This is a genomic window from Blautia sp. DFI.9.10 (genome assembly GCF_024461705.1).
GTDB classification, from domain to species: domain Bacteria; phylum Bacillota; class Clostridia; order Lachnospirales; family Lachnospiraceae; genus Blautia_A; species Blautia_A fusiformis.
In genome coordinates, this window is record NZ_JANGAA010000004.1 from 115,343 (window position 1) to 212,654 (window position 97,312).

100 protein-coding genes and 4 pseudogenes (1 of these 104 only partly in view) are annotated in these 97,312 nt (G+C 43.4%); 88 read left to right on the forward strand and 16 right to left on the reverse strand.

The window, feature by feature from the left end; all coding sequences use genetic code 11:
* From dxs to feoB, 9 genes are all read left to right on the forward strand, one after another.
* Positions 1-1,522 carry the 3' portion of a 1-deoxy-D-xylulose-5-phosphate synthase gene (gene dxs, locus NE671_RS03965; protein ID WP_182465472.1) on the forward strand. The gene continues 365 nt to the left of window position 1, outside the view, so the window shows 1,522 of its 1,887 coding nt (coding positions 366-1,887); the start codon falls outside the window, past its left edge; the stop codon is at positions 1,520-1,522.
* Between the two features lie 84 nt (positions 1,523-1,606).
* Positions 1,607-2,416 (forward strand): TlyA family RNA methyltransferase, encoded by an 810-nt coding sequence (locus NE671_RS03970; protein WP_021650688.1) that lies wholly within the window; start codon positions 1,607-1,609, stop codon positions 2,414-2,416.
* Between the two features lie 23 nt (positions 2,417-2,439).
* Entirely contained in the window at positions 2,440-3,300 is an 861-nt protein-coding gene (locus NE671_RS03975) for an NAD(+)/NADH kinase (protein ID WP_015524460.1), read from the forward strand.
* A gap of 16 nt (positions 3,301-3,316) precedes the next feature.
* Entirely contained in the window at positions 3,317-3,778 is a 462-nt protein-coding gene (gene argR, locus NE671_RS03980) for an arginine repressor (protein ID WP_021650687.1), read from the forward strand.
* Positions 3,779-3,820: 42 nt separating this feature from the next.
* Positions 3,821-5,506 carry a DNA repair protein RecN gene (gene recN, locus NE671_RS03985; protein WP_173740209.1) on the forward strand — a complete coding sequence of 562 codons (1,686 nt, stop codon included), beginning with the start codon at positions 3,821-3,823 and terminating at the stop codon, positions 5,504-5,506.
* A 150-nt stretch (positions 5,507-5,656) separates the two neighbouring features.
* Positions 5,657-6,862, forward strand: a complete 1,206-nt coding sequence (gene spoIVB, locus NE671_RS03990; protein WP_118608918.1) for a SpoIVB peptidase — start codon at positions 5,657-5,659, stop codon at positions 6,860-6,862.
* 324 nt (positions 6,863-7,186) lie between these two features.
* Complete coding sequence (gene spo0A, locus NE671_RS03995; protein WP_015524464.1) at positions 7,187-7,993, forward strand: sporulation transcription factor Spo0A; 807 nt, start codon at positions 7,187-7,189, stop codon at positions 7,991-7,993.
* Between the two features lie 58 nt (positions 7,994-8,051).
* Complete coding sequence (gene glgA, locus NE671_RS04000) at positions 8,052-9,497, forward strand: glycogen synthase GlgA (protein WP_015524465.1); 1,446 nt, start codon at positions 8,052-8,054, stop codon at positions 9,495-9,497.
* A 407-nt stretch (positions 9,498-9,904) separates the two neighbouring features.
* Positions 9,905-12,283: a ferrous iron transport protein B gene (gene feoB / locus NE671_RS04005; RefSeq protein ID WP_118608920.1), complete on the forward strand. Its 2,379-nt coding sequence runs from the start codon at positions 9,905-9,907 to the stop codon at positions 12,281-12,283.
* A gap of 10 nt (positions 12,284-12,293) precedes the next feature.
* Here feoB and NE671_RS04010 read toward each other — a convergent pair whose 3' ends face one another.
* Positions 12,294-13,169, reverse strand: a complete 876-nt coding sequence (locus tag NE671_RS04010; protein WP_173740208.1) for a LysR family transcriptional regulator — start codon at positions 13,167-13,169, stop codon at positions 12,294-12,296.
* A 171-nt stretch (positions 13,170-13,340) separates the two neighbouring features.
* Between NE671_RS04010 and NE671_RS04015 the strand changes: the two genes are divergently transcribed.
* The 3 genes from NE671_RS04015 to NE671_RS04025 are packed head-to-tail and all read left to right on the forward strand — an operon-like array spanning position 13,341 to position 15,738.
* A complete protein-coding gene (locus NE671_RS04015) occupies positions 13,341-14,807 on the forward strand; it encodes a UbiD family decarboxylase (protein WP_173740207.1) in 1,467 nt (488 codons plus the stop codon).
* The gene (locus tag NE671_RS04020) at positions 14,804-15,373 is read left to right on the forward strand and encodes a UbiX family flavin prenyltransferase (RefSeq protein ID WP_044960990.1); all 570 of its coding nucleotides are present in this window, start codon (positions 14,804-14,806) and stop codon (positions 15,371-15,373) included. Before NE671_RS04015 ends, NE671_RS04020 begins: the two co-directional genes overlap by 4 nt.
* The gene (locus NE671_RS04025; RefSeq protein ID WP_256163694.1) at positions 15,358-15,738 is read left to right on the forward strand and encodes a prenylated flavin chaperone LpdD; all 381 of its coding nucleotides are present in this window, start codon (positions 15,358-15,360) and stop codon (positions 15,736-15,738) included. The genes NE671_RS04020 and NE671_RS04025 overlap by 16 nt, the downstream gene beginning before the upstream one ends.
* 121 nt (positions 15,739-15,859) lie before the next feature.
* Here the strand turns inward: NE671_RS04025 and NE671_RS04030 are convergent, their stop codons facing one another.
* Positions 15,860-17,233, reverse strand: coding sequence for an MATE family efflux transporter (locus tag NE671_RS04030; protein WP_022426357.1), 1,374 nt, complete (start codon positions 17,231-17,233; stop codon positions 15,860-15,862).
* A 288-nt stretch (positions 17,234-17,521) separates the two neighbouring features.
* On the opposite strand from NE671_RS04030, the gene NE671_RS04035 reads away from it, so the two are divergent.
* The 3 genes from NE671_RS04035 to NE671_RS04045 all read left to right on the forward strand — a co-directional run bounded on the left by NE671_RS04035 (position 17,522) and on the right by NE671_RS04045 (position 20,873).
* Positions 17,522-19,012 (forward strand): AAA family ATPase, encoded by a 1,491-nt coding sequence (locus NE671_RS04035; RefSeq protein ID WP_015524474.1) that lies wholly within the window; start codon positions 17,522-17,524, stop codon positions 19,010-19,012.
* A 225-nt stretch (positions 19,013-19,237) separates the two neighbouring features.
* Entirely contained in the window at positions 19,238-20,269 is a 1,032-nt protein-coding gene (locus NE671_RS04040; protein WP_147603423.1) for a LacI family DNA-binding transcriptional regulator, read from the forward strand.
* 100 nt (positions 20,270-20,369) lie between these two features.
* Positions 20,370-20,873, forward strand: coding sequence for a gamma carbonic anhydrase family protein (locus NE671_RS04045; RefSeq protein WP_021650673.1), 504 nt, complete (start codon positions 20,370-20,372; stop codon positions 20,871-20,873).
* Positions 20,874-20,980: 107 nt separating this feature from the next.
* Here NE671_RS04045 and NE671_RS04050 read toward each other — a convergent pair whose 3' ends face one another.
* Together NE671_RS04050 and NE671_RS04055 are read right to left on the reverse strand one after the other, a co-directional pair.
* Positions 20,981-22,363 (reverse strand): alanine/glycine:cation symporter family protein, encoded by a 1,383-nt coding sequence (locus NE671_RS04050; RefSeq protein ID WP_173740205.1) that lies wholly within the window; start codon positions 22,361-22,363, stop codon positions 20,981-20,983.
* Between the two features lie 215 nt (positions 22,364-22,578).
* Positions 22,579-23,487 carry a LysR family transcriptional regulator gene (locus tag NE671_RS04055; protein WP_059085489.1) on the reverse strand — a complete coding sequence of 303 codons (909 nt, stop codon included), beginning with the start codon at positions 23,485-23,487 and terminating at the stop codon, positions 22,579-22,581.
* Between the two features lie 114 nt (positions 23,488-23,601).
* Between NE671_RS04055 and NE671_RS04060 the strand changes: the two genes are divergently transcribed.
* The 3 genes from NE671_RS04060 (at position 23,602) to NE671_RS04070 (ending at position 28,328) form a co-directional block, all read left to right on the forward strand.
* Complete coding sequence (locus NE671_RS04060) at positions 23,602-24,906, forward strand: NCS2 family permease (RefSeq protein ID WP_021650670.1); 1,305 nt, start codon at positions 23,602-23,604, stop codon at positions 24,904-24,906.
* Between the two features lie 15 nt (positions 24,907-24,921).
* Positions 24,922-26,658 carry an adenine deaminase C-terminal domain-containing protein gene (locus NE671_RS04065; protein WP_173740203.1) on the forward strand — a complete coding sequence of 579 codons (1,737 nt, stop codon included), beginning with the start codon at positions 24,922-24,924 and terminating at the stop codon, positions 26,656-26,658.
* A 203-nt stretch (positions 26,659-26,861) separates the two neighbouring features.
* Complete coding sequence (locus NE671_RS04070; protein ID WP_173740202.1) at positions 26,862-28,328, forward strand: sensor domain-containing diguanylate cyclase; 1,467 nt, start codon at positions 26,862-26,864, stop codon at positions 28,326-28,328.
* A gap of 90 nt (positions 28,329-28,418) precedes the next feature.
* Here the strand turns inward: NE671_RS04070 and NE671_RS04075 are convergent, their stop codons facing one another.
* Positions 28,419-29,804: an MATE family efflux transporter gene (locus NE671_RS04075; RefSeq protein WP_110102989.1), complete on the reverse strand. Its 1,386-nt coding sequence runs from the start codon at positions 29,802-29,804 to the stop codon at positions 28,419-28,421.
* Between the two features lie 572 nt (positions 29,805-30,376).
* Between NE671_RS04075 and NE671_RS04080 the strand changes: the two genes are divergently transcribed.
* The 11 genes from NE671_RS04080 to NE671_RS04130 all read left to right on the forward strand — a co-directional run bounded on the left by NE671_RS04080 (position 30,377) and on the right by NE671_RS04130 (position 42,557).
* Complete coding sequence (locus NE671_RS04080) at positions 30,377-31,843, forward strand: aminotransferase class I/II-fold pyridoxal phosphate-dependent enzyme (protein ID WP_015524484.1); 1,467 nt, start codon at positions 30,377-30,379, stop codon at positions 31,841-31,843.
* A 5-nt stretch (positions 31,844-31,848) separates the two neighbouring features.
* Entirely contained in the window at positions 31,849-32,703 is an 855-nt protein-coding gene (speE, locus tag NE671_RS04085; protein WP_015524485.1) for a polyamine aminopropyltransferase, read from the forward strand.
* A 3-nt stretch (positions 32,704-32,706) separates the two neighbouring features.
* Positions 32,707-33,564, forward strand: coding sequence for an agmatinase (speB, locus tag NE671_RS04090; RefSeq protein WP_015524486.1), 858 nt, complete (start codon positions 32,707-32,709; stop codon positions 33,562-33,564).
* 42 nt (positions 33,565-33,606) lie between these two features.
* Positions 33,607-34,866, forward strand: a complete 1,260-nt coding sequence (locus tag NE671_RS04095; protein WP_173740201.1) for a saccharopine dehydrogenase family protein — start codon at positions 33,607-33,609, stop codon at positions 34,864-34,866.
* Positions 34,866-36,083: a carboxynorspermidine decarboxylase gene (locus NE671_RS04100; RefSeq protein WP_092070382.1), complete on the forward strand. Its 1,218-nt coding sequence runs from the start codon at positions 34,866-34,868 to the stop codon at positions 36,081-36,083. Before NE671_RS04095 ends, NE671_RS04100 begins: the two co-directional genes overlap by 1 nt.
* Before the next feature lie 62 nt (positions 36,084-36,145).
* A complete protein-coding gene (gene yfcC, locus NE671_RS04105) occupies positions 36,146-37,666 on the forward strand; it encodes a putative basic amino acid antiporter YfcC (protein WP_021650661.1) in 1,521 nt (506 codons plus the stop codon).
* 32 nt (positions 37,667-37,698) lie between these two features.
* Positions 37,699-38,847, forward strand: coding sequence for a beta-aspartyl-peptidase (gene iadA, locus NE671_RS04110; RefSeq protein WP_173740249.1), 1,149 nt, complete (start codon positions 37,699-37,701; stop codon positions 38,845-38,847).
* 84 nt (positions 38,848-38,931) lie between these two features.
* Positions 38,932-39,966 (forward strand): alcohol dehydrogenase, encoded by a 1,035-nt coding sequence (locus tag NE671_RS04115; RefSeq protein ID WP_202030724.1) that lies wholly within the window; start codon positions 38,932-38,934, stop codon positions 39,964-39,966.
* Between the two features lie 206 nt (positions 39,967-40,172).
* A complete protein-coding gene (locus NE671_RS04120) occupies positions 40,173-40,355 on the forward strand; it encodes a hypothetical protein (protein WP_173740199.1) in 183 nt (60 codons plus the stop codon).
* Between the two features lie 455 nt (positions 40,356-40,810).
* Positions 40,811-41,233 carry a MarR family winged helix-turn-helix transcriptional regulator gene (locus NE671_RS04125; protein ID WP_173740198.1) on the forward strand — a complete coding sequence of 141 codons (423 nt, stop codon included), beginning with the start codon at positions 40,811-40,813 and terminating at the stop codon, positions 41,231-41,233.
* 40 nt (positions 41,234-41,273) lie between these two features.
* A complete protein-coding gene (locus NE671_RS04130; RefSeq protein ID WP_118753211.1) occupies positions 41,274-42,557 on the forward strand; it encodes a cytidylate kinase family protein in 1,284 nt (427 codons plus the stop codon).
* A 151-nt stretch (positions 42,558-42,708) separates the two neighbouring features.
* On the opposite strand, the gene NE671_RS16160 is transcribed toward NE671_RS04130, so the two are convergent.
* The gene (locus NE671_RS16160; protein WP_118608482.1) at positions 42,709-42,939 is read right to left on the reverse strand and encodes a helix-turn-helix transcriptional regulator; all 231 of its coding nucleotides are present in this window, start codon (positions 42,937-42,939) and stop codon (positions 42,709-42,711) included.
* Between the two features lie 42 nt (positions 42,940-42,981).
* Between NE671_RS16160 and NE671_RS04135 the strand changes: the two genes are divergently transcribed.
* Complete coding sequence (locus NE671_RS04135) at positions 42,982-43,143, forward strand: sporulation initiation factor Spo0A C-terminal domain-containing protein (protein WP_227589032.1); 162 nt, start codon at positions 42,982-42,984, stop codon at positions 43,141-43,143.
* Between the two features lie 32 nt (positions 43,144-43,175).
* Here the strand turns inward: NE671_RS04135 and NE671_RS04140 are convergent, their stop codons facing one another.
* Positions 43,176-43,631, reverse strand: a complete 456-nt coding sequence (locus tag NE671_RS04140; protein WP_110102406.1) for an Rrf2 family transcriptional regulator — start codon at positions 43,629-43,631, stop codon at positions 43,176-43,178.
* A 390-nt stretch (positions 43,632-44,021) separates the two neighbouring features.
* Between NE671_RS04140 and NE671_RS04145 the strand changes: the two genes are divergently transcribed.
* Complete coding sequence (locus NE671_RS04145) at positions 44,022-44,648, forward strand: DUF3786 domain-containing protein (RefSeq protein ID WP_256163695.1); 627 nt, start codon at positions 44,022-44,024, stop codon at positions 44,646-44,648.
* Here the strand turns inward: NE671_RS04145 and NE671_RS04150 are convergent.
* Positions 44,570-45,217 (reverse strand): TetR/AcrR family transcriptional regulator, encoded by a 648-nt coding sequence (locus tag NE671_RS04150; RefSeq protein WP_147603414.1) that lies wholly within the window; start codon positions 45,215-45,217, stop codon positions 44,570-44,572. The genes NE671_RS04145 and NE671_RS04150 overlap by 79 nt on opposite strands.
* Positions 45,218-45,385: 168 nt before the next feature.
* On the opposite strand from NE671_RS04150, the gene NE671_RS04155 reads away from it, so the two are divergent.
* The 5 genes and pseudogenes from NE671_RS04155 to NE671_RS16005 form a co-directional block, all read left to right on the forward strand.
* Positions 45,386-46,156, forward strand: a complete 771-nt coding sequence (locus NE671_RS04155; protein ID WP_015524503.1) for an ATP-binding protein — start codon at positions 45,386-45,388, stop codon at positions 46,154-46,156.
* A gap of 85 nt (positions 46,157-46,241) precedes the next feature.
* Positions 46,242-47,174, forward strand: a complete 933-nt coding sequence (locus NE671_RS04160) for an AAA family ATPase (RefSeq protein WP_195656043.1) — start codon at positions 46,242-46,244, stop codon at positions 47,172-47,174.
* Positions 47,175-47,180: 6 nt separating this feature from the next.
* A complete protein-coding gene (locus NE671_RS04165) occupies positions 47,181-48,998 on the forward strand; it encodes a cobaltochelatase CobT-related protein (protein WP_256163696.1) in 1,818 nt (605 codons plus the stop codon).
* Positions 48,999-49,014: 16 nt separating this feature from the next.
* A complete protein-coding gene (locus NE671_RS04170; protein ID WP_059085501.1) occupies positions 49,015-49,209 on the forward strand; it encodes a hypothetical protein in 195 nt (64 codons plus the stop codon).
* A gap of 22 nt (positions 49,210-49,231) precedes the next feature.
* Positions 49,232-49,550 (forward strand): annotated as a pseudogene (locus tag NE671_RS16005) (nucleotide-binding protein); the annotation flags it as partial.
* Positions 49,551-49,806: 256 nt separating this feature from the next.
* On the opposite strand, the gene NE671_RS04180 reads toward NE671_RS16005, so the two are convergent.
* A complete protein-coding gene (locus NE671_RS04180) occupies positions 49,807-50,955 on the reverse strand; it encodes an SLC13 family permease (protein ID WP_227589036.1) in 1,149 nt (382 codons plus the stop codon).
* A 228-nt stretch (positions 50,956-51,183) separates the two neighbouring features.
* On the opposite strand from NE671_RS04180, the gene NE671_RS04185 reads away from it, so the two are divergent.
* Complete coding sequence (locus NE671_RS04185) at positions 51,184-51,360, forward strand: hypothetical protein (protein WP_161215702.1); 177 nt, start codon at positions 51,184-51,186, stop codon at positions 51,358-51,360.
* Positions 51,361-51,582: 222 nt separating this feature from the next.
* On the forward strand, positions 51,583-52,362 hold the full coding sequence (locus NE671_RS04190; RefSeq protein WP_256163713.1) for a helix-turn-helix domain-containing protein: 780 nt from the start codon (positions 51,583-51,585) through the stop codon (positions 52,360-52,362).
* Here NE671_RS04190 and NE671_RS04195 read toward each other — a convergent pair.
* The 4 genes from NE671_RS04195 to NE671_RS04210 all read right to left on the reverse strand — a co-directional run bounded on the left by NE671_RS04195 (position 52,335) and on the right by NE671_RS04210 (position 58,619).
* Entirely contained in the window at positions 52,335-53,672 is a 1,338-nt protein-coding gene (locus NE671_RS04195) for an MATE family efflux transporter (RefSeq protein WP_173740196.1), read from the reverse strand. The genes NE671_RS04190 and NE671_RS04195 overlap by 28 nt on opposite strands.
* Positions 53,673-54,377: 705 nt before the next feature.
* Positions 54,378-56,591, reverse strand: coding sequence for a DEAD/DEAH box helicase (locus tag NE671_RS04200; RefSeq protein WP_256163697.1), 2,214 nt, complete (start codon positions 56,589-56,591; stop codon positions 54,378-54,380).
* Positions 56,585-58,402 carry a site-specific DNA-methyltransferase gene (locus tag NE671_RS04205; RefSeq protein ID WP_256163698.1) on the reverse strand — a complete coding sequence of 606 codons (1,818 nt, stop codon included), beginning with the start codon at positions 58,400-58,402 and terminating at the stop codon, positions 56,585-56,587. The genes NE671_RS04200 and NE671_RS04205 overlap by 7 nt, the downstream gene beginning before the upstream one ends.
* Positions 58,395-58,619: a helix-turn-helix domain-containing protein gene (locus NE671_RS04210; RefSeq protein ID WP_256163699.1), complete on the reverse strand. Its 225-nt coding sequence runs from the start codon at positions 58,617-58,619 to the stop codon at positions 58,395-58,397. Before NE671_RS04210 ends, NE671_RS04205 begins: the two co-directional genes overlap by 8 nt.
* Positions 58,620-58,844: 225 nt before the next feature.
* Here NE671_RS04210 and NE671_RS04215 point away from each other — a divergent pair.
* The 18 genes and pseudogenes from NE671_RS04215 to NE671_RS04300 form a co-directional block, all read left to right on the forward strand.
* Positions 58,845-59,036: pseudogene (locus tag NE671_RS04215) on the forward strand (integrase DNA-binding domain-containing protein); the annotation flags it as partial.
* 327 nt (positions 59,037-59,363) lie between these two features.
* The gene (locus NE671_RS04220; protein ID WP_256163700.1) at positions 59,364-61,760 is read left to right on the forward strand and encodes an SEC-C metal-binding domain-containing protein; all 2,397 of its coding nucleotides are present in this window, start codon (positions 59,364-59,366) and stop codon (positions 61,758-61,760) included.
* 388 nt (positions 61,761-62,148) lie between these two features.
* On the forward strand, positions 62,149-62,607 hold the full coding sequence (locus NE671_RS04225) for a DUF6075 family protein (protein WP_005426619.1): 459 nt from the start codon (positions 62,149-62,151) through the stop codon (positions 62,605-62,607).
* On the forward strand, positions 62,607-62,783 hold the full coding sequence (locus tag NE671_RS04230) for a hypothetical protein (protein WP_005426617.1): 177 nt from the start codon (positions 62,607-62,609) through the stop codon (positions 62,781-62,783). The genes NE671_RS04225 and NE671_RS04230 overlap by 1 nt, the downstream gene beginning before the upstream one ends.
* Before the next feature lie 23 nt (positions 62,784-62,806).
* Entirely contained in the window at positions 62,807-63,583 is a 777-nt protein-coding gene (locus tag NE671_RS04235; RefSeq protein WP_005426615.1) for a ParA family protein, read from the forward strand.
* Positions 63,576-64,463, forward strand: coding sequence for a ParB/RepB/Spo0J family partition protein (locus tag NE671_RS04240; RefSeq protein WP_059085507.1), 888 nt, complete (start codon positions 63,576-63,578; stop codon positions 64,461-64,463). Before NE671_RS04235 ends, NE671_RS04240 begins: the two co-directional genes overlap by 8 nt.
* A gap of 22 nt (positions 64,464-64,485) precedes the next feature.
* Positions 64,486-65,565: a DUF6017 domain-containing protein gene (locus tag NE671_RS04245; RefSeq protein WP_044925930.1), complete on the forward strand. Its 1,080-nt coding sequence runs from the start codon at positions 64,486-64,488 to the stop codon at positions 65,563-65,565.
* Complete coding sequence (locus NE671_RS04250) at positions 65,562-65,948, forward strand: DUF6050 family protein (RefSeq protein WP_005426609.1); 387 nt, start codon at positions 65,562-65,564, stop codon at positions 65,946-65,948. The genes NE671_RS04245 and NE671_RS04250 overlap by 4 nt, the downstream gene beginning before the upstream one ends.
* Positions 65,914-66,201, forward strand: a complete 288-nt coding sequence (locus NE671_RS04255) for a DUF6809 family protein (protein WP_015541255.1) — start codon at positions 65,914-65,916, stop codon at positions 66,199-66,201. The genes NE671_RS04250 and NE671_RS04255 overlap by 35 nt, the downstream gene beginning before the upstream one ends.
* Before the next feature lie 59 nt (positions 66,202-66,260).
* Complete coding sequence (locus NE671_RS04260) at positions 66,261-66,455, forward strand: hypothetical protein (protein ID WP_005426607.1); 195 nt, start codon at positions 66,261-66,263, stop codon at positions 66,453-66,455.
* Entirely contained in the window at positions 66,433-66,738 is a 306-nt protein-coding gene (locus NE671_RS04265) for a helix-turn-helix domain-containing protein (protein WP_256163701.1), read from the forward strand. Before NE671_RS04260 ends, NE671_RS04265 begins: the two co-directional genes overlap by 23 nt.
* Positions 66,735-67,541: a hypothetical protein gene (locus NE671_RS04270; protein WP_173740452.1), complete on the forward strand. Its 807-nt coding sequence runs from the start codon at positions 66,735-66,737 to the stop codon at positions 67,539-67,541. The genes NE671_RS04265 and NE671_RS04270 overlap by 4 nt, the downstream gene beginning before the upstream one ends.
* Before the next feature lie 60 nt (positions 67,542-67,601).
* Positions 67,602-68,318, forward strand: a complete 717-nt coding sequence (locus NE671_RS04275; RefSeq protein ID WP_015541258.1) for a hypothetical protein — start codon at positions 67,602-67,604, stop codon at positions 68,316-68,318.
* Between the two features lie 185 nt (positions 68,319-68,503).
* Positions 68,504-68,986, forward strand: a complete 483-nt coding sequence (locus NE671_RS04280) for a PcfB family protein (protein ID WP_117457903.1) — start codon at positions 68,504-68,506, stop codon at positions 68,984-68,986.
* Positions 68,987-69,105: 119 nt separating this feature from the next.
* Positions 69,106-70,170 (forward strand): annotated as a pseudogene (locus tag NE671_RS04285) (type IV secretory system conjugative DNA transfer family protein); the annotation flags it as partial.
* 90 nt (positions 70,171-70,260) lie between these two features.
* A complete protein-coding gene (locus NE671_RS04290) occupies positions 70,261-72,141 on the forward strand; it encodes a DUF4368 domain-containing protein (protein WP_256163705.1) in 1,881 nt (626 codons plus the stop codon).
* Positions 72,142-72,167: 26 nt separating this feature from the next.
* Complete coding sequence (locus tag NE671_RS04295) at positions 72,168-72,521, forward strand: TnpV protein (protein WP_024738626.1); 354 nt, start codon at positions 72,168-72,170, stop codon at positions 72,519-72,521.
* A 16-nt stretch (positions 72,522-72,537) separates the two neighbouring features.
* Complete coding sequence (locus tag NE671_RS04300; protein ID WP_118293856.1) at positions 72,538-72,837, forward strand: hypothetical protein; 300 nt, start codon at positions 72,538-72,540, stop codon at positions 72,835-72,837.
* A gap of 27 nt (positions 72,838-72,864) precedes the next feature.
* Here the strand turns inward: NE671_RS04300 and NE671_RS04305 are convergent, their stop codons facing one another.
* Positions 72,865-73,233, reverse strand: coding sequence for a helix-turn-helix transcriptional regulator (locus NE671_RS04305; RefSeq protein WP_005933665.1), 369 nt, complete (start codon positions 73,231-73,233; stop codon positions 72,865-72,867).
* Between the two features lie 292 nt (positions 73,234-73,525).
* On the opposite strand from NE671_RS04305, the gene NE671_RS04310 reads away from it, so the two are divergent.
* From NE671_RS04310 to mobQ, 10 genes are all read left to right on the forward strand, one after another.
* Positions 73,526-74,017: an RNA polymerase sigma factor gene (locus NE671_RS04310; protein WP_256163714.1), complete on the forward strand. Its 492-nt coding sequence runs from the start codon at positions 73,526-73,528 to the stop codon at positions 74,015-74,017.
* Positions 74,014-74,787, forward strand: a complete 774-nt coding sequence (locus NE671_RS04315; protein ID WP_016300379.1) for a hypothetical protein — start codon at positions 74,014-74,016, stop codon at positions 74,785-74,787. Before NE671_RS04310 ends, NE671_RS04315 begins: the two co-directional genes overlap by 4 nt.
* The gene (locus tag NE671_RS04320; protein WP_173740193.1) at positions 74,772-75,647 is read left to right on the forward strand and encodes an ABC transporter ATP-binding protein; all 876 of its coding nucleotides are present in this window, start codon (positions 74,772-74,774) and stop codon (positions 75,645-75,647) included. Before NE671_RS04315 ends, NE671_RS04320 begins: the two co-directional genes overlap by 16 nt.
* Positions 75,640-76,746 carry a hypothetical protein gene (locus NE671_RS04325; protein ID WP_016300381.1) on the forward strand — a complete coding sequence of 369 codons (1,107 nt, stop codon included), beginning with the start codon at positions 75,640-75,642 and terminating at the stop codon, positions 76,744-76,746. The genes NE671_RS04320 and NE671_RS04325 overlap by 8 nt, the downstream gene beginning before the upstream one ends.
* A gap of 5 nt (positions 76,747-76,751) precedes the next feature.
* On the forward strand, positions 76,752-76,925 hold the full coding sequence (locus NE671_RS04330) for a cysteine-rich KTR domain-containing protein (protein WP_081026450.1): 174 nt from the start codon (positions 76,752-76,754) through the stop codon (positions 76,923-76,925).
* 527 nt (positions 76,926-77,452) lie between these two features.
* Positions 77,453-77,866: an RNA polymerase sigma factor gene (locus NE671_RS04335; protein WP_148462894.1), complete on the forward strand. Its 414-nt coding sequence runs from the start codon at positions 77,453-77,455 to the stop codon at positions 77,864-77,866.
* 103 nt (positions 77,867-77,969) lie between these two features.
* On the forward strand, positions 77,970-78,422 hold the full coding sequence (locus NE671_RS04340; RefSeq protein ID WP_148462895.1) for an RNA polymerase subunit sigma-24: 453 nt from the start codon (positions 77,970-77,972) through the stop codon (positions 78,420-78,422).
* Between the two features lie 10 nt (positions 78,423-78,432).
* A complete protein-coding gene (locus tag NE671_RS04345; RefSeq protein WP_097780859.1) occupies positions 78,433-78,894 on the forward strand; it encodes an RNA polymerase sigma factor in 462 nt (153 codons plus the stop codon).
* Between the two features lie 28 nt (positions 78,895-78,922).
* Entirely contained in the window at positions 78,923-79,213 is a 291-nt protein-coding gene (locus NE671_RS04350; protein ID WP_024739841.1) for a DUF3847 domain-containing protein, read from the forward strand.
* A gap of 186 nt (positions 79,214-79,399) precedes the next feature.
* Positions 79,400-80,845, forward strand: coding sequence for a MobQ family relaxase (mobQ, locus tag NE671_RS04355; RefSeq protein WP_097780861.1), 1,446 nt, complete (start codon positions 79,400-79,402; stop codon positions 80,843-80,845).
* Between the two features lie 107 nt (positions 80,846-80,952).
* On the opposite strand, the gene NE671_RS04360 is transcribed toward mobQ, so the two are convergent.
* Together NE671_RS04360 and NE671_RS04365 are read right to left on the reverse strand one after the other, a co-directional pair.
* Positions 80,953-81,243, reverse strand: coding sequence for a type II toxin-antitoxin system YafQ family toxin (locus NE671_RS04360; RefSeq protein ID WP_002596328.1), 291 nt, complete (start codon positions 81,241-81,243; stop codon positions 80,953-80,955).
* Positions 81,240-81,518, reverse strand: a complete 279-nt coding sequence (locus NE671_RS04365; RefSeq protein WP_005924829.1) for a type II toxin-antitoxin system RelB/DinJ family antitoxin — start codon at positions 81,516-81,518, stop codon at positions 81,240-81,242. Before NE671_RS04365 ends, NE671_RS04360 begins: the two co-directional genes overlap by 4 nt.
* Positions 81,519-81,644: 126 nt before the next feature.
* Here NE671_RS04365 and NE671_RS04370 point away from each other — a divergent pair, with 126 nt between their 5' ends.
* From NE671_RS04370 to NE671_RS04475, 22 genes and pseudogenes are all read left to right on the forward strand, one after another.
* Positions 81,645-82,043 carry a cysteine-rich VLP domain-containing protein gene (locus NE671_RS04370; protein WP_097780863.1) on the forward strand — a complete coding sequence of 133 codons (399 nt, stop codon included), beginning with the start codon at positions 81,645-81,647 and terminating at the stop codon, positions 82,041-82,043.
* A gap of 113 nt (positions 82,044-82,156) precedes the next feature.
* Positions 82,157-82,891, forward strand: coding sequence for a phage replisome organizer N-terminal domain-containing protein (locus NE671_RS04375; protein ID WP_118207843.1), 735 nt, complete (start codon positions 82,157-82,159; stop codon positions 82,889-82,891).
* A complete protein-coding gene (locus NE671_RS04380) occupies positions 82,888-83,751 on the forward strand; it encodes an ATP-binding protein (RefSeq protein WP_256163706.1) in 864 nt (287 codons plus the stop codon). The genes NE671_RS04375 and NE671_RS04380 overlap by 4 nt, the downstream gene beginning before the upstream one ends.
* A gap of 64 nt (positions 83,752-83,815) precedes the next feature.
* Entirely contained in the window at positions 83,816-83,989 is a 174-nt protein-coding gene (locus NE671_RS04385; protein ID WP_425463782.1) for a transposon-encoded TnpW family protein, read from the forward strand.
* 35 nt (positions 83,990-84,024) lie between these two features.
* Entirely contained in the window at positions 84,025-84,432 is a 408-nt protein-coding gene (locus NE671_RS04390) for a hypothetical protein (protein ID WP_425463781.1), read from the forward strand.
* A gap of 86 nt (positions 84,433-84,518) precedes the next feature.
* Positions 84,519-85,328, forward strand: a pseudogene (locus NE671_RS04395) (VirD4-like conjugal transfer protein, CD1115 family); the annotation flags it as partial.
* Positions 85,329-85,569: 241 nt separating this feature from the next.
* Positions 85,570-85,707, forward strand: coding sequence for a Maff2 family mobile element protein (locus tag NE671_RS04400; protein WP_256163708.1), 138 nt, complete (start codon positions 85,570-85,572; stop codon positions 85,705-85,707).
* A 153-nt stretch (positions 85,708-85,860) separates the two neighbouring features.
* Positions 85,861-86,325 (forward strand): RNA polymerase sigma factor, encoded by a 465-nt coding sequence (locus tag NE671_RS04405; protein WP_173681423.1) that lies wholly within the window; start codon positions 85,861-85,863, stop codon positions 86,323-86,325.
* Positions 86,318-87,043: a hypothetical protein gene (locus tag NE671_RS04410; RefSeq protein WP_173681422.1), complete on the forward strand. Its 726-nt coding sequence runs from the start codon at positions 86,318-86,320 to the stop codon at positions 87,041-87,043. Before NE671_RS04405 ends, NE671_RS04410 begins: the two co-directional genes overlap by 8 nt.
* Complete coding sequence (locus NE671_RS04415; RefSeq protein ID WP_173681421.1) at positions 87,019-87,711, forward strand: ABC transporter ATP-binding protein; 693 nt, start codon at positions 87,019-87,021, stop codon at positions 87,709-87,711. The genes NE671_RS04410 and NE671_RS04415 overlap by 25 nt, the downstream gene beginning before the upstream one ends.
* A gap of 2 nt (positions 87,712-87,713) precedes the next feature.
* Complete coding sequence (locus NE671_RS04420; protein WP_173681420.1) at positions 87,714-88,862, forward strand: ABC transporter permease subunit; 1,149 nt, start codon at positions 87,714-87,716, stop codon at positions 88,860-88,862.
* A gap of 203 nt (positions 88,863-89,065) precedes the next feature.
* Positions 89,066-89,512 (forward strand): sigma-70 family RNA polymerase sigma factor, encoded by a 447-nt coding sequence (locus tag NE671_RS04425; RefSeq protein ID WP_173681419.1) that lies wholly within the window; start codon positions 89,066-89,068, stop codon positions 89,510-89,512.
* The gene (locus NE671_RS04430) at positions 89,502-89,705 is read left to right on the forward strand and encodes a helix-turn-helix domain-containing protein (RefSeq protein WP_173681418.1); all 204 of its coding nucleotides are present in this window, start codon (positions 89,502-89,504) and stop codon (positions 89,703-89,705) included. Before NE671_RS04425 ends, NE671_RS04430 begins: the two co-directional genes overlap by 11 nt.
* 596 nt (positions 89,706-90,301) lie before the next feature.
* Complete coding sequence (locus tag NE671_RS04435; protein ID WP_195974162.1) at positions 90,302-90,697, forward strand: plasmid mobilization protein; 396 nt, start codon at positions 90,302-90,304, stop codon at positions 90,695-90,697.
* Entirely contained in the window at positions 90,669-92,294 is a 1,626-nt protein-coding gene (locus NE671_RS04440) for a relaxase/mobilization nuclease domain-containing protein (RefSeq protein ID WP_227100179.1), read from the forward strand. Before NE671_RS04435 ends, NE671_RS04440 begins: the two co-directional genes overlap by 29 nt.
* Positions 92,284-92,670 (forward strand): cysteine-rich VLP domain-containing protein, encoded by a 387-nt coding sequence (locus NE671_RS04445; protein ID WP_227100178.1) that lies wholly within the window; start codon positions 92,284-92,286, stop codon positions 92,668-92,670. The genes NE671_RS04440 and NE671_RS04445 overlap by 11 nt, the downstream gene beginning before the upstream one ends.
* Positions 92,671-92,800: 130 nt before the next feature.
* On the forward strand, positions 92,801-93,541 hold the full coding sequence (locus NE671_RS04450) for a replication initiator protein A (protein WP_227100213.1): 741 nt from the start codon (positions 92,801-92,803) through the stop codon (positions 93,539-93,541).
* A complete protein-coding gene (locus NE671_RS04455; protein ID WP_227100177.1) occupies positions 93,538-94,392 on the forward strand; it encodes an ATP-binding protein in 855 nt (284 codons plus the stop codon). The genes NE671_RS04450 and NE671_RS04455 overlap by 4 nt, the downstream gene beginning before the upstream one ends.
* Positions 94,389-94,583, forward strand: coding sequence for a transposon-encoded TnpW family protein (locus NE671_RS04460; protein ID WP_227083174.1), 195 nt, complete (start codon positions 94,389-94,391; stop codon positions 94,581-94,583). Before NE671_RS04455 ends, NE671_RS04460 begins: the two co-directional genes overlap by 4 nt.
* Positions 94,584-94,710: 127 nt before the next feature.
* The gene (locus NE671_RS04465) at positions 94,711-96,336 is read left to right on the forward strand and encodes a recombinase family protein (protein ID WP_227083176.1); all 1,626 of its coding nucleotides are present in this window, start codon (positions 94,711-94,713) and stop codon (positions 96,334-96,336) included.
* 279 nt (positions 96,337-96,615) lie between these two features.
* Positions 96,616-96,888, forward strand: a complete 273-nt coding sequence (locus NE671_RS04470; RefSeq protein WP_256163710.1) for a helix-turn-helix domain-containing protein — start codon at positions 96,616-96,618, stop codon at positions 96,886-96,888.
* Positions 96,848-97,225, forward strand: coding sequence for a TnpV protein (locus NE671_RS04475; RefSeq protein ID WP_256163711.1), 378 nt, complete (start codon positions 96,848-96,850; stop codon positions 97,223-97,225). The genes NE671_RS04470 and NE671_RS04475 overlap by 41 nt, the downstream gene beginning before the upstream one ends.
* The last annotated feature ends 87 nt before the right edge of the window (positions 97,226-97,312 follow it).

Below are 97,312 nucleotides of genomic sequence, written 5' to 3' on the forward strand. Positions count from 1 at the left end.
ACTTGGCTATGTCCGTGCCAGAGACCTGATGGGAGAGAAATACCATGTGGTTTCCGTGATCGGAGATGGTGCGCTTACCGGTGGGATGGCTTATGAAGCATTGAACAATGCGGCTGAGCTGAAGACTAATTTTATTATTATCATCAATGATAATAACATGTCTATTTCCAAGAACGTAGGAGGAATGTCCACCTATTTAAGCGCTCTGCGTACAGCTGAGACTTATACAGGAATGAAGATTGGCGTGACAAAAACACTCAAAAAGATTCCCCATGTTGGAACCGCTGTGGTAGATACGGTCCGAAAGACCAAGAGCAGCATCAAGCAGCTGATCATTCCCGGAATGCTTTTTGAAAATATGGGGCTGACTTATCTGGGACCGGTAGATGGCCATAATATGCGTCAGATGATGAAGCTTTTTAATGAGGCAAAGAGAGTGGAGGGACCGGTTGTTGTCCATGTCCTTACAGAAAAAGGCAGAGGCTATGGACCGGCATCTTCCCATCCGGAGCGTTTTCACGGAACAGGTCCTTTTGACATCCAGAGTGGCAGACCCCTTACAGCAAAAACAGCGCCGACATATACGGATCATTTTTCCGGTGCAATATGTTCTTTGGCAGAGAAGAACAAAAAAGTAGTTGCTATTACAGCTGCTATGCCAGATGGAACCGGACTGAACCGATTCCGGAAGAAATTCCCGGAGCGTTTTTTTGATGTGGGTATTGCGGAAGAACATGCAGTAACCTTTGCGGCAGGCATGGCACTTGGGGGAATGATCCCGGTTTTTGCGGTATATTCTTCGTTCCTGCAGAGAGGGATCGATCAGATCCTTCACGATGTATGTATGCAGGATCTTCATGTGATCTTTGCCATTGACAGGGCAGGATTTGTCGGAGCAGATGGTGAAACACATCATGGATGCTTTGATTTATCCTATCTGTCCATGATTCCCAATATGACAGTTATGGCTCCTAAGAATGGAAAAGAGCTTGAGGAGATGTTGAAATTTGCAGTAGAAGAGCTGGATGGTCCCTGTGCGATCCGATATCCGAAAGGATCGGCATGTACCGATATGGAAGAATGTCATGAGCCACTTAAGAAGGGCAGAAGTGAAGTGATCACTCCAGGCAGTGAGATTGCAGTTCTCGGGGTTGGCAGCATGGTTTCTGTCTGTCAGAAGGTCTGTGAAGAGATAAGAGATCACAAAATAGCAGGAGCTACGTTTGTCAATGTCCGTTTTGTAAAGCCTCTGGATACAGAGCTCCTTGATCGGCTTTCGCAGAACCACAGTCTTTTGGTCACTGTGGAGGAGAATGTAAAAAGCGGTGGGTTCGGAGAACATGTATCTGCTTATATGGAAGCCTGTCATCCGGAAGTAAGAGTTCTTCCACTGGCAATACCGGATCATTTTATTGAGCATGGAACGGTGGACCGTCAGCGAATGAAAATAGGTTTAAATGTACAGGGAATCCTGGATGCGGTAGAACAGAGCTGGGAAAATCTTGTGAATAACAGAAAATAAAGGACATAGCCTTTGCAGAAGAATACGAAGCTGTGAGGCATTTTACAGCCCGGCACATAAAGAGCCGGGCTGTTGGAGGATAATATGAAAAAAAGACTGGATATCATGATGGTGGAACAGGGACTTGCACCGTCACGCGAAAAAGCAAAAGCGTATATCATGGCCGGGGAAGTATATGTCAACGGTCAGAAGGAAGACAAGGCTGGCTCCATGTTTGCTGAGACTGTCAAGCTGGAGGTAAGAGGAAAGACTCTTCCTTATGTCAGCAGAGGCGGACTGAAGCTGGAAAAAGCCATGAAAAATTTTGGCGTGACACTGAAGGATAAGGTGTGCATGGATGTAGGCGCATCCACCGGTGGTTTCACAGATTGTATGCTTCAGAACGGAGCGGTCAAAGTCTATTCCATTGATGTGGGATATGGACAGCTGGACTGGAAACTCAGGAATGATCCAAGAGTTGTATGCATGGAAAAAACAAATATCCGCTATGTGGTACCGGAAGATCTGGAAGGTCCGGCAGCATTTTCTTCGATCGATGTTTCTTTTATCTCCCTTACAAAAGTGCTTCTTCCTGTAAGAAACCTTCTCACAGAGGACGGAGAGATCGTATGTCTCATCAAACCTCAGTTTGAGGCCGGCAGAGAAAAAGTCGGAAAAAAAGGCGTTGTCCGTGATCCGAAGGTCCATGAAGAAGTCATTGAGAAAGTCAGAGATTATGCCATGAGCATTTTTATGGAGCCCTGTCATCTTTCCTTTTCTCCCATCAAGGGACCTGAAGGAAATATTGAATATCTCCTTCATCTGAAGAAACATCCGGAAGGAACAGAAGTACCTGTGAGTCTTGACGTATCCGTAGAGGATGTGGTAAAGGAAGCCCACGGACAGCTGGACTGATGTTTGGAAAGGACTGAAGCAATATGGACAGATTTTATATAATTCCAAACAGTGCCAAGGATCCGGAACTGACATTTTCTAATAGGATCATTGCCTATCTGGAGAAGCATGGTGCCAGGTGTCATGTGCAGAAGATTACCGAAAAAATGGAAGGACCGTATCATTATACGGACCCGGATGGGATTCCGCAGGATACACAGTGCATTATTGTACTGGGTGGAGATGGAACACTTCTGCAGGCTGCAAGGGATGTGGTGCATCTGGATATCCCTCTTCTTGGAATCAATCTGGGAACTCTGGGATTTCTTGCCGAGGTGGATAAAAATTCCGTGTATCCGGCTCTGGATCGGCTTCTGTCAGATGACTATGAGCTGGAAGATCGTATGATGCTGGAAGGAAAGATCTATCGGGGAGAAGAACTTATTGGAAAAGATATCGCATTAAATGATATTGTGATCGGAAGAGAAGGACATCTCCGTGTGATCCGTTTCAAGAATTATGTTAATGATGCATATATGAATTCATACAATGCAGATGGTATCATCATTTCCACTCCGACCGGTTCTACCGGATATAGTCTGTCAGCGGGAGGTCCCGTGGTTTCTCCCAGTGCCAGTATGATGATCATGACCCCCATCGCTCCCCATACCATGAACACCCGAAGTATCATTCTTTCCGGGGAAGAGGCAGTTACAGTAGAGATCGGTGAGGGAAGACATAATACCATTGAGAAAGCGGTGGCCTCTTTCGACGGGGATACCCAGATATCCATGGTCACCGGTGACCGGATCGTGATCCGGAAAGCCACAGTCAGGACAAAAATCCTCAAGCTGAACCATCTGAGCTTTGTGGAGGTTCTGAGACAGAAAATGAGTAACAGCTGATGCAGGAGGTTCAATTTTGAAAGTAGCAAGACATGAAAAAATTATCGAACTGATCCGTCAGTACGAGATCGATACACAGGAAGAACTTGCAGCAAGACTGAATGAGGCCGGTTTTAAGGTTACGCAGGCTACCGTATCCAGAGATATCCGTGCTCTGAAAATGACAAAGGTTGCAGGCAGCAACGGAAAGTCCAGATATGCGATCCTGGAAGAACATACACCGGATGTGTTAAGTGATAAATATTCCAGAGTTTTGAAAGATGCAGTGATCGCTATGAACATCGGACAGAATATCGTAGTGGTAAAAACAATTCCGGGAATGGCCATGGCGGCAGCAGCAGCTCTTGATGCCATGAAATGGCCGGAAATCCTGGGATGTATTGCCGGAGATGATACCATTATGTGTGTGGTGAAAACCTCTGAACAGGCACCGGGTGTAGTTCAGAAGCTTGGCGGGATCTTATCCAGAGGAAAATAAAATGACAGAATATGTAAATGCTTTATACCAGAAAGGAAATCAATGTTAGTACATCTGCATGTAAAAAATCTTGCACTGATAGAGGAATCAGAGGTGGAATTCGGACCAGGCTTAAATATCTTAACTGGTGAGACCGGAGCCGGAAAATCCATTCTGTTAGGATCCATACAGCTTATCCTGGGTGGAAAAACTTCCAGAAGCATGATTCGTGAAAATGCTTCCTATGCCCTGGTAGAGTTGCTGTTTCAGGTTGAAAACACGAAAGCCAGAGAGTCCCTTGCGGCGCTTGACATCTATCCGGAAGACGGACAGGTGCTGATGTCCCGCAAGATCATGGACGGCAGAAGTATCAACAAGATCAACGGAGAGACAAGTACTGTCAGCCAGATGAAAGCAGCAGCAGCCTGTCTTCTGGACATTCACGGACAGCATGAGCATCAGTCACTTCTTTATGGAGACCGCCAGCTGGCTATTTTGGATGTATACGGAAAAGAACAGATCCTTCCTGCCAGGGAGAAGGTCCGGAAAGCTTATCAGGAGTATCGGGACTGTGCGGATCAGCTGAAAGCACTGGATATGGATGAGGAACAGCGCAACCGCGAAAAAGCCTTTCTGGAATTTGAGATCAATGAGATCGAGGAGGCAGCTCTTATTCCGGGAGAGGACGAAACACTGGAGGACCGCTACCGGAAGCTGAGCAATGCCAGAAGAATCATGGAAACAGCACAAATGGTCCGTGGGATGACCGGATATGAACAGGGCGCCGCAGATATGACCGGAAATGCCCTGAAAGAGTTTTCAAGAATTGCAGATTACGATAAGGAGCTTGCACCTTTACAGGAAGCTCTTGTGGAAATCGATTCACTTCTCAGTGACTTCTGCCGTGATCTGTCCTCTTATATGGATAGTTTGACTTTTGACGAAGAAACTTTTTTTGAAACAGAAAAAAGACTGGATCTGATCAATAGTCTGAAGGCAAAGTATGGACAGACGATCCATGAAATTTTGTCTTATCAGAAGGAACAGCAGGAAAAATTAGAAAAACTTCAAAGATTCGAAGAAAATTTCCGGTTACTGAAAGAAAAACTTATGCAGGCAGAAAAGATTCTTGAGGAAGCTTCGCATGAACTTTCAGAGATCCGGAAAGAATACAGTAAGCAGCTAGATGAAAAGATTATCGAAGGATTGAAGGAACTGAATTTTGAGGATGTGGATTTTTCTATTCGTTTTGACCGCAGAAAAAATTATACAGATAATGGTTATGATGCGGTGGAATATGAGATTTCCACAAATCCAGGTGAGAGCAGAAAACCGCTGGGACAGATCGTATCCGGTGGTGAGCTTTCCAGGATCATGCTTGCCATCAAAGCGATCCTTGCAGATAAAGATCAGATCGATACACTGATCTTTGATGAGATCGATACAGGGATCAGTGGGCGTACTGCACAGAAGGTCTCTGAAAAAATGGCAGTGATCGGACAGCACAGGCAGGTGCTTTGTATCACACATCTTCCACAGATCGCAGCAATGGCAGATACCCATTTTGAGATTGAGAAACATGTAGAAGGAACAGAAACTATCACCCAGATCCATCCTCTGGAAGGAGAGGAATCTGTTCGTGAGCTTGCCAGACTTCTGGGCGGTGCCCAGATCACGCCGGCTGTTCTTGGAAATGCAAGAGAGATGAAGGAATTGGCACAGCAACAAAAAAATACAAGACTGAAATAATTTATACGTTACATACTAAGAGAGGACGGCCGAAAGGTCGGTCCTCTTTTTTAACCGAATCAAGTCAGTCCCCTGCTTCAGTTGCGAAAAGCAATAGGCAGTGGGTGGGGATTTGCTTGTATCAGAAAATTACAAAGGATGTGACGTAAGATGAACAGAAAAAGAAAATACCGATGTTGGCTCCTTGTATTTCTTGCGCTGGATCTGATTCTGATGGGATGGCTGGGCTACCGGCTTCTGGACAGAAAGATCCCGGATCAGATCCTGGTGGATCATGAGGACAGCCGGGACGTAGCCAATCTTCTTAAACGCCCTTTTATCAGCTTTGATGATGCGATCACCGTTTCAGGAAAAGACAGCTATAAGTTGCACTGCAGACTCTTGGGAGTGATCCCTTTTAAAGATGTGAAGGTAAAAAATATAACTGCAAAAGAAGTATATGCAAGCGGAGATGCAGTAGGTATTTATATGCAGACGAAAGGAGTTCTGATCATTGATACAGGCGAGATTCTTTCGGAAAGTGGTGAGATGGAAGAACCGGCCCGGGACATTGTAAAGCCGGGAGATTATATTGTGGCTTTTGATCAGAACCGGATCCAGTGCAAGCAGGATCTTCTGGAGGATCTTGCAGATCTTTGCGGAGAATCTGTAACACTGAAGGTCCGCCGGGGAAAGGAGACGATTCCCCTGTCCCTGACGCCTGTGAAAGATGAGAAAGGAAACTATAAGCTTGGCATCTGGGTGAGGGACGATACACAGGGAATCGGAACCCTGACTTATGTGGACGAAAATGGAGGGTTCGGTGCTCTTGGTCACGGGATCAGCGATGTGGATACCGGCGAACTTTTAAGTATCGCAGATGGAAATCTTTACAACGCCCAGATTCTGGGGATCCGGAAAGGAGAAAAAGGAAATCCTGGAGAACTATCTGGTCTGATCCGATACGAAGCTGACAATATCCTGGGTGAGATTTCCGAAAACAGTAAAAACGGCATTTTTGGAACTGTGGATGCTGATCAGGTGAAAAATCTGGATCTGAAGAAGATTCCTGTGGGTTACAAACAGGATCTGAAAATTGGACCCGCATCTGTTCTCTGCTGCACAGACGGCGAAGTAAAAGAATATGCCGCGGAGATCACCAGGATCGATATGAACCATGAGGATTCTAATAAGAGCTTCGTGATCCAGATTACAGATAAAGAACTCCTGGAAAAAACAGGTGGGATCGTTCAGGGAATGTCTGGAAGTCCTGTGCTTCAGAACGGAAAACTCTTTGGTGCCGTGACTCATGTATTTGTGCAGGATTCTACCGGCGGATATGGGATTTTTATTGAAAATATGACAGGCAATGCATAATCTGCAGTTGAGGAAAGAGGCACAAAAACATGGAAAAAGTCCGGGAAAAGTGCCTCTTTTTTATATGGGGAAAAATGCCGGATACAGATTGAAATACCTACATTTTGGTGAATTTTGTGATATATAAGAGAAAAAATGTCGAAAAATATCGTACGAAAGTGTGATAAAATAACTACTTTTATCTTGATTTTACTACAGGATTTCCACTATAATAATTTTGTCGCCAGCAAGGGGAAAGCGCAGGCAGCTAACAGTGTCGGTTACTGCCGTGGTGACAGGGGGTATGTCTGGAAACCCAAGGAGATAGAAGTTAGGAGGGTCCTCATGGACAAATTAAATGTTGCAATTGCTGATGATAACGCGAAAATGACAGACATGCTCGGTCAGATGATCGAAGAAGATAAAGACCTTGAACTGGTCGGAAAAGCACACAACGGAGAAGAAATCTGTAACATAATCAAAGATAAGGAGCCGGATGTGGTGATTCTCGACATCATTATGCCGAAGATGGACGGCCTTTCCGTTATGGAGAAATTTTCCCATAACGCAAATGTCAAAAAAGTTCCAGTGTTTATCGTATTATCTGCAATTGGACAGGAGAGGATTACAGAGGATGCATTCAGTCTTGGAGCAGACTATTATGTTTTGAAGCCTTTTGACAACACCACACTTTTAAACCGGATCAAACATATTCGGAAGATTGGGGACAGAAGAGTGCGGGAGATTGCAAGGCCAGGTATCACAGAAACCAAAAAGCCTCAGCCGGAGAGGAATCTGGAAACCGATGTGACGAATATCATTCATGAGATCGGAGTTCCGGCACACATCAAGGGGTATCAGTATTTAAGGGATGCGATCATTTTGTCTGTCAATGACATGGAAATGCTCAATTCCATTACCAAGGTATTATATCCAACCATTGCGAAACGCCATCAGACAACACCGAGCAGAGTGGAGCGGGCGATCCGACATGCGATCGAGGTGGCATGGAGCCGGGGAAAGATGGATACCATTGATGAATTGTTTGGATATACTGTAAGCACCGGAAAAGGGAAACCCACGAATTCTGAATTTATAGCACTGATCGCAGATAAAATCAGACTAGAATATAAAAATCGGTCTTTAAATTAGATGAATTTTGGAGTATAATCATAAATAAAAACGGGTGTACCCAGGGAGGGGAATACAGATGAAAAAAATTCTGTTTGCTACATCAGAAGCAGTACCTTTTATCAAAACAGGAGGACTCGCTGATGTTGCCGGCTCACTGCCTAAGTGCTTTGACAAAAAATATTTTGATATCCGCGTGATCTTACCGAAATATGCCTGTATGAAACAGGAATGGAAAGACAAAATGGAGTATGTGACCCATTTTTATATGGATCTGGGATTTAAGAACTGCTATGTAGGCATTATGCAGATGCAGTATGACGGGATCCAGTTTTACTTCATTGACAATGAATATTATTTCAGCGGTCCGAAACCATATGACAGCGCACCATGGGATCTTGAGAAATTTGCTTTCTTTTCCAAAGCTGTGTTATCGGTTCTTCCGGTGATCGGATTCAGACCGGATATCATCCACTGTCATGACTGGCAGACAGGACTTGTTCCGGTTTACCTTCACGATTCTTTCCAGGAGAATGAATTCTTCCGTGGAATCAAGACTGTTATGACAATACATAACCTGAAATTTCAGGGTGTATGGGATGTTAAGACTGTTAAGGATATCACAGGCCTTTCCGATTACTACTTTGCGCCGGATAAACTGGAAGCATACAAGGACGCAAACTTCCTAAAGGGCGGTATGGTATTTGCAGATGCCATTACCACAGTAAGTAATACCTATGCAGAAGAGATCAAGACACCGTTTTATGGTGAGAAGCTGGACGGACTTCTCAATGCGAGAGCCAACAGCCTGCGTGGTATTGTAAATGGTATTGATTACAATGAATTCAATCCGGAGACAGATCCGAATATCACCAAGAACTACAATGCAAAGAACTTCCGCAAGGAGAAGATCAAGAACAAGATCCAGCTTCAGAAAGATCTTGGACTTGAGCAGGATCCGAAAGCTATGATGATCGGTATTGTATCCCGCCTGACAGATCAGAAGGGATTTGATCTGATCGCTTATATTATGGACGAACTGTGTCAGGATGCGGTTCAGATCGTTGCTCTTGGTACCGGTGAGGAACGTTATGAGAATATGTTCCGTCATTTTGACTGGAAGTATCATGGCAAGGTATCTGCACAGATCTACTATGATGAGGCAATGTCTCACAGAATTTATGCAGCATCTGACGCATTTCTGATGCCGTCACTGTTTGAGCCATGTGGCTTAAGCCAGCTGATGAGCCTTCGTTATGGAACTCTTCCGATCGTCAGAGAGACCGGTGGTCTGAAGGATACAGTTGTCCCGTACAATGAATTCGAGGGAACCGGAACAGGATTCTCCTTCGTAAATTACAATGCACATGAAATGCTTGCTACGATCCGTTATGCAGAGAGTGTATATTATGACAAGAAACGTGAATGGAATAAAATGGTAGATCGCGCGATGGCTGCAGATTTTTCCTGGAACAATTCCGCACGCCAGTATGAGGAAATGTACAATTGGTTAATTGGTGAGTAAGGATTCACCGAAGCGGTTCTCGCAATAAAAAGGCGCAGACGACAGATAATATGTCGTTTGCGCTTTTTTATTGCGGGAATATACATGGATGTTATTGTATGTCTGAAAAAAATATGAAGATGTTTGTTTATCAAACAGGAATTGTGCTAAAGTGAGAAAAAATATAAATGTTAATGATAAATAACTTTTGAATTGGTATTATTTATATGAAACTTATCAGATTAATCAGTTATTGTCAAATAACTTAAATTGTGTTACATTTATATTAATACATCGTTTTTGAAATAACTATACCATTCACTTGTCTGTGAATCCGATTGATATAGTTATTTACGAAACGATGTACCAGTGGATAATACAGATATATGTATTGACCATGTAAATTGTACTTATGATGAGGTGACAATATGACACTGGACAAATTAAAGACTGGAGAATGTGGCAGAATCATCAGTGTTCGTGGCGAGGGGGAGCTGAGACATCATCTTCTGGATATGGGGCTTACACCGGGGACAGAAGTGTCTCTTCGTAAAACAGCTCCTATGGGAGATCCGGTACAGCTTGTGCTGCGCGGATATGAGCTGACATTGCGGCTGGCGGAAGCTGCAAAGATTGAGATCGTATCGATCGAATCCATGACGGAAACGAAGAAAGAAAATGAACGGCATCAGCCGATTGCTCATCCTGGTGTGGGAGAACTTGGAAAGGCTCGAGATTATCGCAAGAACCGGATCGGTGATACGATTCCCAAAGGGGAACCGATCACGTTTGCACTGGCAGGTAATCAGAACTGTGGAAAGACAACTCTTTTTAATCAGCTGACAGGCTCCAATCAGCATGTTGGTAACTTTCCGGGTGTAACTGTTGACAAGAAAGAAGGAAGCATCCGGAGGCATCCGGAGGCAACGGTAACGGATCTTCCTGGAATCTATTCACTTTCCCCGTATTCCAGCGAGGAGATCGTAACAAGAGATTTTCTGCTGAATGAGAAGCCGACAGGAATCATTAATATTGTAGATGCTTCCAATATTGAGAGAAATCTTTATCTTACCATGCAGCTGATGGAGCTTGGAATCCCAATGGTGCTGGCCTTAAATATGATGGATGAGGTAAGGGCAAATGGAGGCTCTGTTCGGATCAATGAACTGGAGGAGATTTTAGGAATTCCGGTTGTACCTATTTCAGCAGCGAAGAATGAAGGAATTGATGAGCTGATCGATCATGCAGTCCATGTTGCAAGATACAGAGAAGCACCAGGAAGAATTGATTTCTGTACTGACAATCAGTCACCGAAGGATCCGGTAGGCGCACTTCACAGATGTATCCATGCAGCCGTTCATCTGATCGAACCCTATGCAAAAAAAACAGGACTTCCTGTACGTTTTGCAGCTACGAAGATCGTAGAGAAAGATTCTCTGATCGAAAAACGTCTGGATTTGCCTGAAGGTGAAAAAAAGGTTCTTGATGGGCTGGTACATGTTATGGAGAAGGATGGCGGTCTGGACCGTGAGGCAGCTCTTGCGAACATGCGCTTCAATTTTATTGAAAAGCTTTGTGAGAAAACTGTGGTAAAACCGGCAGAAAGCCGTGAACATAAACGAAGTGTCGCCATAGATCGTATCCTTACCGGAAAATATACAGCAATTCCCTGTTTTGTGGGAATTATGGCAATTGTATTTGTGATGACGTTTAATTATCTGGGAGCCTGGCTTTCAGACGGAATGACTATGGTCGTGAACTGGGTAATTGCACTTATTGGCAGGGGACTGGAGGTGGCAGGTGTCAGCTCAGTACTGCAGTCACTGGTTGTGGATGGAATTTTAAGCGGTATCGGAAGCGTGATCGGATTTCTTCCTACGATCGTTACTTTGTTTTTCTTCCTGTCAATCCTGGAAGATACCGGATATATGGCTCGTGTAGCCTTTGTTATGGACAAGCTCCTTCGAAAGATCGGACTTTCCGGAAGAAGCTTTGTGCCGATGCTGATCGGATTCGGCTGTTCGGTGCCGGCCATTATGGCAACCAGAACATTATCCAGTGAACGTGACCGGAAAATGACGATCCTGATTACTCCGTTTATGAGCTGCAGTGCCAAGCTTCCGATCTACGGACTTCTCACCAGTGCATTTTTCCCGAAGCAGTGGAGAGGAGTTGTGATGATCAGCCTTTATTTTGCAGGAATTCTCTGCGGGATCCTGTATGCGCTGATCCTGAAAAAGACGAAATATAAGGGAGAGCCGGTTCCGTTTGTCATGGAGCTTCCCAATTACCGGCTTCCTTCTGCAAAAAGTGTAGGACAGCTGATCTGGGAAAAGGCGAAGGACTTTATCCAGAAAGCGTTTACAATTATTTTTGCGGCAACGCTGATCGTGTGGTTCCTGCAGAACTTTGATGCAGGTCTTAACCTTGTTACCAGCACAGATCAGAGCCTTCTGGCAAAGATCGGAAGCATCGTGGCACCACTTTTTGCTCCGCTGGGCTTTGGTGACTGGAGAGTATCCACCGCATTGATCACGGGCTTTATGGCAAAAGAGAGTGTTGTGTCTACGCTGACAGTCCTTCTGGGCGGAAATACGGCGTTGCTTCAGACGTTGTTTACACCGTTTACTGCTTACGTATTTTTGATCTTTACCTTGCTCTATACACCCTGCGTTGCAGCTATTGCAACTGTGCGTCGGGAGATGGGAACTGTAAGAGCTGCCGCTGGTATTGTAGCAGTACAGTGTGCCACTGCATGGATCGTTGCGTTTGCGGTACATGGTGTGGGAATGATGCTTGGATTATAGAAAAAACACCTTACATATGGCTTTTCACAAACTGCAGAAAACATTTTGCAGAGGTTGTGAGAGCCATATTTTTTTTATGGGCAATTCCAACAGATAGCTTTTTCAGTCCATTAACCGGGACAGCAACAAGCGAAGGCTGACGAAAGAACTGAAAGCTGCTTTCTGTAAGAAGGCTGATCCCTTCGCCAATTTCCACTGCGCTGACAATAGATTCTGCACGGGCAGTACGCAGAAGCTGAGGGTGGATCCCTGCATTATGAAAACTTTGCATACAGAAACGGTAAATGGAGGTGTGCGGAGGCATCAGGATAAAAGATTCTTTTTTCAGTTCGGAAAGAGAGACCGATTTTTTGGATGCAGAGGGATGAGCTTCAGGAAAAACAGCAACCAGACGGTCTGCTGTGAGAGCATGAAAAGTATAGAGCTCCGGGTTTATCATGTGTTTTCGTACAAAGATCAGATTAAAAAAGCCTTTTTCAAGACCGGAAAGAAGTTCTTCGTCTTCTACCTCCTTCAGAGAAAAAGAAAGCTCCGGGTGTGTATCACAAAAACTGTGTATCACAGAAGTAAGATGGTACTGAGAAAGAAAAGGAAGTGTTCCAATATGAAGTGCCTGGAGCTTACTATCCTTAAAATGGTACACTGCTTCCAGAGAGCGATGATACTGTCTGGAAATCTTAAGTGCTTCTTTGTAAAAAAACTCTCCTTCAGGAGTAAGCACAGCAGTACGCTTGCTGCGGTCCCATAAGGTAAGCTCCAGTTCTTTTTCCAGTTTCATGATCTGCTTGGAAAGGGAGGACTGGGAGATATGCATAGCTTCTGCAGCATCAAAAAAAGTCCGGGATTGAGCTGCACAGATAAAATAGTCGATCTGTTCAAGAGTCATGGTAACACCTGCCTTTTAGAAAATAGTGATGAATCATTCCATATTGGAAACAATTATATCATAGAAAGAATTGATTCACCATGTAAAAAAGAGATAAAATAACATAAGAAAATAAAGATGTTACTGAGAACGGAGTGAACAGTAATATAAAGATAACGCAGGAGGTTTTATATGGCAGAAAAAGTAAGAGATCTGAGAAGTGCTCTGGCACTTCTGGAGCAGATGCCAGATCAGCTGATCGAAACAGAGGTGGAAGTTGATCCGATGGCAGAGCTTGCAGGGGTATATCGTTATGTAGGAGCCGGTGGAACGGTGAAGCGTCCCACAAAGGAAGGACCTGCCATGATCTTTAATCGTATAAAAGGACACCCGGATGCAAGAGTAGCTATCGGTCTTCTGGCAAGCAGAAAAAGAGTTGCTGCTTTACTTGACACTCAGCCGGAAAATCTTGGAAAGATGCTCTGCAAAAGCGTGAAGAATCCAATTCCACCGGTCGATCTTGAAGGTGATGCACCGTGTCAGCAGGTGGTGCATAAGGCAGCAGATCCGGATTTTGACCTCTATAAGCTGGTTCCTGCGCCAACGAACACACCGGATGATGCGGGCCCGTATATCACACTTGGCATGTGCTACGCCACACACCCGGATACTGGAGTTCACGATGTGACCATTCATCGTCTTTGCATTCAGGGAAAAGATGAGCTTTCCATTTTCTTTACACCTGGTGCCAGACATATCGGAGCAATGGCAGAGCGTGCTGAGGAGCTGGGACAAAGGCTGCCGATTTCTATCAGTATCGGAGTTGATCCTGCTATTGAGATCGGTTCCTGTTTTGAGCCGCCTACAACACCACTGGGGTATGATGAGCTGTCTGTAGCCGGTGCACTGCGCAAAGAGCCGGTGGAACTCTGTAAATGTTTAACCGTTAACGAGCGTGCCATCGCCAATGCGGAATACGTGATCGAGGGAGAAGTGATCCCGGGTGTGCGTGTAAGGGAAGATCAGAACAGCAATACCGGATACGCCATGCCGGAGTTTCCGGGATATACAGGGCCTGCAAGTGATCAGTGCTGGCTGATCAAGGTTACAGCAGTGACACATCGTGAAAATCCGATCATGCAGACCTGTATCGGGCCAAGTGAGGAGCACGTATCCATGGCGGGAATCCCTACAGAGGCCAGCATCTATGGCATGGTGGAAAAAGCAATGCCTGGAAGGCTTCAGAACGTATACTGCAGCAGTGCCGGAGGTGGAAAGTATATGGCTGTCCTTCAGTTTAAAAAGCTTTCTCAAAGTGATGAGGGAAGACAGCGTCAGGCTGCACTTCTTGCATTTTCCGCCTTTAGTGAGCTGAAAAATGTATTTCTGGTAGATGAAGATGTGGACTGCTTTGATATGAATGATGTACTTTGGGCGATGAATACGAGATTCCAGGGGGATGTGGATGTGATCACCATTCCGGGTGTCCGTTGTCATCCTCTTGATCCGTCCAATGATCCTGCATTTTCTCCAAGTATCCGTGATCATGGAATTGCATGCAAGACTATTTTTGACTGTACGGTGCCTTATGATCTGAAGGAAGATTTTCACAGAGCCCGTTTTATGGAACTGGATCCGGAGAAATGGCTGAAAAAATGAAAAAGAGAATTATAGTTGGTGCGACAGGTGCAAGCGGCCTGCCGCTCCTTGTAAAATGTCTGGAGATCATCCGGGAGAATCCGGATTTTGAGTCTTATCTGATCATGAGTTCCAGTGCAGAGCTGACTCTTCGCCAGGAGACGGAGCTGGAACCGGAGGATGTGAAACGATTGGCAGATCATGTATGTGCACCGGGAGAAATTGGGGCAAAACCGGCCAGTGGTTCTTTCAAAACAGAGGGGATGCTGATCGTGCCCTGCAGCATGAAGACGATCGCGGGGATCCACAGCGGCTATGCGGATAATCTTATTCTGCGTGCGGCAGATGTGACGGTCAAGGAACAGAGAACACTGGTGCTGGCAGCCAGAGAAACACCGTTAAGCGGGATTCATCTCCGAAATCTTTATGAGCTTTCTATGCTTCCGGGAGTGCGGATCATTCCGCCGATGCTGACGTTTTATCATAAACCGGAGAGCATTGATGATATGGTGTATCATATTGCGGCAAAGCTTTTGGAACCGTTTGGGATCGAAGCAAAGGAGTATCGCAGATGGAATGGATTGTAAAAGAGTGTGTGGAGACTGCAGGCTGTAAGCTGGAGGTCAGTGCTGCATTTGTCGGAGAGGATGTGCTTATCTGTCTGAAAGGCGGAGAGAGACCTCATCTGGGATGTGTGGTGCAGACGGAACCGAGAGTGTCTCTGACAGGGGATGGTTCTGTGAGTGCGACTTCTTCAGTTTTGAATTTTCCGGGACATAAGGACGAGGTGATCTGCCGGTGGATGGCGGAGCAGGTTTCGAAAAAGCTGGGAAAGAGAGTGGTTTGCACCGGGGGATTTCATAAGAATGGTATTTCGGAGAAGGAGATCCGGGAGGTGCAGGGAAGTGTTGTGCGTCTGACGGAGAAGGTGATAGAAGGATTGCAGCGGTAGTTGAGTAACGAACGGCTGGAATCTGCTAAAGTTATTTTCCAAAAGTCCGAGACTTGCTTCGCTCAAACAGCGAATTTTTGAAAATAACGCAGATTCCAGCCGTTTAAAATGTTTCTGTATTCTATTTATTTTCAAATATATTCTCGCGGGTAATATTCTTAGCCCACTTCCCACTGAGATACCTTTTGATCACCCATGGCCACTTCACAAATTCATCCGTACAGAGCAGAAAATACACCCACATAACCGGCAGCTTCAGTACAAAAGCAGCGAAGAATCCAAGGGGTACTGCATATACCCACATATCAATGGTATCACAGATCAGACCAAACTTTGTATCACCACCTGCTCGGAACACACCGGCGATCAGGGTTGTATTTACGGCAGACCCCATAATATAGTAGCTGTTGATCAGAAGCATATATTTCAGATAATGCATGGCAGTGGGTGTCAGGGACGCAAATCTCATTACAAACGGTGTGATGGCAAGAACGATAAGTCCGCCCAAAAAACCTGCAATAACAGTAAGCTTCAGTGTTTTGGAAGCATAACGCCTGGAACGTTCCAGATCGCCCTGCCCCATAACATTGCCTAGAAGGATACCTCCTGCACTGGCAATACCGAAACAGAAAACAGAGCCGATATTACGGACTACTACAACCAGAGAATTGGCAGCAACCGCATCCGTACCAAGATGCCCCAGGATCACAGAGTACATGGAAAAACCAATACTCCAGGAAATATCATTACCAAGAGCCGGCAGGGAAAGCCGCACGAAATCACTGAACAGCAGTTTGTTTTTTGTGAACATACATCGGAGATCCAGTCGGACATTTTTGCTGAAAGCAGAAACAATAAAACAGGCGATCAGCTCGATCATTCTGGAAAGTGCAGTAGCAATAGCCACACCGGTAGCACCAAGCTTGGGTGCTCCGAACAATCCGAAGATAAAAGTCGCATTCAAAAGGATATTCAGTCCAAAGGCCAGCATATTCATCGCCATGCTGGTAGTCACCCGTCCAATGCTTCGAAGAACAGCCAGATAAACCTCCGTCATACCCCAGCAGATATAGGTGATACCCATAATGCGGATATAGGAAGAACCAATGGCCAGAAGCTCCGGATCGTTGGTGAACAGTTTCATCATCATCTGTGGCATGGTAAATGCAACGAGTGCCACGAGAACAGAGATGATCATGGAAAAACGAAGAGCGATTCCCTCGATGATCTGAATGGCTTTGTAATCTCCCTTTCCATAATACTGGGCACAAAGCAGGGTGGCTCCCGTACCAAGACCGTAATAAACCATAAACAGGACATTGGAATAATTCGCTGCCAGGGATACTGCGGAGATGGATGACTGACCTACAAAGTTCAGCATGATAACATCGGCGGAATTGACCGCTGCACTTAGCAGATTCTGAATGATGATGGGGATGACAAGCTTAACGATCTGTGGATAAAAATCATCCCGCTGTGAAAGTTGATTTCTCATTTCCTCCTCCAAAAAAATACAATTACAATGACGTGAAAAACAGTAAATCACATACATGGTAACTGTGTCAGCTTTTGTAAAAATGAAAGCAGACATGATTGCACGATAACATAGTTTATAGGCAGTGTCAATCGGCAAACTGTGGAACTGTTTAAACAACTTACGGGAAAATGACGAATACAAAAAATGAATAAAAAATGCATAAAAAACCATATCAGCAGTTGTTGAGATTTCCAATCCATGATAAACTGAATGAAGATATTTTTCAGAGAAAGAGGAGTAAAAAATATGCCAGTTTTTGATTTCAGCGCAGCACCGGCAGATAAAAAAGAGACAAAAAGCCAGTGCACATATACAACATTTCGTTCTAATGAAACAAAAGCCACACCGGAGAAACCGGTGCTGATCCTGGATAACAGCAAAAGAGAGTGGAAACATCATTCCTGCGGATATTTTTCCAATCCTGCGAAGCAGACTGCATTTGAGTTTAAGGAAGAGGACGGTGTTTTTCCGGCAGACATCCTGAAGATCGATTCCCGTTTTACAAGCCTGATCAAATGGCTCGGAGAAAATCATATCAACATCCGTCTTTCCGGACAGAACACAGAGGAAGGATATGCTGTTTACAAAATCCGTGAGATCGCTTTTGGCGGAGGCACCAAGCTTTCTGCTGAGGACGGATTTCTTCAGTTTATGATCGAGCGTCTGTTTGCAAGCAGTGCGCCGGCAGAAGAAAATGAGAATGATGAGGAGGAAGAAGACGGTGACGATATGAAGCTTACCAGTATTCAGAGTATCACCGACTTTATGAACTGTGCCGGAAAGACTATGCCGGATAATATCCGTCTCTGGGCAAGAAGAAATCTGGCAGTTGCCCGTTCTCATGAGGTTTCTCAGGAGGAAAGACGCCATGCCCAGAGAGCACTTTCCATCATGATGAATATTCAGTGGAAGCATAATTATTTTGAGTCTATTGATCCGAAGGAAGCACGCCGTATCCTGGATGAGGAGCTTTATGGAATGGAGCGTGTAAAACAGAGGATCATTGAGACGATCATTCAGATCAACCGTACTCATACACTTCCTGCTTACGGACTGCTTCTTGTAGGACCTGCAGGTACCGGTAAATCTCAGATCGCTTATGCAGTTGCAAGAATCCTGAAAATGCCGTGGACAACCTTGGATATGAGTTCGATCAATGATCCGGAACAGCTTACAGGAAGCTCTCGTGTTTATGCAAATGCCAAGCCTGGAATCATCATGGAGGCTTTTTCCATGGCAGGAGAATCCAATCTGGTATTTATCATCAATGAGCTTGACAAGGCTGCATCAGGTAAAGGAAACGGAAATCCGGCAGACGTGCTTCTGACACTGCTGGATAACCTTGGTTTTACAGATAACTATATGGAATGTATGGTTCCGACAGTTGGTGTCTATCCTATTGCCACAGCCAATGATAAGGCACAGATCAGCGCACCTCTGATGTCACGTTTTGCAGTGATCGATATTCCGGATTACACACCGGAGGAAAAGAAGATCATCTTTTCCAGATTTGCACTTCCTAAGGTTTTAAAACGCATGAGCCTGAAACAGGAAGAATGTATCGTAACGGATGAGGCGCTGGACGCAGTAATTAAGAAATTTGAAGATACCACAGGAATCCGTGATCTGGAGCAGGCTGCGGAGCATATTGCGGCCAATGCCCTGTATCAGATCGAGGTGGATCATGTGAAGGCTGTAACCTTTACCCCCGAGATGGTACAGGAGCTTCTGGACTGACAAAGGGATCTGTTTTGCAATGATAAAAATGCTTCCGGAGATTTTTTCGGAAGCATTTTTGGCTGAGGGAATGCACCTGTTTATGCCGGGCCTGTCTGATCGTAAAGGAAAATTATAAAAATAATGAAATCAGGGATTGCCCGAGAAAGTGTAAATGTGTATAATGAGACAAAAGAGCGTGCGCGTGAACACAAAGCACACAGGAGAGGTTTTGGAGGGTAAAATATGGCAGTAACATTACAACAGATTGCGGAAGCAGCAGGAGTTTCAAGAGGCACTGTGGACAGGGCACTGAACAACAGAGGTCGTATCCGCCCGGAAGTAGAGGAAAGGATCAAAAGGATCGCCCGGGAGATGGGATATCAGCCCAGCCGTGCCGGTCGTGCCCTTGCCATGGCAAAGAGGAAAATCCGTATCGGTGTGATCCTTCAGTATATGGAGACTCCTTTTATGCAGCAGGTTTTAAAGGGAGTCCTGGAAGCAAAAGAAGAAGTGGAGAGCTTTGGCGGAACAGTAAAGATCTATGAGATCGAGGGCGTGGAACCAGAAAAAGTAATGGCTGCAATGGAAGAACTCCGGGAAGAGGGCTTTAATGGAATCGCGCTGACTCCATCAGAAGATCAGCTTTTGAGAGCGAGGATCAATCAGTATCAGGAAGAGTATGGAATTCCGGTAGTTACCTTTAATGCGGATCTGGAAGATACAAAAAGGTTATGCTTTGTGGGACAGGATACCTTTCAGGCCGGTCGTACGGCAGCAGGCCTGATGGGGGAGATGACAGGCGGAAACGGGCAGGTTGCCATAATTTCCGGACAGGTTGCCAATCCTGGTCTGATCAGCAGGCAGAAAGGATTTACGACAGAGATTAAAGAAAGCTTTCCGGGAATCGAGATCGTGGATATAAGGTATTCTTATGATGACGAATGGGTGGCATCCAAGATCGTGGAAGAATTTCTGGAGCTTTATCCGGAGTTGACCGGGATCTATATTACGGGTCATGGTGTAAAGGGTGTCTGCCAGACCTTGCAGAAGCTTGGAAAGGATAAAACCATGCATGTGATCGCCAATGATTTCCTGGAAGAAAATCTGAAATGGCTGAAAGAGGGGACGATCAATTTCCTTATCGGTCAGGATGCGGCTGTACAGGGACATTCTCCGGTGATTATTTTGTTCCAGCTTCTCTTTGACAGCAAGGCACCGGAAAAGGAATACCAGTATACAGATATTGTGATCCGGACGAAATATAATATGGGTTAAAAAGTCAGTATAAACATTAAAATTGCTGTTGTGCACGGAGTCTATAGTCAGATTATATACCAAGGTTCTGTACAGAAAAAAAGCAGATTCAGGAGGAAAAATGAATTATAAAAATGTAAAGATCGCAGAAGGTGCCAGGATTGCAAAGCAGTCTGTGATCCTTGGAAATGTAACGATCGGCCGTGACAGCTGTGTATTATATTATGCGGTGATCCGCGGAGATGATGCGCCGGTAGTGATCGGAGAAGAAACAAATATCCAGGAAAACTGTACCATTCATGTGAGCCACAACATGCCGGTCCATATCGGAAACAACGTTACTGTGGGACATAATGCGGTGATCCATGGATGTACCATCGGAGACCGGACATTGATCGGAATGGGAGCCGTGATCCTGGATGGTGCAAAGATCGGAAACGACTGTATCATAGGAGCCGGAAGCCTTGTGACTAAAAATACGGTGATCCCGGATGGCTCCCTGGTAATGGGAAGTCCGGCCAGGATCAAACGAAACCTTACCTGGGAAGAGAAGCTTGGTATCGTGGAAAACAGCAAAGAATATCTTGCTGTGTCCGAAGAGATGAAAGCGCAGGATGTATTATAAAAAAGTGAAGAAGACATTTGTAAACGGACAGCTCCGACTGCTTTGTAATATGAGAAGTAGTCGGAGCTGTAACTTTGTTATATAAAATGCTTATATTTATCGTTTTTTTATTTATCGATCACTTCCACCGGTGTGTCATCCCGTGCATCCAGATCGTTAATATATTTTTTAGTCTCTTTTACGATCACATTGGAGAGCAGTAATACTGCGATCAGGTTTGGAATAGCCATCAGTGCATTCAGGATATCCGCTACGGTCCATACCAGGTTCAGAGAAATAACAGGGGAGATGGCAGCTACCGCAATGTATAGCACACGATAGGGGATGAGTCCCTTTTGGCCGGAGAAATACTCCACGCACCGCTCGCCATAATATGCCCATCCAAGGACTGTAGAATATGCGAAGGAAATGATACCCACTACAAGGATCACAGGACCAAGAACCGGGATCTGCTGAAAAGCCAGTGTAGTAAGAACACCGCCATCAGTGATATTTCCCATGTCGATCGAAGGATTTTTCATAACACTGGTTACCAGAACAAGACCGGTCATCAGACATACCACAACGGTATCCCAGAATGTACCGGTGCTGGAAACGAGAGCCTGACGAACCGGATTTCTTGTCTGTGCAGCAGCAGCGGCGATGGGGGCAGAACCCATACCGGATTCATTGGAAAAAAGTCCTCTTGCGATTCCATACTGCATGACCATCATGATACCACGTCCTACAAGACCTCCTGCAGCAGCACCAGGGGTAAAAGCAAATTTGCAGATGGTTTTTACTGCGGGAATGATAAAATCGAAATTGATCCCCAGGATGATGATACATCCAATCACATAGAAAAATGCCATAAACGGAACAAGACGTTCACATACATTGGCGATGGATTTGATCCCGCCGAAAATAACAAGGGCAGTAAGAACTGCCACAGCAATGCCGATCGCTGCCGGCGGAATATGAAGGTTCTCATTACATACCGTTGCAATGGCATTGACCTGGGTAGCACATCCGATTCCAAAGGAAGCAAAGCCACCGAAAAAGGCAAAGATCAGACCAAGCCAGCGCATATTTAATCCGCGCTCCAGGGCATACATAGCACCACCCTGCATACGGCCGTCTTTGGTTTTGACGCGGTATTTTACAGCGATGAGAGACTCACTGTATTTGGTGGCGATTCCGAAGACACCGGTAAGCCAGCACCAGAGGACTGCACCGGGACCACCAAGAGCAATGGCAGTACCGACACCGATGATATTTCCGGTTCCAATAGTGGAAGCAAGGGCTGTTGTCAGGGCGCCAAACTGGCTGACTTCACCTTCCGCATTGGTATCTTTGGTGACAGACAGGCGAATGGCGGTACCAATCTTACGCTGGATCACACCGGTACGGATGGTCATGAAAATATGGGTGCCCAGAAGTAAAATGATCATCCACCAGCCCCACACCAGACTGTCGATCTGGTTTATCACACTTCCGATTGCATTCATCATAGAAATCTCCTCCCTTTCTCAAAGCGAAATATCGCAGGACTGCAGAAATAGCACAAGGGCGTACAGACATAGGAAATATGTGCTGTACGCCCTTGTACGTTACGCTCTTAAGTTTTGATTATTGTGTCAATTATACAGGAATATTCAGAATAATGCAATAAAAATATTCCCTCTGAACAGAAGATTTTTTGCTTCAATATATGTTGATCAAAACACTACAGGACCTTCTTCGCAGTACATATAAAATCCCGGGCGTACTGTGGGAGATAGGTACCTCTTCGGTATGCAATTGTCAGTGTGCTGAAGACGCCATCTTCACCAATGGAAAAACAGGCTGGTTTTACAGGGAGGTCCATATTTTGAACATAGGTTTCCGGGGTGAAACACATACCAAGTCCTTGCATGCAGAGTTTGACACAGGTTTCTGTGTTGCGGCTCTGTATTGGCACATAAGGCTTGATATGGGCAGCTTTCAATGCTTCCAGCGAAAGCTGTCCGGTAGTCTGTTCCGGAAAATGCAGGATAAAAGGCTCTTCTGCCAGAAGTGAGAGATCAAGCTTCGGGTATATGCCGTGAGTGGATACACTGCCGGCAGCAGCCAATGGGTGCTCCGGAGGCATGATCAGAAGGATTTCTTCTTTTTTCAGCAGTTCGTATTCCAGCTTGGGGTGTTTATGTACTTCATTGAAAATGCCAAAATCAAGCTGATCATTGAGCAGAAGTTTTTCCTGGATAGAATATGCCTCTTCCAGGATATTGACCTTTACTTTAGGATATTTTTGAAAAAAAGAGGTCATGATCTGAGGAACCATACAGGTACTCCTCATCAGTGGGAAAGCAACGTTCAGTTCTCCTTCATTATTTTCTGTAAGATCTTTCAGCTCTTTTTCCCAGTCCTGTTGTATCTGCAGGATCTTTCGGGTATACTCCATATATTTGCGGCCCGCAAAGGTAGGTGTATAGCTGTTTCCGCTGCGGCTGAACAGCTTGGTCCCCATTTCTCGTTCCAGTTTCTGGAGATGCTTGGTCAGGGTTGGCTGGGAAATATAAAGCTCCTGTGCGGCTTTTGTAAGATTCTGATATTTGGCAATGCAGAGAATGTACTTCAGTTCATGATAGTTCATGTTTTCCTCCAATTATTCCATTTTGGTATAATTTTTATGTATAATATGAATTTGACTTCCTGATATGCATATTTTACAATACATCCTATCATCATATCAAGGGGGAAAAAATAAATGAAAAACTGGCTGGAAAAACAGTTCAGACTGTCTGAGTTCAATACAAATATAAAAACAGAACTTCTGGCAGGACTGACAACTTTTGTAACTATGGCATATGTGCTTGCCACGATCCCAAATATTCTGGCAGGCGCCGGTTATGATAAACACACGACTCTGACAGCTATGATCATTCTGATCATTGTGACCAGCTGTGCAATGGCATTGGTTACCAATCGACCGTTTGCTCTGGCTCCGGGACTTGGAAGCGTTGGAATTATTGCGTCTATGATTACCAATGAAGGCGTAAGTATGCCGATCGCAGCAGGTGTGATATTCTGGAGTGGTGTTCTTTTTATCATAATTTCATTCTTTGGTCTGAGAGAAGCCGTGGTACGTGTGATCCCGGTAAGCCTGAAACAAGCGGTTAGTGCCGGTATTGGTCTGTTTATCGCACTTCTTGGTGCAAAAAACTGTGGATTGATCGTGGCAAATGATGCAAAAAACTGTCTTTCCTTTGGAGATCTTGCATCTCCATCTGTGATCGTAGCAGTGATCGGATTTCTGATCCTTCTGGTGATCAAGGTACGAAATATACCGGGTGGTATGATTCTTGCGATCCTGCTGACCACTCTGGCAGGAATTCCTTTCGGTGTTACACATGCTCCGGAATCCATTTTTGCATTTCCGGCAGGTATCGGCCATCAGTTCCTGAAAGTTGATTTTATGGGAGCGCTGAATTTTGCTTATATTCCATTTCTGATCGCTCTGTTTGTACCGGATTTCTTTTCTACATTCGGAACAGTTCTGGGAGTGGGAGCAAAGGCAGGCTATCTGGATAAGGATGGAAATCTTCCGGGTATTGATAAATGCTTTAAGGTAGATGCGATTGCAACAAGCTTTGGAGCATTGTTTGGAATGCCGAGTCTTACTACTTATCTGGAGTCATCTGCAGGCGTAGAAGCAGGAGGAAAAACGGGACTTACGGTTATTTTTACAAGCATTTTCTTCGGACTTTCGCTGTTTCTGGCACCACTGGCTCTTGTGATCCCATCTGCGGCAACCGGTCCGGTGCTGATCTATATCGGCATCAATATGCTTGGTGCTATGAGAAATATTGATTATTCGGATATTACAGAGTATATTCCGGCATTTTTATGTGTAACCTTTACGATTTTTGCAAATAATATCGCAAATGGTATCTGCGTGGCGCTTCCGGCTTATCTCGTTATGAAGATCGCAGCAGGAAAGATCAAAAAGGTTGAACCGGTCATGTATGTACTGGTAGCAGTCTGTCTGTTGTATTTTTATTCAATTATCTAAGGATGGTGAAATGGTATGGAGCAGGTTCATCTGCTGATCAAAAACGCAAAGGTATTTAATTCCTATCTTAAGAAATTCATATCTGCCAATGTTGCGGTGAAAGATGGAAAATTTTATTACATAGACAGAAAACAGGATACGGATCTTCAGACTGACAATGTGATCGATGCAAAGGGATCATACATGATTCCAGGACTGACAGATATTCACATGCATATTGAGAGTTCTATGGCCACACCGGCTTTTTTTGGAAAATGTGCAGGAGAAAATGGTGTGACGACGGTGGTTTCAGAGCCTCACGAAATGGCCAATGTCAAAGGGATCCGAGGGATTCTGGAAATGATCTCGGCGGCAAAGAATGCACCTATTGATATTTTTTACGGGATTCCAAGCAGCGTTCCGTCAACCAGTGAAAAGCTGGAAACAACAGGCGGGATCATTGACTGCAGTGCAATGAAGCATCTGCTGGAAGAAAAAGATGTGGTATGTGTAGGCGAAATCATGAATTACCGGCAGATCATCCGGGAAAATGATCTGGAGATCAGCCGGTTTCTGGAATATCTGAAAAAAGACCATCCGGGATATGTGATCGAGGGACACTGTCCGTCATTACTGGATCTGGATCTTGCAAAGTTTCTTTATCTGGGTATTAATGGTGATCATACAGAACATACTCTTGAGGAAGTAAAGCAGCGGATCGAAAACGGAATGTTTTTTGAGATCCAGGATAAAATGTTGAAACCGGAAATCCTGGAATATATCTGCCAGAACCAGCTCTACGAGTATTGTTCCTTTGTAACAGATGATACTATGGCAGATGTTTTGTATGAGCAGGGACCGCTGAATGCAGTGGTACAGAAAGCGATCGATATGGGATTTCCGATGGAACAGGCAATCTACTGTGCCACATATACACCATGTCAGCGGATGCATTTTTATGACAGAGGAGCTATCGCACCGGGAAAACTTGCGGACTTTATGCTGCTTAAAGATCCGTCCGTTCTTAAACCGGAAGCTGTATTCAAAAATGGTGTTCCGATTTATGCAAAGGATGAACCGCAGTTGCCGCTGTCTGCTTCCACATATGAATTTCCGTCAGATTTTTACCGGAGTGTACAGCTTCCGGAGATTTTTCTGAAGGATTTTCAGGTGAATGCTCCTTTTCAGGAAGGATATGCAACGGTTCGTGTGATAGAGATCAATCCGGATCGTACCCATACTACTGAAAAACTGGTGGAAATGCCGGTGAAAGCTGGAAAGATCTGCTGGGAAAACAGCGGATGTCTTCTGGCTATGGTGGTGGAACGTCATGGGAAGAACGGAAATATCGGCTATGGATTTCTTACAGGCTCCTGCTTGAAAAAGGGAACTGTGGCAACAACATATTTTCATGATCATCATAATCTCTTTGTGGCAGGAAGCTCTCCGGATGATATGTTATTTGCTGTAAATAGGATCCGGGAACTGCAGGGGGGATTTCTGACAGTAAAAGATGGAAGGATCCTTTCTGAACTTGCACTTCCGGTATGTGGGCTTTTATCCGAAAAATCAATCAGGGAGAATGGCCTTGCATTGAAGGCGGTAAGAAAAAGCCTTACAGATCTGGGATATGTGCATAATAATCCGATCATGTCAGTGGCAACACTTGGATTACCGGTAAGCCCGGCACTGAAGCTGACTGATAAGGGACTGGTGGATGTAAAAAAAGGAGAAATTGTTCCGCTGATCGTAAACACAAAGAAAAATAAATAACGTTGTTCTTATTGCAGCAATATAAGCCGGACGTGAGTTGCGGAAGGCGGCATAATAAGGCATAATAATCAGATATCGTTGTAAAAAATCTGCATTTTTCAATCTTATGATTGGAATCTGCAGATTTTTTGTTATAGAGAAAAAACAAAAATCATGGTAAAATAAAAATGCATGACAAAAAAGGTTAGATCAGGAGAAAACGTATGAAAAAGAATCACTTTGAATTAAAAAATTATGTTATGGCAACCGGCGTTTTTATCTTGGCGGTTATAGCAGGGATTCTTATTTTTTTCGAGTGTGTGCAGAGGGCTGTACAGGTGAATTCTCAGAATACATTGAAGATAAATGTGCAGAGACAAAGTGAACATTTGCGGACGATACTGGATATTAATTATCAATATCTGAATGAGATTGCCTCTGCAATGGGAAGATCAGAAGAACTTTTTTCAGAAGAAAATAAAGAACGACTGATATCCATTTATGAAAAGACAGACCTGGAGAGGGCTGCTCTTATTGATAAGAATGGAGATGCATACTACGACAATGGAGTAACCAAGAATGTTTCTCATCGCAGATATTTTCAGGAGGCTATCAGTGGAGAGCAGACCATCAGCGATCCCCTGGAAAGCAGTGTGGACCATAAGGTGCGGGTGGTTTTAGGTGTGCCGGTATACAAAGACCATAAAGTGATCGGTGTGTTGGGCGGATCCTGTAATGTTACAGCGCTGAGCCATATGCTTTTTAATGATCTTTTTGATGGAGCGGGAAACAGTCTTCTGGCTACAAGTGATGGAGAGATCATTGCCTTTGACAGTGGTTCGGCGTCTGGTACGGAGATCACATATGGAATCAATCTTTTTAAATATTACGGAGAAAAAAATCTCAAAGGAAAGCATGCTCTTCAGGATATTCAGGAAGATTTTAAAGTTGGCGAAAGTGGTCTGGTGAAGCTTAGTCTCAAAGAGAGAAAAGAAGAGGACCGGTATCTGGCATATATGCCTCTTGGATACAATGACTGGATGATCTGTTATGCAATTCCTGTAAAAAGTGCACAGCAGGCTTATGAATTCATTTCCGGTTATGAAATCCTATTTATGGGAAGCTTCTGTATTCTGGTGCTGCTCCTGCTCCTGTACATTGTTGTAAGAAATAACCAAGAGAAAGCAGAGTTGGTACGTTCTGCCCAGAAGGATGCGCTTACAGGCGTTTATAACAGAGAGAATACGCAGAAGGTGATCGATGCTATTCTGAGAGAAAAAGCTCCGGAAGGCTTTCATGGCTTCCTGATCCTGGATATGGATCATTTTAAAGAAGTGAATGATGTTTACGGACATGTCATGGGAGATAATGTATTAAAAATGCTGGGAGGTTTTCTTAAAGAGCAGTTCCGGGAACAGGATGTGATCGGGCGTATCGGCGGGGATGAGTTTGTGATCCTGCTCTGTAATATCGGTTCACGGGAAAATATGGAGAGCAGAATAAAAAAACTTCATGAAAAGCTCAGGGAGATCCGTATGGAAGGCATGGGAGAGCATACATTTACTTTTAGTGCAGGAATTGCTTTTGCACCACAGGATGGAGATAACTTTATGGAACTGTATCAAAAAGCAGATTTTGCCCTTTATCAGGTAAAACGCTCCGGAAGGGATGGCTATCGGATCTATAAATAACAATAAAAAAGACAGAAGATATCCTGAAGAGAAAAAAGGAAATCTTCTGTCTTCTTTTTGTATAAATTGGAATGGGAAGCTTTGATGTCCTTAGGCTTCCGGAATTTTTTGAATGATCGTTCTGTTTATGACAACCAGGAAAGCTACGGACACGATCAGAGAAATGATCTCCGCAATGGGGAAAGACCACCATACTGCGTGAAGACCGCCGATGGAAGCAAGGATATAAGCAGCAGGTACCAGGACAAACAGCTGACGCATGATAGATACGATCATACTGAATACAGCTTTTCCGAGTGCCTGGAATACAGTTCCCGCAATGATACAGAACCATGCGATCAGATAGTGGATTCCTATGATACGAAGTGCAGGGATTCCGATGGTAAGCATATCTTCGGAAGCACTGAACAGCCCCAGCAGTGTTTTCGGAATAAATTCAAAGGCAAGAAAACCAATGAATGTAAAACAGAATGCGATGAACATGCTGACTTTGACAGTTTTAAGCATACGCTTTCTGTGGCGTGCACCATAATTATAGGCAATGATCGGTGTAATGCCGTTGTTAAGTCCAAATACAGGCATGAAGAAAAAACTCTGCAATTTGAAGTAAACACCAAATACTGCAGTTGCAGTGACTGTAAACTGTACCAGGATCAGATTCATGCAGTAGGTCATGATAGAACTGATGGACTGCATGATGATCGATGGAATACCTACTGCATAAATATGGCCGATGATCTTAAGGTCAGGACGGAAGCCCCTGAAGCTGAGCCGGACTTCATGATTAAATTTATGGTTGCAGATTCCTGCAACGATGCAGGCTACACACTGTCCGATCACAGTAGCTACAGCAGCTCCGGTAACACCCATTTTCGGAGCACCGAACAGACCAAAGATCAGGATCGGGTCAAGGATGATGTTGGTGATGGCACCGCACAGCTGAGAAGTCATGCTGAATATGGTTTTTCCTGTGGATGTGAGTAGACGTTCAAAGAAAAACTGTCCAAGCAGACCAAAGGAGAATATCATAACTGTGCTCAGATATTCAATCCCAAATTTAAGGATCTCAGGGTCTGCGTTATGTACCTGGCTGGCATAAAATGGTTTTACTACTGTAAATCCAAGGATCAGGAAAACCAGATAGCTTAAGCCATACAGGAAAGCAGCATTGCTGGCTGTCCGATCAGCTTTTTTAAAATTCTTTTCTCCAAGGGATTTGGAAAGCAGTGCGTTCATACCCACACCGGTACCTGCACCTACTGCGATCAGAAGTGTCTGCAGTGGAAAAGCCATGGAAACTGCCGTCAGAGCATTTTCGGAAAGCATGGCAACGAAAACACTGTCTACAATATTGTACAATGCCTGCACCAGCATGGAGATCATCATTGGCAGAGACATGTTTAGTACAAGCCTTCCTACGGGCATGGTCCCCATTTTGTTTTCTGCTATGGGAGCAGATGTACTTTTTTGATTCATATTTCCTCCATTTTGTATTTTGTAGTTTTTGACCTAATTATATATATTAGCATGAAAATATAAGAGATTCAAGAAAAGAATATCCTTCTGACATTATTATAAATGGTCCATACTATAAGTATTTAAACGATTTTGATAGTTGACATGAATTTTCAGATATGCTATGCTTATGTAGATTTTGAAGGACAAGAAAGAGTCTTTTCAAAGCAATTATTTTGGACCACTCCATTTTGGGGTCAAGGCCATACGGACAGCCGGGTCCACTGCCGCTGATGGTAACTTTGGTTGCCTTATTGATTGAGTTAGAAGCTCAAATTTTATAAGTTGGTTCCTTTGATAACCGTCATGCGCATGTTGCGCAGACTTGTGAAACGGTCAATAAGAGTAGTAAAAGTATGATTGCTATATAGACTCTGACATATATCATCCGGATTCTGATCTCATGTAAATATGGGGATTCTCATATTTATATGCGATGAAAATAAAATCAGGAAGAATGATCTAAGCAGGTTTACGGTTTTGTATCGGCCTGCTTTTTTTGTGCGGATAAAGGAACTGGAAATGGAGAAGCAATGAACAGAAGTCGTTTTAAACTGGACCAGAATCATGCTCCAATTCATGAAGCTCTGGAAAAATTCCTGCGTATGAGAGTAGTACCTTTCGATGTGCCGGGACATAAAAGAGGAAGAGGAAATCCGGAGCTTACTGAATTTCTGGGACAAAAATGTGTAGGTGTGGATGTAAACAGCATGAAGCCGCTTGATAATCTCTGTCATCCCGTATCTGTGATCCGGGAGGCGGAAGAGCTGGCAGCAGATGCCTTTGGAGCAGCGCATGCATTTCTTATGGTTGGAGGAACTACAAGCTCAGTGCAGACTATGGTGCTAACTGCCTGTAAGAGGGGAGATGAGATCATTCTTCCCCGAAATGTCCACAGAAGTGTGCTGAATGCGCTGGTTCTGTGCGGAGCAATCCCGGTCTATGTGAATCCGGAGGTGGATCAGAGACTTGGGATTTCTCTTGGAATGCGACGTGAACAGGTGGCAAAGGCAATTAAGGAGCACCCAAATGCGGTGGCTGTGCTGGTGAACAATCCCACCTATTATGGAATCTGCAGTGATCTTCGCGCAATTGTACGCATGGCTCATGAAGCAGGAATGCTGTGTCTGGCAGATGAGGCACATGGAACTCATTTTTATTTTGGCGGAGGTCTGCCGGTTTCGGCAATGGCAGCTGGTGCAGATATGGCGTCTGTATCCATGCATAAAAGCGGCGGAAGCCTGACCCAGTCCAGCCTTCTTCTTACAGGACCAGGTGTTCATGCCGGTTATGTCCGTCAGATCATCAATCTGACTCAGACTACTTCAGGCAGCTATCTTCTGATGTCAAGTCTTGACATTTCGCGCCGGAATCTTGCACAGCGAGGACGCCAGATTTTTCATCAGGTAGCAGATATGGCAGAGTATGCAAGGGAAGAGATCAATGCTATTGGCGGCTATTATGCATTTGGAAAAGAGCTGGTGAATGGAGATTCGGTTTTTGATTTTGACATTACGAAATTAAGTGTACATACCCTGGATATCGGACTTGCAGGGATCGAGGTTTACGATATACTGAGAGATGAATATGATATTCAGATCGAATTTGGCGATATTGGAAATATTCTGGCTTATCTGTCGATCGGAGATCGTGCCCAGGAAATAGAGCGGCTGGTAAGTGCTCTGGCGGAGATCCGCAGGCGATTCCAGAAGGATAAATCAGGATTGCTGGATCAGGAATATATCGATCCTCAGGTAGTGACAAGTCCTCAGGAAGCTTTTTATGCAGAAAAATGCAGCCTTCCTCTCAGAGAAACCGAAGGCAAGGTATGCAGCGAGTTTGTAATGTGTTATCCTCCGGGAATCCCGATTTTGGCTCCGGGGGAACGAATCACTCCGGAAATCCTGGATTATATTGAATATGCCAAGGCAAAAGGATGCAATATGACAGGCCCTGAAGATCCGGATATATTGCGTTTAAACGTACTGGCAGGGAGGTAAAGAAAATGGAAATGTGGTTTTCGGAATTTCATACACCGGATGTGAAGCATAGTATCCGGGTAAACCGTCAGCTTTATTCAAAGCAGAGTGACTATCAGAGAATTGATATTTTTGAGACACCGGAATTTGGCAGGGTGCTCACACTGGACGGTAATGTAATGCTCACAGAGCGTGACGAATTTATTTATGACGAAATGATCACTCATGTACCTATGGCTATTCACAAAGAAGCCAAAGATATTCTTGTGATCGGAGCAGGAGACGGCGGAGTTGTACGTGAACTGACCAGGTATGACCGTGTCAGCCATATTGATCTGGTAGAGATGGATCCTATGGTAGTAGAAGCCTGTCGCGCATATCTTCCGGGAAATGCCTGCAGGCTGGATGACAGGAGAGTGCACCTTCATTATGAAAATGCGTTGAAATATATACGCCGCTGCGAAAATAAATATGATCTTATTATTGTAGATTCCTCGGATCCCTTTGGCCCATCGGAGGGATTATTTACCCGTGAATTTTACGGAAACTGCTATAATGCGCTGAAGGCGGATGGAATCATGGTTAATCAGCAGGGAAGTCCTTTTTATTCCGAGGATGCGCATGCCATGCAGCGCAGTCACAAAAGAATTGCCAGTACTTTCCAGATCAGCCGTGTTTACCAGGCTCATATTCCTACCTTTGCTGCCGGCTACTGGCTGTTTGGCTTTGCAAGTAAAAAATATCATCCTGTGGATGACCTGGATTCGAAGGCATGGAATTCACTGAATCTTCGCACCCGTTACTATACTACAAGGCTTCACAAAGGTGCATTTTATCTTCCGGCTTTTCTGGAGGAAATGCTTCAGGAGGTGGAGGACTGATTTATGATCTTACCAAATATTGAAAATTTTATCGGTTGTGACAGCAGCTTTGAGGAAGCAGAAATTGTTCTTTACGGAGCTCCCTTTGATTCGACCACAAGCTTTCGTCCGGGAGCCAGGTTCGGTCCTTCTGCCATTCGTCATGAAAGTTTTGGACTGGAAACCTACAGCCCTTATCAGGATCGTGACCTTATGGATATCCGGGTATTTGACAGTGGAGATCTGGAACTTTGCTTCGGTAGCAGTGAAAAGGCGCTTGCTGATATACAGGATCGTGCAGAGGAAATCCTGAAAGAGGGAAAAATGCCGTTGCTTCTGGGGGGAGAGCATCTGGTGACACTGGCTGCTGTGAGAGCTGTCGCCGGGAGATATCCGGGACTTCATATTATTCATTTTGATGCGCACGCAGATTTAAGAGACGATTATCTTGGTGCCCATTTAAGTCATGCGTGTGTTATCCGCAGATGCTATGATATTCTGGGAGATGGGCGGATACATCAGTTTTGTATCCGAAGCGGGGAAAGAGAAGAATTCCGGTTTGCAAAAGAGCATACAGATTTTCATCCCTTTACCTTTGAAGGCCTGGAAGAAACCGTACAGGAATTGGCCAGGAAGCAGGTTCCGGTATATTTTACCATTGATCTGGACTGTCTGGATCCATCTGTATTTCCGGGAACCGGTACACCGGAGGCAGGAGGCGTAAGCTTTCTTGAATTGCTCGCTGCTATCCGGAAGGTATCAGAATTAAATATTGTGGGAGCAGATGTTAATGAGCTGGCACCTATGCTGGATCCAAGCGGTGTTTCTACAGCTACAGCATGTAAGGTGGTCAGGGAACTGCTGCTGGCGGTGGCAAAATAAAAACAGTTACGAAAATTGAGTATAAAAAAGGAGACAAAAAACATGAGCAGAGTACTTGTAATCGGCTGCGGCGGAGTAGCCAGTGTAGCAATTCAGAAGTGTTGTCAGGCAGATACTGTATTTACAGAACTGTGTATAGCAAGCAGGACAAAAGAAAAATGTGATGCACTTGCCCGGAAACTGGAAGGAAAAACAAAAACAGTTATTACCACCGCAAAGGTGGATGCGGATGATGTAAACCAGCTGATCCAGCTGATCAATAGTTACAAACCGGATCTGGTAATGAACATTGCGCTTCCGTACCAGGATCTGACCATCATGGATGCATGTCTGGCATGTGGTGTAAACTATATGGATACGGCAAACTATGAGCCGGAGGATACGGATGATCCCAAATGGCGTGTTATTTACGAAAAACGCTGCAAGGAAGCGGGATTTTCCGCATATTTTGATTATTCCTGGCAGTGGGCATACCGGAAGAAATTTGAAGAGGCAGGACTTACAGCACTTCTTGGCTGCGGCTTTGACCCGGGTGTTACCCAGGCATATTGTGCATATGCATTAAAGCATGAGTTCGACCAGATCGATACCATTGATATTCTGGACTGCAATGGAGGAGACCACGGATATGCATTTGCAACCAACTTTAATCCGGAAATCAATCTTCGTGAGGTAAGTGCGCCCGGAAGCTACTGGGAGAATGGACATTGGGTGGAAATTCCTCCGATGGCGATCAAGCGGGAATATGATTTTGATCAGGTCGGCGATAAAGATATGTATCTTCTGCATCACGAGGAGATCGAGTCCCTTGCCCAGACAATTCCGGGTGTAAAGAGAATCCGTTTCTTTATGACCTTCGGACAGAGCTATCTGGATCATATGCGCTGTCTGGAGGATGTGGGAATGCTTTCTACTACTCCGATCAACTATAATGGACAGGAAATCGTTCCTATCCAGTTTTTGAAGGCTCTTCTCCCGGATCCGGCCAGCCTGGGTCCACGTACTAAGGGAAAAACTAATATTGGCTGCATTTTCACCGGGGTAAAGGATGGAAAAGAGAAAACCTATTATATTTATAATGTTTGTGACCACCAGGAATGTTATAAAGAGGTTGGAAGTCAGGCAATCAGCTATACGACAGGCGTTCCGGCTATGTGCGGAGCATTAATGATGCTTACCGGAAAATGGATCCGCCCGGGAGTGTACACAGTAGAAGAATTTGACCCGGATCCGTTCCTGGAAGCACTTGACAAATATGGACTTCCACGCAGCGAAAATCATGATCCGGAGCTGGTGGATTAATGGAAAGAACAGATACAAGACCACCCTTTGCAGCGTCCGGCGGAATTATTCCGCCGGAGCTGCGGAAGATCAAAACACCTTGTTATGTTCTCGACGAAGCGGCGCTTATAAAAAATGCAGAATTAATGGGGAATATTGCCAAGAGAACAGGCTGCAAAATGCTCCTGGCACAGAAGGCTTTCAGTAATTATGACTGCTATCATCTTTTGGAACCTTATCTGACGGGAACAGAAGCAAGCGGACTGTACGAAGCCAGGCTTGGTGCCCAGGAGATGCCTGGAAAAGAGGTACATGTATTTTGCGCCGGATATCGTGAGGATGAATTTGAGGAGCTGCTTAGCTTTGCAGATCATATAGTGTTTAACTCTCCTTCTCAGCTTCTTCGCTTTGGAAAAAGAGTGAAGGAGGCCGGGAAAAGTGCAGGGCTTCGGATCAATCCGGAATGCTCTACCCAGGAGGGACATGCTATTTATGATCCCTGTGCCCCAGGCAGCCGCATGGGTACCACAAGAGCACAATGGGAGACTGCTGTGAGAAAGCATCCGGAGCTGATCGGATTATTGGATGGTATTCATTTTCACACCCTTTGTGAGCAGGACTCTTCTGATCTGGAAACTACTCTTACAGCAGTAAAGACGAAATTCGGAGATCTGATTTCTCAGATGAAATGGCTGAACCTGGGAGGAGGACATCATATTACAAGACCAGGCTATGATATTGCACGGCTTGAGAAGTGCATTAGAGCAGCAAAGGAAGAATGGAAGGTAGATGTTTATCTGGAGCCCGGAGAGGCATGGGCCTTAAATGCAGGATTCTTTTTGACAACTGTTCTGGATGTGCTGCAAAATGGTGATACCCGGCTTGCAATTTTGGATGGAAGTGCTGCCTGTCATATGCCGGATGTTCTGGAAATGCCTTATCGTCCTCCTCTTCTTGGAGCAGATGAACCGGGAGAAAATGCAGTCACAATCCGACTCGGAGGACCAACCTGCCTGTCAGGAGATATCATAGGAGATTACAGCTTTTCAGAGCCGTTGAAGTACGGAGATATCCTCATGTTTGGTGATATGGCCATTTATACAACCTGCAAGAACAATACCTTTAATGGAATGCCTTTGCCTGATATATGGCTGAGACATGGCGATAAAACCATGGAACGTCTTACTGATTTTGGGTATGAAGATTTTAAAGGCAGACTTGGACGCTGCAGGAAATAAGAGCAGTTTTTTTGAAAAATAATATTGACAGGTTTAATGAAAAATGGGAGGGAGATTCAAAAATGAGCAAAAACGAAGGAAAAGGGTTAAAGTCTTTTAACAAGGGATTCCAAGTGCCTGATACCTACATTATCATCTTTTTTGTAGTTGTTTTCGCAGCACTTATGACATTTCTTGTACCAAAGGGATTTTACGAAACACAGGATATTTCATATATGATCAATGGTGTTGAGAAAACCCGTACAGTAATCAAAGACGGAAGTTTCCAGTATCTGACAGATGATACAGGAAATGTAGTAACAGAAGGAGTAGCACTTTTTAGTGGAGATGGTGGAACAGGATTTTTTAACTATATGTATAACGGAATCGTAAATAGTTCTGCAATCGAGATTATCGCATTTCTTATGGTAGTAGGTGGTGCATTCGGTATCATGATCCGTACAGGTGCGATTGAATCCGGATTGATCGGATTGATCCGTAAGGCAGAGGGAGCAGAAAAACTACTGATTCCGATACTTTTCGTACTGTTTTCTCTTGGTGGAGCAGTTTTCGGGATGGGAGAAGAAGCGCTTCCGTTTACTATGATTCTTTGTCCGTTGTTTGTAGCAGTTGGATATGATTCAGTTATCGCAGTTCTTGTTACTTATGTTGCAACACAGATTGGTTTTGGTTCATCTTGGATGAATCCATTCTCTGTAGGTATTGCACAGGGTATTGCAGGTATTGACGTATTCTCCGGAGCAGGATTCCGTATGGTAATGTGGGTAGTATTTACAGCACTCGGCTGTGGAATGACTATGTTCTATGCATCAAAGATCAAAAAGACTCCGACAATCTCAATCGCATATAAGACTGATTCATATTTCCGTGAGCAGAATGAAAAAACAGGAATTGACGAAGGACATTCATTTGGTCTTGGACACATTTTAGTTCTTCTGACACTGGCTGCTACAGTAGTATGGGTAGTTTGGGGAGTTATGACTCAAGGATACTACATGCCGGAGATTGCTACACAGTTCTTTATTATGGGAATTGTTTCCGGTGTGATCGGAGTTATCTTTAAACTGAACGACATGAAACTGAATGATATCGCAATATCATTCAAAGATGGAGCAAAAGATCTGATTGGTGCTGCACTTGTTGTTGCTATGGCACAGGGTATCATGCAGGTTCTTGGTGGATCTGATCCGACCACACCTACAGTTATCAATACAATTATGTATAATATTTCAAATGCATTGTCTGGAGTTTCCGGAGCGGTTGCAGCAGTACTTATGTATCTGTTCCAGTCCGTATTCAACTTCTTTGTTGTATCCGGAACAGGACAGGCTGCGATCACAATGCCGATCATGGCTCCACTGTCAGACCTGTTAGGGGTTTCACGACAGACAGCTGTAGTTGCATTCCAGCTTGGTGATGCATTTACAAATCTGATTGTTCCTACATCCGGATGTCTGATCGGATCTCTTGCAATTGCAAAGATTGAGTGGTCTAACTGGATTAAATTCATGTGGAAATTCCTTGGCGTCTTAATGATTGGTGCAATCATTACAGTTCTTATTGCAGTTGGAATTGGATTCTAAAACATGCATTGGATAATTGGGAGTGATTTATGATGAAATTAATTCAGAATATTGATGTTTATGCTCCACAGCATCTGGGGAAAAAAGATGTACTTATGATCAATGATAAGATTGTTAAGATTAAAGATGCAGGTTCTATATCCGCAGACGGATTTCTTTCTGAGGCAGAAATGATCAATGGAGATGGGTTACTTTTAACTCCGGGATTTATTGATAGTCATGTTCATGTACTAGGAGGCGGTGGCGAAGGTGGATTCGCCAATCGTACTCCGGAAGCAACTATGGAGGGACTTACGAAGTTTGGAGTAACAACAGTTGTTGGCTGTCTTGGAACAGATGGGATCGGTCGTGATATATGTGCACTGGTTGCAAAGACAAAAGGATTGAATGAGCAGGGAATGTCTGCATACTGTTATACAGGCAGTTATCAGATTCCGGTTCGTACGTTGACTGACAGTATTGTGAAAGATATTATGATGATTCAGGAAATCATTGGAACTGGAGAAATCGCGATCTCTGATCATCGGTCTTCACAGCCGACTTTTGAGGAATTTGTACGTGTCGTTGCGGATACAAGACTTGGTGGTGTTCTTTCCGGGAAAGCTGGTATTGTAAATGTTCATCTTGGTGACAGTCCGAGATGCTTAGATCTTATTGAACGGGTGGTAGATGAGACAGAGATACCGACTTCTCAAATACTGCCAACACATATCAATCGAAATGAGCTGCTTTTCTGCAAGTCAATGGAATATGCGCTGAAAGGCGGAGCAGTAGATTTTACCGGAAATGAAGATATTGACTATTGGGAAACTATCTGTGATGAGGTACGAGTATGTAATGGTATCAAACGGATGTTAGATGCAGGAGTAAATCCTAACCGCATGACAATTTCTTCTGATGGACAGGGAAGCCTTCCGATGTACAGTAGTGATGGCGAATTTCTTGGAATGGGCGTTGGACAGTCCAGCTGCCTTCTGAAGGAAGTTAAAGAGTGTGTGTTTAAAGCGGATATCCCGTTGGAAATTGCACTTTCAACAATAACATCCAATCCGGCAGAAATCCTTCGCCTTAATGGAAAAGGAAAGATTGAAGAGGGCTATGATGCGGATCTTTGTATCCTGGATCAGGACCTGCAGCTTGTTGAGGTAATAGCAAGAGGTAAAACAGTGTATACAAAATAGAATCAGAAATATCCGGTATAAGAACAGATGTGTTCCGTACCGGATATTTTACTAGCATACATTCTAATAGATGGGGGCAAAATAATGCTGACTTATACATATGTTTCAAAGGGAAAATTTGAACTAATGGAAAAACCGAAACCAGTGCTCATGCATGAACGAGATGCCATTGTAAAGGTGACACTGGCCAGTATCTGTTCCAGTGACCTGCATATTAAACACGGAAGTGTTCCGCGTGCAGTCCCGGGAATTACAGTTGGCCATGAGATGGTAGGTATTGTTGAGGTAGTCGGTTCTAAGGTGACGCATGTAAAACCGGGAGACCGGGTGACTGTAAATGTAGAAACCTTTTGCGGAGAGTGTTTTTTCTGTAAGAAAGGATATGTAAACAATTGTACCGACAAGAATGGTGGCTGGGCACTTGGCTGTCGTATCGATGGGGGACAGGCAGAATATGTCCGGGTTCCTTTTGCAGATCAGGGATTGAATAAAATCCCGGAAGGTGTTACGGACAGACAGGCTTTACTGGTAGGAGATGTTCTTGCTACTGGTTATTGGGCAGCACGTATTTCTGAAATCACAGAGGAAGATACTGTACTAATCATTGGAGCCGGTCCAACGGGAATATGTACTTTACTTAGTGTTATGCTGAAAAATCCAGCGAAGATCATTATATGTGAAAAGGACGAGACACGTATTCACTTTATTAATGAGCATTATCCGGAGATTCTTACTGTTTCACCGGAAGACTGTAAAGAGTTTGTTAAGACTAATAGTGAGCATGGTGGAGCTGATGCAGTCCTTGAAGTTGCCGGAGCAGAATCGACATTTAAACTGGCGTGGGAATGTGCCCGACCAAATGCAATCGTGACAGTGGTTGCGCTTTACGATAAAGCGCAGATGTTACCACTCCCAGATATGTATGGTAAAAATCTCACTTTTAAAACAGGTGGAGTGGATGGCTGCGATTGCGAAGAAATTCTGAAGCTGATATCAGAAGGTAAGATCAACACGGAACCGCTGATTACGCATACATATCCGTTAAACAGGATTGAAGAGGCATATGAATTGTTCGAAAATAAGAGAGATGGTGTGATTAAAGTAGCAGTGGAATGCTGAGAAACAGGTACGGGAGGCTGAACAATAGTGAGTTTATTACAAGTAATTTTACCCGTGATCATAATGCTTATTATTGGGATGATCTGCAGAGAGAAAAAACTGATCCGCCCAGAGAGAATTGAAGGACTTCAGGCATTGGTTATGAATTTTACACTTCCAATCTCATTGTTTTATACCTTTTATCGACAAGTATTAAAGCAGATATTGTGATATTTCCGGTTACCTTCTTCGTAGTGACCGCAGGTGGGATTTTTGCAGGAAGGCTGCTTTGTAAACTTGTAAAAGAAAAAGATGTCTATTTTCCCTTTACACTGACAGGATATGAGGCAGGAATGCTGGGATATGCTTTGTTTGGTATTCTGCTTGGAAATGATAAGATCACGCAATAACTTGCTTAATCTTGCCCCATTTTGCCAAGATGGCAGCTAAAACACACATTTCACAAATCCCCGAAATCCATTGCAAAACAGGGCATTTCCGGGCAAATCAAGGAGAAATAAAACAATGATAAAAATATTTTTCATCTGCCACGGCACTCTTTGAAAGATTCTTCAAAAAGCCGGTAAAATCAAGGTCTGGAAGGCATAGGCGGTTAGAAAATAACCCGAAAATAACCCATGGGATTTTGTGCAGATATTACATGTAAATATAGATGATGTTTGGGATGCAACATGATAGAAGAGCTGTAAGATTTTGAAAAGAAAATCTTATGGCTTTTTTTGCAAACAAATAGAAGAGGAAAATAGTGGTGAAAAAGTTATTGACATACACCACAAATATAGTTATAATTCCAAATGTTTGAATTATAACTATTTATATAATAAAAGAAGGAGCTAAATAATAAATGGATGATTCATTTCACTACCTGTCTATGATAAACCATATGACTATCCAGAAAAAACTAATGGAACAGCTGGCAGACACAGGCCTTACCTTGGGACAGCCCAAAGTATTGGATTACCTGAAAGATCACGATGGTGCCAGCCAGAAAGAGATTGCGGCAGGATGCCTCATCGAGGCAGGATCTTTAACGTCCATTTTGAACCGTATGGAAGAAAAAGGTCTGATCGAAAGAAAAATGCTCAATGGAAACCGTCGTACTTTTCATATTTTTATGACAGAATCCGGAAAGAAAAATCAGAAGCTTGTGGAGGAGGCTTTTAAGAAAATAGAAAAAACTGCATTAAATGGTATTTCCGAAGAAGAGCAGAAGTTGTTTATGGATATTTTTTGCCGAATCTACCGAAATCTTGCAGATATGAAATGATCCGACGATAAAAAAATATGAAATGAGGAGGAAATAAGAAATGGAGAAACTAAAACGATATTTAATATTTCTGGTGGGATTATTTGTAAACTCCCTGGGAGTCAGTCTGATCACAAAGGCAAACCTAGGAACATCCCCGATTTCATCAATTCCTTACGTATTAAGTCTTAATTTTCCATTTACACTTGGAAACTTTACCATCTTTTTCAGTATCTTTCTGATCGTACTGCAGTTGATCATCCTGAGAAAGAACTTTAAATTGGAGCACATCCTTCAGATTCCGGTATCCATCATATTTGGATATTTTATTGATCTTACCATGATTCTTTTTTCCTGGGTCAATCCGGAAGCGTACATCATGAAGATTGTATATCTTCTCATCGGATGTCTGATTCTTGGCGTAGGTGTATATATGGAGGTCTTGGCAGACGTTGTCATGCTTCCGGGAGAATCTTTTGTCCGTGCTATTGTTCTTACATGGAAAACAAATTTCGGAACAACCAAGATCTGTTTTGATGTATCCATGTCAGTGATCGCTGCTGTACTTTCTTTCGTATTTGCAGGAAGACTGGCTGGTGTAAGAGAAGGTACCGTTATTGCTGCCCTTCTGGTAGGCTTTATCGCTAGACTCATCGGTAAGAAACTTGTATTCCTGAAAGATATGATTTTCCCGGAAAGCGTATCTGCAGAAAACGAGAACGAAGCAAAAGAACAGACAGCAGGAACCTATGGAAAAAATGTTATCGCCATTGGAAGACAGTTTGGAAGTGGCGGCCACGATATTGGCAAGATTCTTGCAGAAAAGTTGGGATATGATTTTTATGATGCGGAGATTATCCAGATGACAGCAGGAACCACCGGATACACACCGGAATTTATCAAGAAAAACGAAGAGATCATGACAAACAGTCTCATCTATGATCTGGTTAATCAGATGTATCTGAATGCGGATATGCAGGATGAAGCGCCGAAGGATAAAATTTTCGAGGCAGAATGTCAGGTTGTACGTAATCTTGCGAAAAAAGGCAACTGCGTGATAGTAGGCCGTTGTGCAGATTACGTTCTCAGAAATTCCGGAAACTGTCTGAAAGTATTTTTTTCAGCGCCTCTTGTGAGCAGAATTAGAAGAGTGGCACAGAGACAGAATATCTCGGAGGGAGAAGCCAAAGCTACGGTTCAGAAAAATGAAAAACTCCGTGCAGATAACTACCGTTATTACACCCGCCGCATGTGGGGTGCAGCCGGAAACTTTGATCTCAGCCTGAATACAGATTTGGGAGAAGAATATATTGAGAACTGCATCCGCAGTGCTATGAAACTGTAAAAATATATAAAGCCTTATAATATTTGTCGTAAATGATATAGCCCCTTAAGGAACAGTCAATCTAAAAATCATATTTGAGGGACATATCATTTGCAGTAATATTATAAGGCTTTTTCTTTTCTACTGTATACAGATAAGACACATACAGGACTTATAAAGTATTTCGGTATTCCGCTGGTGTCATATGGAACTTTTTCTCAAAAATTTTATAAAAATGCGTAATGTTGGAATAACCGATCTCTTCCATGACAGCAGTAACAGAACGATCAGGCTGCTTTAACATTTTCGCCGCTCTGGACAGACGGATATTCTGGATAAGAGAAGAAAAAGTCTGTCCCGTATAATTTTTTAGGATAAAAAGCAGGAATCCTCGGCAATTCAATTACCGAGATGAAAGCGTAAACTGTGCATGTCTACACTCATAATGAATGAAAAGATTGCAGAAAAGTACAACACAACACCAGAAGAGGTACGCAGAGAAATGCAGATAGCCATAGATGCAGGATTTGATAATCCTGATCCGGCTGTGCAGGAAGTATTTATGGGAAACCTGAATCCGGTCATAAGGAAGGTGAACCGGATGTAGTAGGAACATTTTCCGTAAATCGGGATGAAAATTTAACCGTGATGGCTAACCGGGGAGATATTGAGGATTGATGTTCGCTGATAATAGGTATCTATGATATCCTGTAAAGTAATCATATTCATTTTTTCTTCAGCAGTTTTTTGGATTTCATTATAGAATTCCTGTAAAGATAACTGAATATTAATGCCAACGCCGCAATCAGGGTTGGTATGAGTATCTAAATGGAGCAGCGGCTTCTCGCCTTCAACTGCTTTATAAATATCCAGCAATGTAATCTGATCTGCTGGTTTTGAAAGAGAAGGACGGGCATGTCCGGCTACACTGGTCATAAGTCCGGCTTTTTTTAGTTTTAACATAAGCTGGCGTACAAAGCCGGGATTTGTATGGACACTTTCTGCAATTGAGGCACTGGAGAGAGATTTTTCCTGGTTGATAGCAATCAGAACCATCACATGAACAGTATCGCTTAATTTTGTTGAATATTTCATGATAAGAAACTCCTTATAGTATGATATAATGATTTTTTTCACATTTTTGAGACAAAAATATTTCTGGTTTGTCTAAAACATTTCAAGTTCTCAACAGTTCTTCTTAATGTGTTGAGAAACTGTGCATATTTATTATTTTGATGATTGTAAATAATATAATTACAACTATAATGAAATTTAAAGGAAAAGTCAACACAGTAATGAAACTTACGGAGGAGTGTATAATATGCTGATCGTAGACAAATCTATGAAACTATGACTGAGGTAATGAGTTTTGTCCAGGAATGGATAAAAGAGAATCCGGACAAAGTTAGATTTATGAGAACACTAAAATCCTTGTATAAACATTGATTATTACATGATACTATAAATGTTCACAAAGGAGAGCTTATGGAATACAAAAATCAAACAGAAAATCGTGCATTTCAGGAAATGTTGCAGGCAGCAGTAAAACGGCTGGAAAATCGTTCCGGAGAGGATCTTGCTGCAAAAAGTGGGGCTGTTTTTCATAGCAGTCGAAATGTGCTTGAAGTACTGAGTTTTTATGAAACGATTGAAATTCAACTCCCTGAGTTTCGTATTAACTCAAACATGGACGAATGGCATTATCTGACATTGCTGCATTATCTGGATATGGCCGATGGAACAGAAGGTTCACAGAAGCTCATTACTTTTGGTAACCTGAAAGATGGAATGATTCGAGGAACCAAGTTTGACCGGACTGCAGAGCAGAAACTGGAAAAGCTTTTGCAGGATAAAGATCCTGAGAAAATTCAGAAAGCATGTAAAAACCTGGGTGCAGAATTCACAGAGACAAAGGTGGATTTGTGTGCTGTTTTTCCAGTCCTGCCAAGATATCCGGTAACTTTAAAGATATGGTTTGCAGATGAAGAATTTCCTGCATCTGGCAAAATATTTCTTCAGGATCATGCCGATCATTATCTGAGTGTAGAAGATGCGGTAACAATTGGAGAAATTTTGCTGCAAAAATTATCGGAAGCATTTTCTTCCCTCTGATCATGGATCAGAAAACTTTCCAGTCCGGCTTTGATAAATTTGTCAATTGTTGTCTGAATCTGTTTCCAGTCATTACAGTGATTGCGTAGCATCAGTCTGTTGATGGAAAGGCAGCCATTCATTTGAAAATAAAAAACCGATTCTGCCTGCTCAAAGGTCAGGAGGCTGTGTGACATAAGCCAGGTCACATAGCCTTCTTTTGTATTTTCTGCTAATTTTTCCAGAAGAATGGGGGCAATTGCATCATCCAGAAACAGTGCCCTGTATTGTGATTCCATCTGTATTTTCTGACAGAACGGATAGGAACAGCTTTTTTGATTTAGACAGAATAAATGATCTACAGTTGTTAACATATCCTGAGTCATATCATTAAAAATATCTGATAATACATCATGGATATCGTAGTAATGAAGATAAAAAGTGCCACGGTTGATTTCAGCATTTTTACAGATCTCTGTAACTGTAATTTTCGTAAAACTCTTCTGCTTTAACAATTCTAAGAACGTATCTTTTATGGTTTGCCTGGTATAGCGGGTACGGCGATCTTGTTTTCTCGTTTTTTCTGACATTATATACTCCTGTATTATTTGGTATCATATGATTCCTCAACAATTTTTCTGATGTGTTGAGTAGCCATACAAATTTCACAGATTGATTATTGTAATTTATATAGTAACAACTATAATGAGATTTAAAGAAAAAGTCAACAGATTGTTCAGAATTTTAGGAGGAAAAACATGGGACATGTAATTGCTGTATCAGGAAAAGGCGGTGTAGGGAAAACAACCCTTTGTGGATTGTTGATTCAATATTTATGTGAAAATGGAAAACATCCGGTTTTAGCTGTAGATGCAGATGCAAATGCGAATTTGAATGAAGTGCTCGGCGTTGAACCGGAGATTACACTCGGAGAACTGAGAGAAGAGATTGAACGTGCAGGAGTTGATCCACGGTATCAGATTCCGACAGGAATAACAAAACAGGCTTATCTGGAAATGCGTCTCTCCGATGCAATTGCAGAAGAAGATGATTATGATTTGATGGTAATGGGGCGAACCCAGGGACAGGGCTGCTATTGTTTTGTAAATGGTCTTGTGCAGACCCAGGTTCAGAAACTGCAAAGCCATTATCCATATATTGTGGTTGATAACGAAGCAGGTATGGAACATATCAGCAGAGGAATCCTGCCAATGATGGAAGTTGCGATTCTTGTAAGTGACTGTTCCAGAAGAGGTGTTCAGGCGGCCGGACGTATTGCAAAGCTGATGAAGGAGTTAAACTTTAAACCACAGAAAACCGGATTGATCGTGAATCGTGTTCCAGATGGAAAACTGGATGCCGGAACTCTGGAAGAAATCCGAAATCAGGGACTGGAACTGTTAGGGGTTGTACCACATGATGACCAGGTATATCAGTATGACTGTGATGGAAAGCCGATCATACGGCTTCCGAAAGATTCTCCTGTAAGAAGTGCACTGGGAGAAATTGTAAAGAAGTTAGGATTGTGAACTGGAGGATTGAAAGTATGAAGATTGAGTAAATAGAAATATTATCTGATTTGGTATAACCAATTGCAAAGAAAGGAAAATCCTCATGAGAAATCATTGGACAGAAATAGAAAAATATTTAGAAGACCAGAAGATAGCGCAGGAACTGATTGGAGAACTGAGAGATTTTCACATGCGTTATGAGGTAAAGGATCAGATAAAGGAACGGGTAGAAAAACCGGATATCTTATTTTATGGGAAAAAGATTCTGGAAATGTCAATAGCAGCGCTTCTTCAGGGAGATAACCTGTTACTTTCCGGTGCGAAAGCTACAGGAAAAAATGTACTATGCGAGACACTGGCATGGATATTCGGAAGACCGGAATACGACATTTCTTTTCATGTAAATACAGACAGTGCCGATCTGATCGGAACGGATACCTTTATAAATAATGAGGTTCGCCTTCGGAAAGGCCCCATCTACCAATGCGCGGAATTTGGAGGATTTGGAATCCTGGACGAAATCAATATGGCAAAAAATGATGCGGTTTCTGTATTGCATGCCACACTGGATCATCGGCGCAGAATTGATATTCCAGGATATAACAGGATTTTACTTCATCCGGCAACACGATTTATCGGCACGATGAATTATGGTTACGCAGGTACCAGAGAGCTAAATGAAGCATTGGTTTCAAGGTTTATGGTAATTGATATGCCTGAAATGGATGAGGATAGTGTCCTTTTTGTATTAAGACAACATTTTCCAGATGGGAAAAAAAGTGCACTGAAAGCCTTTGCAGGACTGTTTCTGGATTTGCAGATCAAAGCTTATCATGGAGAAATCTCAACAAAATCTCTTGACCTGAGAGGATTGGTTTCTGCTGTAAAAGCAACAAGAAGCGGACTTTCTCCAATTGATGCAATCCAGATGGGAATCATAAATAAAAGTTTTGATGTATTTGAAAAAGAGATCGTAGAAGATGTGGTTTCTACCAGAATCCCATCTTCCTGGACCGGAAAAGATATATGGGGGTAAGCTTGTATGGAGGATGTCAGATGGCCGGCGGAACAACTGGAAGAACATCGTCTGGAGATCAGCAATCGTATCAGAAATCTTTTTTGGACAGTCAGTGGTGATTATGATATGGAATTTGAACCGGATACAGAAAAATATGTTTATTCAAAACAAACGGTTCTGTATGAGGCAGTGAAGCAGGGTGCCTTTGCACGATATTTTGATCAGAAGAAACTTGGCATGTATTTGATGAAAAAATTACATTTTTCTGCTGGAGAAGATATGCTTTTGCCTCTTGCCGGATTATGCATGGATGCTGCAGTGAATCGTTTTATCATGCGAGAACGTTTGGGAACAAAGGAAATCAGAGAACAGGCGTTCAGAGAATTGGAAAAGGCCGAGGAAGAGCAGGTATCAGACAAAGCTGGAACAGACCTGATTCACAGGATTAGGCTTCTGTATATAAGGCATGTTCTGGAGAACACAGACGATGAGGGAATGGATCCACAGGCAGAGATTGCATTGTACAAGATTCTTTCTCTGAAGGATGCGGAAAATACGGAAGAGGTCATAAACGTGATAGATGAGATTTATAATCATGTTCTGGATCCCTCTTTTGAAAAAAGGAATGGAAATCTGGAGAAGATTCTGAATTTACCGGATATGGCATTGGCCAATGACGCGTGGCAGGAATGCATGACGGATGAACAGATGGAAGACATCATTCAAAAATATCTTTCTAATCTCAAAAAAAAGATGATGTGTCTGGATATCAGAAACAAAAAGAAAAAAAGATTTTATTTCTCTCCGGAAAATGAAGAAGTTCCGGAAAGCTCGGAGAATATAAATCCACAGGCAGTGCGACGGATACGGGAATATGTGGAACTGAATTACGGAAAATCGTATCTAAGTGAATCGGAGCAGGCCAGAGTCAACCGGAAATTTTGTACAGGAATCCACAAAAACTGTATCCTGTATCTTACAGATGGAATTTTACAGAACCCTGTGATAAAAAATAATCAATACCGTTTTTCTCAGCTGCAGTTTGAAAAAAATAAAGCCTATTATGGAAATAATCACTGGATCATCAAAAGAAATATTTCTGAGTTGGCAGAGTCACTGAAACGGGCATTTATAATCCGAAAGGATGATTTTGTCAGCAGATCTGATGCAGGGCAGCTTGTTCCTGAAAGGTTATGGAAAATTGGAAGAACAGACGATGACAAGTTATTTAATAGAAAAAAGAGATCAGAAGATTCTGAGTTTGTAATAGATGTCCTGATTGATTCCAGTGGTTCCCAAGCTGGCAGACAGGCTCAGGTAGCGGCGCAGGGATATATTATCAGTGAAGCATTAAGCCAGGCAGGAATTCCTCATCGGGTGTCAGGATACTGTGCTTTCTGGGGATATACAGTACTTCAGAGATTTCGGGATTATGAAGATCCAAGGGAAACAAATGAAAGAATCTTTCAATTTCGGGCATATGCCAATAACAGAGATGGGCTTGCACTGAAAACAGTCTGTTCCTCTCTCATGGAGCGACCGGAAAAAAATAAGATTTTAATCGTATTAAGTGATGGAAAACCATGTGATATGAGCATACAACGACCAGGAACCCGCCAGCCCAAGATCTATGACGGAGAAGGAGCTGTGAAAGATACTGCATATGAGGTGCGTCGGGCCAGAAATCAGGGAATTTTCGTAATTGGTATTTTTGTAGGGAATGAAGAAGAACTCTCCGTGGAAAAGAGAATCTATGGAAAAGACTTTGCCTATATTCGTAATATCAGCAATTTTTCCCGTATGGTAGGAACTTTTTTGCGAAGACAAATTGATATGGAATGAAAATGGAGGAATCACTATGGGTAAAATTGGATTTGCCAATTGCCAGGATGTAAGAAATCAGAAAAAGATACGGGAATTAGATTGTCCACGCTGTCATGAACCGGGAGGCATTGAAGCCTTTGTGAAAGACGGGATACTTGCAGAGGATGGAGTATGTGATAACTGCGGATATATTCTTCCAGAAGGAACAGAACTGGAGGAAGTGGAGTAAGAAGCATTCAAGGAGATAACAGATGAAAATTGCTGTAACTGGAAAAGGCGGAGTAGGGAAAACCACGATATCTGCAGTATTAGCACGGCTGTATGCAGAAGAAGGGAAAAAAGTATTTGCTGTAGATGTGGATCCAAATGCAAATCTTGGACTTGCACTGGGCTTTTTCAGAGGAAGAACTGGAGAGTATTACGCCTATCAGTAAAATGAGAAGGTTGATTGAGGAGAGAACAGGTGCAGATAAAAGTAATACTTTTTATAAAGTCAATCCAAAAGTGGATGATATTCCTGAAATTTACGGAAAAGAAAATAATGGTGTTCGACTTCTGGTTCTGGGAACTGGTCCTATGTCAAGATTTAGTACAAGTTAAAAAAACAAAATATCTGCTGTTGGAGCAAACTCATTATACATCAGAAAGCCCTGTACGATATTTTTTTATGAAAAAGTTGTAAAGTGGTGTAAAGATTAATGATCTTTGTATTGGTACCGAAAATATATTTATTTCTCCGCGGCTTTTCTTCCAGGATGTGAGAGTGCCGCGGAGAATTTTTTGCGAAGAAAGAATTGCTATAGCTTTTGTAATTCCGGGAAAACCTTTATTTAAGAAAAAAATACAATATTAACATGAATATCATGAATATAATATTGGAGGCTGTGAATATTCCCAAATACTTCCCTCTCAGATTCCTGTTTTCTTTTGCAATATATTTGAAACTTATCAGGCTTGCCATGGATGCAATCAGAGTGCCGAGACCTCCAATATTGGTTCCGACAATTAAAGCCCGGTAATTATCTGTAAAGCCGGATAAAAGAAGCGCAGCGGGAACATTGCTCATAATCTGACTGGCAAGAACAGCAGTAAGTGTTTCCCTTCCTGCCATGATTCTTTCCAGAAAACTGCTGAATTGCGGAATCCTTCCAAGGTTGCCGATAAAAATAAATAATGCGATAAAGGTGGCAAGCAGGGAGTAATCCACCCTGCTTATATTTTCCCTGTTTCTTAGCAGCATATATATAAGAACCAATACAAGAGGAATCTGGTATGGAATGATACGTGCAACAGTGAGCAGGCAGATTGTAAATAAGATCAGGTAAGCGGCCAGGTATTCCATGTTAAGTTCTTTTCTGTCAGAGAATCCCAAAAGAGTTTTATCTTTTTCGGAACCGCATGCGTGAGGTGCTTTGGCAGCGGCTACCTGTATCCATATCAGAAGAATGATAAGTGCTGTGGCGGAATAGGGAAGCATCAGGGTTATTAATTCTGCCGCGGACATCCCTGCTCTGGCATATAGATAAAGGTTCTGCGGATTTCCGATTGGTGTGAGCATGCTTCCGAGATTAGCAGCGATTGTCTGCATGGCTACTATTTTAAGAAGCCAGTAATTGCCCAGTTCCTTTGGCAGTTTATGCACAATGATCAGTGCAAGAGGAACAAAAGTAATCAATGCCACATCATTGGTGATCACCATTGACAGGAAGAAACATAAGAGTACCAACAGCCTGATCACACCCACAGTTCCCGATGTTCCCATAAGCAATTTTTTGGCAAGTATATCAAAAACACCAACAGCCTTCAAACCAGCTACAATTGCCATCAAACAGAATAGGAGCCCGAGAGTCCTGAAATCGATATAAGTAAAATAAGCCTTATCCGGTCTGACCCAGAACATAGAAAGAAGCGCCAGGATCACTGCAATTGACAAAACGGTTTCTTTCCTGAAAAAAACATATAATTTTTGTAACATAATATTTCCTTTCCGGTCTGATACGATCGCGTATAAGTATATCACAGAAACATCCAGAAAAAAAGAATATCATTTTGTATTGTGGATTGTGTTTGCGATTACCGCCTCATTCCTGTATAATAAAAATGTTATCAATGGCGACATCATTTCAAAAGTTCAGAATATGAAAGGAAAACGTTTTGGAAGAACTATACAGAAAATATCAGGGAAAAACAATAAAAGATGACTATGGGAAAAAATTCCAAGGAATTTATAGATTTTGCAAATGACATGAAAAAGAGCATGAAAATTAATGCCGCAAAATATGGATTAAGGCTTATTACCTTTGAGACGGGGCATTACGATATGTGCGGATATTTTAAGGACAACGAAACAAAAAAAGTATGCATATTTTTCATTCCATGAATGCAGGAACCACCCCATAGATTTCGACATGATGAACTCTAAGGGATTTCTCGTCCGTTCTGCAAAAGGATTGAACGATTGCACTGGAGGATATAACAACTTGTTGCGTATCTGCGTCATCAGAATCTTTATGCGATAAAAGAAAAGTGCCAGTACGGATCCATTCAGGTTCCATACAGTTACTATGACTGCGGTATACCGGATTATTTTACGAGTGTACCGCTGCACTGGCACAGTGAAATGGAATTAAATTACATAAAATCTGGAAATGTTTTTTTCAAATACGAGGATCAGACCATCTCTGCCAAACCAGGAGACATCGTTCTGATCCAGCCCAACGTCCTTCATGCTATCATGTCGGATGAGCACAGCTCTTTTTTTTATGATACCATTGTTTTTCATCAGAATATGCTGGTGGGAAGTTACGATGACCGTTGTTATACAGATATTCTGCTGCCGATCTTTTCTTCCAGACGAAGAGTTCTGGTCCCTGTATCTCAGGACCCCCCGGGGTATCATGAACTCCATGATTCGGTCCGGACTATTATGCAGTGTGCGCACAAAAATCTTGCAACGTCTGATCTGTTACTGAAAAGCGAACTGCTTCGCTTATTTTATCTGCTGGCATCGACACCGGGACTCTGCACCGAACACACGGTTTCGACAGAATCTCGTATGACCGAAACACTTCGGCCTGTTCTCACTTATATACAGAAACATCATTCTGAATCTGTCACCATAGAGCAGCTGGCAAAGATCGCTCATATGAGCAGCAGTTACTTTATGAGCTGTTTCAAACAGAATTTCGGTCTCGGAGCCATTGAATATCTGAATCAGGTACGTATCCGATCAGCATGCGATCTTCTGCGCAATACGGATCGCAGTATCTCCGACATTGCTTTCGATACCGGATTTCATAACCTTTCAAATTTCAATCGACAGTTTCGCACCAAGGTAGGATGTTCTCATCAGACTTACCGAAAAGAATCCGTTCTTTCCTGATAGATCCAGTAAGTGATCATCAACATGATCCAGGCGCCGATCCAGGCAGATACTTCTGCCAGAGCAACACCACGAAAAGCCAGATATGGAGTCAGCAGCTTTACCATGACCACTCGAAGAGACACTTCCAGGACTCCTGAAAGCATCGGAACAAACGTATGTCCCATGCCCTGACACCCGTTGCGGAACACAAACAGCCATCCCAGAGGAAACAGACAGATGCCAGTAACCGCCAGAAAATCTCTTGTGTAAGAAATAATCGACGCATCATTCAACATGAAAGAAGTCAGAAATTCAGGAATACACAGCAACATCAAAGCCAGTGGAATATTTATCAGGATCGTCAGGATAACTCCTTCCCGGATACCGGTACGTATCCGCTCCTTTTTTCCGGCACCATAATTCTGTCCCACAAAAGTAAGAAGTGCCAGGCCTACTGTATTTGCCGGCTGTTCAAAAAGACTGAGGATCTTGGTGCATGCCGCATAGGCAGCCACATAGCTTGTTCCCATATTGTTGACAAATGTCTGCAACACCATTCCACCCACTGCAGTGACAGAATTCATAACGGCAACAGGCAGACCTTTCAATGTCAGTCTTTTGATGATCACACTCTGTGGTTTCCAGTCCGTTTTTTTCGGGATCAGATTTTTTTCCCTTCCTATGTAGTAACAGCAGTAAAGCGCAGACAGAACCTGTGCCAGAACAGTGGCTAACGCTGCGCCAAAAACACCCATATGCAGCGGAAAAACGAATAACAGATCCATCAGAACATTAGCAATGGCGGAAATTATCATTGCAACCAGAGGCACCCGGCTGTTTCCGACGGAACGCAGAAGTGTCATGGCAAAATTATTAAAAATTGTAATGGTGGTTCCCGCAAGAATTGTTCCGAAATATTGCAGTGTTTCCGTCATCAGATCTTCCGGTGTATGGAGAAATGTAAATAATTGCCGCATGAAGGCCAGACTTACCACTGTGATCACAATCCCAATAGCCAGACAGATCCAGACAGACATTGCCAGCTCCTTACGAAGTTTTTCATAATTGCCACTTCCAAAAGACTGAGAAATACAGATTCCCAATCCTCCTGTCAGCCCAATTGCGAAACCAATGATCAGAAAATGTACGGAACCGGTATTTCCGACTGCTGCAAGTGCCGTATCGCCAATTCCTTTTCCCACCACCATAGAGTCTGCAAAGCTGTATAACTGCTGAAACAGATTTCCTGCCAGGATCGGCAGAAAAAACTGTACCAGTAAACGCATGCAGTTTCCCTGCGTCATATCATTTGTCGTGTTCTTACCCATTATGTTACCTCCTGATGTCTAAACGGTACTCTCCAAATACTGTCTGCTTTTAGCCAGTATTTTACTACTGAAATGATACTTTTTCTATGACATTACTATGCTGAAATATTAGCAGAAAGTTTCTTGTTTAAATTTTTTATGATGTTTTCAGAGTTATCTTTTGAATAATATCTCATTTTTGCTGCCGATAAATAGTCCATAATAATACCTCCTCTTCAAAATTAATTCTATCATAAAATGACATATAAATCTAATAAAGATATGCTTAAAAGACAAGAGTTCATAATGATTAGTGAACATCATAATATTTTTAGAGTAGCATCCAAATATCACAAACCGATTTGATGAGGAGAAAATACCAGAGCAAGATCCACCCGTGTATTACAGTATTGTCATTTTGACAATTTTGTATTACTTACGAGTAGCAGACCTTGATTGGGATTACGTCCCCATACCCACTGTTGATTTATACTTAAAACTGACCCAGTTTTAACGAGGAAAATTGACCCACCAACAGCAGTGGCAATGAGTAAGTAGAACTGTACATACAGAAATGACCCACTTGAAAATCAGGGGATTTCTGAATTCAGGTGGGTCAGAATTAAACGTAAAAGTGGGTCAATTTTACTTGACAATCAACAGTAAAGTGATTGTGATATGCCAAAAAGATAGGACAGTAGAAACGATAATCTACTGCCCTGAAAATTAGAATTCCTGTGAGAGTGGCATCCAATGGTCATCTGCCATATCATGTGCGAATTCTGTATTGTTGATGTAAAGCTGATTGTCTTTGTCACGGACGAATCCCCAGTGGAGGGAATGTTCCGTAGCATAGTTCTTGAATGCATTGAATTTGTTCTCAATCTGAATGTCGATATTCTTGTCTTTGCCCTTGGACTCGCCACCCTTGGTCTCAATAACCCAGACAGTGCCGTCTTTCTTCATAATTATATAGTCAGCATAGAAGAGCCACTGATTCTGAAGTCCATCCCTATATACGATAGAGAAGTATTGCTGACCGGTGTCTCCGTTCTTGTAGACCCATTCAATATCATCACGGTTTTCGCAGAATTGTTCAAATAGCATTTCCGATGTACTACGAACAAGGCTTGTGGCATATCCGGAAGTATAATCATGGTATGCGTTGGCCAGGTATTCCACTTCATTCTTTACACCCGGGTCGTACTTATAGAAGTCCTGCTCTGGAATATGGAAGATTGACTTCTTCGGATTGAGAGGTAGTGTCATCTGCGTATTCATATCTGCAGTCACTTCACGGAATTCTTCCTTGAGCCTGTGCTCGTTATTGATGATAAATGCGTAAAATTCTGAGGTATCCAGTAACAACAACTTCTTATAAGAAGAGCCACCTCTGCGGAACAGACGCTCCAGTATGGTTTTTACCTTGGCAGACTGCATGCCGATGGTGCTCTTAATTGCATCTACGGAGTGGAGCAGCTCAATACCATGTTTGTGGGTATTCACATGCTTGCGAGTGGTGTAGTAGGTAGTGCTCTCAGCGACCATATCGGTGCGGACATATTCGCCATACAAAGCATGACCGATAATTTCATCACCGAACTGATAGCCTGCTGCCATAAAGCGGAGCTTATTATCTGTGGTGCTTGTGGACAGATTATATTTTCTCACCAGAGCATCGTAGATTTTATTCAGAACATTACGCTCGCCCAGACTGCCGACATCCAGGTCACGGATTTCCTTTTCTAAGGTGAAGGTCTTGCATTTTTCCTTGAGGAACAATCTGCGAGTCTCGTAGGCCTTATCCATATTGGAGAGAAGTCCTGCTTTGTATTTCTCATCAAAGGTATAGACATAGCAGAAATCCAAGAGGTCATCTTCGTAGTGCTTTGCCTCTGGCATACGGCGAATTCGGCCGATGGTCTGAATTTCAAAGCTCTCGCTCATGCCTTCTCGTAGCTTGACGAGAATCTTGGCACGAGGACAGTCCCATCCGGTGCTGATGGCTTGTTTCATAAGAAGAAACACAGGGATAGCATTATTCACGGTCAGATTGTCTGGCAAGTCCTTTTTATCTTCACTCATCCACTTGCTGACCATGCCATTATCGTAGGTGTACCCCATAGACTCCAGTTTCTGCTCTACAGCGACAATGGTCTCTGGCTGTCCGTTCGGGAACTGTATAAGAACGAGAGGACGGATATTTTTACCGATTTCCTTATATCTGCCAGCGATAGCTTTCCTTTTTGCATCTGCAAGGTCGAGCAGATAATCGTAATCATCGGTAATTTCTGTGTTGTCAGCTACGCCTTCATTGACATAAAGAGCCTTGGTAATAAGGCCTGCGTCGATAACATCTACTTCATCGATTTCAAAGAACTCGTATCTCTTATTTTCAATAGCGGTAGCACTGACACGAACAATGTTCTTGGACGCAAATGCATCGATGATAGTCTTCGCCTTGGCGGTGTTGTTGGAATGCTCCTCATCAATAATGACGATAAATTCCACACCGGCACGATGCGCATCCGCAATACGATCAAAGAGATTCTTACGCTCGCTATCACGAATAGCTGTGTTACCACGTTTGGTTACAAGTTCCCAGTTGATGAATGTAGTGCTGCCGGGTGTAAATCCATTTAGCAGTGCATCGAACAGATTTTGTGTTGTTCTGCCCGGAGCGAACTTCATCATTTTCTCACGGCTCTGTTCCTCAAGATTACCTTTGCCGGGGCAGAGCCAGATAAAAGCAGTATTAGCACTCACGTTGGTAAGGTAGGTATCCACATAATCGATGAGGATGATGGTTTTACCGGAACCGGTTGGCGCCTTCATAATAATTGTTTGTTTACTGTCTTTCTTGGAAGTAAGGTCAATCAGCTTGATAACAGCCTTTTCCTGAAAATCAAATAGCTTTATGGATAATCCGGAAGTTACCATGATTCGCCCACCTCCTGTAACTCAAATTTGAAGTAGTCATCCGGGATAATATGGATGTCAACATCGCCGAATAGCATATTTTGCTCTGTGGTGAATAACACATTTCTGGAAACATACAGAGCTTTCACATCCTTATATTTATCCCAGTGCTGTTCCAGTGCATCGGCCTCCTCATCGGTGAGAACCAAGAGATACTGGCTACCATCTAGATTGATACCATGCTCCAGCTGAATCATCTCTTTAATATGGTCAAGCAGCTCATCAGTAAGAGAATCCGAGTCCTTGGAGACGAAATCGGTGCGATAATATTTCAGATTGGCAGGGATGCCATTTGAGTAAGTGCTTCCATTTTCTCTAATTCCGGAGATTATAGTTTTAAGCCGAGGGTATGTTATATGCGAACAAATATCGTTTTGATTATTAGTACAAAGGATAAATGTTCTGTTGCCGCCATCTGATAAGTTCAATTCGAGTACAGATTCTCCAGTAGTTCCAGACCCAGCAAAAAAGTCCAAAATTGTGCTGTTTGCATTGGTAGTTGCACGAAGAATTTCAGTAATAAATTCTAACGGCTTGGGATAAGGGAAACGTTTGTCTTCAAATATGTTACGCACATGAGAAGATCCCTTTGTTGTGAAAAATTCTTTTTTTGTCCATATAGTGGGTATTTCACTACCTACCGTTTGGTTTTTGCCAAATTTAAGTGTTGGCATATTTTCTTCAGTGCCAATTACAGGAAGTTCTCCTGATTCTATTTTTTTGATAACTCCTTCTGGTAAATACTGCACGCTATATTCGTTAGGGTTATTTTTTGATTTGTTCTTGGAAATCTTTATATAGCCTTTTGCCCAGTCGCTTAGTAAACGAGGTGATATCAGTCTCCAAACACAGTCGGTACCCTTGCTACTGACTGGCCATAATGTAGCTGCTCCATTAGGTGCTTCATCATAATCAAAAACAAAGTCGGTAGGCTTCCCTGTATACAAACCTTCTGCAATACGTTCAGTAAGGGATTTGCCAACACCAATAATGTGCATGGTTTCTCTATCTATAAAAATAGGATATGTTTGATTAGGACGTGTTGTTTTATCAAATGTACTTAAAGTTAACCCTTCAAATGGACTACGCTCAATACCTCCAGTAAAACTCATTGTTTTCGGATTGAAATCTGTAGGCGTAATGAATACTAGATATTCCTGTAAGAATGTAAAACCACCATTTGGTTTGCCGCCTGAGGTTTGCACTGTAACACATGTTACCTGTTTGTTTTCAAACATCTCTTGGCACATAACCATTAAATTGTGAACTTCATGGTAACCTATGCTGATAATAAGCACTCCAGAGCTAGATAGTAGCCTTTTAGCTATTTGAAGTCTTTCATTCATAAAAGACAGCCATTTACTGTGGCGAAATCCATCGTTCTTATCTACAAAAGCGTCATCGTAGATAAAATCTTTATTTTCGGTATTGTAAGGGGGATCAATGTAGATAACGTCAATCTTGCCAGTATGGGTCTTTTCTAACAATCGGAGACTATGAAGGTTATCGCCTTCAAGAAGAAAATTGACTCCGCCTGTGGTAGTGGTGATTTCTTTGTCCGCGCATTCAGTAAATACGGGAATGTTATCCCTCATCTGTACATCAACGGCTTCTTCGTGGCGTTCCCACACGAGGCCGTATTTCTTTGCGTTTAATTCGCTTTCGATTTCTCCGAGGGCAATGAGCACCTCATCATCATCTTTATGTTCTTCACGGATGGTTTCGAGAAATGCCAACATGCGCTGACGTTTCTCCTGCGATAAATTAGCCATCGTTCTCATCCTCCTTATCTGGTATAAATTCAATAATATCGTCCACTTTACAATTCAGCACACGACATATCTTTTCCATGGACTCCAATGATACATAGTAGTCACGGCGGAGCCTTGTGGATATATTGGCACTGTAGCCAGCCTCCTTCTGAAGCTGAGCCGGTGTCATTTCTCTATCAATTAATAAATGAAATAGCTTCTTATATGTAATAGCCATGTTCTTCCTCCATAAATTATCGTCAATAACTGCCCTCTATTTTATCACGAATATGTGAAAATATCTACTAGATAAAAATTACAATATAGCAACATTCTTTATGATTTACTGAAATCGGATGAACAGAAAAATTTCCTTGTGTTTTATAAGGAACACAAGATGATTATTCGCACAGCGTTTGCAAGATATCTGGAAGCGCATCCAGATTTAAGGAGGCGATGTTAAATGACAAAGACAGGAATTAGAAGAGACTCAGAACACCGAGTGTTGCGCAGAGGCGAGTCAATTCGGTGGGATGGAAAATATCAGTTTAAATATCATGTAAATGACAAGGCGTATTTTGTATATAGCTGGCGCCTTGAACCAACAGATAAACTTCCGGCAGGAAAGAAACCATGCTTATCACTTAGAGAACTTGCTGCGATTTTTATTTTCGTAGCAAGGTTCAACACACCGTATCGGTGTGGGAAGTTTTAGTGATATAGAAGAATAGTTGTTTTGAAGGCGCTCTGGCGATGGCTGGGGCGTTTTTTGTTATGGAAATGAGAAAAAAATGACGATATAATAAATAGTATATCAGATATAGAAGAAATGGAAAATGCCCGCAGGAAATTGGAGAAAGGGCAGAAGAAGCTAGTGAGCCAGAAAATGTCTAATTCGGTTTAAGACACAAAAAGGTTTGGATGCGTTTTACGATTATGTAGAATTTTGAAAGTATACTTTAATTTGAAAGGATGAATGTGAATGGCAAAAGGATTATATGATGAATACTACACGAATGGAAAGATTGAGCTGGCTAGAACTGGAAAAAATGTTTCATTAAAAAATCATTTTACAAAAGATGAAATAAAGCAAAGAAATCATGAAATTGCTTCACATTATGAAGAATCAGTAAGCGATATATCAAATTTGGTTGCTGGCATCAGAGAAAAAATAAAAAGGTGTGATCCATTGTTATTGCTTGTTACGGCAAATGATTTAAGTATGGTTCAAATGGTAAATGTTTTGTCTGATGTGCAATTAGAAAATAGCAATGTCGGGAGTTTAAGGTTAGTCGAGTATATTCAGAGTGTGCTGGTTTCAACAAAACTGGATAATAATAAGTATGATAAAGAGACACAAGACAAAATTATAATGGAAATTTTAAGTGATATAGAAGAGCTATATACTAAGTGTCAATATTTTTATTTTATATGGGCTGCAAGAGAATTTGAAAGAGGTGTATTTTCAGATAAAGAAATAGAATATATAGTTGAAGCGCAATTATTCAGTAATGTTAGAGGAAATAGATATCAATTTCAGCAACTCAATGATTTAGCAACTTTAATTTTACCACATAATAGTATTATGGAAGAAATATATGGTATATCCGCAAAGAATTTTATTGAAGGATTAAAGAAATTAGAATATGCATTATCATCTGCTAAATTAGATGCGTTTAAGAATTTGACAGATGAGTTCAAGAAATTTCAAAGTAAGGCTATAAATAAGTCTCAGGAAGAATTAGAAGATTTATTCGACGAAGTCAGAGAATATACGGATTCTAAATCTGTTATGGCAAAGTGCTTTGGATATGATTTGCACGATGTAAAAAAAGTTACAAATTGGGGTGATAAACTGGTACAGAGTTTTTCTTGGAAGATAGGTGAAAATGCGGATTTCTTTGAAAGGTCAGAATATCCTGGGTGGCCAATTCAGGATTTGCCTGTTCAAAAACGCCCATTTATTAATATAAATGGGGTTTGTTATTGTTTTGACTATTATAATTTATTTGATAATGTCTATAGAATTTTGCAAAAAAATATTAGACTCTATAATGATAAATATGCAACTAAATGGTCTAATATTCAACAGGGAGCAAGTGAAGAATTAGTTGCTGATAAATTCAAAAAGTTGATGCCTAATGCAAACGTTTATGTTGGAAATTATTATCCGGAGGCGAATTCGCTAAAGAAAATGGACGAGAATGACATAATGGTAATATGTGATGATATAATAATTATTGCAGAAGTCAAAGCTGGTTCATTTACATATACGCCTGCGATAACTGATTTTGAAGCACATAAGAATTCGTTTAATTCGTTGATAGGTAAAGCTGACTATCAGTGTATTCGTACATATGAGTACATTGAAAAATGTGACCTGGTCAAGTTCTATACAAAAGATAAGAAAGAGAAATTTGAATTTGAACGCAAAAAGATAAGAAAAATATATTCTTTATGTGTTACAGTAGATAATTTTAATGTGTTTGAAGCAAAAATTGAAAAAACAAATTTCTTTAACATTGCTAATGGTACAATAGCTATTAATATTGATGACTTGGATGCATATACATTTTATTTTGAATCTGAATTATGCTTTTTACATTATTTAAAGCATAGGCAGGCAGCAACAAGGCTAAGGACATTAATGCTTACAGATGAATTAGATCATTTGGGCATGTACATAGATAAAAATGCATATGAAGATTTTGTGTATGATAATAGAGATTGCACATCTTTTGTAGCTATTGGATTTAGAGAAGATATTGATAAATATTTTGCAGGAAAACATAATCCTGCACTTCATATTGATAAGCCAGAACAACCAATTCCGGAATACATCAATGAAATTTTAAAATATCTAGAAAGCAATAATGTTCCAGGAAGAGTAAAGTTTGCTGAATTTTTATTAGACTTATCCTATAATACTCGAGTAGACTTTGATGAAGCGGTAAAAAACAGAATTCATAGAGAACAGGAACTAGGACGTGTAACACCTGTTTGGTTTGAAGGAGATTTTGCATATTGTGCAATTGTTAATATTCCGAATATTCAATTGCTTGATAAAACTTTTTGTAAAAAATATACATATGCGAATATGTTGGAAAGAAAATATGATAATTGCTGGTTTATATGGTTGGAATTAAACAATGCGGGAAAAATAGTAAATATTTTTGCAGAAGAATTAGAATATAAAAACCATAGTATAGACGGATTTTCGGATAGAGAATTAAGAGAGCTTGTTGATTTTGTAAAGAAACAAAGAAGAAAAAGTGGAATAACAATGCCTAGTCCGAGACGTAAGAAGATATATCCTAACGATATATGTCCATGTGGTAGTGGAATGAAATATAAAAAGTGCTGTGGGCGAACTAAGTAGTACCCCATCCACTTTTTACTCCGTTTCTACTACGATTGCTGTACACATCCTGCAAAATTTTGCTAAGATTTGCATTTTATGTACAGAAATGACCAATACATAAAGAAAAATTAATACCGCGCAAAACGCTGCAAATGGCAGCAGAAAAGCGCCTTTTGAAAGGAGTTTATATGAGTATTCGAGTACTTTTCGTATGCCACGGCACTACCTTAGCAAAATTCTGAAAAACCTTGATTTTACAGTATATTTTTGAACCAGTAGGGATGTTTTACTAAGTTTTTACTAAAGAGGAATCCCTAGCACGAATTTAGAAAAGTAACATATAGTATGACCTTATTAATTGGTAGAACAATTGGTAAGGTCCTTTTTTATTTCAAGGAGGTTCAAAATGAAAAGTACAGCGTTAGGAGCAGAAAACATTATTTTTATCAGTGATGCACATGAAAAATTCTACTATGAAAAATTACAAGAAGTACGGTATCAGGATGTGTACCATAAGGCATTGTGTTATTGCCTGGGTATTAATGGAGATACCAGAAAAAATGCTGACAGAATTTATAATTTTAAAACGGGGTCTGTTAAAACGAAATGTTTACATGAAGGATGGCAGACAAGCGGTAGCTTAAAAGTGGTAAGGATGGCATTTAATCTGTACTGTAACAGCACGCCAAGCGTTTGGGATTATGAAGATGCAGAGGAACAGGTAAACGAGTGCAGACAGTATACAGTAGAGGATATCTTCTGCTGTGTATATGCACCATATTTTTGGCAGGCAATACAGATCCGTTATCCGGAATATGTAGTGTACAATCAAAAGTTACATGCCATGCTTGGAGGAATAGATTAATGCTGAAAGTGAGACTGATGGGAACAAAAAATGATATTGCATGGTTTCAGAAAATCCTGCAGCGTCATCCTAAAATTGAAGTTATGGAATTATCGGAACTTTATTCCAATAAAGGGACGAGCAAATATTATAGAGCTTATGCTGAAATTGAAAAAAGTAATGTAAATAAAAAATAGTAGAAAAACAGGAGAATTATATCATGTGCAAAATAATCGCAATCGCAAATCAAAAAGGTGGAGTAGCAAAGACTACAACCACTATTAATCTTGGAGTAGGACTGTCTAAGGTTGGAAAACGTGTAATGCTGATAGATGCTGATCCACAGGGACATTTGACAATGGGACTTGGTTTTCCAAAGAACTTAAGGGTAACATTGAAAACAATGATGGAAAATATCATTATGGGATTAGAATTTGATCCCAGGGAAGCAATTTTACACCATGAGGAAGGAATAGATGTAATTCCATCTAATAAACTTCTTTCAGGAATGGACATGTCATTATTTACGGTAGAGGACAGAGAAAAAGTCTTAAAAGAATATCTGGAACTTTTGGAAAATGATTATGACTATATCCTGATTGATTGTATGCCCTCGTTGGGAATGATGACAATTAATGCGTTAAGTGCAGCTGATAGCGTTTTGATTCCGGTGCAGCCTCAATACTATGCGGCAGATGGTCTCATGGAATTACTGAAAGTTGTGAAAGGCATTCATCAGAGATTTAATCCTGATTTACAGATTGAAGGGATTCTGTTTACAATGGACAGCAGTCATTATAATAATTCAAAGAGAAATAAGCAGGCAGTACGAGATGCTTATGGAGCAGAGATTATAATTTTTGATCAGACAATTCCAAGAACAGAAGCTCTTGCCGAAACTGCATCAGAAGGTGTCAGTATTTTTTCTTACGATGCAAAAGGAAAAGGTGCGTACAGTTATCAAGCACTTGTCCAGGAGGTGCTGAATCATGCGTAAACCTAAGAAAGAAATTCAGCTTACTTCTTATGATGAATTGCTTGGAATCAATGAAGCCGAACAGAATACTCTTAATCAGATTGTTGAAGTGCCATTAAATGAGTTACATCCTTTTAGAAATCATCCATTTCATGTAAATGATGATGAAAAAATGGCTGAAACAGTAGAAAGTATCAAGAATTATGGCATCTTAAATCCTGCATTGGTACGTCCTCGCGCAGAGGGAGGATATGAACTGATTGCTGGTCACAGGAGAAAACGTGGTTGCGAACTGGCTGGAAAAAGTAAAATGCCAGTACTCATACGGAACTATACCGATGATGAAGCCGTAATCGTTATGGTGGATTCTAATATACAGAGAGAAAATTTGCTTCCAAGCGAAAAGGCATATGCTTATAAGATGAAGATGGATGCAGTAAAACATCAGGGCATAAAAGACGAAAACGCAGCTTCTGTTGACAGTGCAGATCTGGTTGGACAGGCTGCCGGTGACAGTGGAAGAACCGTTCAGCGTTACATACGCTTGACCTGTCTTATTCCGGAATTGCTGAAATTGTTGGATGAAGGAAAGATTAATTTTACAGTAGGTGTTTCATTAACCTATTTATCAGAAACGGAGCAGATTTGGGTGAAAGACTGCATAGTGTCTGGAGCAAGCTCTGTTACAGGTTCAATGGCAACAAAACTGAAGCAATACAGCGATGAAGGTAATCTGACAGAATTAGCGGTACAGCTTATTCTGAATGAAAAGAAAACAGAGACAGGAAAAGTTACTTTAACTGAAAAGAAAATACGAAAGTATTTTCCAAAGGAATATAACAGAGAACAGATTGAACAGGTTATCTATGAACTGCTTGATAACTGGAAGAAAAGCCAATAACGAGGGAAGGAGGGAAAGCAAAATGGCAAAATCCGAAAGCACAAAAATAGAGTTTGGTTATTTTCACGATTATGAATCGGAACAGTTTGCTTTTTACCGTATTCCCAAAGTATTATTCACAGATGAATATTTCCGTAATCTGTCCAGCGATGCAAAGGTTCTTTATGGGCTGATGCTGGACAGAATGGCTTTATCTATCAGACATCAGTGGTTTGATGAAGAGGGTAAGGTTTATATTATTTTTACTGTTGAACAGGTTATTCAGTATATGAATTGTGGAAGAGATAAAGCAATGAAAACGCTTGCAGAACTGGATACCAAAAAGGGAATCGGATTAATTGAAAGAGTCAAACAAGGATTTGGTAAACCGGATATTATTTATGTAAAGAACTTTATTTTAAGGACATCAAAAGATGTTAAAAACAATGATGAATCCGAAGAGAGTATTCAACAAAATCGAGAGGTCGAAGAAGTCGACTTATCGGAGTCGGAAAAATCGACTTATCGTGGTCGGAAAAATCGACTTCAAGGGGTCGGAAAAACCGACTTCAAGAGGTCGGAAAATACGACTTATCGTGGTCGAAAAATCAGAACTACAGAAGTCGGAAAAACCGACCCTAATAATACTAATTATAATTATACTGATATTAGTAATACTGACAGAAGTAATACTGATCTTATCAATCTTTCAGATTCTTCCGAACAGCAGTCAATGGATTTGATGGAAGAGATGGAGTTATTCCAGATGAATACTGCACTTGTAAAAAGAAATATTGAATATGACTGTCTTGTACAACGATGCAGACTGGGGGAACAGCAACAGTTGGATGAAATTGTGGCACTAATTGTGGAAACAATCAGCATAGAACGGGAGAATATTACGATCAGTGGAGTGAAATACCCATATCAGTTCGTAAAAAGCAGATTATTGTTGCTGGAAGAAAGCCACATAGAGTATGTACTTGACTGTCTGCATGAGAATACCAGGGAAGTAAAGAACATAAAAGCGTACTTGCTTACCTGTCTTATGAATTCAATAACGACAATAGGCAATTATTACCAGGCAAAAGTAAATCATGATATGTACGGAGGTGGCATATGAGAGGAAAAGAAATTATAACAAAATTGATAATTCCTGGTGCAATAGCTATGATTATCTGCTTAATTGTTCACCCTATGTGCATGAATGGTGAAATATTAGACTGGAGAAAATTATTGCTTTTTGTGGGAATACCTTTCGGAATCCAGAAAATGTTTTTGTTGGTCGTTCCAAGAAATGTGGGGACAGGGGAAATGCTTGGTTTGGTGGTACTTAAACTGATGGTAGGAAGTTTGATTGGAATAGGGGTTCTTGCCTGGAGATTATTAGCTGTAGCAGGCATTTTGCTAAAAAACGGCATTTCTGGAATTATATGGATCATAAAAAGACTGAAAGAAATGGTGATCAAAAATGAGCGAAAAGCAACTGGAAAAATTGTATTATAGCATTTATCCAATGAATCAATGTGAGACACAAAGTAAAAGTTATGAAGAGACAAAGGAACTGTGTGAAACATTAGAAAAGGAAATGATAAGTCTAATGAGTCCGGATCTGCAGGCAATGTTTGAGGATTACAAGGAATATACTTTAAATCTTAAACAAACAGAACAGAGAGACGCTTACATAGATGGATTAGCGTTTGGGATTCGCACAATTTCGGAAGCCTTTTTACATGAGAACAAAAATAGAATATGGTGATTGAAAAAGCAGTCTGTCAAGGCTGCTTTTTCTGTACCGCTTACATAGGAGAATGAGATGTGATTGATTTGATAATTATTATTATGGCAGGAATAGTGCTTTTGTTTTTGCTGTCTTGTTGCTTTATGGTTGCAAGGCTATTGGATGAGGAAATATCTATGTATGGATATGAAGGAAAAGAAAACTGGGAAAGGGAACAACTTCCCGACAAATTGTCGAGAAGTTCAACAGATGAAAGACATGGAGATAAATGAAAAGATTCGTTATTTTCGGAAACAGAGAGGGCTATCGCAGGAGCTGCTTGCAGAACGAACAGGAATTAATGTGAATACAATTCGGAAGTATGAAATAGGCATACGAAAGCCGAAAGTAGAACAATTAAAGAAAATTGCGGATGGACTTGAAATTAGTGTAATAGAATTTTTGGATATTGAAATAGAAAATGAAGTGGACTTGATTGCTATGCTGAAAAAAATCAGTCCGTTTTTTAAGTGGGACGGATTGCTTCATGTATTGGAGGGGGAAAAGTTTTTATGATTGGTGTAGGAAGTGCATTGATATCACTGTTTCTGGTTTGGGTTTGTTATTCATTAACACTGACAGCGAAAAGAGCAGATGAAAACTTATTGATGATCTGTGAACAGAATCAGAAAATTGAAAAAGAGAAAGGAAAGCAAGAAATGGAATCAAAGAGAGACATTTTGAGAGTGATTGAAAAAGAAATCAAAAAAGGAAGTGCGCCAGTTGCATTTGCGGGTTTGGGGTTTTCCGAGGAATGTTATCATTTGGTAGATAGTCAGGCTAAGATGAACCAACTTTTAGATTATTTTTTTCGCAATGAAGAATACGCAGCTTTGACAGATCGGCAGGTGAAAAGTAATATCTATGCAGAAATGGGCAAAAGGCTGAATTTCCGTAGTGCCAGATCTAATCGAGACAGAAAGAATATGGAGGTAGCGGCGAAACGATGGATTAAGAAAAAGCATCCAACATTTGATGGTGATGTATATGTCGAAAATATCCGGTGTTTTCTGGATATTTCCCGGGAAGAGTTAGAAAAACGTAAATGTACTGTTAATGAACAGGATATCACAGCACTTATTTTCAGTCAGAAACATCTGGAAGCATTATATCTGCAATGCCTTATGCACAGGCGAAACGCAATGCAAGAGGTCCCAGAATTAAAAGGTTTGTCAGAAACGTGCAATCGGATTTATAAATTGCAGGATGTAGATGTATTATTTCAGTGTTTACTGATGGATCAGATGGATTGGGAAGAAGGAAAGTTGTATGTGCAATTCAGTACTGTATATTTATTACTGAGTTTAAGAAATAAATGACAGAATAAGTATGATTGGTTATAATAAAATAAATTGACAAATAAGTAGAGGGAGGGTCTGATGAATAAAGAAGATCATTTTATAGATACAGATAAATTGGGTGATGTGTTACTTGAGTTTTCAAAAAAAATAAGTCGTTTCTCACAAAATATACCAGATACTTTATTTGGAAGTTTGACAGAATTTTTAAAAAATATACCAGATGATGTTAAGAATACGCAACTTTTTGCAAACGTTCAAAAACTAAGTAATTATGATTTGAATTATGAAGATGTCTGGTGGTTGGTAGACAGTTATGGGCTTATTGATAAAGAAGATGCGGAAGAAGAACTTATGGAGTATTATGAGCAAGAAAATAAATTACATTGTTATATAAAAAGTATTATAAGCAATCCGTCCATAAGTGAACGTGAAAAATTAGTAATATTGTTATCACATATAGAACCGTTAATATATAATACTTTAAATTACACGAAACAGCCTTATTCAAAAGTGAAACAAATAGTAAAACGAATGTCTATAGATGAAAATGAGGGAATGTCTTCTGAGAGTGTGGGAAAACTTTACGTTATGGGAATTACATATGTAGTGTTTGCAAATACTGACGCTTATACAAAGGAAATTGATAAAAGAATTCCGTTTAGAAATAATATTCTGCATAATGGAATTGTTGAATATGGAACGGATGATATACATAGTGCATATGAGTTGTTAGTTGAGTTCATTTCAATGCTGGTATTCATAAAAAAACAGCTTATTAATGAAAAAACGAAATAGAGAATTTGTAGCCGGTTGGTCCATTTTATTAGAAATTGGAATCAGCCGGCTTTTTATATTTTAAAGAGTACTTCTCGACAATTTGTCGGGAAGTGGAAAGGAGCCAAATTCCGATGAAAATATATCTCCCCCATCTGTTAGTTCCACCATAATTTGCTGATCGGAATCGAAAGGAGGCGTGCAAATTGCAGGAAGAAGTTACTCAGAAAACAATCGCATTGTCGGTTAAAACTGCAAGAGTGACTGCCGACGTGTTAAAAAATATGCTGCGGAAGTATCTGTCAGGACAGAAACAAAAAGGAAAGAATCCTTATAAGGTTGGAAAACAGTCATACAAAGAACTGAAAAGCCAGGGTTCTGGTTTATCCAATATTGAAATCACAGATGGAAATATCAAGTCCTTTGAGCGTGTGGCGAAAAAATACCGTTTAGATTTTGCCTTGAAAAAAGACAGTTCGACCAAGCCACCGACCTACTATGTGTTCTTTAAAGGGCAGGATACAGAAATGATGAATCTGGCATTTAAGAAATATTTGGGTGTACAGATGAACAAAAAGGATAAGCCATCTATTATGAAAAAACTTATGCACTTTAAGGATGCTGTGTCTAAAGGAAAGAACAGAGAACGAGCAAGAGAACAGCAGAAAGACAGAGGGCAGAGTTTATGACGGAGAAAAAACAGCAGCATAAGAAGAAAAGAGGAAAAGTTCAGCATATCAGAGGCTCTCCGAAAAAGAGAAAAATATCTGGAAAAGCTGTTTTTTCCTCAGAGAGTATCCCAGGAAAAATGCTTGCAGATGTGAAAAATCTGATTACGGACAAGGTAAGTGAATTGAAGAGGGCAGATCAGAAAAAGCTGTTTTTAGCTAATTTCCCCTATCTGATGTTTGCTTATTTTTTCAATAAGATTGCCTGGTTGTATCGGGTAAACACCGGAGCAACTTCCTGGGATAAATTTATGAATACCATTACTTATTTTGAACTGGCGTTTCAGAATCTCTGGCCAAGTTTGAATCATATAGATTTGTTGTGTGGAATCGCAGGCGGCGTGGCTGTAAAGCTTATTATTATTTACCGCACGAAAAATGCCAGGAAATATCGACTGGGTGTGGAGTATGGTTCTGCCAGATGGGGAATAGAAAAAGATATACGACCATATGCGGATCCTGAATTTGAAAATAATATTATTCTCACAGAAACAGAGAGTCTTACTATGTCAAGCAGACCAAAGAATCCGAAATACGCCAGGAATAAAAACATTCTGGTAATTGGCGGTTCTGGTTCTGGAAAAACCAGATTTTTTGTAAAGCCTAACATTATGCAGATGCACAGCTCCTATGTGATTACTGATCCAAAGGGAACTGTGCTTCTGGAGGTTGGCAGTATGCTGGCAAAAGGCAGTCCGATGACGGATGAGAATGGAAAAATCGTGCGGGACAAAGAGGGAAAAGTTATATACGAACCATATAAAATCAAAGTTTTGAATACAATTAATTTCAAAAAATCCATGCACTATAATCCATTTGTATATATCCGCAGTGAAAAAGATATTCTAAAACTGGTAACAACCATTATTGCTAATACCAAAGGTGAAGGGCAGCAATCAGGTGAGGATTTTTGGGTAAAGGCGGAAAAACTCTATTATTGTGCCCTGATTGGTTATATCTGGTATGAAGGCAGGGAAGAAGAAAAGAATTTTAATACTCTGTTGGAAATGATCAATGTGTCAGAAGCCAGGGAAGATGATGAGAATTTCAAGAATCCAGTAGATCTGATGTTTGATGAGCTGGAGCAGAAAGACCCGAACCATTTTGCAGTAAGGCAGTACAAAAAATACAAGTTGGCTGCCGGTGATATATGCTCTAAGTGACTTCTTAATCATGATTTTGTCATGGTTAGTGAAGCAGTCACTTAGAGCATTTTCATTTCAGGAGGTACAGCCATGAGAAACGAGAAAATCACCCCTCTGTATGAGCGGTTGAGCCGCGATGATGAGTTACAGGGCGAGAGTAACTCCATATCGAACCAGAAAAAGATGTTAGAGGACTATGCCCGCCGGAACGGGCTGCCGAACCCCACCCACTTCACCGATGACGGCGTATCGGGAACCCGCTTTGACCGCCCCGGCTTCCTGGCAATGATGGAGGAAGTCGAGGCCGGACGGGTGGAGGCCGTTGTTATCAAAGACATGAGCCGCCTGGGACGCGATTACCTGAAAGTCGGCCAGGTCATGGAGATCTTACGGCAGCGCGGCGTCCGGTTAATTGCCATCAACGATGGCGTGGACAGTCTGAAAGGCGATGATGATTTTACGCCCTTCCGCAATATCATGAATGAGTTTTACGCCCGCGACACCAGCCGGAAAATCCGCTCTGTGTTTAAGTCAAAAGGCATGAGCGGTAAGCACCTGACAGGCACCGTGATTTACGGCTACTTGTGGGATGAAAAGCGGGAACATTGGCTGGTAGATGAGGAAGCTTCCGAAGTGGTACGCCGTATATTCTCCCTTACGCTGGAGGGATATGGGCCTTATCAGATCGCCTGCAAATTATCCACAGACCGGATTGAAATTCCTGTCGTACACCTTGCCCGCTTCAACGAGGGTGTGAACCGTTCAAAGCCGGTCAAAGACCCATATGGATGGGGATCATCTACCATCGTGAACATTTTGAAAAAACGAGAGTATTTAGGGCATACCATCAATTTCAAGACCCGCAAACACTTTAAGGACAAGAAAAGCCACTATGTTTCTGAGGACAGATGGACGATCTTTGAGAATACCCATGAAGCCATTATCGACCAGCAGACCTTTGATTTGGTGCAGAAAATCCGCAGCAATGTACGGCGTTATCCAAACGGCTGGGGCGAAGCGGCTCCCCTCACAGGCTTGCTCTATTGTGCAGATTGTGGCGGCAAGATGTATGTCCACCGCACCAACAATGGCAAGCGGGTTTCTCAATATACCTGTTCCAATTATACCAAAGTTCCGTGTGGGACACTATGCCCTACACAACACCGTATCAATGAGAGTGCTGTTCTGACATTGGTTTCTGACACGCTCAGGGCTATCGCTGAATATTCCAGAAATGACCGGACGGAATTTATTCACACCGTTCAGGAAACGCAGGTTGCTCAACAGAGTGCCGATATATCGAAAAAGCGCAGGCGTCTGGCTGCTGCCCAAAAGAGAGCCGCAGAACTGGAAAAACTGATTTGCAAAATCTATGAGGACAACGCCCTCGGCAAGCTGCCGGATGCACGATATAGAGCGCTTGATGCACAGTATGCCAAAGAGCAGGACGCACTTGAGATTGAAATTGCAGAGTTGGAAAAGGCTGTTACCGGCTATGAGCAGAGCCAGAAATCAGCGGAGAAATTTATAGCCCTGATTGATAAGTACGAGAATTTTGACACGCTGACAAACACCATGCTCAACGAGTTTGTAGAGAAAATCCTTGTCCACGAACGCGCCAGAAAAGGCAGTCAGGACACCACGCAGGAAATTGAAATCTACTTCAATTTTTTAGGACGCTATATCCCACCATCCTTACAGCCGGTTCCTTTAACACCGGAGGAACAGGAAGAATTGCGAAAAAAAGAAGAACGCAAGGACAGGCTCCATCAGAACTATTTGAAACGAAAAGCCAGCGGCGCACAGAAACGGTATGAGAACAAAATCAAGGCGAAGAAAAAAGCGGAAATGGACGCTAAGAAAGCCCTGATTCGGGCTGAGGATATGAAAAAAGGTGTTTTTTCTACTGTCGGGCAGCTACCAAAAGAAGAACCGCGCAAAGGCGGCATAGCAGCCAGCGCAGCAGTCTAATCATCACGGAGCAAAGGAGAATGAATATGAGTAAGTTGACTTACATTCGTTGTGGAGATTATGATATACCCAACCTAAAACTTTCTGAACAGCCGGAAACTTCTATTGGCAAGTACGGCAGGATGCGAAAATCCTACCTGAAGGAACATCACCCCATTCTCTACAACCAACTACTGATGAGCGAGAAGCTGTATCCGCACCTGATAGAGATTGACCGGACAGCGCGGGAGCGTATGGACGCCATGTTACCTCACATGATGGAGGTTGCGGGTGTCACTGAGGAACTGAAAGCCTGTGATCCTATGCGTTGGGTGGGGCTGATGAACACATTAACGGCACAGATTGAGGAAATTTTAATCAGGGAACTGATTTGCAGATGAATGGGAGGTGCGGGAAATGCTGACCTTTGAAAAGGTTTTGAAAGTGTTTCAGGCATATCTGGATGATGACCCTCTGTATGAGGTGGTTCAGACCAGTCATGGTTATACATTGATGGCATGGGAACCCCACCGGAATGACTGGTACAGCGCAGAAATACAGAAAACCCCGGAGGATTTACGGAACGCTTTGTTGGGTACATACGCCAACTTTCTGGAAGATAAGATTACTGGAAATGACCGTGACCTGACTGTGACAGAAACCGGAGAAATCCAGCAGAGGTGCCGGGAACTTTTGGAAAAGTGCAGGGAAACATGATACAGAAACGCCAGAAGGAGGCCGCGATTATGCGTCCTCCTTCTGCTTCGCAGTCTGTTCCATTTTGAGCGCCCCGTCAATGGCACCTTCGATAATCGGCAGGTATTCTTCAGGGCAAAGCTTCAGCTTGTGGCTGACCCGTTGCCGCTGTTCGCTTTCTTCTCGCATGATCTCCGGGTTAAAATACCGTTCCACGGGAAGTCCGCAGACCTTAATCAACTGGATCATCACAGGCAGGCTCGGAATCGCACCTTGATTCTCAATGTTGGCAAGATACCGCCATTCAATCCCAACCATTTCTGCCAATGTTTTTCGTGCCAGACGCTTTGCCTCTCGTGCAGCTTTGACATCTGCGCCGAAGGTTTCAAAACCGGGACAATCTTCAACTTTCGCCATATAACATCACCCAGTTACATTGTATAATTCATACTTCGCCCGTGGAATGTTGCTATATGCAGGTTGGTTGAAGTTTATAATTCATATATTACATCTTATATTTTTCAAGAACAGGAATTACAATAGAAGGGAAATGAAAAAAGTAAAAGAAAAATTTCTAAAGTTAAATCCTTTTGGGTTACTCAGTTGTATATTAAGTGTAAGGCGTTTTACACATGGAAGGCGGTGACACGGTATCGAAGATTTCATACTAATTAAAAAAATCCAGTCGGGTGACACAGATGCATTTGAGATAATTGTCCGAAAATATTATCAGTCAATTTATCTATTTTGTTGTCGGCGATTGAACGGCAATCCAGATACCGCCGCAGATATTACACAAGATGTTTTCTTGAAATTGTTGGAGAATATTCAATCAGTACGAAAGATCGGGAAATTTCAAAACTACCTGCTAACGATTGCTGTTAATACCTGTAACAATTATACTAAGAAAGCAAAACCCCTGTATATGGATTTAGAAACTCTTGAAGATATAGAAGATACTGATAATGCCTTTGAAAAAATTGAGCTTAACGAACTTAAAGCGCAAATTCAATATGCAATCAACACATTACCGGACTATCAAAAAGAGGTCATCATTTTACGATTTTATTATGATTTGAAAATCCGAGAGATTGCAACCATTACAAAAGCTAGTGTTTCTACTGTAAAATCTAGGCTCCAACAGGGGATTAAAAAACTGGAACGATATTTGGCTGATTTTAGAGGAGGCGATAATGTATGACCCAAAAACAAAATGGTGTATTAGAATGGTTGCAGAGTTGTGAAACGCCTGCTCCATCTGAACCTAAAATTAAAGCAGTAATCGTAGCTGGAAAAAGTTACATGAATAGTTCTGAATTCAATAAAAATTCAATGCGAGATATTATATTGAACCAACTTCAATTTCTGCCGCTTTCTTTCTGGATTGTTCAAATAATACTCACTATATGTGCAGTATTATTAGCATGTATCCTGGGCCAATGGAGGGTTCCATTTTATTATCCATTGACAATCCTTGCAGTTATGGTTCCATTCCTTGCGTTATTAGGTGCAATAGAAATATCTAAAAGCAACATCTATGGTATGTGGGAAATTGAACAGTCTAGTAGAACAACGCTGGTAAAAATTGTAGCAGGTCGTATGCTGATTATTGGAGTAATCAACCTTTTCCTAATAACAGTCATTTTAATTTCAATGGCATATATTTACCAGAAATCAATGATTGAAATGGTGTTGTATGGTTTGATTCCATTTAATATTTCTTGCACTTGTTATCTTTTTATATGTGCGAAAAGCAGGACAAACGATAGCTTGTATCATTTAATCGCTTGTATGATTTTTCTTTCTGGAACATTTTCTCTTGTACTCCATCAGCGATTTATATTTGAAGCGTCTATGTTCTGGGGATGGATTGGATTTTATGTGTTATCTATTATCCTATTAGGGAAAACACTTCAACTGTACTTGAAAAAAGAAAAAATGATTGGAGAATTGATATGGAACTTACAATAAATGATCTTTCAAAAGAATATGGAAGAAAAAAAGCTGTAAATCATTTCAGCGTAAAATTAACAAATGGTGTTTATGGTCTACTCGGGGCAAATGGTGCGGGCAAGACAACTTTGATGCGAATGATTTGCGATGTCCAAACTGAAACGAAAGGAGCCATTTTTTTTAACGGGAAAAACATTCATGATTTGGGCGAGAAATATCGTAATATCTTAGGCTACCTGCCACAAAATTTTGGCTATTATCCTAACTTTACAGCGTATAAATTTTTGATGTATATCTCTGCAATAAAGGGGCTGCCACCTAAAAAAGCCCATAATCGCACAATGGAGCTGTTGCAGGTTGTTGATCTGCTCACACAGAAAAACGAAAAAATCAAAACTTTTTCCGGCGGTATGAAACAACGCTTGGGAATTGCTCAAGCATTACTAAACGATCCCCGTATTTTGATTTTGGATGAACCTACAGCTGGACTTGACCCGAAAGAGCGGGTGCGGTTTAGAAATCTGATTAGTTCTTTGGCAGAAAATAGAATTGTAATTTTGTCCACTCACATTGTTTCTGATGTTGAATATATCGCAAATGAGATTCTGATTATGAAAAATGGCGAGTTAATTCAACATGGTTCTCCAGAAAAACTTTTGAAGCCGATTGAAAAATGTGTTTGGGAATGTGATGTATCTCGAAAAGAGGCCGAAGAATTAGAATTGAACTATGTAACAGCAAATCTGAAACATAATAATGGTGCAGAACGGCTGAGGATTATTTCTCAAGAAGCACCATGCAGAACCGCTTGGAATGTTGATCCAACATTGGAAGATTTGTATTTATACTATTTTGCGGAGGTATCCGAGCATGAATGAAATGATAAAAGCAGAACGAAATAAAATATGTTCGAGAAAGCAAACACGAATGTTGTTTTTAGCTGGTGTGGTTCTTATCGTTGCCTATTTTTTCTTTTTTCAATTTAATTATCAAAATGTTTTCTATGATTATGACCTTGAAAAAATGGCATTAGCAAGCGGTTTTACAGCCATTGAACAACGGAAGGAAGTAGCAGAAATATTTGAAGGAAAACTCTCTCAAAATACATTACTTACTATGCAAGAAAAAATCGACCAAGCAAAACAAGCAACTGTTGGACAAGATGAAAATTCTGCTTTTTCTGCTGTTCATGTTTATCGTGACCAAGCGGCGATTCTGGAATATTTGACAAATTCTGATGGTAGTTTTAAGTCACTCGAAACAGCATATCCAAATAGTCCAACTGTGACTTTAGGATATTGCGATGGCTGGGATAAGCTATTATCTGGAATGGGGAGCATCTTGTCCATAATGATATGTTTAATTGTTGTAATCACTCTATCTCCTGTTTTCTCAGAAGAGTATGCACTTCATACAGATAGCATTATTTATTCGGCTCGGTATGGCCGAACCAAACTCACAACTTCAAAAATTATAGCGGCCTTGGAAGTTGTAATTGGCACATACCTCTTGTATTTACTGCTAAATTTAGTTCTGTATGGCTGTACCTATGGGTTACAGGGGTGGAATGTAAGCATTCAATCTTCATTACATTATGCTTCTTCAATATATAATTTGACCTTTTTGCAAATGTTCTTTATCTCTGTAATATTGAATATTTTTGGGATTGTAGCCTTGACAACTATTACATTGTTTTTAAGTGCTCAAATGAGTTCTCCTGTTACAGCGCTTATTACTTCTTGCGTCATCTGCTTCTTGCCAGTTGTGTTTGATTTTAATGATAGCCTTCCTGTTTTACAAAAAATGCAGGAAATTTGCCCGATTTTTATGCTTCATACAAACGGTATATTTTCTGATATGAAAACATATTTCGGTATGAGCCAGCCGGTCTTTATGATCATCCTTAATGTTGGATTGATATTCGTATTTTATAGACTAACAAAAAATATATCAAAGAAACATCAAGTTACGGGGTAATTTTGATGAAAGAGACAAGTTGGGTTAGTTGTCCTATATGCCATAATAAAACCCGAATAAAAATACGAATTGACACGGAATTAAGGAATTTCCCCTTGTTCTGTCCAAAATGTAAACAGGAAACGCTCATTCATGTAAAGCAACTGAATATATCCGTTATTAGAGAGCCAGACGCATAGACGCAGAGCCGATAACACGCAGGCTAACATGACTGCTGTTATCGGCTTTTCATATTCTTTTAAACCTGCCCCGCCTAATGGGGAAAGAAAAAAACCGTAGCTGGGCAGGTTGATTTTGTGCGCTTACTCTAGATACCCTGGCGGCGGTTTTGAGAAATCAGAGCCGCCGTTTCTTTTCGTCTACGCTAAACCAACGACGACCTAACACCGTGTAAATCCACGGCGGCACATAGGAGGATTGCCGCCGTGTCTATTTTTGCCTTTTTTCACAGTCCCCATGACCTGCACCAGCTAAAAAAAGCCTGTTCCCAGCAGCGGAGCAATGCGGTCAGAAGTATGCACTATACCATGTAACTAAACAGCAAAATATACTCTATTACGCTCGTATGGCTTTATGCCGTCCGGGCGCTTTTTTGTCTCTATGGAGCCGGAACATCGGGTCAGCATGGCCCGAACTTTATCCCCGGTGCCGTTCTCCGCCGCCCCATTCAGATTTTCCCGAAAAAATCTGAATGGAGGAAAGGCAGATGGAAGTTACCATCAATTATAACGGACAAGCTGTGGCCGTGGAGGTCACGCTGGAAGTCTATGAATTTCTTGACCGGGCCGATCACAAAACGGAGAACCTGTTCCATGAACAGCGGCGGCATTGGGATGGCCGGGAGTTTGACGAGTACATCATTACCACCGAGGGTGTAGGAGCCTACGGCGAAACGCCGGAAGAATACCTTTGCCGCAAGGAAACACTGCATGAGCTGATGGCTGTTCTGGACACCTGTACCGAGGCCCAGCGCCGCCGGTTCCTGCTCTATGCGCTTGACGGGCTGAGCCTTGCAGAGATCGGTGTGCTGTGCGGCTGCTCCAAAGTGGCTGTGTATCAAAGTGTGGAGGCGGTCAGAAAAAAATTTATAAATTTCTTTGGGAACAGGCTTAACAAATGACCTGTTTTCTGGCTACCAAGTGAAAGGGATCATTTCCCTTATCTCAGCGAGGGGCGGACAGCGGACGAGCTGCCCGCCTCTCCAATTTTCAGGAGGTAAGCCTATGAAAACAATCAATCTGCGGTGGATGTATCCCCACTACCGGCATGACGAGTTTGTGGATGTTACGGACGAGGTATGGGCAGCGATGTATCAGGCCCAGCGGGAGATGGAGAACTATGAGCGTCGGAAAGTCTACCACCGCGCCTACTACTCTCTGGACGCATACAGCTGGCTGGAAAATTACGCACTGGAACACAGCAGATCGTCGGAAGATATTTTGCTGGAACGAGAAGAAATGACCACCCGCCTGCACCTGATTGCAGCTCTGCCTGCGGCTCTGGCTCATGCCACTCCGACACAGGTCCGCCGTGTTCACGCCTACTACATTGCCGGTATCAAGCAGCCGGAAATCGCCCGGAGAGAGGGTATCCATAGCAGTAAGGTCAGCGTTGCCATCCACCGGGGGCTGCGGAATATGCGCCGCTGCTATGATGACCTTTTTCAAACAGAGTGAGGGCGTGCCTATGCAGACCATAAATCTCAAACAATATTATCCATTTTGCAAAGAGGACATTTTTGTGGAGGTGTCCGATGAGATCGTCGAAGCGTTTCTTCTGGACAAGAGAGCCGAGGGCGCCAGAGATCGCAAGATGTTCCGGTATAAGGCGTTTTATTCCCTCGATTGTAACGATGGAATCGAAAATGCCGCCATCGGCTGGGCGCAGCCATCGCCGGAGGACTACCTGATAGAAAAAGAAGAATTAGCCGAATACGAAGAACTGATACGGCGATTGTACGAAGCCATTTCTTCCCTGCCGCCTATGCAGGCTCGCCGTGTCCATGCCCGCTATATGCTGGGTATGAAAGTGAAAGATATTGCCGCAATGGAGGGTATCACGCCATCACAGGCGGGAAAATCCATCCATGCCGCACTGCGGAGGCTGCGCCGGTACTTTGCTCGACAGAAATGGACGGTCAATCTATGAGTATTTCCAAAGAAAAGAGGTGCCTGACATGAACGAAAAAATTACAGCCCACCCCCAAAAAGAAGAACGGGAGAAAGTCCTGAAGGAGATTCGGCAGCTTGAAAACCGAAAGAAGATTTTGGAGAACAAGCAGCGGAACGAAGAACGCAGGGTTCGCACCCGCCGCCTGATTGAGCGTGGAGCCGTTTTGGAGGGGATTTTCCCGTTGGCTCCCGACCTTTCCGGCGCGGAGGTCAAAGCATTTCTGATTGCCCTGTCCCATCTTCCGGGGGCTGCGGAATTGACTGCAAACCTGCCAAAATCCGGGGACACGCCATAAGTCCCTTGTTTACAAGGGCGCACTTATACACCGTTGCCGGTGCTGTGCGCCCTGCCGGGGGCGTTGCGTACTTCGTCCACGATGGGAAGCTACGCTCCCCAAACCCCTTGTGCGCTCTGCGCAGCCAGACACCCACTTTGCGTTTGTCCGGCTCCACAGAGCCTGTTATCCCCTCACTGAAAGGAGGTGTTCCCCATAGATTTCTGTCATATCCCCATCAGTATCATCAAGCGCAGCGCAGGCCGTTCTGCTGTTGCCGCAGCTGCTTACCGCAGCGGAACCAAGCTGACAAATGAATGGGACGGCATGACCCACGACTACACCCGGAAAGGCGGCATTGTTCATGCGGAGATCATGCTGCCTGCCTACGCCCCGCCGGAATTTGCAGACCGTTCTATCCTCTGGAACAGCGTGGAGCAAATCGAGAAAGCAAGGGACAGCCAGCTTGCCCGCGAGATTGAGGCAGCTTTGCCCCGCGAACTGTCCATAGAACAGCAGCTTGCCCTTGTCCGGTCCTATGTGAAGGACAACTTTGTGGACAAGGGGATGTGCGCCGACTTTGCCATCCATGACAGGGGAACCGGCAACCCCCATGTTCATATCATGCTGACCGTCCGGCCCTTAAAAGAAAACGGCGCATGGGGCGCGAAGTGCCGCAAGGCATACGACCTGGACGAGAATGGACAGCGTATCCCGGATGGGAAAGGCGGCTGGAAGAACCACCGAGAGGACACCACCGACTGGAACGACAAAGGGAATGTGGAGATTTGGAGGGCAGCGTGGGCAGCCTACACCAACCGGGCGCTGGAATCTGCCGGTAGACCGGAGCGCATTGACCACCGCAGCTACAAGCGGCAGGGCATTGATAAAATCCCCTCTGTCCATCTGGGGCCAGCCGCCAGCCAAATGGAAAAGCGCGGTATCCGCACCGACAAGGGAGAAGTAAACCGGCAGATCGCCGCCGACAACAAGCTGCTGAAAGAAATCAAAGCCCGCATTACCCGTCTTTATCGCTGGTCGAAAGCCGAAACGGAAAAACCACAAACACAGCAAAGCAGCTTGACCGCCTTGTGGGAGGCCCAGCAGCAGTTGGACGCTCCCCGCACCCGCACCGGCAAAATCCGGGCTTTGCAAGAAAGCGCTGCACTATTCAGCTTTTTGCAGGCAAACGGCATCCAGTCTATGCAGCAGCTTCATGAAAAAATCGCTGATATGAACAGCCGTTACTATGACCTGCGCGGAAAGATCGTCAAGGCCGAGCGCCGGATCACTACCCTTACCGAGCGCGGGGAGATGTGGGAACAGTACAACCAGTACAAGTCCATCCACAAGCAGCTTGCCAAAGTAAAGCCGGAAAAACGGGAACAGTTTGAACAGCGCCACAGCCGGGAACTGATCCTCTATGACGCAGCAGACCGGTATCTGAAAGAACTGAAAGACAACGGCGAGGCAATCACCCCGAAGGCATGGCAGCGGGAAATCGACCAGCTGACTGCCGGAAAGCAGACGGATACGCTTGCCATGAAATCAATGCGGGAGGATTTGAAAGCAGTGGAACGGCTCCGCAAAACCGCCGAGCAGTTGTCCCGACAGGAACGGGATAAACCTCACGACCGGGAACCGGAGCGGTAAGGGCTACCGCGTTTTGGCGTACTCCTTTTAGGTGCGTCGCGTTTCACGACACCCTTTTGCACACAGAAAAACCGCCGTACAGGTTTCCCCATACGGCGGCAGTCGGTTTATTTGCCGAACAAGTCGCTGTGTGTGCCGGTGCGGGCCAGCGTCAGCACCAGAACATCATCTTCTATGCGGTAGACAAGCAGCCAGTCCGGGAGAATATGACATTCCCGATGGCCTGCCCAATCGCCGGACAGGTCATGGTCACGGTTCTTATCCGGCAGCGGTTCGCCCATCGCCAGCAACGCTACGACCTGCTCCAGCAGCTCGATCTTCAAACCACGCTTGATGGCTCGTTTGTAGTCTTTTTTGAAACTGGTCGTGTACTTGACGGTATATTTGGTTTCTTTCATCTTTTCAGGTCAGCAAACAACTCGTCAAGGTCATTGTAGCCCTTTACAGACGGGTCTTTTGCAATCCTTTCCGCTTCCAGCATGGCAGCAACCGTTTCCTTGTTCGGCTGTTCCAGCCTTACTTCAAAGGGAATGCCGCCTTCACGAAGCGACTGGCGCACAAAGATGTTAAACGCCGTAGTCAGGTTCATGCCAAGTTCAGTAAACAGTGCGTCCGCCTGCGCTTTCAAATCTGCGTCCATGCGGATACTGATGTTTGTGGTATTTCCAGCCATACGATCAACCCCTTTCTGCTGGCAATTATAGTATATGCCATTTGCACGAAGAAAACAATACTTTGCACGAATATTTAACAATAAATTCATTTAAGGAGGTTACCAACTTTATGAAAGAAATCATTTATGAAGAACAATAAGTCTGAACCTATCCCCGTCATGGATTACCGCCAGTACCGCAGAGTGCGGAGGCTGGTGCATGAGTGCTGTAACTACATCGACGGAAACTGTATCGCCCTGGACGATGGGGAGGAATGTGTCTGTGTCCAGTCTATTTCCTACTCCCTGTTGTGCAGGTGGTTTCGGGCGGCGGTATTGCCGCAGGATAAGGAACTGGAAACGGCGCTGTTCCACCGGCTGAATGCAAAGAAATGCGCCGTATGTGGGGCGCTGTTTACCCCCGGTTCCAACCGGGCCAAATACTGCCCGGAATGTGCCGCACGCATGAAGCGGATCAACGCCGCAAAGCGCAAGCGGAAACAACGGGAGAAATGTCACGCTTTAGGGGCTGAAAAACCCTTGTAAATCAAGGATTTTTTCGAGGGTGTCAAAGGCAGGCTGATAGATTTATCTTCCGCCCCCTAAAACGGTCTTAAAATGCGTACAGAATCCCAAGAGAAACCCCAAGGAGGAACCCTATGTCAGACAACCGAAAATATTATTACCTGAAACTCAAAGAAAACTATTTTGACGATGATTCCATCGTGCTGCTGGAAAGTATGCAGGATGGTGTGCTGTATTCCAACATTCTGCTCAAGCTGTATCTGAAATCGCTGAAACATGGTGGACGGCTCCAGCTTGACGAGGACATTCCTTACACGGCGCAGATGATCGCCACCATTACCCGCCAGCAGATCGGCACTGTGGAGAGAGCCTTGCAGATCTTTTTGAAGCTGGGTCTTGTGGAGGTGCTGGACAGCGGCACATTCTACATGAGCAACATCGAACTTTTAATCGGCCAGTCCTCTACCGAGGCCGAGCGAAAGCGTGCGGCGAGGCTCCAAAACAAGGCTCTTTCCGCGCCCCGGACAAACGGCGGACATTTGTCCGACATTCGTCCACCAGAGATAGAGATAGAGTTAGAGAAAGAGATAGAGATAAAGAGAGAGATAGAGAAGGGACGCTCCGCCCGCGCCTATGGCCGTTACCAGAATGTTTTCCTGACGGACGAGGAAATGGCAGACTTGCAGGCCAGCTTTCCCACCGTATGGGGCCAGTACATCGAAAAGCTGTCCGAATACATGGCTTCTACCGGCAAGCGGTATCAGAGCCATGCCGCCACCATCCGGCGCTGGGCCGGTGAGGACGCGAAGAAAGCAGCCCCGCCCACCCGCAACCGGGATTACAGCGTAAAGGAGGATGAAACCGTATGATGGAGATTACCGCAGAAATCCGGGCGCTGATCGACAAGGCAGCCGCCGGTGTGGAACTGGCCGGGGACGAGTACATAGACCCGGCAGACGGCCTCATTCACTGTAAGAAATGCGGCGGCCAGAGGCAGACTGTTGTGCCATGCTTTGGAAAACCAGGCTACTTCATGCCCCGCTGTATCTGCCAGTGCCAGCGGGAGGCCGAGGAACAGCGCAAGACTGCTGAAGAACGGCAGCGCCGCATGGAGCGTATCAAACGCCGAAAGGCACAGGGCTTGCAAGACCGTTATCTGTATGACTACACATTTTCCAATGATAACGGGCAAAACCCATTGATGGACAAGGCTCACGCCTATGTGGAGAACTGGAAAGAGGCATATAAGAGCAATATCGGGCTTTTGCTATTTGGAGATGTGGGAACCGGCAAGTCTTTTTTCGCCGGATGTATTGCCAATGCTTTGCTTGACCGGGATGTGCCGGTGCTGATGACGAACTTTCCCACCATCCTGAACCGTCTGACGGGAATGTTCTCTGAGGACAGGTCGGAGTTTATTGCCAGCTTTGACGAGTATGACCTGCTTATCATTGACGATCTGGGAGTAGAGCGCAGTACCGAATATGCTATGGAGCAGATGTTTTTCGTCATTGACAGCCGCTACCGCAGCCGCAGACCCATGATTATCACAACAAACTTGAAACTGTCCGAGCTGAAAAATCCGCCTGATCTGGTCCACGCCCGTATCTATGACCGTATTCTGGAACGGTGTGCGCCGATTCTCTTTGACGGGAAGAATTTCCGGGAAGAAAATGCCGGTGCTACCCGACAGGCAGCAAAAGACATTGTAAACAGTAAGCAAGACTGATTTTTTACCGGGCGGCACAGACCCGTTCGGAGAAAGGAGCGCCATGAACAAAGAACCCCATACTATGCAGGTGGCAGACGCCGTTACTGCGTCCAGAGCGCCGGAAAACACGCCAGCGATGGTAAAGAAAATCGGCAAGACAACCTACAAGGTTCATGTCCATTTCAGCCAGACCAGCACAGAAACCATGAGCGATAAAATCAAGCGTATGCTCAAAAATGAAATTCAGCAGATGTGACAGACTGATAAACGAAGCCGCCTTGTGCTAAACTGATAATGGTACGCACCAAAATTTTTGTCAAGGAGGACACGAAAATGCTTTACACAGAAAAAGAGAAGCATGAAATTGAACGAGTAAAGGAGGTCTTTGCGGAACATCTGCGGCAAAGCCCTGATTTTGAACTGCTCTGGTCGGACAAGGTAGGCTATGTCTGGCTGGCGATTGGCGTCAATCCGCTTTATGTGGATACTGGCATTAGGATAGAATCAGCTGCTGATCTCTGCGGCAGGTGTTTGGATGATGTTGCTACGGATGTTTTATATATGACAGGCAACGATCATGCACTGGAGAAAGCCGATCCGCTGGAATTGGCGGAAATCAAGCGGCGCTGGGAGCCATATATCAACCAGCTGCCAGACTATGCGTATCTCTGCAAAGACCTGCTGAACGGAAAAATGTAATCTATCAAACGAGGTGTCAGGAGCCATACAATGCTTCTGGCACCTTTTTTGTAGATTTTTTGTGAATTTGATTAAAAAGTCCTTGACAATTTGTCTCTGGTAAGACAGCAAAATCTATTCTAATCAGTTGTGGTGCAAGACTCGCACCCTTTGATATTGCGGAACTGCGGGAGCTTATGAGTTATGACGAGCTAGAATTGGATCTGGTTGGTGACAGGAAAACTGCATTGTTTGTCATTATTTCAGATACCGATGATACCTTTAATTTTATTGTTTCTATTATGTACACACAGCTTTTTAATCTGCTCTGTGACAGAGCTGATGATGTATATGGAGGCAGACTTCCAATTCATGTGAGGTGTCTCCTTGACGAGTTTGCGAACATCGGACAAATTCCTAAATTTGAAAAATTAATTGCTACGATTAGAAGCCGGGAAATCTCAGCTTCTATTATTTTGCAGTCAAAGTCTCAGCTTAAGGCAATTTATAAGGATAATGCCGATACCATCGAAGGGAACTGTGATACGACCTTATTCCTGGGGGGAAAGGAAAAAACGACATTAAAGGAAATAGCGGAGATTTTGGGAAAAGAAACCATAGATCTGTATAACACATCGGATACGAGAGGCAGTCAGCGGTCTTATGGAATGAACTACCAGAAAACAGGAAAGGAGTTGATGAGTCAGGATGAAATAGCAGTTATGGACGGAGGAAAATGTATTCTGCAGGTGAGAGGTGTCAGACCATTTTTCTCAAATAAATACGATATTTGCAAACATAAAAATTACAAATATCTGTCCGATTATGACAAAAAGAATACCTTTGATATTGAAAAATATCTGAGTACTAATCTGATACTGAAACCAGAGGATGAAGTGGAACTGTATCAGATGTAACTTCTCGACAAATTGTCGGGAAGTGGATCATGGGAGGAAATCATGAATAATTTGGAAAAAAGGAACAGTCGGTATCCATCGACGAAAATGAATATACCGACTGTACGTGTGAGGAATTTTCTAAGTAGAAAATCCTATGCTTAGTGTAGCACAAAAGGCAGGGTTTATATAGTGTTTTCTTCCCTTTCTGGAAAAAATCTAAGAAAGGACTGGAAAATGTAAGTTTTCCAAAGGTACACTTATGGCATTTTTTACAACGGCAATTACGACCTTAAAAACATTGGTTTGTGCGATCGGAGCCGGACTTGCAGCCTGGGGAGTGATCAATCTGCTGGAAGGATATGGAACGGACAATCCGGGTGCAAATGCTTATGTTTAGTAAAGAAGCAAAACCAAAATACAAGCATAGACAGTAGCCTACCACTATTCCGCAGCCTAAAAGAACTTGCAAAAATATGCTATAATTTTCAAAACAGCCGCACATTTGATGTGGCTAAACCGTTATACATAATGAAAGGAGGTCTTGAACGCTATGGATTTGGAAGAACAATATGACAAAATATACCGCTACTGTTATTTCAAAGTCCGCCATTGTCAAACGGCAGAGGATATAACGCAGGAAACATTTCTGCGATTTTTCAATAAGCAGTTAAGCCTTAACAGCGACAAAGAACTTCCTTATCTCTACACGATTGCCCGTAATTTATGTATTGAAGAATACCGAAAAGGAAGCAAAGAAAAATCATGTGAGATAAACGAGGAATTGAGCTATGACCCAACACAGGAGTGGATAGACAGCATTGCAATAAAAAACCTCATTTACAAACTTCCGCAGGACGAACAGGAATTGTTGCTGCTTCGATATGCAAATGATGTTCCCATAGCTTCGATATGCAAGATTACAGGACTTTCCCGTTTTGCCATATACCGAAAAACCGCAAGGATATTAAAATATCTCAAAACGGAGTTACAGAAAGGAGGCTTTTCAGATGAATAGAGAACTAAAAAAACAGATTGCTAAAGCGTTTGACGCACCTACGCCGGGTCGCAAGGTTCAGTTTATCCATTCGCTGCCCCGCCCGCATATCAGTACCAAAACATTTATATGCAGCCAAATTCCCTTTATCAAGAAAAGCGTATGGCTAATGTCTATATTGATACTTTTGCCCGTAGCATGGGCGGCTTCTTTTGCAAGTGAAAATACGGTATGGATTGTATCTGCATTTACCCCTTTTCTTGCATTGCTGCTTATTGCAGAAAGCACAAAATCTGCCATATACGGAATGAATGAGTTAGAAATGTCTGCCCGGTTTTCCTTAAAGAGTGTTGTTTTGGCAAGGTTGATTATTTTAGGTGTTTTCAACTTTGGGATTTTTTGTATCATAATTCCGGTCTGCCATGTTGCAAACAGTATTTCCTTTATGCAGACAGGTGTATATTTGTTTGTTCCGTATCTATTGACAACAAGTATCAGCCTATATCTTGTGCGACGTTTCCGTAATAAAGAAGTCATTTATGGGTGCATGGCGGTAGCTGTTTTTGTAAGCGGGGTAAATATGACGCTTCGCTATATGGCAGACTTTTTATTCCAGACAAATTACTTGGTATGGTGGATAGTAGCAGCTTTATTCCTGTTTGGAATTACTGCAAAAGAATTTTACCATACATTCAAAAAAACGGAGGGATTTATATGGAACTTTGCATTGACAGACTGACAAAACAGTATGAAAACAAAATAGCCGTTGACCGGGTAAGCCTACAACTGACAAACGGTGTCTATGGTCTGCTTGGGGCAAACGGCGCAGGGAAAACTACTTTTATGCGTATGCTTTGCGGTATTTTGAAACCCACAAGCGGTACGGTTACTTTTGACGGAATGGACGTATCTTCCGAGGAATACCGGGCGGAATTGGGATATCTTCCGCAGGACTTCGGTTATTACCCGGATTTTAACGGCATGGATTTTCTCTTATATATGGCTTCATTAAAAGGACTGACAAAGACAGAAGCAAAACGAAAATCAAAAAAACTTCTGGAATTGGTGAGCCTTTCCGACGTAGCCAAAAAGAAAATTGCGACCTATTCCGGCGGCATGAAGCAAAGGCTTGGTATTGCACAGGCACTTTTGAATGACCCAAAGATTATTATTTTAGACGAGCCTACCGCTGGGCTTGACCCGAAAGAACGTGTGCGCTTCCGTAATCTGATTAAAGAATTGGGTACGGAAAGCATTGTTTTACTGTCTACCCATATCGTATCAGATATTGAGCATATCGCAGATACGGTGCTTATGATGAAAGCAGGACAGATTGTATTTAATGGCTCTGCTGATGAAATCGACGACTTGGAGAAATTTTATCTTGATGAATTTGAGGAGGAGTGATTATGCTTACGCTATATAAGTTTGAACTGCGAAAGATTATCAGCAGAAAAATTGTTTGGATTACAGGCGGCGTCCTGCTTGTAGGACTTGTTATTTGGGGTATAGCAAGTGCTGTACTTCCGCAAAATAGGGAATATTCCGACAGTTCCCTAAATGGATATGCAGCAAATCGGGCAGAACAGGAAGCCGCAGAGCAGATCTCCGGCAGAGCGATAGACCAAAAACTGATTGACGAAATGCGCCCTGCGTATGAGGATTTTATTTTTAACGGAAATTACAAAGAAGCACTCCCGTACTTAGATGTATATAATTTCATTGGCAGAACATTGGGGACACAAGCAGGCGCGGAAATATTAGTATGTGATAGCGAAGCATTTTATGAAAAATTAAATGCACAGTTAGAAGCAAATACCCCGGCAGGGCTGACCGAAAGTATTTCATTTGACGAGCCGATTGTTTATCACGGATATTTTGACGGTTGGCGGCAAATTGCAGATATGATGAAATTGATTACCTGTATGGAAATCATGTTTATTGCAATCTGTCTTTCAACGGTATTTACCGTGGAGCATACCCGAAAAACAGACCAGGTAATCCTTTGTACCCGCCTTGGGAAGAAGAAATTATATGCAGCGAAAACCCTTGCGGGATTGACGGTAGGTGTAGGTTTTACGCTGCTTCTTTCTCTGCTCATGTTCGGAATAATTGCTTTTTTATATGGATTTGACGGATATGATACGATACTGCAATTTGTTCTGTTGCGCCCGTTTAATCTTACCGTGGGACAGGCAGCTTTGATTTTAGTTGGATTGTCCTTTGCCGGAGCTGCATTGATTAGCATATTTACCATGATGTTATCAGAGGTAACGAAAAATAGCATTGCTACCATTGGAATTATAACGGGTGTTCTCCTTGTTACAATGTTCATTATGGAAATGCCCGCAAACCTCAAACTGCTTTCTGAAATTTGGTATCTGCTTCCGAGTAATCTTGTTTCGCTTAACGGGGCATTTCGTTATTCTATGTTTCATGTGGGCGGCAGTCCTTTAGCAGCTTATCAGTATGCGCCGATTGTATATTTGGTGTTGGCTGTCATTTTCGCTTTGATTGGAAAACTGACATACAATCGCTATCAGATTAACGGTAGATAAATGTAACTCCGTAACGGGTAGCGCAACCAGGCGAAGCAGTCAACGGCAAACTTAACGGGCATAAATGCCCGCCGTTGACAGCCCCGCCCGTCTTTGCAGGAGGGTAATCAAGGGGCGACAGCAAGGAGTGCTGCCGCCCCCTATGATTATAATACAGCCCGTCAACCATGCACAGCCCATTGTGGAGGAAAGGGGGATTTTCTATGACCTGCACAGAAGAATACAAGGAGCATATCGAGTACACGTTCCATGCCTTTTGCGTTGTCGTTATCCGCAACGCCAAGTACACCGCCTTGCGGGATTGGAGCCGGAAATACAAAAGAGAAATATCCCTTGAATACCTCACAGAAGAAAAGCACCACCCATTAGGCACAAATGATAAATGTTTTCAAGCCCCGGAGCCGGACGAGGAATACATACTGAACCTTTGCGGTGATACAGTTATCTTAAACAACGGGCTGCTGGTACAAGCCCTCTCCCGTCTACCGGTTGAGGAACAGGAAATGCTTTACCTGTCCTTTTACCACCGTCTTTCACAGGAGAAAATCGGGAAACGGTACGGGCGCAGCCGCAGCGCCACCGGCTACCATATCCGCAAATCCCTACGGCGGCTTTATGAGGAAATGGAGGGAATGACGCATGAGGAATAGCAGACTTCTCCCCTATGAAACAATCGTGCAGGCCGCCAGCGGCGAGCCGGAGGCGGTCAATACCATTTTGCAGCATTACCGGCGGCACATATATTTCTCCGCTTTCGTAAACGGGCAGTTTAACCCGGACGCAGAGGACTACATCACACAAACGCTGCTTGCCGCAATCTTCAAATTCCGTTTTAGAGAATGACGGCACAGCCCACAACTGAATACCCCACCGTCACCGGCGGCAGCGAAAAGCAGTAAGTCTGAAAAAGATTTGCTGCTTTTTTCTTTGTCCGTTTGGCAAAATCGCAATCCGTCCGTAGTAGGTAGGTGAAGCCGGAAATAAAAAATTTTCTGCGGCGGTAGCCAAATCTGCATTTCCTGTATTTCTAAGGTAAAGGAAAATTTGAGAAATTCCCGGCAAGCGGGTAGCTGGCGGCCTTTGAAATGTATCTTTAGCGGAAAGAAAGAACTGCGGGTAAAACTCGCTCCACGCCGTAAGATTTTTGCAGAAATCCAGCCAAAACGGGCGGCGGCTATACGAGTAGTAAGTGCAAGGGGAAATCTGCGGCTTACTTAGAGCAAGATTCTACCGAGGTGCCAAAATTCGCTTTCCGCTCATTTTGCCCCTGCGGGAATCTTGTTGGGGAGTGCCTTCCCCAAACCCTGCTTATACGGCTTGCGCCGCTGAAAAACCCCTCAAAATATTTTTTCGGATTTTTCAAAAACAGTTCCGCTTCACACCCTGTTTTTCTCCTATTAGTGAGAGGACACCACGCATAGAAAGGAGGTCTGCCGACCATGAAAAGATACAACACACCGCACCGCAGCCGGGTAGTCAAGACACGCATGACCGAGGAAGAATACGCCGAGTTTGCCCAGCGGCTTTCTGCTTACAACATGAGCCAAGCCGAGTTTATCCGGCAAGCCATAACCGGGGCAGCCATACGCCCCATCATAACCGTTTCCCCCGTCAATGACGAGCTGCTTGCCGCTGTCGGGAAGCTGACCGCCGAATACGGCAGGATCGGCGGCAACTTAAACCAGATAGCCCGGACGCTGAACGAGTGGCACAGCCCCTACCCGCAGCTTGCCGGGGAGGTACGGGCGGCGGTTTCCGACCTTGCTGCCCTAAAGTTTGAAGTCTTGCAGAAAGTGGGTGACGCTGTTGGCAACATTCAAACATATCAGCTCTAAAAATGCTGACTATGGCGCAGCGGAAGCCTATCTCACATTTGAGCATGACGAGTTTACCATGAAGCCCACCCTTGATGAAAACGGGCGGCTGATACCGAGGGAGGATTACCGCATTTCTTCCCTTAACTGCGGGAGCGAGGATTTCGCCGTTGCCTGTATGCGAGCCAATCTCCGCTATGAGAAAAACCAAAAACGGGAAGATGTGAAAAGCCACCACTATATCATCAGCTTTGACCCACGGGACGGGACAGACAACGGCTTGACCGTAGACCGGGCGCAGGAGCTGGGCGAGCAGTTCTGTAAAGAACATTTCCCCGGACACCAAGCCCTAATCTGCACCCACCCGGACGGGCATAACCACAGCGGCAATATCCATGTGCATATCGTCATCAACTCCCTGCGGATTTACGAAGTCCCGCTTCTGCCCTACATGGACAGACCAGCCGACACACGGGAGGGCTGCAAGCACCGCTGCACCAACGCCGCTATGGAATATTTCAAGAGTGAAGTCATGGAGATGTGCCACCGGGAGGGGCTTTACCAAATCGACCTCTTGAACGGCAGCAAGGAACGGATAACCGAACGGGAATACTGGGCGGCAAAGAAAGGGCAGCTTGCCCTTGATAAAGAGAACGCTGCCAGAGAAGCCGCCGGACAGCCGACCAAGCCCACCAAGTTTGAAACGGACAAGGCGAAGCTGCGCCGGACGATACGGCAGGCACTTTCCCAAGCTGGCAGCTTTGACGAGTTTTCTTTCCTTTTGCTGCGGGAGGGTGTGACCGTCAAGGAGAGCCGGGGGCGGCTTTCCTACCTCACGCCGGACAGGACAAAGCCTATCACAGCCCGGAAGCTGGGGGACGATTTTGACAAGGCTGCTGTCCTTGCCCTGCTCACGCGGAACGCCCACAGAGCCGCCGAACAGACCAAAGCCATACCCGAATACCCTGCCGCAGTTAAAAAGCCGTCACAAGGGGAAAAAACCACAAAAACCACCCCGGCAGACAACACCTTGCAGCGCATGGTTGACCGGGAAGCCAAGCGAGCCGAGGGCAAGGGCGTGGGCTATGACCGCTGGGCGGCAAAGCACAACCTAAAGCAAATGGCAGCTACCGTTACCGCCTATCAGCAGTACGGCTTTTCTTCTCCGGAGGAACTGGACGAAGCCTGTTCTGCCGCCTATGCCGCCATGCAGGAAAGCCTTGCGTGGTTGAAGCAGGTGGAAAAGACGCTGAACGGGAAAAAGGAGCTGCAACAGCAGGTACTTGCCTATTCCAAGACCCGCCCTGTCCGGGACGGGCTGAAACAGCAGAAAAACGCCAACGCAAAAGCAGCCTACCGACAGAAGCACGAAAGCGACTTTATCATAGCAGACGCAGCCGCCCGCTATTTCAGGGAGAACGGCATTTCCAAGCTGCCGAGCTATAAAGCCCTGCAAGCAGAGATTGAAACCCTTATCAAAGAGAAAAACAGCGGCTACAACGATTACCGGGCAAAACGGGAGGAATACCACCGCTTACAGACGGTCAAGGGCAATATCGACCAGATTTTACGCCGGAGCGAGCCGCAGCGCAGAAAGGAGCAGAGCCATGAACGGTAATATCCCCCGCATGGACTACCGCCAGTACCGGGCAGCCCGCCGCCTTGTGCATGAGTGCTGCAACTATGACAGCGGGAACTGCCTGCTGCTGGAGGACGGCGAGCCTTGCGTGTGTGTGCAGAGTATCAGCTATTCGCTGCTCTGCCGCTGGTTTACTGCCGCTGTCCTGCCCCTTGATGAAGCACTGGAAGCCGCCCTCTTGCGCCGGGGAAGCCGGAAACGCTGCGCTGTCTGCAGGGCGTTCTTTTCCCCCAAATCCAACCGGGGGAAATACTGCCCGGACTGCGCCGGACGCATGAAGCGGATAAACGCCGCCAAACGGAAGCGGAAACAAAGGGAGAAATGTCACGCTTTAGGGCATTTCAAACCCGCATAAATCAAGGCTTTTTGGGAGGGTGTCAAAGGGTGCGTGATACATTTATCCTTTTCCCTTAAAAACGCCCTCTAAAAGCGTAACAGAACCCACAGACAGACACCACAAGGAGGTGAACCCTATCGCTGATTATATGACCGCAGAAACGGAGCTGCCCGCTTACCTGCCTTACCCCCGTTTCCTGCTGAAAATGGACATATCCCACACCGCCAAGCTGCTGTATGCGCTGCTGTTAGACCGTTCCACCCTTTCGCAGAAGAACGGCTGGCAGGACAGCGAGGGACGGACATACATTGTCTACCCCATAGCAGAGATAGCGGAAATGCTGGATAAAGGCTGCACCACCATAAAGGGCGCACTGAACGAACTGGACGCTGCCGGGCTGCTGGAACGCAGACGGACGGGCTTTTCTGCCGCCAACCGTCTGTATGTGAAAGTGCCGCCTATCCCAGTAGTACAGTTTTCCGACCAACTGACGGACAAAAAACCGACCCTCATAAGGGCGGGAAACCGACCAACTGACAGCCGGAAAACTGACCCTATGACGGTCGGAAAACCGTCCCCTAACCAAACTAATATAAACAACCTAATAGAGAGCCAAACAAAAGGAGCGAGTGAGGGGCAGCCCCCCGCCGCTTATGGCAGATATAAAAACGTATTCCTTTCTGACGCAGAACTTATGGAGCTGGAACAGGACTTCCCCGGCAAGTGGGAGTATTACCTTGACCGCCTTTCCTGCCATATCGCTTCCACTGGGAAGCAGTACCAGAGCCATGCAGCCACCATTTACAAGTGGGCGCAGGAGGACGCTGCCAAAGAGAAGCCAAAGAAAGGCATACCGGACTATTCATTCAAGGAGGGAGAAAGCCTATGACCGATACAATCCACAACACCATACTGCCTATGACCGACACCACAGCCGAGCCGGAGGATTACACCGGGGAGGACGGGCTTTTATACTGCGGCAAATGCCGGAAACCCAAAGAAGCCTATTTCCCGGAGGGCAAGACCTTTTTCGGGCGTGACCGCCACCCGTCAGAGTGCGACTGCCAGCGGGCAGCCCGTAAGGAACGGGAAGCCGCCGAGAAGCAGCGCAGCCACCTTGAAACGGTGGAACGGCTGAAACGGCAGGGCTTTACAGACAAGACCATGCAGGACTGGACATTTGCCAACGATAACGGAAGCTGCCCGCAGATGAAGAACGCCGCCGGATATGTGGAACGCTGGGAACAGATAAAGGACGGGAACTACGGGCTGCTCTTGTGGGGCAGGGTAGGCACTGGAAAAAGCTATTTTGCCGGGTGTATTGCAAACGCCCTCATGGAGCAGGAAGTCCCGGTGTGCATGACAAACTTTGCAACGATACTCAATGACCTTGCCGCCAGCTTTGCGGGCAGGAACGAATATATTTCCCGCCTTTGCAGCTTCCCCCTGCTCATCATTGACGATTTTGGAATGGAGCGTGGCACAGAATACGGTCTGGAACAGGTCTACAATGTGATTGACAGCCGCTACCGGAGCAGGAAGCCGCTGATTGTGACGACCAACCTCACGCTGGAGGAATTGCAGCACCCGGAGGACACCGCCCACGCCCGCATTTATGACCGCCTGCTTGAAATGTGTTCCCCTCTCTGCTTTACCGGGGAGAATTTGAGGAAAGCCGCCGCACAGGGGAAAATGGAACAGCTGAAACAGCTGCTTGCCGGAAAGGAGATTTGCCTATGACCGACACCCAGAGAAACAAACGCCCTGCCCGCCGCCCGGACTGCGTGACCGAAACGAGGATAGGCAACACAATCCTTGTGGTGTCCGGCTTTTTTAAGGAGGGGGCGACCGACACCGCCGCTGACAAGATGATGAAAGTGCTGGAAGCAGAAGCCGCCGCCGGATATCTGACCTGTGAGAAGCCTGATTGAAAAACCATCATTTTTACTGACCATAAAGAAGCAGATTTGACGCTTTTGCCGCTATACAGACAGCCGCCCCATGTGGTACAATCAAGGTACGGAATAGTGGGGCTGGCTGTCGGAAACGGAGGATTTTATGTTAAGACAGACCAACCAACAACCAATTACCGCCCTTTACCCAAGACTATCCCATGAGGACGAGCTGCAAGGCGAGAGCAATTCCATTTCCAACCAGAAGCGTATCCTTGAAACCTATGCAAAGCAGAACGGCTTTTCCAACCTGCGCTGGTACACGGACGACGGTTATTCTGGTGCGAACTTTCAAAGACCCGGATTTCAAGCCATGCTTGCGGACATTGAAGCCGGAAAAGTCGGGACAGTTATCGTAAAGGATATGTCGAGGTTAGGGCGAAACTACTTACAGGTGGGAATGTACACAGAAATGATTTTCCCACAGAAAAACGTCCGTTTTATTGCTATCAATGACGGCGTTGACAGCGCACAGGGGGAAAATGATTTTGCCCCGCTGCGGAACATTTTTAACGAATGGCTGGTGAGAGATACGAGCAAGAAAATCAAGGCAGTAAAACGCTCTAAGGGCATGAGTGGAAAGCCTGTCACAAGCAAGCCCGTCTATGGCTACCTCATGGACGAGGACGAAAATTTCATCATTGACGAGGAAGCCGCCCCGGTGGTACGGCAGATTTACAGCCTTTGCCTTGCCGGGAACGGTCCGACCAAGATAGCCCGTATGCTGACCGAGCAGCAAATCCCCACGCCGGGGACACTGGAATACCGCAGGACGGGAAGCACCCGCCGCTACCACCCCGGCTATGAGTGCAAGTGGGCGACCAATACCGTGGTTCATCTGCTGGAAAACCGGGAATATACGGGCTGTCTGGTAAACTTTAAGACCGAGAAGCCGTCCTACAAGCTGAAACACAGCATAGAAAATCCCCCGGAAAAGCAGGCGGTTTTTGAGAACCACCATGAGCCTATCATTGACCGGGAAACGTGGGAACGGGTGCAGGAGTTACGCAAGCAGCGCAAGCGCCCCAACCGTTATGATGAAGTGGGCTTGTTCTCCGGCATACTCTTTTGTGCCGACTGCGGCAGCGTGATGTACCAGCAGCGATACCAGACGGACAAGCGCAAGCAGGACTGTTATATCTGTGGAAGCTACAAGAAACGCACCGCCGACTGTACGGCGCACTTTATCCGCACCGACCTTTTGACCGCTGGCGTACTCTCCAATCTGCGGAAAGTTACCAGCTATGCGGCAAAGCATGAAGCCCGGTTTATGAAGCTTTTAATCGAGCAGAATGAGGACGGGGACAGACGCAGGAACGCCGCCAAGAAAAAGGAGCTGGAAGCCGCCGAGAAACGCATAGCCGAGTTATCTGCTATCTTCAAGCGGCTGTATGAGGACAGCGTAACCGGGCGCATATCGGACGAGCGTTTCACAGAGCTGTCGGCAGACTATGAAGCCGAGCAGAAAGAACTGAAAGAACGTGCCGCCAGACTGCGGGAAGAACTTTCCAAAGCGCAGGAAGCCACCGCAAACGCTGAAAAGTTTATGAATGTGGTACGCAGGCACACTACCATTGAAGAACTTACCCCTACTCTGCTGCGGGAGTTTGTGGAGAAAATCGTTGTCCATGAAAGCGTTGCCCTTGACGGGAAACGCCGGGGCAAGTTACGCAGACAGGAAATCGAAATCTATTATTCTTTTGTCGGCAAGGTAGAACTGCCCGACACCTAACCGCCCGACCTATCCGACATACCTCATGTGCCGGATAGGAACGGCAAAATTTTTTACACTTCTATTACTTCTTTATCACACATAAGCAAAGTCACAAGGAATAAAACAGTTCATGGCTAATTAAAGGGAACAAAAAGAAAGGAAAAGCACAATCCAGACGGTATCAGCGGTAGGCTACAAGAATAAATTGTGATTACACAAGATTGGTGCTATAATAAGAGAAAAGTTCCTGCCGGGGCAGCCGCCCCGGTGGTATGGATAGAAAGGCAGGAAAACAATATGCACATCAGCTATAAACCACTCTGGCACACACTGTTAGAGCGTGACATGAGAAAAGAGGATTTAAGGATTGCCGCTGGTATGACAACGAATATGATTGCCAACATGAGCAAAGAGGGAAAGCACATCAGCATGGATACATTAGCCCGTATCTGCGAAACTCTGAACTGTGAGATTACCGATGTGATTGAGTTAGTACCAGACGAGCCTGCTTCCACAGGAGGTAAGGAACATGAACGAATTGAAATCAAGAATAACAAAAAGCGGAATTGATTATATCCTTGTTGGAGATTACTACATCCCACATTTGAAGCTGCCGGAGGAACACCGCCCTATCGGAAAATATGGACGGATGCACCGGGAATATTTAAGAGAAGTCCATCCAGCCAGATTGAACACATTGATACTGACCGGAGAATTGTGGACATATCTTGCAGACCTGAATGAACAGGCACAGAATCGGTTAGATACCATCATGGAACAGATGAAAGCCGCCGAGGGTGTGACAGAGGAATTGAAGCGAACCCAACAAATGGAATGGGTGCAGCGTTGCAATAATATTTACAACCGGGCAGAAGAAATTGTTTTGTATGAGTTGATTTATTCATAACGATATGGTAGAATAATTATGACAAATCGAAATTGAACAAAATCGCTGCGCGATGGCCTACCAAGGCTATGGCATAGCGATTTTCTT

Bases quoted from the DNA above. Each gene is read 5' to 3' on its own strand.
- NE671_RS04050 (WP_173740205.1), bottom strand. From the start codon at position 22,363: ATGATGAATGCAATCGGAAGTGTGATAAACCAGATCGACAGTCTGGTG.
- NE671_RS04340 (WP_148462895.1), top strand. From the start codon at position 77,970: ATGAAAACAATCAATCTGCGGTGGATGTATCCCCACTACCGGCATGAC.
- NE671_RS04345 (WP_097780859.1), top strand. From the start codon at position 78,433: ATGCAGACCATAAATCTCAAACAATATTATCCATTTTGCAAAGAGGAC.
- NE671_RS04160 (WP_195656043.1), top strand. From the start codon at position 46,242: ATGAGAAATCATTGGACAGAAATAGAAAAATATTTAGAAGACCAGAAG.
- NE671_RS04335 (WP_148462894.1), top strand. From the start codon at position 77,453: ATGGAAGTTACCATCAATTATAACGGACAAGCTGTGGCCGTGGAGGTC.
- NE671_RS04065 (WP_173740203.1), top strand. From the start codon at position 24,922: ATGGAGCAGGTTCATCTGCTGATCAAAAACGCAAAGGTATTTAATTCC.
- NE671_RS04465 (WP_227083176.1), top strand. From the start codon at position 94,711: ATGTTAAGACAGACCAACCAACAACCAATTACCGCCCTTTACCCAAGA.
- NE671_RS04365 (WP_005924829.1), bottom strand. From the start codon at position 81,518: ATGGCTGGAAATACCACAAACATCAGTATCCGCATGGACGCAGATTTG.
- spo0A (WP_015524464.1), top strand. From the start codon at position 7,187: ATGGACAAATTAAATGTTGCAATTGCTGATGATAACGCGAAAATGACA.
- NE671_RS04125 (WP_173740198.1), top strand. From the start codon at position 40,811: ATGGATGATTCATTTCACTACCTGTCTATGATAAACCATATGACTATC.
- NE671_RS04425 (WP_173681419.1), top strand. From the start codon at position 89,066: ATGACCTGCACAGAAGAATACAAGGAGCATATCGAGTACACGTTCCAT.
- NE671_RS04305 (WP_005933665.1), bottom strand. From the start codon at position 73,233: ATGGCGAAAGTTGAAGATTGTCCCGGTTTTGAAACCTTCGGCGCAGAT.
- NE671_RS04195 (WP_173740196.1), bottom strand. From the start codon at position 53,672: ATGGGTAAGAACACGACAAATGATATGACGCAGGGAAACTGCATGCGT.
- NE671_RS04135 (WP_227589032.1), top strand. From the start codon at position 42,982: ATGAATGAAAAGATTGCAGAAAAGTACAACACAACACCAGAAGAGGTA.
- NE671_RS04210 (WP_256163699.1), bottom strand. From the start codon at position 58,619: ATGGCTATTACATATAAGAAGCTATTTCATTTATTAATTGATAGAGAA.
- NE671_RS04185 (WP_161215702.1), top strand. From the start codon at position 51,184: ATGGGAAAAAATTCCAAGGAATTTATAGATTTTGCAAATGACATGAAA.
- NE671_RS04475 (WP_256163711.1), top strand. From the start codon at position 96,848: ATGAACGAATTGAAATCAAGAATAACAAAAAGCGGAATTGATTATATC.
- NE671_RS04445 (WP_227100178.1), top strand. From the start codon at position 92,284: ATGAACGGTAATATCCCCCGCATGGACTACCGCCAGTACCGGGCAGCC.
- NE671_RS04205 (WP_256163698.1), bottom strand. From the start codon at position 58,402: ATGGCTAATTTATCGCAGGAGAAACGTCAGCGCATGTTGGCATTTCTC.
- NE671_RS04435 (WP_195974162.1), top strand. From the start codon at position 90,302: ATGAAAAGATACAACACACCGCACCGCAGCCGGGTAGTCAAGACACGC.
- NE671_RS04170 (WP_059085501.1), top strand. From the start codon at position 49,015: ATGGGTAAAATTGGATTTGCCAATTGCCAGGATGTAAGAAATCAGAAA.
- feoB (WP_118608920.1), top strand. From the start codon at position 9,905: ATGACACTGGACAAATTAAAGACTGGAGAATGTGGCAGAATCATCAGT.
- iadA (WP_173740249.1), top strand. From the start codon at position 37,699: ATGAAATTAATTCAGAATATTGATGTTTATGCTCCACAGCATCTGGGG.
- NE671_RS04415 (WP_173681421.1), top strand. From the start codon at position 87,019: ATGGAACTTTGCATTGACAGACTGACAAAACAGTATGAAAACAAAATA.
- recN (WP_173740209.1), top strand. From the start codon at position 3,821: ATGTTAGTACATCTGCATGTAAAAAATCTTGCACTGATAGAGGAATCA.
- NE671_RS04275 (WP_015541258.1), top strand. From the start codon at position 67,602: ATGAATAAAGAAGATCATTTTATAGATACAGATAAATTGGGTGATGTG.
- NE671_RS04100 (WP_092070382.1), top strand. From the start codon at position 34,866: ATGGAAAGAACAGATACAAGACCACCCTTTGCAGCGTCCGGCGGAATT.
- NE671_RS04240 (WP_059085507.1), top strand. From the start codon at position 63,576: ATGCGTAAACCTAAGAAAGAAATTCAGCTTACTTCTTATGATGAATTG.
- NE671_RS03975 (WP_015524460.1), top strand. From the start codon at position 2,440: ATGGACAGATTTTATATAATTCCAAACAGTGCCAAGGATCCGGAACTG.
- NE671_RS04140 (WP_110102406.1), bottom strand. From the start codon at position 43,631: ATGAAATATTCAACAAAATTAAGCGATACTGTTCATGTGATGGTTCTG.
- NE671_RS04450 (WP_227100213.1), top strand. From the start codon at position 92,801: ATGACCGCAGAAACGGAGCTGCCCGCTTACCTGCCTTACCCCCGTTTC.
- NE671_RS04145 (WP_256163695.1), top strand. From the start codon at position 44,022: ATGGAATACAAAAATCAAACAGAAAATCGTGCATTTCAGGAAATGTTG.
- NE671_RS04410 (WP_173681422.1), top strand. From the start codon at position 86,318: ATGAATAGAGAACTAAAAAAACAGATTGCTAAAGCGTTTGACGCACCT.
- spoIVB (WP_118608918.1), top strand. From the start codon at position 5,657: ATGAACAGAAAAAGAAAATACCGATGTTGGCTCCTTGTATTTCTTGCG.
- glgA (WP_015524465.1), top strand. From the start codon at position 8,052: ATGAAAAAAATTCTGTTTGCTACATCAGAAGCAGTACCTTTTATCAAA.
- NE671_RS04230 (WP_005426617.1), top strand. From the start codon at position 62,607: ATGCTGAAAGTGAGACTGATGGGAACAAAAAATGATATTGCATGGTTT.
- NE671_RS04200 (WP_256163697.1), bottom strand. From the start codon at position 56,591: ATGGTAACTTCCGGATTATCCATAAAGCTATTTGATTTTCAGGAAAAG.
- NE671_RS04225 (WP_005426619.1), top strand. From the start codon at position 62,149: ATGAAAAGTACAGCGTTAGGAGCAGAAAACATTATTTTTATCAGTGAT.
- NE671_RS04075 (WP_110102989.1), bottom strand. From the start codon at position 29,804: ATGAATCAAAAAAGTACATCTGCTCCCATAGCAGAAAACAAAATGGGG.
- NE671_RS04400 (WP_256163708.1), top strand. From the start codon at position 85,570: ATGGCATTTTTTACAACGGCAATTACGACCTTAAAAACATTGGTTTGT.
- NE671_RS04035 (WP_015524474.1), top strand. From the start codon at position 17,522: ATGCCAGTTTTTGATTTCAGCGCAGCACCGGCAGATAAAAAAGAGACA.
- NE671_RS04235 (WP_005426615.1), top strand. From the start codon at position 62,807: ATGTGCAAAATAATCGCAATCGCAAATCAAAAAGGTGGAGTAGCAAAG.
- NE671_RS04430 (WP_173681418.1), top strand. From the start codon at position 89,502: ATGAGGAATAGCAGACTTCTCCCCTATGAAACAATCGTGCAGGCCGCC.
- NE671_RS04375 (WP_118207843.1), top strand. From the start codon at position 82,157: ATGTCAGACAACCGAAAATATTATTACCTGAAACTCAAAGAAAACTAT.
- speB (WP_015524486.1), top strand. From the start codon at position 32,707: ATGATCTTACCAAATATTGAAAATTTTATCGGTTGTGACAGCAGCTTT.
- NE671_RS04130 (WP_118753211.1), top strand. From the start codon at position 41,274: ATGGAGAAACTAAAACGATATTTAATATTTCTGGTGGGATTATTTGTA.
- NE671_RS04015 (WP_173740207.1), top strand. From the start codon at position 13,341: ATGGCAGAAAAAGTAAGAGATCTGAGAAGTGCTCTGGCACTTCTGGAG.
- NE671_RS03970 (WP_021650688.1), top strand. From the start codon at position 1,607: ATGAAAAAAAGACTGGATATCATGATGGTGGAACAGGGACTTGCACCG.
- NE671_RS04060 (WP_021650670.1), top strand. From the start codon at position 23,602: ATGAAAAACTGGCTGGAAAAACAGTTCAGACTGTCTGAGTTCAATACA.
- NE671_RS04255 (WP_015541255.1), top strand. From the start codon at position 65,914: ATGAGCGAAAAGCAACTGGAAAAATTGTATTATAGCATTTATCCAATG.
- NE671_RS04265 (WP_256163701.1), top strand. From the start codon at position 66,433: ATGAAAGACATGGAGATAAATGAAAAGATTCGTTATTTTCGGAAACAG.
- NE671_RS04325 (WP_016300381.1), top strand. From the start codon at position 75,640: ATGAATGAAATGATAAAAGCAGAACGAAATAAAATATGTTCGAGAAAG.
- NE671_RS04360 (WP_002596328.1), bottom strand. From the start codon at position 81,243: ATGAAAGAAACCAAATATACCGTCAAGTACACGACCAGTTTCAAAAAA.
- NE671_RS04350 (WP_024739841.1), top strand. From the start codon at position 78,923: ATGAACGAAAAAATTACAGCCCACCCCCAAAAAGAAGAACGGGAGAAA.
- NE671_RS04290 (WP_256163705.1), top strand. From the start codon at position 70,261: ATGAGAAACGAGAAAATCACCCCTCTGTATGAGCGGTTGAGCCGCGAT.
- NE671_RS04270 (WP_173740452.1), top strand. From the start codon at position 66,735: ATGATTGGTGTAGGAAGTGCATTGATATCACTGTTTCTGGTTTGGGTT.
- NE671_RS04020 (WP_044960990.1), top strand. From the start codon at position 14,804: ATGAAAAAGAGAATTATAGTTGGTGCGACAGGTGCAAGCGGCCTGCCG.
- NE671_RS04165 (WP_256163696.1), top strand. From the start codon at position 47,181: ATGGAGGATGTCAGATGGCCGGCGGAACAACTGGAAGAACATCGTCTG.
- NE671_RS04320 (WP_173740193.1), top strand. From the start codon at position 74,772: ATGGAACTTACAATAAATGATCTTTCAAAAGAATATGGAAGAAAAAAA.
- NE671_RS04245 (WP_044925930.1), top strand. From the start codon at position 64,486: ATGGCAAAATCCGAAAGCACAAAAATAGAGTTTGGTTATTTTCACGAT.
- NE671_RS04180 (WP_227589036.1), bottom strand. From the start codon at position 50,955: ATGTTACAAAAATTATATGTTTTTTTCAGGAAAGAAACCGTTTTGTCA.
- NE671_RS04295 (WP_024738626.1), top strand. From the start codon at position 72,168: ATGAGTAAGTTGACTTACATTCGTTGTGGAGATTATGATATACCCAAC.
- NE671_RS04045 (WP_021650673.1), top strand. From the start codon at position 20,370: ATGAATTATAAAAATGTAAAGATCGCAGAAGGTGCCAGGATTGCAAAG.
- NE671_RS04315 (WP_016300379.1), top strand. From the start codon at position 74,014: ATGACCCAAAAACAAAATGGTGTATTAGAATGGTTGCAGAGTTGTGAA.
- NE671_RS04300 (WP_118293856.1), top strand. From the start codon at position 72,538: ATGCTGACCTTTGAAAAGGTTTTGAAAGTGTTTCAGGCATATCTGGAT.
- NE671_RS04115 (WP_202030724.1), top strand. From the start codon at position 38,932: ATGCTGACTTATACATATGTTTCAAAGGGAAAATTTGAACTAATGGAA.
- NE671_RS04080 (WP_015524484.1), top strand. From the start codon at position 30,377: ATGAACAGAAGTCGTTTTAAACTGGACCAGAATCATGCTCCAATTCAT.
- NE671_RS04470 (WP_256163710.1), top strand. From the start codon at position 96,616: ATGCACATCAGCTATAAACCACTCTGGCACACACTGTTAGAGCGTGAC.
- NE671_RS04010 (WP_173740208.1), bottom strand. From the start codon at position 13,169: ATGACTCTTGAACAGATCGACTATTTTATCTGTGCAGCTCAATCCCGG.
- NE671_RS04155 (WP_015524503.1), top strand. From the start codon at position 45,386: ATGGGACATGTAATTGCTGTATCAGGAAAAGGCGGTGTAGGGAAAACA.
- NE671_RS04405 (WP_173681423.1), top strand. From the start codon at position 85,861: ATGGATTTGGAAGAACAATATGACAAAATATACCGCTACTGTTATTTC.
- NE671_RS04095 (WP_173740201.1), top strand. From the start codon at position 33,607: ATGAGCAGAGTACTTGTAATCGGCTGCGGCGGAGTAGCCAGTGTAGCA.
- speE (WP_015524485.1), top strand. From the start codon at position 31,849: ATGGAAATGTGGTTTTCGGAATTTCATACACCGGATGTGAAGCATAGT.
- NE671_RS04150 (WP_147603414.1), bottom strand. From the start codon at position 45,217: ATGTCAGAAAAAACGAGAAAACAAGATCGCCGTACCCGCTATACCAGG.
- NE671_RS04380 (WP_256163706.1), top strand. From the start codon at position 82,888: ATGATGGAGATTACCGCAGAAATCCGGGCGCTGATCGACAAGGCAGCC.
- NE671_RS04330 (WP_081026450.1), top strand. From the start codon at position 76,752: ATGAAAGAGACAAGTTGGGTTAGTTGTCCTATATGCCATAATAAAACC.
- NE671_RS04055 (WP_059085489.1), bottom strand. From the start codon at position 23,487: ATGAACTATCATGAACTGAAGTACATTCTCTGCATTGCCAAATATCAG.
- NE671_RS04220 (WP_256163700.1), top strand. From the start codon at position 59,364: ATGGCAAAAGGATTATATGATGAATACTACACGAATGGAAAGATTGAG.
- NE671_RS04025 (WP_256163694.1), top strand. From the start codon at position 15,358: ATGGAATGGATTGTAAAAGAGTGTGTGGAGACTGCAGGCTGTAAGCTG.
- NE671_RS04370 (WP_097780863.1), top strand. From the start codon at position 81,645: ATGAAGAACAATAAGTCTGAACCTATCCCCGTCATGGATTACCGCCAG.
- NE671_RS04030 (WP_022426357.1), bottom strand. From the start codon at position 17,233: ATGAGAAATCAACTTTCACAGCGGGATGATTTTTATCCACAGATCGTT.
- NE671_RS04040 (WP_147603423.1), top strand. From the start codon at position 19,238: ATGGCAGTAACATTACAACAGATTGCGGAAGCAGCAGGAGTTTCAAGA.
- NE671_RS04455 (WP_227100177.1), top strand. From the start codon at position 93,538: ATGACCGATACAATCCACAACACCATACTGCCTATGACCGACACCACA.
- NE671_RS04250 (WP_005426609.1), top strand. From the start codon at position 65,562: ATGAGAGGAAAAGAAATTATAACAAAATTGATAATTCCTGGTGCAATA.
- NE671_RS04460 (WP_227083174.1), top strand. From the start codon at position 94,389: ATGACCGACACCCAGAGAAACAAACGCCCTGCCCGCCGCCCGGACTGC.
- NE671_RS04420 (WP_173681420.1), top strand. From the start codon at position 87,714: ATGCTTACGCTATATAAGTTTGAACTGCGAAAGATTATCAGCAGAAAA.
- NE671_RS04385 (WP_425463782.1), top strand. From the start codon at position 83,816: ATGCAGGTGGCAGACGCCGTTACTGCGTCCAGAGCGCCGGAAAACACG.
- NE671_RS04070 (WP_173740202.1), top strand. From the start codon at position 26,862: ATGAAAAAGAATCACTTTGAATTAAAAAATTATGTTATGGCAACCGGC.
- yfcC (WP_021650661.1), top strand. From the start codon at position 36,146: ATGAGCAAAAACGAAGGAAAAGGGTTAAAGTCTTTTAACAAGGGATTC.